84 protein-coding genes, 5 pseudogenes and 1 riboswitch (1 of these 90 running past the window's edge) are annotated in these 88,343 nt (G+C 37.3%); of the genes and pseudogenes, 25 read left to right on the plus strand and 64 right to left on the minus strand.

The features are described 5' to 3' along the window. Positions 1-575 carry the 5' portion of a 2,3-butanediol dehydrogenase gene (locus tag J2S08_RS02735; RefSeq protein WP_307226427.1) on the minus strand. It extends 481 nt beyond the left edge of the window, so the window shows 575 of its 1,056 coding nt (coding positions 1-575); its start codon is at positions 573-575; its stop codon lies off the left edge, out of view. A 669-nt stretch (positions 576-1,244) separates the two neighbouring features. Here J2S08_RS02735 and J2S08_RS02740 point away from each other — a divergent pair. Beyond that, positions 1,245-2,246: pseudogene (locus tag J2S08_RS02740) on the plus strand (MFS transporter). Then, positions 2,239-2,472 carry a hypothetical protein gene (locus J2S08_RS02745; protein WP_307226429.1) on the plus strand — a complete coding sequence of 78 codons (234 nt, stop codon included), beginning with the start codon at positions 2,239-2,241 and terminating at the stop codon, positions 2,470-2,472. Before J2S08_RS02740 ends, J2S08_RS02745 begins: the two are co-directional and overlap by 8 nt. Positions 2,473-2,668: 196 nt before the next feature. Here J2S08_RS02745 and J2S08_RS02750 read toward each other — a convergent pair whose 3' ends face one another. Beyond that, entirely contained in the window at positions 2,669-4,459 is a 1,791-nt protein-coding gene (locus J2S08_RS02750; RefSeq protein ID WP_307226430.1) for an ABC transporter substrate-binding protein, read from the minus strand. A 178-nt stretch (positions 4,460-4,637) separates the two neighbouring features. On the opposite strand from J2S08_RS02750, the gene J2S08_RS02755 reads away from it, so the two are divergent. Next, a complete protein-coding gene (locus J2S08_RS02755) occupies positions 4,638-5,870 on the plus strand; it encodes an MFS transporter (RefSeq protein ID WP_307226432.1) in 1,233 nt (410 codons plus the stop codon). Between the two features lie 17 nt (positions 5,871-5,887). Here J2S08_RS02755 and J2S08_RS02760 read toward each other — a convergent pair whose 3' ends face one another. The 9 genes from J2S08_RS02760 to J2S08_RS02800 form a co-directional block, all read right to left on the minus strand. Further along, positions 5,888-6,454 (minus strand): methylated-DNA--[protein]-cysteine S-methyltransferase, encoded by a 567-nt coding sequence (locus tag J2S08_RS02760; protein ID WP_307226434.1) that lies wholly within the window; start codon positions 6,452-6,454, stop codon positions 5,888-5,890. A gap of 58 nt (positions 6,455-6,512) precedes the next feature. After that, the gene (locus J2S08_RS02765) at positions 6,513-7,085 is read right to left on the minus strand and encodes a bifunctional transcriptional activator/DNA repair enzyme AdaA (protein WP_307226437.1); all 573 of its coding nucleotides are present in this window, start codon (positions 7,083-7,085) and stop codon (positions 6,513-6,515) included. After that, entirely contained in the window at positions 7,078-8,349 is a 1,272-nt protein-coding gene (locus J2S08_RS02770) for an APC family permease (protein WP_307226439.1), read from the minus strand. The genes J2S08_RS02765 and J2S08_RS02770 overlap by 8 nt, the downstream gene beginning before the upstream one ends. A gap of 414 nt (positions 8,350-8,763) precedes the next feature. After that, positions 8,764-9,963 (minus strand): M20 family metallopeptidase, encoded by a 1,200-nt coding sequence (locus J2S08_RS02775; protein WP_307226441.1) that lies wholly within the window; start codon positions 9,961-9,963, stop codon positions 8,764-8,766. A gap of 16 nt (positions 9,964-9,979) precedes the next feature. Beyond that, the gene (locus tag J2S08_RS02780) at positions 9,980-10,816 is read right to left on the minus strand and encodes a MetQ/NlpA family ABC transporter substrate-binding protein (RefSeq protein ID WP_307226443.1); all 837 of its coding nucleotides are present in this window, start codon (positions 10,814-10,816) and stop codon (positions 9,980-9,982) included. A 142-nt stretch (positions 10,817-10,958) separates the two neighbouring features. Beyond that, a complete protein-coding gene (locus tag J2S08_RS02785) occupies positions 10,959-11,621 on the minus strand; it encodes a methionine ABC transporter permease (RefSeq protein ID WP_307226445.1) in 663 nt (220 codons plus the stop codon). Then, the gene (locus tag J2S08_RS02790; protein ID WP_307226447.1) at positions 11,611-12,633 is read right to left on the minus strand and encodes a methionine ABC transporter ATP-binding protein; all 1,023 of its coding nucleotides are present in this window, start codon (positions 12,631-12,633) and stop codon (positions 11,611-11,613) included. Before J2S08_RS02790 ends, J2S08_RS02785 begins: the two co-directional genes overlap by 11 nt. A gap of 293 nt (positions 12,634-12,926) precedes the next feature. Continuing rightward, positions 12,927-13,045: riboswitch (SAM riboswitch) on the minus strand. A gap of 416 nt (positions 13,046-13,461) precedes the next feature. After that, positions 13,462-14,451 carry a lipoate--protein ligase gene (locus J2S08_RS02795; protein WP_307226449.1) on the minus strand — a complete coding sequence of 330 codons (990 nt, stop codon included), beginning with the start codon at positions 14,449-14,451 and terminating at the stop codon, positions 13,462-13,464. 123 nt (positions 14,452-14,574) lie between these two features. After that, positions 14,575-14,751 (minus strand): hypothetical protein, encoded by a 177-nt coding sequence (locus tag J2S08_RS02800; protein ID WP_307226451.1) that lies wholly within the window; start codon positions 14,749-14,751, stop codon positions 14,575-14,577. A 380-nt stretch (positions 14,752-15,131) separates the two neighbouring features. Here J2S08_RS02800 and yhfH point away from each other — a divergent pair, with 380 nt between their 5' ends. Then, positions 15,132-15,260: a protein YhfH gene (gene yhfH, locus J2S08_RS02805; protein WP_307226453.1), complete on the plus strand. Its 129-nt coding sequence runs from the start codon at positions 15,132-15,134 to the stop codon at positions 15,258-15,260. Between the two features lie 160 nt (positions 15,261-15,420). Here yhfH and J2S08_RS02810 read toward each other — a convergent pair whose 3' ends face one another. From J2S08_RS02810 to J2S08_RS02820, 3 genes are read right to left on the minus strand one after another with little or no spacing between them, the layout of a single operon-like run. Then, entirely contained in the window at positions 15,421-16,815 is a 1,395-nt protein-coding gene (locus J2S08_RS02810; protein WP_307226455.1) for a sensor histidine kinase, read from the minus strand. 2 nt (positions 16,816-16,817) lie between these two features. Beyond that, complete coding sequence (locus tag J2S08_RS02815) at positions 16,818-17,495, minus strand: response regulator transcription factor (RefSeq protein WP_307226457.1); 678 nt, start codon at positions 17,493-17,495, stop codon at positions 16,818-16,820. Positions 17,496-17,504: 9 nt separating this feature from the next. Then, positions 17,505-18,464 carry a YncE family protein gene (locus J2S08_RS02820; RefSeq protein WP_307226459.1) on the minus strand — a complete coding sequence of 320 codons (960 nt, stop codon included), beginning with the start codon at positions 18,462-18,464 and terminating at the stop codon, positions 17,505-17,507. 185 nt (positions 18,465-18,649) lie between these two features. On the opposite strand from J2S08_RS02820, the gene J2S08_RS02825 reads away from it, so the two are divergent. Beyond that, positions 18,650-19,222: an SCO family protein gene (locus tag J2S08_RS02825; protein WP_307226461.1), complete on the plus strand. Its 573-nt coding sequence runs from the start codon at positions 18,650-18,652 to the stop codon at positions 19,220-19,222. 247 nt (positions 19,223-19,469) lie between these two features. Here J2S08_RS02825 and J2S08_RS02830 read toward each other — a convergent pair whose 3' ends face one another. From J2S08_RS02830 to J2S08_RS02850, 5 genes are all read right to left on the minus strand, one after another. Further along, entirely contained in the window at positions 19,470-19,904 is a 435-nt protein-coding gene (locus J2S08_RS02830) for a hypothetical protein (protein ID WP_307226463.1), read from the minus strand. 88 nt (positions 19,905-19,992) lie between these two features. Further along, positions 19,993-21,030: a sensor histidine kinase gene (locus tag J2S08_RS02835; protein WP_307226465.1), complete on the minus strand. Its 1,038-nt coding sequence runs from the start codon at positions 21,028-21,030 to the stop codon at positions 19,993-19,995. Continuing rightward, on the minus strand, positions 21,027-21,704 hold the full coding sequence (locus tag J2S08_RS02840) for a response regulator transcription factor (protein ID WP_307226467.1): 678 nt from the start codon (positions 21,702-21,704) through the stop codon (positions 21,027-21,029). The genes J2S08_RS02835 and J2S08_RS02840 overlap by 4 nt, the downstream gene beginning before the upstream one ends. Before the next feature lie 36 nt (positions 21,705-21,740). Next, positions 21,741-23,906, minus strand: coding sequence for an ABC transporter permease (locus tag J2S08_RS02845; RefSeq protein WP_307226469.1), 2,166 nt, complete (start codon positions 23,904-23,906; stop codon positions 21,741-21,743). Further along, positions 23,896-24,675 carry an ABC transporter ATP-binding protein gene (locus tag J2S08_RS02850; protein WP_307226471.1) on the minus strand — a complete coding sequence of 260 codons (780 nt, stop codon included), beginning with the start codon at positions 24,673-24,675 and terminating at the stop codon, positions 23,896-23,898. The genes J2S08_RS02845 and J2S08_RS02850 overlap by 11 nt, the downstream gene beginning before the upstream one ends. Positions 24,676-25,561: 886 nt before the next feature. Between J2S08_RS02850 and J2S08_RS02855 the strand changes: the two genes are divergently transcribed. Both J2S08_RS02855 and J2S08_RS02860 read left to right on the plus strand, forming a co-directional pair. After that, a complete protein-coding gene (locus J2S08_RS02855; RefSeq protein WP_307226473.1) occupies positions 25,562-26,641 on the plus strand; it encodes a Rap family tetratricopeptide repeat protein in 1,080 nt (359 codons plus the stop codon). 372 nt (positions 26,642-27,013) lie between these two features. Beyond that, positions 27,014-27,238: a YesK family protein gene (locus J2S08_RS02860; protein ID WP_307226475.1), complete on the plus strand. Its 225-nt coding sequence runs from the start codon at positions 27,014-27,016 to the stop codon at positions 27,236-27,238. A gap of 496 nt (positions 27,239-27,734) precedes the next feature. On the opposite strand, the gene J2S08_RS02865 is transcribed toward J2S08_RS02860, so the two are convergent. The 26 genes and pseudogenes from J2S08_RS02865 to hemE all read right to left on the minus strand — a co-directional run bounded on the left by J2S08_RS02865 (position 27,735) and on the right by hemE (position 53,914). Continuing rightward, positions 27,735-28,931, minus strand: coding sequence for a hypothetical protein (locus J2S08_RS02865; RefSeq protein ID WP_307226477.1), 1,197 nt, complete (start codon positions 28,929-28,931; stop codon positions 27,735-27,737). A gap of 424 nt (positions 28,932-29,355) precedes the next feature. Continuing rightward, entirely contained in the window at positions 29,356-30,750 is a 1,395-nt protein-coding gene (locus J2S08_RS02870) for a dihydrolipoyl dehydrogenase family protein (protein ID WP_307226479.1), read from the minus strand. Position 30,751: 1 nt separating this feature from the next. Beyond that, complete coding sequence (locus J2S08_RS02875; protein ID WP_307226481.1) at positions 30,752-31,903, minus strand: dihydrolipoamide acetyltransferase family protein; 1,152 nt, start codon at positions 31,901-31,903, stop codon at positions 30,752-30,754. 34 nt (positions 31,904-31,937) lie between these two features. After that, complete coding sequence (locus tag J2S08_RS02880) at positions 31,938-32,921, minus strand: alpha-ketoacid dehydrogenase subunit beta (RefSeq protein ID WP_307226483.1); 984 nt, start codon at positions 32,919-32,921, stop codon at positions 31,938-31,940. Then, positions 32,918-33,982, minus strand: coding sequence for a pyruvate dehydrogenase (acetyl-transferring) E1 component subunit alpha (pdhA, locus tag J2S08_RS02885; protein ID WP_307226485.1), 1,065 nt, complete (start codon positions 33,980-33,982; stop codon positions 32,918-32,920). Before pdhA ends, J2S08_RS02880 begins: the two co-directional genes overlap by 4 nt. Positions 33,983-34,006: 24 nt before the next feature. After that, positions 34,007-35,116: a Glu/Leu/Phe/Val dehydrogenase dimerization domain-containing protein gene (locus J2S08_RS02890; protein WP_307226487.1), complete on the minus strand. Its 1,110-nt coding sequence runs from the start codon at positions 35,114-35,116 to the stop codon at positions 34,007-34,009. 124 nt (positions 35,117-35,240) lie between these two features. Further along, positions 35,241-35,633: a thioesterase family protein gene (locus J2S08_RS02895; protein ID WP_307226488.1), complete on the minus strand. Its 393-nt coding sequence runs from the start codon at positions 35,631-35,633 to the stop codon at positions 35,241-35,243. Positions 35,634-35,656: 23 nt separating this feature from the next. Further along, complete coding sequence (locus tag J2S08_RS02900) at positions 35,657-36,454, minus strand: ABC transporter ATP-binding protein (RefSeq protein WP_307226592.1); 798 nt, start codon at positions 36,452-36,454, stop codon at positions 35,657-35,659. Then, a complete protein-coding gene (locus tag J2S08_RS02905; RefSeq protein WP_307226490.1) occupies positions 36,432-37,463 on the minus strand; it encodes an ABC transporter permease in 1,032 nt (343 codons plus the stop codon). Before J2S08_RS02905 ends, J2S08_RS02900 begins: the two co-directional genes overlap by 23 nt. A gap of 14 nt (positions 37,464-37,477) precedes the next feature. After that, on the minus strand, positions 37,478-38,464 hold the full coding sequence (locus J2S08_RS02910) for an ABC transporter substrate-binding protein (protein WP_307226492.1): 987 nt from the start codon (positions 38,462-38,464) through the stop codon (positions 37,478-37,480). Positions 38,465-38,582: 118 nt separating this feature from the next. Next, positions 38,583-39,545, minus strand: coding sequence for an NAD(P)H-dependent flavin oxidoreductase (locus tag J2S08_RS02915; RefSeq protein WP_307226494.1), 963 nt, complete (start codon positions 39,543-39,545; stop codon positions 38,583-38,585). Positions 39,546-39,573: 28 nt separating this feature from the next. After that, positions 39,574-40,422 carry a 3-hydroxyacyl-CoA dehydrogenase gene (locus J2S08_RS02920; RefSeq protein WP_307226496.1) on the minus strand — a complete coding sequence of 283 codons (849 nt, stop codon included), beginning with the start codon at positions 40,420-40,422 and terminating at the stop codon, positions 39,574-39,576. A gap of 41 nt (positions 40,423-40,463) precedes the next feature. Then, a complete protein-coding gene (locus J2S08_RS02925) occupies positions 40,464-41,237 on the minus strand; it encodes an enoyl-CoA hydratase-related protein (protein WP_307226498.1) in 774 nt (257 codons plus the stop codon). Between the two features lie 12 nt (positions 41,238-41,249). Next, positions 41,250-42,026 carry an enoyl-CoA hydratase/isomerase family protein gene (locus J2S08_RS02930; RefSeq protein ID WP_307226500.1) on the minus strand — a complete coding sequence of 259 codons (777 nt, stop codon included), beginning with the start codon at positions 42,024-42,026 and terminating at the stop codon, positions 41,250-41,252. After that, positions 42,019-42,324, minus strand: a complete 306-nt coding sequence (locus J2S08_RS02935; protein WP_307226502.1) for an EthD family reductase — start codon at positions 42,322-42,324, stop codon at positions 42,019-42,021. Before J2S08_RS02935 ends, J2S08_RS02930 begins: the two co-directional genes overlap by 8 nt. Beyond that, positions 42,312-42,824 (minus strand): 1,2-phenylacetyl-CoA epoxidase subunit PaaD, encoded by a 513-nt coding sequence (gene paaD / locus J2S08_RS02940; protein WP_307226504.1) that lies wholly within the window; start codon positions 42,822-42,824, stop codon positions 42,312-42,314. Before paaD ends, J2S08_RS02935 begins: the two co-directional genes overlap by 13 nt. Before the next feature lie 31 nt (positions 42,825-42,855). Continuing rightward, complete coding sequence (paaC, locus tag J2S08_RS02945) at positions 42,856-43,677, minus strand: 1,2-phenylacetyl-CoA epoxidase subunit PaaC (RefSeq protein ID WP_307226506.1); 822 nt, start codon at positions 43,675-43,677, stop codon at positions 42,856-42,858. Then, positions 43,667-44,032: a 1,2-phenylacetyl-CoA epoxidase subunit PaaB gene (gene paaB, locus J2S08_RS02950; protein ID WP_307226508.1), complete on the minus strand. Its 366-nt coding sequence runs from the start codon at positions 44,030-44,032 to the stop codon at positions 43,667-43,669. Before paaB ends, paaC begins: the two co-directional genes overlap by 11 nt. Before the next feature lie 110 nt (positions 44,033-44,142). Further along, the gene (gene paaA / locus J2S08_RS02955) at positions 44,143-45,105 is read right to left on the minus strand and encodes a 1,2-phenylacetyl-CoA epoxidase subunit PaaA (RefSeq protein ID WP_307226510.1); all 963 of its coding nucleotides are present in this window, start codon (positions 45,103-45,105) and stop codon (positions 44,143-44,145) included. A gap of 546 nt (positions 45,106-45,651) precedes the next feature. Further along, positions 45,652-47,898 (minus strand): YhgE/Pip domain-containing protein, encoded by a 2,247-nt coding sequence (locus J2S08_RS02960; RefSeq protein WP_307226512.1) that lies wholly within the window; start codon positions 47,896-47,898, stop codon positions 45,652-45,654. Between the two features lie 74 nt (positions 47,899-47,972). Beyond that, positions 47,973-48,545, minus strand: coding sequence for a TetR/AcrR family transcriptional regulator (locus J2S08_RS02965; RefSeq protein ID WP_307226514.1), 573 nt, complete (start codon positions 48,543-48,545; stop codon positions 47,973-47,975). 318 nt (positions 48,546-48,863) lie between these two features. Next, positions 48,864-49,073 (minus strand): annotated as a pseudogene (locus J2S08_RS02970) (MFS transporter); the annotation flags it as partial. Positions 49,074-49,437: 364 nt separating this feature from the next. Next, entirely contained in the window at positions 49,438-49,854 is a 417-nt protein-coding gene (locus tag J2S08_RS02975) for a DnaJ family domain-containing protein (protein ID WP_307226515.1), read from the minus strand. A 348-nt stretch (positions 49,855-50,202) separates the two neighbouring features. Then, the gene (hemY, locus tag J2S08_RS02980; protein ID WP_307226518.1) at positions 50,203-51,609 is read right to left on the minus strand and encodes a protoporphyrinogen oxidase; all 1,407 of its coding nucleotides are present in this window, start codon (positions 51,607-51,609) and stop codon (positions 50,203-50,205) included. A 156-nt stretch (positions 51,610-51,765) separates the two neighbouring features. Continuing rightward, positions 51,766-52,704, minus strand: coding sequence for a ferrochelatase (gene hemH / locus J2S08_RS02985; protein WP_307226520.1), 939 nt, complete (start codon positions 52,702-52,704; stop codon positions 51,766-51,768). A 151-nt stretch (positions 52,705-52,855) separates the two neighbouring features. Beyond that, positions 52,856-53,914 (minus strand): uroporphyrinogen decarboxylase, encoded by a 1,059-nt coding sequence (gene hemE / locus J2S08_RS02990; RefSeq protein WP_307226522.1) that lies wholly within the window; start codon positions 53,912-53,914, stop codon positions 52,856-52,858. 339 nt (positions 53,915-54,253) lie between these two features. Here hemE and J2S08_RS02995 point away from each other — a divergent pair, with 339 nt between their 5' ends. Further along, entirely contained in the window at positions 54,254-54,787 is a 534-nt protein-coding gene (locus J2S08_RS02995) for an antibiotic biosynthesis monooxygenase family protein (RefSeq protein ID WP_307226523.1), read from the plus strand. A 419-nt stretch (positions 54,788-55,206) separates the two neighbouring features. On the opposite strand, the pseudogene J2S08_RS03000 reads toward J2S08_RS02995, so the two are convergent. Then, positions 55,207-55,311 (minus strand): annotated as a pseudogene (locus J2S08_RS03000) (LuxR C-terminal-related transcriptional regulator); the annotation flags it as partial. A 297-nt stretch (positions 55,312-55,608) separates the two neighbouring features. Between J2S08_RS03000 and J2S08_RS03005 the strand changes: the two are divergent. After that, on the plus strand, positions 55,609-56,820 hold the full coding sequence (locus J2S08_RS03005) for a M20 family metallopeptidase (RefSeq protein ID WP_307226595.1): 1,212 nt from the start codon (positions 55,609-55,611) through the stop codon (positions 56,818-56,820). Positions 56,821-56,911: 91 nt separating this feature from the next. Here the strand turns inward: J2S08_RS03005 and J2S08_RS03010 are convergent, their stop codons facing one another. The 3 genes from J2S08_RS03010 to J2S08_RS03020 all read right to left on the minus strand — a co-directional run bounded on the left by J2S08_RS03010 (position 56,912) and on the right by J2S08_RS03020 (position 59,776). Then, positions 56,912-57,631, minus strand: coding sequence for an EcsC family protein (locus J2S08_RS03010; protein WP_307226525.1), 720 nt, complete (start codon positions 57,629-57,631; stop codon positions 56,912-56,914). Between the two features lie 185 nt (positions 57,632-57,816). Beyond that, positions 57,817-59,043 (minus strand): ABC transporter permease, encoded by a 1,227-nt coding sequence (locus J2S08_RS03015; protein WP_307226526.1) that lies wholly within the window; start codon positions 59,041-59,043, stop codon positions 57,817-57,819. Next, the gene (locus J2S08_RS03020) at positions 59,030-59,776 is read right to left on the minus strand and encodes an ABC transporter ATP-binding protein (RefSeq protein WP_307226528.1); all 747 of its coding nucleotides are present in this window, start codon (positions 59,774-59,776) and stop codon (positions 59,030-59,032) included. Before J2S08_RS03020 ends, J2S08_RS03015 begins: the two co-directional genes overlap by 14 nt. A 522-nt stretch (positions 59,777-60,298) precedes the next feature. Here J2S08_RS03020 and J2S08_RS03025 point away from each other — a divergent pair. Further along, the gene (locus J2S08_RS03025) at positions 60,299-60,730 is read left to right on the plus strand and encodes an HIT family protein (RefSeq protein ID WP_307226530.1); all 432 of its coding nucleotides are present in this window, start codon (positions 60,299-60,301) and stop codon (positions 60,728-60,730) included. 70 nt (positions 60,731-60,800) lie between these two features. Here the strand turns inward: J2S08_RS03025 and J2S08_RS03030 are convergent, their stop codons facing one another. Beyond that, entirely contained in the window at positions 60,801-60,992 is a 192-nt protein-coding gene (locus J2S08_RS03030; RefSeq protein ID WP_307226531.1) for a hypothetical protein, read from the minus strand. A gap of 103 nt (positions 60,993-61,095) precedes the next feature. Here J2S08_RS03030 and J2S08_RS03035 point away from each other — a divergent pair, with 103 nt between their 5' ends. The 5 genes from J2S08_RS03035 to J2S08_RS03055 all read left to right on the plus strand — a co-directional run bounded on the left by J2S08_RS03035 (position 61,096) and on the right by J2S08_RS03055 (position 64,453). Beyond that, on the plus strand, positions 61,096-61,242 hold the full coding sequence (locus tag J2S08_RS03035) for a hypothetical protein (RefSeq protein WP_307226533.1): 147 nt from the start codon (positions 61,096-61,098) through the stop codon (positions 61,240-61,242). A gap of 151 nt (positions 61,243-61,393) precedes the next feature. Beyond that, positions 61,394-61,753: a YtxH domain-containing protein gene (locus tag J2S08_RS03040; protein ID WP_307226535.1), complete on the plus strand. Its 360-nt coding sequence runs from the start codon at positions 61,394-61,396 to the stop codon at positions 61,751-61,753. Between the two features lie 650 nt (positions 61,754-62,403). Further along, on the plus strand, positions 62,404-62,973 hold the full coding sequence (locus J2S08_RS03045) for an HTH-type transcriptional regulator Hpr (protein ID WP_307226537.1): 570 nt from the start codon (positions 62,404-62,406) through the stop codon (positions 62,971-62,973). A 542-nt stretch (positions 62,974-63,515) separates the two neighbouring features. Beyond that, positions 63,516-64,073 (plus strand): DUF3267 domain-containing protein, encoded by a 558-nt coding sequence (locus J2S08_RS03050; protein WP_307226539.1) that lies wholly within the window; start codon positions 63,516-63,518, stop codon positions 64,071-64,073. A gap of 200 nt (positions 64,074-64,273) precedes the next feature. Then, a complete protein-coding gene (locus tag J2S08_RS03055) occupies positions 64,274-64,453 on the plus strand; it encodes a hypothetical protein (RefSeq protein ID WP_307226541.1) in 180 nt (59 codons plus the stop codon). 303 nt (positions 64,454-64,756) lie between these two features. Here J2S08_RS03055 and J2S08_RS03060 read toward each other — a convergent pair whose 3' ends face one another. Both J2S08_RS03060 and J2S08_RS03065 read right to left on the minus strand, forming a co-directional pair. After that, positions 64,757-64,843 carry a YjcZ family sporulation protein gene (locus tag J2S08_RS03060; RefSeq protein ID WP_307226597.1) on the minus strand — a complete coding sequence of 29 codons (87 nt, stop codon included), beginning with the start codon at positions 64,841-64,843 and terminating at the stop codon, positions 64,757-64,759. A 159-nt stretch (positions 64,844-65,002) separates the two neighbouring features. Then, positions 65,003-65,095 carry a YjcZ family sporulation protein gene (locus J2S08_RS03065; protein WP_370875619.1) on the minus strand — a complete coding sequence of 31 codons (93 nt, stop codon included), beginning with the start codon at positions 65,093-65,095 and terminating at the stop codon, positions 65,003-65,005. Between the two features lie 562 nt (positions 65,096-65,657). Between J2S08_RS03065 and J2S08_RS03070 the strand changes: the two genes are divergently transcribed. Beyond that, positions 65,658-66,620: a peptidylprolyl isomerase gene (locus J2S08_RS03070; RefSeq protein ID WP_307226542.1), complete on the plus strand. Its 963-nt coding sequence runs from the start codon at positions 65,658-65,660 to the stop codon at positions 66,618-66,620. 171 nt (positions 66,621-66,791) lie between these two features. Here the strand turns inward: J2S08_RS03070 and J2S08_RS03075 are convergent, their stop codons facing one another. Both J2S08_RS03075 and J2S08_RS03080 read right to left on the minus strand, forming a co-directional pair. Further along, the gene (locus tag J2S08_RS03075; protein ID WP_307226544.1) at positions 66,792-66,980 is read right to left on the minus strand and encodes a sporulation YhaL family protein; all 189 of its coding nucleotides are present in this window, start codon (positions 66,978-66,980) and stop codon (positions 66,792-66,794) included. Between the two features lie 577 nt (positions 66,981-67,557). After that, positions 67,558-68,268, minus strand: a complete 711-nt coding sequence (locus tag J2S08_RS03080) for an L-2-amino-thiazoline-4-carboxylic acid hydrolase (protein WP_307226547.1) — start codon at positions 68,266-68,268, stop codon at positions 67,558-67,560. Between the two features lie 126 nt (positions 68,269-68,394). Here J2S08_RS03080 and J2S08_RS03085 point away from each other — a divergent pair, with 126 nt between their 5' ends. Next, entirely contained in the window at positions 68,395-69,867 is a 1,473-nt protein-coding gene (locus tag J2S08_RS03085; protein WP_307226549.1) for a sodium/proline symporter, read from the plus strand. A 199-nt stretch (positions 69,868-70,066) separates the two neighbouring features. On the opposite strand, the gene yhaM is transcribed toward J2S08_RS03085, so the two are convergent. The 5 genes from yhaM to J2S08_RS03110 form a co-directional block, all read right to left on the minus strand. After that, positions 70,067-71,005 (minus strand): 3'-5' exoribonuclease YhaM, encoded by a 939-nt coding sequence (gene yhaM / locus J2S08_RS03090; RefSeq protein ID WP_307226551.1) that lies wholly within the window; start codon positions 71,003-71,005, stop codon positions 70,067-70,069. Between the two features lie 59 nt (positions 71,006-71,064). After that, on the minus strand, positions 71,065-74,058 hold the full coding sequence (locus tag J2S08_RS03095) for an AAA family ATPase (RefSeq protein ID WP_307226553.1): 2,994 nt from the start codon (positions 74,056-74,058) through the stop codon (positions 71,065-71,067). A 66-nt stretch (positions 74,059-74,124) separates the two neighbouring features. Further along, positions 74,125-75,354 (minus strand): metallophosphoesterase family protein, encoded by a 1,230-nt coding sequence (locus J2S08_RS03100; protein ID WP_307226555.1) that lies wholly within the window; start codon positions 75,352-75,354, stop codon positions 74,125-74,127. 105 nt (positions 75,355-75,459) lie between these two features. Further along, positions 75,460-76,713: an ABC transporter permease gene (locus J2S08_RS03105; protein ID WP_307226557.1), complete on the minus strand. Its 1,254-nt coding sequence runs from the start codon at positions 76,711-76,713 to the stop codon at positions 75,460-75,462. Further along, entirely contained in the window at positions 76,706-77,605 is a 900-nt protein-coding gene (locus J2S08_RS03110; RefSeq protein WP_307226559.1) for an ABC transporter ATP-binding protein, read from the minus strand. Before J2S08_RS03110 ends, J2S08_RS03105 begins: the two co-directional genes overlap by 8 nt. 244 nt (positions 77,606-77,849) lie before the next feature. Between J2S08_RS03110 and J2S08_RS03115 the strand changes: the two genes are divergently transcribed. Continuing rightward, positions 77,850-78,035, plus strand: coding sequence for a YhzD family protein (locus J2S08_RS03115; protein WP_307226561.1), 186 nt, complete (start codon positions 77,850-77,852; stop codon positions 78,033-78,035). Between the two features lie 552 nt (positions 78,036-78,587). On the opposite strand, the gene J2S08_RS03120 is transcribed toward J2S08_RS03115, so the two are convergent. Next, on the minus strand, positions 78,588-79,370 hold the full coding sequence (locus J2S08_RS03120; RefSeq protein ID WP_307226563.1) for an enoyl-CoA hydratase: 783 nt from the start codon (positions 79,368-79,370) through the stop codon (positions 78,588-78,590). Positions 79,371-79,696: 326 nt separating this feature from the next. On the opposite strand from J2S08_RS03120, the pseudogene J2S08_RS22370 reads away from it, so the two are divergent. From J2S08_RS22370 to J2S08_RS22720, 4 genes and pseudogenes are all read left to right on the plus strand, one after another. Then, positions 79,697-80,074 (plus strand): annotated as a pseudogene (locus J2S08_RS22370) (protoglobin domain-containing protein); the annotation flags it as partial. A 15-nt stretch (positions 80,075-80,089) separates the two neighbouring features. After that, on the plus strand, positions 80,090-80,887 hold the full coding sequence (locus J2S08_RS22375) for a methyl-accepting chemotaxis protein (protein ID WP_442320835.1): 798 nt from the start codon (positions 80,090-80,092) through the stop codon (positions 80,885-80,887). Positions 80,888-81,385: 498 nt separating this feature from the next. Then, positions 81,386-81,763: pseudogene (locus tag J2S08_RS22380) on the plus strand (protoglobin domain-containing protein); the annotation flags it as partial. Further along, a complete protein-coding gene (locus tag J2S08_RS22720) occupies positions 81,746-82,576 on the plus strand; it encodes a methyl-accepting chemotaxis protein (RefSeq protein WP_442320836.1) in 831 nt (276 codons plus the stop codon). The pseudogene J2S08_RS22380 and the gene J2S08_RS22720, both read left to right, overlap by 18 nt. A 132-nt stretch (positions 82,577-82,708) precedes the next feature. On the opposite strand, the gene J2S08_RS03135 is transcribed toward J2S08_RS22720, so the two are convergent. The 3 genes from J2S08_RS03135 to J2S08_RS03145 form a co-directional block, all read right to left on the minus strand. Further along, entirely contained in the window at positions 82,709-83,575 is an 867-nt protein-coding gene (locus J2S08_RS03135; protein WP_307226599.1) for a Cof-type HAD-IIB family hydrolase, read from the minus strand. A gap of 313 nt (positions 83,576-83,888) precedes the next feature. Continuing rightward, the gene (locus tag J2S08_RS03140; protein ID WP_307226569.1) at positions 83,889-84,248 is read right to left on the minus strand and encodes a YlbF/YmcA family competence regulator; all 360 of its coding nucleotides are present in this window, start codon (positions 84,246-84,248) and stop codon (positions 83,889-83,891) included. Between the two features lie 177 nt (positions 84,249-84,425). Next, a complete protein-coding gene (locus J2S08_RS03145; protein ID WP_307226571.1) occupies positions 84,426-85,559 on the minus strand; it encodes a DUF445 domain-containing protein in 1,134 nt (377 codons plus the stop codon). A 224-nt stretch (positions 85,560-85,783) separates the two neighbouring features. Here J2S08_RS03145 and J2S08_RS03150 point away from each other — a divergent pair, with 224 nt between their 5' ends. Both J2S08_RS03150 and J2S08_RS03155 read left to right on the plus strand, forming a co-directional pair. Further along, entirely contained in the window at positions 85,784-85,996 is a 213-nt protein-coding gene (locus J2S08_RS03150) for a DUF5342 family protein (RefSeq protein WP_307226572.1), read from the plus strand. 183 nt (positions 85,997-86,179) lie between these two features. Next, on the plus strand, positions 86,180-86,377 hold the full coding sequence (locus tag J2S08_RS03155) for a hypothetical protein (protein ID WP_307226574.1): 198 nt from the start codon (positions 86,180-86,182) through the stop codon (positions 86,375-86,377). Positions 86,378-86,443: 66 nt separating this feature from the next. On the opposite strand, the gene J2S08_RS03160 is transcribed toward J2S08_RS03155, so the two are convergent. After that, positions 86,444-86,704 (minus strand): metal-sensitive transcriptional regulator, encoded by a 261-nt coding sequence (locus J2S08_RS03160; RefSeq protein WP_307226576.1) that lies wholly within the window; start codon positions 86,702-86,704, stop codon positions 86,444-86,446. A 346-nt stretch (positions 86,705-87,050) separates the two neighbouring features. Here J2S08_RS03160 and J2S08_RS03165 point away from each other — a divergent pair, with 346 nt between their 5' ends. Beyond that, complete coding sequence (locus J2S08_RS03165) at positions 87,051-88,160, plus strand: ABC transporter ATP-binding protein (protein ID WP_307226578.1); 1,110 nt, start codon at positions 87,051-87,053, stop codon at positions 88,158-88,160. Positions 88,161-88,343: the final 183 nt, after the last annotated feature.

Here is an 88,343-nt window from a genome sequence, read left to right on the forward strand (position 1 = left end):
AAACATTGAAGGATAGCTAAACCGATCGGTCCTAAGCCGAATACAACACAAGTATCTCCTGCTTTCACTTTACTTTGGCGTACAGCATGAAGTGCTACAGCTACTGGTTCAACTAAAGCTCCTTGTTCATAAGACATATTGTCAGGAATTTTGTGAACCATATGCTCTTTCACTACTGTCATCTCTGAGAAGCCACCGCCGTCGCCAGACATACCATGGAGACCGAGATTTTCACAAATGTTGTATAAGCCTTTTCGACAAGATGAACATGTACCGCAATTTATAATTGGTTCTACACAAACTCTGTCCCCAACTTTAATCCGTTCAACCCCTTCACCGACTTCAATAACTTGTCCAGCGAACTCATGTCCCATAATAACTGGAGCTTTCACTCCTGTTAAAGGATGTGGATTCCCTACTGGAATCGTAATTGGCCCTGCCGCGTATTCATGCAAATCGGAACCACAAATGCCGCACCATTCTACACGAATTTTAACTGTTCCAGGACGAACAACGGGTTCTTGAGCTTCCTCAACCCGAATATCTTTAGCTTCATACCAAACTGCTGCTTTCATTGTCAAGACTCCTCTCAGTTGTGTTTAAGAAATACAGCACAGATATTGAACCACTATGAAATATTAGAAGAGATAATCCATATAAAATTAACTCTGTCTCTATTATAGTAGATTTTCTGTTCTAAGTATCGTCGATCTATGGCAATATCTTGGATAAAAAGGTTTTGTTTTTATTAGAAAACCTATTATTCATAAATCAACATTTGTTATCCCCTGAATGGTTAAATTCGAACAGAGGCCAGTATTTATATTCAGAATAAGATCATCTACATCAAATGTTCGATAGGTTCATTGTAAATCTGGCAATTCAACATTCTCCTTTTTAAATACTATGTTCCCTGAAGAAACTCATCCTTCTTGTTCTTTCCAATTATATTTTTCAATAATGGCCGAATTTTACCATTTTTGCAGGTTAAACAAACTTCTTGTCGTATAAGAGATAAAGGGTCTCATTAGGAATTTATTTACTCATTTCATTATTAGAGGAATAAAACCCTTTTTGTGGAAAAATATTATCCATTGCAAAGGACTAACCGTAAACTATCTTTTAATCGTAATTTTGAAAACGTAAACATATAGCCTCTACTTCTAGATATCTACTATTCTTCTGTAAGTGGATAGAAGCGGTTTTTGTCATATGGATATGTTGAAAATGAGGAGGGAAATAAAATGGAAATTAAATACGAAACGAAGCTAGACACGAAAAAAAACACACTATGGAAAAATAAAAATTTTTTGTATCTATGGATTGCATTCGCAATTGGCACAATCGGGCTGCAAATGTACATAGTTGCAATTCCATTGCTTATCTATGATATGACAAAATCTGCGCTCACAATGAGTACGATGAGAGCAATTGAATTTCTACCCAGTGTTGTAATAGGAATGCTAGCTGGAGTGCTGGTAGATAGAGCTGATCGTAAAAATGTCATGAATTTGATGACGTTTATCCAATTATGTGCAGTTGGAGGGCTGTTATTTTTATTTCATCATGAGCAGTTAGTCGTTTGGCATTTATTTTTGTTAGGGTTTATTTTATCAGCAGCGGGCTAGGCATTTAGCAATGCACAAGAAACCATTATACCTTTAATCGTTGCAAAGGAGCAGCTTACAGCTGCAAACGCCAAAATTTCCTTTATTTACACGCTCCTCGGTTTAATTGGTCCCGGTATTGCAGGAATGTTGATCGCTGCTTATTCTTATAAAATCAGCTTTTCCATCTATTTTGTCTGTTTATTTCTGCTGCTTTTTTTAGTGAGAATGATTCGCTTACGGCAAGTTGAAAAAAAAGTAGAAAAAGACCGCTCGTCTATTCTAGAAGAAGAAGGACTTGCAACACTTATTGGCAACAAAATATTGCTCATCCCTACTATCGTCATTACACTCATAAATTTCTTTGCTAGTTTATTATTAGGTGTGCTCATCTTTTTTGTAGCTGATCAATTAGGTGCCAACGAAAAGCAAATTGGCTTCATGCTCAGTATGAGCGCAGTCGGCGGCTTAGTTGGATCGCTCCTCATTCCCCACTTGCGAAAACGTTTCGCAAGAGGAAAGATATTTATTGCATGTTTGCTATTTGACATCGTCAGTCTCACAATGATGATTTTTGCTTCCTCTTGGTGGATCAGGAATCGCACTTTTTATCAGGTTGATTGGCGTTACGATGCTTAATGTCATTAGTTTTACGATTCGCCAAGAATTTACCCCAAATCATTTGCTCGGCCGCGTTTCTGGAACAGCCTCTACGTTTATGAAACTATCTTTACCATTAGGAATGCTTTTGTCGGGGTTATGGGCAGAATGGCTGCCTATAAGAGGTTTGTTTGTTATTTCACTGATCTCTATCACGATCATGTTTTTGAAGCTCCGCAAGCATGAGATTGTTCAAATTGAATAGTATCCTAATAGGAGTTTCTGCCTAGAATCTCCTATTATTTTCTATTTTTATACCAATGAAAACGAAACTTCAAATTAATTCCTTCTTAGTCCACATCTTTATCTAAATAATAAACTACATGCATTCGGTTTATATCATTATGAACGAGATCAAGATGACATTCTCCATTCATCAGTTTTCAGCCTTCTTAACAACATCAACGATGCTGAAACCAGAGCTTTTTATAGTCCACCCTTCCAAAGCTACTAAGTTCTACTCCTTGCAACGGGCTTTCATACTGCACGCTCACTTGATAGACACGGTGATACAGAAAAAGTAAACGAAGATCATTTTTTAATTCTTTTTCAATTTCATCAATATATTGCCATTGCTTTGCAGGATTTTTTTCTTTTTTAATAGCTGTTACCACACTCTTTATCTGTTTTCTCCATTGAGGACCAACCATGTTATCAATAAAAAAGTATTGACCTTGCAAAATATGAACGAGGGAAGAAAGAGGGGCATTTGTAATTAACATACCAGATACAACGGCATCGATTTCACTTAAGACGTCAGGCTTTACTAGTTCCTCTACTGGCACAACTTTTATTTTGACATCTATCCCAATCTTTTTCCATTGTTTCTGTAACCATATGATTTCCCTTGCAAAATTAGCATTTTTACGAATTTCAGTACAAGCTAAAATAAATGGTTCTCCCTTGTATGGAGAAGCTGATAACGCTTGTTTTGCTTGTTTCATATCGATAACGTTTTTTTCGTGCTCGCCTTTAGGATTGGAAATAAAACCCGATGCCGGACAATAACTTTCGTTCCCCAACTCATGGCACATCGCTTGAAGGTCATGAACATATAACAGTGCTTTTCGAAACAAATAATGATTGTGAGGACCTTTTTTATTGAAATTAAAAGAAAGGTAGCTCGCACCCATTTCCGGTTTTTGCAATCGTTTCCATTGCTCGTTCTCTTCGTTTCCAGACCAATAAATATAACTAGTATCATCACGTTTTGGGCATAATTCCTTGAGCGTAATGATTTCGATCCTATCTAAAAAAGGACGGCCTTGAAAGTAATCATGATTTGCTTCTAGCGCCATCATTCGCTCATGGTGCTCTTTTAACCGAAAAGGGCCAGTTCCAATTGGCTTTTTCGCAAAGTTCCTTCTATCGTCGACCCATTCTAATGGGATAATAGCCGTTCTTAACATCGTAAGCTGTTCTAAGAAAAGTTCATTTTTTTCTGATAAAATAAATTGGACCGTCAATGGATCGATTGCTTGTACAGACTGAATCATGTCTCGAAAAAATACATTCACATAAGGTTCGCCAATGGTAAGCAATCGTTTAAACGTGTTAACTATGTCCTGTGCCTCCATCTCTCTCCCATGATGAAAGAAAATCCCTTTTCTTAAATAAAATGTCCATACCTTTCTATCTCTTTCTTCCCAAAAATGAGCAAGATGCGGAACAACTTCCCCTTTTATCTCATCCTTCTTTACCAAGGTATCGAAGATATGATCTATCATATGACCTTCATGTCTAGAAAGATGATAAACGGGATCAAGATTCCGGATGGCTTGATAAAAAGGGTATCTTAAAATATCGACATTCACATCGTTTTCCGTTACAACTTGAGAACCTAGAAAAGGACGCATGACGCGTTCCCATTCTATCCTTGCCATTGGGTTTGCCTCAGAAAGTTTCTGCAATCCCTCATTCACTTTCCCCTCTTGAAAGTCTATTTGTACTTGTTCCAGTAATAGCATTTCCGCATTTTTAAGACATGTCAAACACGATCGTTTTCCCCTACCGCTCTGCGGCTTCCACTGAATCCATTTTTGTTCCTGCATTTTTCTGATTAAAAATTTCGTATGCCGCTCTGTACAAGTAAAAATAGCAGCCAATTCTTTAATTGTCATCTCTTTTGCTACATTTGTTCGCTTTGAAAAGACTATTTTAAAAAGTCGTTCATAATGTTCTTGAAGCTTCATTTTTACTCTCCTAAAAGTACGTTTTCACAAAGGGTTGCATGATACGTGACATTGAGCAAATTTTTTAATGAGCACTCTAAAAGGTGATATGAAAGGGCAAGTTTCCTAACACTTTTTATCTCTTGTTATCAATAGTAACATAAATAAAGGGATGTACTAAAAAAGGGGGAAAAATGGGATGGAAATCAAATATCAGGGTAAGCTCAATACGAAAAAAAAGACACTCTGGACGAATAGTAATTTTTTGTATTTATGGCTCGCTTCAGCAATTGGCACAATTGGGCTGCAAATGTATATTGTCGCCATTCCACTGCTCATATATGATATGTCAAAATCAGCTCTTGCGATGAGCACGATGAGAGCCATTGAATTCCTGCCAAATATTATATTGGGGATGCTGGCTGGTGTTCTAGTAGACCGCGCAGATCGAAAAAATGTGATGAGTGGTATGACCCTAATTCAATTATGTGCGATTGGAGGACTTTTGTTTTTACTGCATAGTGAGCAGCTTGTCATCTGGCACTTGTTTCTATTAGGATTTATTTTATCAGCAGCAGGCTATACGTTTGGCAATGCACAGCATGCGATTGTTCCTTTAGTTGTGAAAAAGGAACAGCTTACAGACGCAAACGCTAAGTTTTCCTTTACGCAAACGCTTTTAAGCTTAATTGGCCCCGGCATTGCAGGTATGTTGATTGCAGCTTATTCATACAAAATCAGCTTTACAATTTATTTTTTCTGTTTATTTTTTTTACTTTTTTTAATCAGATTTCTTTATTTGCCGCCGATCGAAAAAAAGACAAGCAAAGATACTACTATCATTCAAGAGATGAAAGAAGGGCTTATTGAGCTTTTTGGAAACAAAACACTGCTTGTCCCTACAATTGTTATCTTAATGCTTAATTTTTTTTCCAGCTTAGTATTAGGTGTCCTTATTTTTTTTGCCGCTGATTATTTAGGAGCCAACGAAAAGCAAATCGGCTTCATGCTCAGCATGAGTGCCGTCGGCGGATTAGTTGGATCCCTCCTTATTCCTTACTTGCGAAAACACTTTCCCAGAGGAAAAATCTTTGTATCATGTTTCCTTTTTGACATCACTGGTCTTATTGTACTCGTTGTTGCTTCCTCATGGTGGATGGTAGGAATCTCTTTATTTATTCGTATGATTGGAACGATGATGTTAAATATCGTTTATTTTACAATTAGACAAGAATTTACACCCAATCATCTGCTCGGCCGTGTTGCTGGAACATCCTCTATGCTTATGAAACTAGCTTCACCGTTAGGATTTTTTTTATCGGGAATTTGGGCAGAATTTTTTTCAGTCAGAGGCTTATTCATGATCTCGTTCATATTTGCCATCATCATGTTTGTGAAACTTCGCAAGCATGAGATTGTTCAAATTGAATAGTGATCCTATAGGAGGTTCTACCTAGAATCTCCTATTGATTTTTCTACTAAACGCCTTCTACTAACAGCTTTATGTGAAGCCTCTATTTCCAGCAATGCTTTTTTCATTTTCAATCCAGCCCGATAGCCTCTTAATCCCCCATCTTTTCCTATCACACGATGACATGGAATTACAATTAAAAGTGGGTTCGCTCCGATCGCTTTCCCTACTGCGCGGATAGCCTGCGGCCGCTGAATCAGAGCTGCAATCTCCGTATATGTTACCGTTTTGCCAAAAGGTATCTTCTGAAGTACACTCCAGACAGTTTGGCGAAATGGTGTTGCATGCTCGAGCATAAGCGGCATCGTAAAGTTAGTGCGTGTACCTGAAAAATACTCTTTTAGCTGCTTGCTATACATATCCATTTCAAGTTCACTTTCTATTAGTCGATAGTTGGGAATGTTTTTTTGAATCCAATTCTCCAAAACATGAACAGGATCGTTTGGCGACCCTATATAACAAAGCCCTTTTTCTGTAGCTGCTAATAACATCTTCCAATCGTCATATACAAAATGTGTCCAATATACTGTTTTCTTTTCTTCCACTAATAATAAATCTCCTTCCATAGAAAAACTTGTTAAATTGTTTTTACAATAGGCACAGTTAGCCTTTCTGTTTTATTTTAAAATTGCCTGGAGTTGTACCCTCGTGCTTTTTAAAGGCTTTATAGAAACTGGATAAATTCAAAAATCCTACCTGGTGGGCTGTTTCAGCAATGGTGTGAGAAGAAGAAATTAACATTTTTTTCGCATTTGAAATTCTTACCTTTTCTAGATAACTTCTTGGTGTCTCTCCTGTTTCATTTTTAAACATTCGATTTAAATGATAAGGACTTACATTCACTTTAGACGCTATTTTTTCTAGAGTTAAATGCTGATCATAATGGTTTTGGATCATGTCTTTAATCTGTCGAACATTTTCTAAATAAGGATTATACCTTTTGATCGCCAAGTCTGGACGGCATCTTTTACAAGGTCTAAGCCCTGCCTTTATTGCTTCATCGATATTTGCAAAGTAGAGAATATTGTTAATAGACGGTGATTTCGATTTGCAAGATGGCCGACAAAAAATGCCTGTTGTTTTAACGCCATAGAAGAAAAGACCATCGTATAAAGGATTACAGGAGATAACTGCTTTCCACATGCAATCTTTCGTCAAAGGCATTTTCTCATCCATCCATACTCACCTTCCCCCTTTTATTTATACATTTTTTTATTGACATATAACTTATATAAATTATTGTTACAATGAACGGTACAAACACATATAGCTTAAAAAACGGTATAACGAACAAACATAATATAAAGGATATTAACGAAGTAATCCAAGGTCTGCTTCTTTTTTTAAACAGCTTCATGCCAGCTCCCATAGAAACAACATATACAAGAATGCCTAAAGAAGTTGGGATAAACAATATATCTTGAAATGTAAAATGAAAAACAGAAGTGAAGAGGACGCCCGACATTGCAAATCCTACAGTAAAAATAATCATTCTTGTAGGCACCTGATTTCGAGGAGTTAATTTTGCTAGACTAACTGGAAAAGCTCCATCTCTACTAAGAGAATACCCTAGCTGACTTAAACTTGCCACAAACGCATTTGAAGTGCCTGTACAGATAATAAAAGCCAAAATAGCAGTTATTAGTTTAGCACCAATACCTAGTGTATCTTCCATGATAACACTAATGGGAGATAGGGTGCTTTTCTCATCGCCGTATGTATTTGTACCAATTGTCACCAAGCTTAAACTGAAAAAAACACCTCCGATGATCAACACACTAATCATTGTGCTCTTTACAATATCTTTTTCTGGATTTTTAAATTGTCCAGCTAGGTTACAAATAGCTTCCCAGCCAAAAAAAGACCAAAATATCACCATTACTGCTGACCCGACTGGCATCCATCCATGTGGAGCAAACGGTACAAAAGATGCTGCATGTAGTTTTGGGATTGATGCTATTATTGTAAACACCAATAAAGTTAATAAACAAAAACTTAAAACAAAAGCAGCTTTGCCACTAATTGTTAAACCAAAATAGTTAAGAAATCCAGCTATAAACAAGATACATAATGCGATGATAGCGATGCCCTTTTCTGAAAAACCTAGGGCGCTTCCTAAATAATAAGCCCCAGTTAATGATACAATCGTCTGGCCTACTGATGCGCAAACAAAATAAAACCATCCAGTCAAGTTGCCCATATGATCGCCGAAAGCCTTTCTAACAAAGGTGGCAGCCCCGCCAGCATCAGGAAATTTTTGTGATAATTTTGCGAAAGTATAAGCGATTGGTATATTCATTGCGACAACGACAAACCAAGAAACGATAGAGGCAGGCCCCGCCATTGTCGCTGTTACACCAGATAAAAATAATATCCCTGAACCAAGAATCGCAGCTACATATAATGCAACTCCTTGTGTCAACCCTATTGTTTTATTCATTTTCCCACCTCCCTATTTAAATTTATCACACGTATTCCATGAAATCTTCTGGATTTTTGCTTTCTAATTTTTTCATAATCGTAGCTATCTAAACTTGGGTTGCAGGTAGGTTTAAGACTTCTATAATATAAATAAAAAAGCTGCGAAAACAGAGATGAGGAGATTCTAGCTAGAATCTCCATCAAATATGTTATGCAGCCGATAGATCATATTGTAACGGATAAAAACTCAATATTCGAGAATACTCAATTTAACCCAGTTCTGAAAATCTCGGCACTGCGTTATAAACCGAAGTGCTACTTTTATAAGCCGATTTATAAGCTAATTCGCTAATTTTATAAGCTGAAACTCCGATTTATAAGCAGGCGTACTACTTAATAAGCTATATCTATCCATTTATAAACAGAACAGTAATCAAACATTTATTTTTGCCTGCTCAAATTCAGATTTTACGTTTTGAAGAAGTTCATCATCTATAAGTAGACGATGTGCAGCTAATGCAAGAGCTTTTGCACCAACTAGCAAAGCGTGGTCGCCTTGTGTAGAACCTGCCGCTTCGCGAAATTCATTTGTATGGCCAATTAGATCATCAGGTCCAATTTTAATATGCGGATGTGCAGTTGGAATAACATGACTTACATTTCCCGCATCTGTAGAACCAAGAGCAGTTTTCGTTTCTCGTATGACTGTTTCCCCTTGTAGTGTTAGTTCTTTACCGATTATTTCATCTAATGTTTTGTTGACGATAAAATCGTATACTTCGTTTTGAAATCTTTCCACTTTAACAGTACTGCCAGTTGCCAATGCAGCGCCTTCAGCAATATGACGGACTTTAGCCGCAACCTCTTCTGCACGATTCCAAGTTTTTGCCCGTATATAGAAGCGAGCCGAAGCATATGCTGGAATAATGTTAGGTGCATCGCCGCCGTGTGTAATAATTCCATGAATACGGACATCTGTTGGCAATTGTTGTCTTAATGCGTTAATTCCATTATAAAGAAGGATCACACCATCAAGTGCGTTAATCCCATTTTCGGGTGAACCAGATGCATGGGCAGCTCTTCCATAAAAATGAAAATCGAGCGGATCAACAGCTAGGCTTGGACCACTTAATTGTGTTCGGCCGCTTGGATGAATCATCAAAGCAACATCAACTTCATCAAATAACCCCTTTTTAACAAAACTAGCTTTGGCACTGCCATTTGGCCCTCCTTCTTCGGCTGGTGTGCCATAGACGATTATTTCTCCCCCTGTCTCTTCAATTATTTGAGCTAATGAAATCCCTGCTGCTGTGCTTGTCGTTCCAATAATATTATGGCCGCATGCATGTCCTAATCCAGGCAAAGCATCATACTCTGCTAAAAATGAAATCTTTGGCCCTTGCTTTGCGGATGATTTTCGTGCAATAAAACCTGTTTCGTGTCCAGCAACATTTCTCGTCACATCAAAGCCAGCTTCCTCTAATAGCAATGTTAGAGTTTTTGCAGCAAAAAACTCTTCGTTTCCAATTTCCGGATTACAATGAATGTCGTGGCTTGCTTGTAAATAAAGATGCTTGTTTTGATCAATATGGTGTATAATCCGTTGGCGCTGCCTTTCTACATTTGCTGTCATTGTGATAACTCTCCCTTTATTTAATGATGTTTTTTAATTCTTTCATTGGTATATTGACGACAATGCTCCCGCCGTTCGTATCTTTTTTAATTGCTTCCACAACTTCATCTTCATGATAAATATCGATAATTTTTTTGTATGTTTCATTATCAACGTCTTCTGTACGGACTGCGATAATATTAATATATGGTTTCACAGCATCTGTATTTGGATCTTCTAAATAAATCGCATCCTCTGTCGGAATAAAACCAGCTTGGCCAGCAACTCCATTGTTAATGATAGAAGCTGCCACATCAGGCAATACTCTTGGTGTTTGTTGGGCAACAATTGGAGTGATTTTAATTTGCTTTGGATTGTTTGCAATGCCACTCATATCTCCTAAAATTTCAAAATCGGCTTTTAGTTCTATTAAGCCTGCTGACTCTAACAGCTTTAAGGCTCTTGCTTGGTTAGTTGGATCATCAGGTATCGCAATTTCTGCTCCATCTGGAATGTCATCTGGTGATGTAAATTTTTCAGAGTACATGCCCATTGGTGCTATTTGTGTCGTGCCAAGCGGTGTAATATCTAAATGATGCTCTTTCTTAAATTCATTTAAAAACGCGATATGTTGAAAGGCATTTAAATCAATTTCTCCATCTGCAAGTGCTTTATTAGGGATGGTGTAATCAGAAAACTCAACTAATTCGATTTCAATTCCTTCGTTTGCAGCTTTTTCTTTAATAATATCCCAATATTGTCCATCCGAACCTGTTACACCTATCTTAACTTTTTCACCTTTTCCCTTGCTGCAAGCTCCGAGCAAGAGCAAAATAAATACAGTAGTTAGTATTAATAATAACGTTTTTTTCATTTTTAGATCCTCTTTTCTCTAAAATAAAGTGAAGATTCCGTCAATATGAATGAATACTTATCCCATGCTACAAGAAATAGTGTATTGTAGACCCGAATCTGTCCTAACTCTTGTGGCCATACCTGATGAATTCCTTTTATTATTAACGGCGCAAAAATATTTTTGCTAAAAAATTTCCCGTGTACTGAGCAATTTGAACGAGAATGATTAAAATAATGACTGTTACAATCATGACAGAAGTATCAAAGCGCTGATAGCCGTAAGTCATTGCTAAATGTCCTAAGCCACCGCCCCCTACTGTTCCAGCCATTGCCGAGAAATCTATTAAAGCAACCGTTACAAACGTAATCCCTAGAATAAGCGGACCAAGCGCTTCCGGAATAAGCACACCAAAGATAATCTGCAGCGGACTAGCCCCCATCGCTTTTGCAGCTTCAATTACGCCTGGATCAATGGAGACAAGATTATTTTCTACAACACGTGCAATAACAAACGATGCAGCGATTGTCATTGGAAAAATTGCCGCCGATGTTCCGATGATCGTACCTACCACAGCTCTCGTTAGTGGGCTAATCGCAACTAAAAAGATAATAAATGGGATCGGACGAATGATATTAATAAGAATATTAATACTGGTAAATATATATTTATTTTCAAGAATGTTGCCCTTTCGTGTTGCGAAAAGCAGCAAACCAAGTGGAAGACCGATCAATGTTGCAAAAATAAGTGTAAAAATAACCATGATGATCGTATCGCCGCTTGCCTCGACTACTCGCGGCCAAAATGTATTCCAATCAACCTTCATCTGGCGTCACTTCCTTTATCTGTACATATTGTTCTAAGTATGTTAATACATTTTTAATTTCTTGGTCACTCCCTTTTAATTCCACTATTAAATTACCAAAAAGTGTTCCCTGCAATTCAGTAATATTTCCATATAAGATATTCACGTCTACTTGGTGTTTTTTCGCAACTTTTGACAGCAGCGGCTGTTTTGTTGCGTCACCGGAAAAGATAAATCGATATATATTGGCATTGTCGGCACTTAATCGTGTTAGTATATTTTTAGGAATTTTTTCATCTAACACAGAACGAATAAAATTCTTCGTCGTTTGCTTTTTTGGATTTGTAAAAATATCATAAATACTCCCAACCTCTATTACCTTTCCATTTTCCATCACTGCAACACGGTCACAGATTTTGCGAATGACTTGCATTTCATGCGTAATTAATAAAATCGTTACCTGATATTCTTCATTTATTTTTTTTAAGAGGTTTAATATCTCTTCAGTCGTCTCTGGATCAAGTGCAGAGGTTGCCTCATCACAGATTAAAATATTTGGAGAATTAGCAAGCGCCCGAGCAATGCCAACTCTCTGTTTCTGGCCGCCAGAAAGCTGCTCTGGATAGTGATCAGCTTTATCTTCTAAGCCAACAAAATGAAGCAATTCTCTTACACGCAAATCGATTTGGTCTTTCGGTAGTTTTGCGAGTTTTAACGGATATGCAATATTTCCATACACATTTCTAGAATGAAATAAATTAAAGTTTTGAAAAATCATCCCGATTCCTTGCCGCATTTTACGAAGTTCTTTCGGTTTTAAAGAACGAACGTCTTGATTATTTACAATCACTTTCCCCGAAGTAGGAACTTCCAGTAGATTTACTAATCTTAATAATGTGCTTTTGCCTGCACCGCTAAAACCTATCACACCAAAAATCTCACTTTTTTTTATCGATAAGTCAACATCAGCTACGGCTTGAACTTCGTTATCTTTCGTTTGAAATAATTTGCTAACTCCTTCAAACTTAATCACCTCTAGCTCCTCCTTCTTTATTTACAGGCAAAATTTCCATCTGAACAGCAATTTGCATATCCTCCTGTTTTTAGTCTTATAGACATCTGATGACCTGATGTCTCATTTGAGTTTGAAGCCATTTTTCTCTCCTTTTCTGCTACATAGATTTAATTAAATCAACAAATAAATAGAAATTCCACAAGGTAAGATGGAAAACAACGCCTGTAAAATAAACTTGCTAAAAACAGCAAAAAACCTCTCTTCTTATCCGATTGAACAAGATAAGAAGGAGGTTTATATGTATAAAGCGCTTCTTATCGATCAGATCACATCATGTACATGCAACCTGCAGGAATTGGCACGGTATTTGTTAAACAAACCCGTTGCCGAGGTTTCATAGGGCCAGTCCCTCCACCTCTCTGGATAAGGAATAAAAGTATTTAACTGTTGAACTGATTATAATAGAGTAAAAGATAGAAGTCAACACTAAATATCATTCGTTCTAAAAGATTGAAAACACAAAAAATTACCCGAAGAGGCAATATAGTTTTCATGTCAGTAAACAAAATGTTATCCGTAGATTATTCACAATAATAAGATTCCTTCAGTTCATGGCGCATAAGAAAAAGCAAAAAACATCATAATTGTAGGAAAATCGATGCTGCTAATAAGAAAATCAGCAAGGCATTATCTCTCATATAAAGCAGCATCATCGTATGGGCAAAGTTCATTTGCTTGCAATACTATAGGCAGTAACAAAGCAATGGAATTCTACAACAAGGAATGCACTATTTAGAAAAAAATAAATTTTCAGTGGTGTTTTTACCTTCACTGAAAAAGAACCGGTTAGTAAATTAAATTAATAACCTCTTCAAGTGTAATATTTCCAAAATAGTGCTTAGCATCTATATCTTTTAAAGCCTCATCTATATCAGAGCGTTCATAGCGAATTCCGATAAGCCGCTTTTCTATATCACTAACATCACCAACGCCAAAGAAATCACCATAAATTTTACATTGTTCTATTTTTCCTTTATTGACATCTAAACGAATATCGATTGAACCGATAGGAAAACGATGAGAATGCTGAACATTGCATTTCGGTGATTTGCCATAATTCCAGTCCCAATTTTGATAGCGTTCTTTTGATAGCTGATGAATCTTTTCCCAATCACTTTCTGTTAAATGGTATTCTGGAATCTCGTCTTTTCCTTCAAAGATAGTGCGTAATAGCACCGAACGGAATGCGTCCGTTGTCATCTTTTCTTTCATGAACTCAGAAATATTTGCTACACGGCTGCGAATTGATTTAATACCTTTTGATTCAATCTTATCTTTTCTTACACGAAGAGCAGATACAACATGATCAATTTCAGAATCGAACATAAGCGTCCCATGGCTAAACATTCGTCCACGCGTTGCAAACTGAGCATTTCCTGAAATTTTTCGGCCCCCAGCTAAAATGTCATTTCGACCGCTAAGCTCGGCTTCGACGCCTAGCTTTGCTAATGCTTGTACAACAGGCTCCGTAAACTTCCTGAAATTATGAAAGCTTTCTCCGTCATCCTTCGTAATAAAACTAAAGTTTAAATTCCCTAAATCGTGGTAGACTGCACCACCGCCGGATAAACGGCGCACAACCTTAATGCCATTTTTTTCAACATAGTCAGTATTTATTTCTTCAATTGTGTTTTGATTTTTCCCAATAATAATAGATGGCTCATTAATATAGAAAAGCAAATAGGTTTCGTTAATATCTAAGTTTTTTAACGCATATTCTTCAATTGCTAGATTAATGCGCGGATCGGTTATTCCTTTATTATCAATAAATAACATGGTGCTTCCTCCTTATTGTTGTTCTTCTCTATCATAGCATGAATTTCTTTCTCTACGCCTCTCATAAAATCGGCAAAATCGAATACAGCAGTTGAAATTCCCTGCAATAAAGTGAAACTTCCATCAGTGGGGTTTTTTTCTCATCCCCCACTGATAAGAAGTAGAACAAAGGCTAAGATCGCAACGTCCTGTTGCAACGCCTTTGTGACCGACATCCTCGAAAAAGAAAAGCACTTTTTCTTCGTGCGATGTTGATTCAAGAAGCTTTCCTTGTCCTGTCGGCCCGAACCAATCGGACATTTGACTTTCAGTTGTCCCCCACCTAGCGCTTCTGATTCCTCTTACTCTCGAGGTGGGGATCTTACTGCCAGTTAGATGTGAGATAAATGAGAATGAATATCACTTCTTTATTATAAAATGAAACTGCTATCAATGGGAGTTTTTTTCTTATTCAAATCGATAAGGAGAAGATTGCAACTTCCTAAAAGCAGACGGCTGCTTTTTCTTATCATACGCTTGAACCAATCGGGACATTTGATATTCATTGAGGTGGAATTTACTTCTAGTGATGTAGGATTATTTTTCATTTATTTATTGACGAAAAACCTTCTGTTATAATACAATGTATTTAACATCTAATTAGTTATATAACAAATTAAGCGATAAGGAGTGTAAAATCCATGTTAAAAAGTGTTGTTGAATTTTTTAGAAACTTGCCAGCAAAGCATTGTGCAGAATGCGGAGAAGAAATTGACGAACAACATGAATGCTATGGAATGAAGTGTGAAAATTGTTTAGACATTCGCTAAAATAGTCGGTACAAAAAAGAAATGAGATAAGTGGACTTAAAATAAATGCTAAGCTTACAGAACTTGATTAACCTATGTTTCATATCGATAATAAAATAAAAACACCACTTTCAATGGGGATGAAGGTGGTGTTTCCTTTTTTTCTTCGTATCGTTTTTGATTAGTCATTTTCCTGTAGAAGCGGCAAGTAAATCGTTATTTTAGTGCCCTTCCCATATTCACTATCAACCTTTAACATGCCTCCATGCAACTTTGTTAAACGTTCAACAATTGATAGGCCTAAGCCTGTGCCGCCTTCCTTTCGCGTTCGCGCTTTATCAACTCGATAAAAGCGTTCAGTAATATGCTTTAAATCTGCTTTTGGGATACCTGGGCCATTGTCTTCAATACAAATGAAACAAAATCCGTTTCTATTATTTTCTAATGTTACTTGGATTTTGCCATCAACAGGTGTATATCGAATAGCATTATCTAAGATGTTCATAAATAATTGATCAAGCCGGCCTTCGTCTGCTTCCACAATGACATCATAATCTAGTGCTGTCAGCAGCCGAATGTTTTTATCTTTTAAGCGCGGTTGAATTTGGGCAATGGTTTCCTCGATTGTCTGCGCTAAAGGCAGAGGCATTTTCGTTAATGAAAACTCGTTGGCATCGAGCTTTGCCAAGTCTAATAAGTCATCGACAAGGCGCTCCATCCGTTTTGACTCTCTTAAAATAATTTGATGGTACTTTCCTGTTTCCTCTTCTGTAATCATGCCCATCTGAATCGCCTCTGTATATCCCTTTATGTAGCTTAAAGGGGTGCGCAGCTCATGAGATACGTTAGCTAAAAATTCTTTGCGCTGTTCATCTTCCTTTTGAATCGATTCGGCCATTTCATTGAATGTCTTACCTAATTGGCCAATTTCATCATCTTGAACGGTATTAACCCTAATGGATAAATTCCCATCAGATAATTGCTCCGCAGCTGATTTCATATCATATAACGGTGCAACCATATGCTGCAGCCATTTCGTTCCGATCGATAGAGCAAGAATTAAAAAAATACCAGTCCCTAAGAGCCAATACATCGTATACTTAAAGGTAAGATCAGCTAATTTAGCAAGTGGAAAATATAAATAAATAATGCCTTCTAACCTTTTTTCATGGAGCAGCGGCACAACAACAGAGATAACATCGCGGTCAAACCGCTCTTCATATCCCTTTTTATAAATAACTTCTCCCTCAAGCAGTTTTTCTCGATCTTCGCTGCCGATCAGGGCATCATAATCTAATTCAAAAGGAATGCACATACTCAGTTCCCGAGGATTTCTAACAGCAAATATTTCAAATTTTGAACGCTCATTATACCAAGCGATCTGATCGACAAAAGCATTAGAAACAGGCCCTCCAGTATAATCTACTGAAAGGCTTTTCCCAGTCTCCAACATTTCTTCTTCAATGCTTTTCACATAAAGTCTTTCATACAGAACGTTAGAAAAAAGATACGTATACAAAATCGCAGCAATAAAAGCGACGAAAAGAAAAAGGGATAGCTTTTTTGATAAGCTCATGTTCATTTTGGCACCTCAAACTTATACCCATATCCCCAAATCGTTTGGATATAATTGCTCGCTTCCTTCCCAAGTTTCATACGAATCGTTTTGATGTGTGTATCAACCGTTCTCGTTCCTCCATGATAATCCAATCCCCAGACTTTATCTAACAAACTTTCTCTTGAAAAAGCTGTACCATGATGCTCCATCATCAGACGAAGCATTTCAAACTCTTTAAAAGTTAAATGAACTGCCTTTCCAGCAACGCTCATATTTCTGGAAATGGCATCCATTTCTATCATACCGTGCTGGACAACGCCTTGCTTTTGATTCTTTCCAGAGATGCGGCGGAGCACTGCTTCGATGCGTGCTACTAATGCTCCAGGTGAAAATGGTTTGACAATATAATCATCCCCACCTATTTGCAATCCCTTTACCATGTCCCATTCTTCTCCTTTTGCTGTTAAAAAAATGACTGGAACCGCACTTTCTCTTCTTATTTCTTCACAAATTGTAAATCCGTCTTTACCTGGAAGCATAATATCCAATAATATGAGATCAATATTTTTCGAGTTTAAATGGTGGAAGGCTTCGTCTCCGTTTTCGCCTTCAATAGTAGTGAAACCAGAATTTTGTAAATACATCGAGATCAGCTGTCGCATATCGGCCTCATCATCAACAATTAAAATGGTTGCCATCTTCTTCACCTACTCTCTTTTGATGATTACAAATGGTCCTGTTCCGACCTTTACTTTTTTTTCTATCTCAAGGGTTTGTGGATGAATCCAATATACTTCGTCGCTATCGTAGCCAGCGACAATCAGTTTTCCTGCAAATGATTCCATTGCAAATGGGTTCGCCCCTACATGAATATGATTTATTTTCTTTTTGTCATGATTGAAATGGTATAAACTATTAGTGCCATGACTCAAAACATAGATGCCGTCGTGATCTTCATGGAAATTAACAGGCATTAACGGCGCCTCGATTTCTTCCTTTAATGTTCCATCAGCTAACGAATAAATGGCGACAGCCGTTCTCGGTTCCTTTCCGCTTCCATGTCCGCCAACCCATAATTCACCCGCCTCTTCTCTCACAAGCATTCCCGCAGAATCAGAGTGAATGTGCATTTCTTTCGTAACTTCATAGTTTTCGATATCAATCATTTGTAAGATTGTATCTTGATAGCATGCGATAACTAATTGGTCATTCATCAATTTCATTGTCATTGGATATGTACCGGTTGCAATACTTTTAACTTCTTTTCCGTTTCGATCGAAAAACCGTACTTCGTTCTTTTCTTTATCTGTAAAAACAAACTGAGATTTGGATGGAAGATACAAACCATTCGTCATGCCTTTTCCCGTTTTCAAGCGTTTTTCTATACTCCCCGTTTTTAAGGAATAGAGATCAACTGTTTCCTCTTCTGTTCCATACAAAACCAATGTATCACGATTTGGAAGCAAAAATCCTCCAGTGTATTGCTGTTTCAGCTCCCATTTTGCGATAGTGTCGCCAGTTTCATTTAAAAAAGTCAATGATTTGTCACGCAAGTTCAACGTTGCCACAAAATGTTGCTTTTCCCAAATGGCCTGCTGCAATGGCTGGCCACAGCTGCTTAATAACAAGAAGACGCTTAATAATAGCAAATATTTTACTACTCTCAATTACGTTAGCCACCTTCAATAAATTTACTGCTTTTCACATACCTTATCATCAACATCGGTTGCCTTTGTGATGTTTTAATGAAATCTTTTTGTCTGTTTAAAGAAATGCGTATAGAAAGGCAGATTTTTTTCCCATTTCGTCTATAATGAGAAGATAGATTACATTTCGTGTAGGGGGTTAGTCAATGAAATTATTTCGTCCTTCTTTCTTAATTATTTTTACTGTTTTATTGCTTTTTGTAAGTGCTTGCTCTAACGATAAGAGCGGACGGCCTATTAAAGATTTTACCTTCATTAATCAAGATGGGAAAGAATTTGGCTTAGAAGATATGAAAGGAAAGGTTTGGATTGCTGATTTTATTTTTACAAACTGTACGACTGTCTGTCCACCGATGACGATGAATATGACAGAAATACAAAAACAAATGAAAGAAAAAGGCTATGATGATGTTCATATTGTTTCCTTCACCGTCGATCCAGAAGTCGATACACCTGAAGTATTGAAGGAATACGCGGAAACATTTGAAGCTGATTTAGATAATTGGCAATTTTTAACTGGCTATTCAATGGAAGAAATTGCTGAATTCGCTGAAAAAAATTTCAAAGCTCCTGCATTTAAGCCCGAAAATGATGACCAAGTTATTCATGGATCTGCCTTTTATGTCATTAATAAAGAAGGAGAAATCGTCAAAGATTTTGGCGGAGTAGAAGATGTTCAATTTTCACACATTATGAAGGAAGTAAAGAGATTGCGATAATTTAACTGCTGTCAATGATTTATCATTGACAGTTTTTGATATTTACAGTGTAAATATCAAAATAACAAACATTAGTTTGAAGATAAATAAGTTATAAGGCCGCCTGCAAACCCGCCTACTACAAAAATGTGGAACCGTTCAATAAGTGGGCTACAATCATCGCTAGTATAGTTTATCTAAAGTATAATATACTATCCTCTAACACTTGCAATAAAAGCTCTGGGTTTAACATCACATCGAACGAAGTTTAATCAGTCATACTCTTTTGTGATCTAACTAGAAATATCGTCATAATGATAGAAATTAGCAACCCTCCAAACACATAACCCCAACTAAAAAATGAGACATCATAAAGCGATCCTTCATCAATTTTTTGCATAACACTTGCAATATACAAAGGATTAATATCATAAATAAATGCACTTAGCAAATATATCAGAATTTTCTCTATGATACAGGGAGCCAAAAAACCTAACGCATAAAAAGTTTTACTGTTCCCTTTAAAGAAGACTGAATAATACAATGCCCCAGCTGTATAGGGGAAAGCTATCAATAAAATACCCAAAACATGCTTTACATTCCAACCAATCAAGAACGGTACGGAATATGTCAATAGGTAAGTCATTAGTATAATCAACCAACCTAAACACAATTTGAGAAAAACTATATATCTTTTTTCCAACTTTTACACCTCCCATTTTTTTGTATTGGTGGTGCTTTTCTATCGCCTCATTATCTAAGCATTAACTTATTAATGTGTGGTTGATAGCTTATTGTTTCACATCCGGAAATATTAGTGATAAGGTCAGCCCTGAACCAAGCTCTGATTTTGCATCCAGCTGAATGGCTAAATCATAAGCCATCTTGCTCACCAAGAAGAGTCCCATACCTGTTGCTTGTCTTGTATAAGTACCTCTCCTTCCAGTAAAGCCCTTATCAAAAATAAATGGTAAATCTTCTTCAGATACACCGGGTCCATTATCACTAATAGTTAAAATGGTTTGATCACTCACTTTGTCATAAACCGTTTCAAATTTCAAAATTGGACTATCCTGATTCTGTGCAACGTGTTTCGTACTATTAGCGATTATTTGTTCTAATATAAAAGCTAATCCTTTGCGATCAGAATAAATTTCCATCTCTTTACCTATGAACTGTATTTGAAAACTGGATTCATCTAGTAGTGTGCGATGGTCTTCAATTATCTGTTTACAAAATGCTAGTAAGTTTATAGACTCAAAAATATAATCTTTATGAGCAGCCCCAAGTCTTGCATAATACAAAATATGCTCTACGTCTCCAAGCATTTGATCTCTAATATGAAGCATACGCTGTCTAACAGGGGGAGACATTTCGTCACTGCGGTTATCTAATACCAATGTCATCAATGACAGAGGCTTTTTAATTTCGTGAACCCATCCTTCTATATAGTTTTCATAATCGGTAAGCTCAATGACTTGCTCATTAAGTTCCGCCTGATATGATCTTATGACGCCTCCCATTCTATGGATAAACGACCAATGTGTCTTAGGAGATACCCGGCATAATCTTTCTTCGTTCGTCTCATTTGCTTCTAATAAAAAATCTTGAAAGGCAGCTTCTATTATTTTTTGCTTTCTAAAGATAATGAATACAGACATCGATATCATTGCTAGAGTAAAAACAATCATGAGCCCTACTAGTACCTTAAAGGTTTCTGGATAAGCCAACCAAGCTAAAAAGCTAAATAGAAGATCTGTAGTAATTAAAATAAGAAACCATTGTTTGTAAGCATAAAAACAATTATAGATTTGCTTTATCCATCTCATGATTTCACTTGCCCCCTAAGTCGATAACCCTGACCCCTTACTGTTTCAATTTGATTTTCCAAGTTTAATTGTCGCAGTGTTTTTCGTAAGCGAGTGAGATTGACTTGAAGTGCATTTTCGTCTATATATTGGTCTGTTCCCCATAAAAGTTCTCTCAGTGTTGACTTGGATACAATCTCAGGTCTATGCTGTACTAAAGCCAATAAAATTCTTCCTTCATTAGCTGATAACAATAACGACTGAGATCCCTTATACAAAGTAAAGGTATTTGGGTCTAGCAAAAAACTGCCGCCATCTATCAAGTCTGGTTGTCCTTCAAATCTTCTTAGCAGGTTCTGAATGCGCGCTAATAATCGATCTCGATTACATGGTTTTGTGAGATAATCATCTGCACCTAAATGAAGACCATGTAATTCATCTTGTAACTTATCTCTAGATGTAAGAATCAATATTGGACCAATCCCTTTTGATTTTAGACTTTTGCATATTTCAAATCCTGATTGTTCCGGTAAATTGATGTCTAACAATACTAAGTCTGGTGCCAAAGTGGCTATTTGAGCAACGATATCATGGAAGTCTGCAATTGCTATCACTTCAAACCCTTCTTTTTGCAATATATCCATTAACTCTTCTCTCATCAATGGATCATCTTCAACAATTGTAATCCTCGCCACTTCAGCACCTCCTTCGCTGTAAAATGTAACGGCTCCTTAATCTATATTTGGCTTCCAACGCAATTTATCTATCTCATGATCGGCTGAACGGGCAACGGCTACTCCATAAATGACCAAAATCACGATAACAATACATGCAAAGGCGAAGGCAATAGGATACAGCAACACTTGGTCTTCGATATGAATCATAACAAATGAGATCATAGACCTTATACCAACAGCTCCACTCACGCATGCAAGAGATATAGGTAACAGAAAGGTCCACAACACCTGTCTATGCATCGATTTTTTCATTTGAAGACGTTTTGCCCCCAACATGGAAAGCGTTACATAGCGCCCACCTGTCTGCTTCATCTGCGTCAAAAATTGTAAAGCCAATACCGTACAGGCAATAATCAAGAATAAGAATCCCATATATAGTGTCGTATAACTTCCAGCAACAACGTAGAAAAGTTTGCGCCCAAAGTTTTGTAAATAACTTTCAAACTTGAAGCCTGAAGACGTTAATAAATCTCTAGCCTCCATCATTGGTTTCATTAAACCTTGCTCGTCTTGCAGCTTTTGTGGGATGCGAAAATTCCAATATGACGCATAGGTTGGCATATTTAATAATTGTTCAAACATATGATCAGGGACTATAAATGCTGAAGTAATTTCTACTGAACGATCTGCTACTAATCCTCTCATTGGAATTGATGGGCGTATCAATACTTCCTGATCATTAATGCTCATCAAACTTTGCCCTTTTTTTGCAGCCTCCTCAAGAATATTATCTAGTACAGGCATGCTGTCTAGATTATCCATAGGCATAAAATCTGGATTGAAGTATAAAGCAATTTCATCTGAATCTAGGTTGAGCGGTTTTTCTCCTATCGCTTCTAAAAGTCCATTATAAGATGATTCAGGAATGAGGTAAGGTTTTGTTGCATCTATCTCTAGAGTCCCAAAAAGATTAACTGCTTCAGGGTTTTCCGAACTGATACTGTAACCCTGCATTTCTCCAGATAAAACTTGCTCTTTATAGTTGCTTGGCAGAGCCATAATAATTTGCTCTCTTAATTTAGACCAGTCTACCAACGATAAAGGAAAGTCGTCTTCCCCACTTTCATCCTGATACTTCATTCTTCCAATTTCCATTAGATTTAAGTCCTCTATATATGGTACCATTTTTTCTGAAGTAAGAAATTGCTCAACCTTTTGATCATCCCCATTAACTGTAAAATCATATACCGAGGAACTCCTAGTATAAACACTTTCAAAACTTATAATCGTTGAAGCACCATTTGCTATCAAAATGATAGACAACGTGATTAGAATCGATGTTACAGCAACAGAAGTAGATTTATTAGATATGTTCTCTTGAAATTGCCTTAATGTAAATGTGTGCAGCCCTTTAGTAGATTTGCGCTCGGACAAGCTTGCCAATAATCCTAGTAATTTTCCAAATCCCTTCATAAAAAGGATCGTTCCTAAACAACCGAGAGCCAATGCCACAAACAGAAGTTTTCCTGCAAAATCTGCAAAACGATATAAAACAATCCAATATGCAACACCTAGTAAGACAGCACCTACTAATAGATGGAGTACGTTGCCTTTAAAATGACCCATATCTTGTTTTTTATCCATTTGTTCATAAAGTAATTGATGTACCTCTTGATTAAATAATCTTCTACCAAGAATGACGAGTGCTATCAACTGGATGAATAAAAAACCAATGATGGTAAAGAAAATCGCTCCTACCGACAAGCTTATTTGATGACCGATAATTCCCTGTCCGACTAATTTAGAAACCGTTAAGCTGATGATTTCTGCTAAAAATCCGCCTATTAAAATGCCTCCAATAAGTGCCAAAATAGAAGTATGAACCCCCTCAGCTAAAAGTTGAAGAACAAGGCGTTGTTTACGCATTCCTAACATAAGATAAAGCCCAAACTCTTTGCTTCTCCGATTTAATTGATACCGATTAGCAAATAAAATCAAGAAAAACAATAAAAATAACGCAAATAAGTATACAATTGGCATTTGAGCTAAAAGTTTATCGATCGCATCACTTTCAAACTCCTTTAAGAATAAAATAACATCTTGTCTACCAAGTGAAAGAATGATATAAAACGACGCTATTGCTGTTACAAGTGTTGCAAAGTAGATTAAATTCTCCTTACGACTTCGTTTCGCATTACGATAAATCAGCCTAGAGAACATTTGCACTTCCTCCCCCAAGCTGAGCTAGTAACTGCAAAATTCTTTCATAAAATTTCTCTTGTGACTCATCATGTTTGCGGCGCAGTTCATGAAATATGACACCATCTTGAATAAAAAGGATTCTTGAGCAAAAACTTGCTGCATTAGGATCGTGGCTGACCATTAAAATCGTTCTTCCACTACTTCTATTAATACCTTCCAACTTATTCATTAATGTTCTTGCAGAACGTGTGTCCAATGCTCCTGTCGGTTCATCTGCAAGAACGATATCTGGATCAGAAATCAAACAACGTGCAGCAGCTACCCTTTGCTTTTGTCCCCCAGACATCTGAGATGGGAATTTATGAAGGATATCTGCAATTTCAAAAAAACCTGCTAGCTCATCTAATTTAGCTCGTGCTTTTGCAAAATCCACCCCATGAATAGATAATGGTAATAGTATATTTTCTTGTCCAGTTAGATTATCCAGTAATTCAAAGTCTTGAAACAAATAGCCAATTCGACTACCGCGATACTCAGCTAAATCTTTACTGTCAAAAGCACTGATGTTTTTGCCATTTAAAAGTACACGCCCAAATGTTGGTTTTATTATTGTTGCAATACAGTTCAATAATGTAGTTTTACCAGAGCCACTTGGACCCATTATACCTAAAAATTCTCCTGAAAAAACGTCAAAACTAATCCCCTGTAAAGCTTTTGTTATATTGTTATTCTTACCGTAGTTTTTTTGTAAGTCTTGGACTTCTAATAATTTCCCTTGTCTGACCACTGTATAACGCTCCTTTTTTATTATCATTTTCCGATTATAATTGAATTGAGCTATACACATTATAACCAGTATAAAACACTAGAAACACTTACAAATGAGGTAAGGTAAGGTAAGGTAAGGTAAGGTAAGGTAAGGTAAGGTAAGGTAAGGTAAGGTAAGGTAAGGTAAGGTAAAATGAATGATGTTGAATTGAAAGATTTTGATCCATAGTATCTCTTTGTATTTTCATCCTTGTCCAAACGTTGCTTAGCTGACCCACGCTGATTCGTTTCACTCTAGGAACTGCAGTATATTCATGGCTTAATTAATTCATCCTGCACAAAATCAAAATCCTCCGTGGATCTATCTGCTTGTTCATCTAATGTAAAGCCTTGTTCGTCGGCACCGTTTCAAATAATGATATAATTTTAGACTTTTTCAGCGGAAGTGGGAAAACTGCGCAGTCTATTTTAAAATTAAATGACAAGATGCAGAAATAGGAAATTCATTTTGTGTGAACAGATGGACTATATAGAAAAAGTTACGGTCAACAGAATTTAAAAAAACTTTATTAATTATTTATTGTCAAGTTTACTCATTCCGATCCCATTTTTAATTAATCACTACTAGATCCAGATGTATTTCCACATCATTATCCGAATCATGGTAATAAAAAACACACTCAACTAAAACGATATTTCCACACGATAATCCAAATACCTAAAAAAATTAAATAACTATTTTTTTAGTAGAATCAAATATCACTTCACATGAATTTCAGTAAAAAACATTTGAATCTTTCTTCCTATTAATGTTAAAGTATAATTTGCTATAATTACATTGAATGGAAAATTCGACATAATTGTAACAAAAATTTGAAATATACTTAAGGAAAGGGTGGTACACTTTGAATGTAGGGGTTATAACAAAAGAAGACATTACAAAGCTCCTTAACGATTGGTATGTCGAAATGCGTCATCATCATGTCGTTAAAGCAAGAAAGTTGAAGGAGGAAATTGATAAAAAGATAAATAATATTGAACCGGATCAAGAAATACTCATTTACTATTCTTTGTTAGATTTTCGGTACAAGATGTTAATTGGAGATTATAACCATTATTTAAACGAAGATTTAGTTATTTCAGAGGATACGGATAAATTTTTACAATATTATTATCATTTTTTCAAATTCATCTACGCTACTGAAATTAGAAATTATAGCAATGCAAAGAAACATTACAAGTACGCTGAGAAATTATTGGATTATATTCAAGACGAAGCAGAAAAAGCAGAGTTTAACCATAGAGCTACGGTATTTTATTATTATATTGGTGACTATTGTCGTGCCATTGGCCATGCAATAAATACTAAAAGTTATTTCTCTAAAAACCATGGTTATGAATTTAAACTAGCCGCTTCTCAAACTGCAATCGGAATGTCGTACGTAGCATTATCACAATTTGACCTCGCAGAAAACTACCTTTCATCCGCGTTAAACCTTCTAATAGAAAAAAATGAAAAGTCATCAATCAATAAAATGTATTATAATTTGGGCTTGTTATATTCAAACAAAGGTGATTCTGAATTAGCAATTAAATACCTTTTTGATGGTTATGAAGATAAAGAAAAAGATTATAAAACAATGTTTTTATTGGCAAGAGAGCATTTTAAATTGGGGAATATAAAAGATGCACAAGCTTACATTCAAAAAGGATTAAAAGTGTGTGATACAGAATATATGCACCATTTCACAATTTTAAAGAGGATGGTGGATCAATCTCCAATTGAACAATTGGAGGAAGTTATAGATAAAGCACTTCAATATTTCAAGAGAGAGAATTTGTGGAAGTATGTAAAAGATTATGCAGAGGAGCTAGCTAATCAATTTTTTGCCATGAATAATAACAAAAAATCGAGCAAATTTTTTCGTATTTGTTATGATGCTAGACAAATTTTAAAGTGGGAACCTTTGTATTTGGAGATATAAAAGAGGTTGATTCTTTTTCAAACTTTGATGTGAAACCGTATACTATCTATGTATGTATCATGGGAAACTTTTTAATTAACCTATAAGAAAATGACTTCGGTAAACGAAGTCATTTTCTTATGGTAGGGACCTTGTTATTGGAATACGACCGAGATCCGTGTAAAAAAGGGGCATATTATTATTTTTTCCATATATGTACCTTTTTTATAAATTGGTACATAATTTAAAGTGATATTGGTTTAATTAAAATAAACCATTTTTATCGAAAACAATATTTTAGTTATAAAATACATTGTTTACACATAGTTATTGTGATAACATTTAGCCAACCAATATTTTCAAAAAAAGGGTGTAATTATGGAGAATAAGTTGATGAGTAAGGGTTTTTTATTAAACGTACTTATTTATTTTTTGATTTTTGGGCTAAGAAAGAATAAAAAAAATGCACTAAGAGCAATGTTAATTTCTATAGGTGCTGTATTCTTAATTGCTCTTTTTATTGGAAGATGGACAGGAATGGGAATTGGAGTATTGAGCTTTGGAATGTTAATAGCATATTTAGTTATCTTAGTTTTAGTCAAATTAAAAACCGTTTAAAATTTTTCGAATATTAACAAAAAGTATTTTATTATATCAATGCTTTAGTCATGTATGTTCACATACAAAACTTTTCTTTAGGAATATAAAAAAATATTTAATACATATTACTCTAAGTAAACGTTTTAAACATTTTTTTATTATTTTTATAAGGGGATGATTTTATGAATGGGCTTTATGTTTTTTTTATTGCTATGATAATAGCGATTATTATTTTTTATTTTTTTTCTCGCTATTTGTCAAAAAAGTATCCTCACAGGGCTACCTATTTATGGCCTCCTATCCTATTAACAGTTTGTGCAAGCATCGTTAGTCCTATCTTTCTTTTTAGAAAAAGATGGTTGGGCAATGATGAGTTATTATTTTTTTACTATATCGATTGTAGCTGGAGCATTTATAGGAACATTCATTCCCAAATTACAAATTAAAACACCAAAAAAATAAAAGGCGAATCATCACACCACCTAAAAGGTTTGTGATGATTCGCCAATTAACATTAAATCGAACATGTCTGCAGTGATCCTAACGGTAGCCGATAATCTAAAAATGTTGAATCAAATAATGATTGTCTCCCAATAGAAAGCTTAAAGTGTGCGTTGGTAAAGAGACCATATTCTCCACTTGCACATGCATTCAACGGCATCTCTGCAAAAGCTTCTGCCTCTCCATATATTCCTAGTTTGCTAGTTAAAGTAGCAAAATCAACAGAAAATAAATAGGAAGAGATGTCGGTTTTTAATCCTGCTTGGATATGTGTTGAGCCTTTTCCATCAATAGTGAAGTTCGTATTGTTCTCAAGGTTGTTCACTGGACGAAAGCCATTTTCATCTTTGACAATGCCTATATTTGCGATCACTTCATTTGAAAAAGCTGTCTCGATATCTCCTTGCAGTGATCCTTCTAAAATACTGCTTGCCTTAAACGATACTCCTACAGAAGGCAAGTATGGAATTGGAATATTTAACTCGCCTAAAATAATTTCTTTTTCAAATTGATCTTCGTCTATTTTGATTCCATTCGGTGTTTTTATTTGTAACTCACTTTGCACTTTACTGTTAAAAACCATGGAAAATTTTTGAAATGTGAAGCGAGAGAACTCATAATCTACATCAACATTTGCTTCTGCCAGTCGAATAAAGCCATTCACAAGCACCTCTTGTCCACCAATATTAATGGATACATTGTCTAGCGTATACTCGAGCCCATCTATGAAAGATTGCTTCTCATCGCTGTGATAATAATTCGCAACTGTTACTCCTTTAGGCAGTGATGCTGTTTCGACATATTCTTCCTGTAAAGGGATTGTTTCAGAAACAGTTAAATCTGATACAAGCTCTTCGAATAGCGGCTCTGATGTTTCTACATAATAATAATATTCATCAGAATGGATTGCTTCCACTTTTCTAGCTAAGCCAAATGGATGCTCTTCAGAAGGGGGAAGCGTCATAATATCACCTATCTTGAGCGTTTCTCCTTCATGCAATGGAACAATCATCGTTTCTCCAATGATGTCTACATCTTTGTCATGAAGAGTCTCGATGTTTTTTGCTTCAACAAATACAGCTTCCTCATCTGTTTTTTCCATGATTGGGGATTCTGCTGCCTTGACTTGAATTTGCAAAGAAGGAAAAGTCATTAACACAAAACAGATAAGAAATAGAATTGCTGCCTTTTTTCTGCTAAACGTTTTCATGTTCCATCCTCCTCATTTTTTTGATTTTTATCTAAAGATTTAGATATATATACCTATCATAACATGAAACATAAGGTAAAATCTATCAATATTTCATTTTGTTCCTTTATCATCCTGAAAATCTTTCATTTAGAAACATAGGCAACTTACCCCACATCTAACTGGCAGTAAGACCCCCAAGAATTAGAGTAATCAAGAAGTCTAGGTGGGGGTCAAATGTCCGATTGGTTCGGGCCGATCGGAAGGAAAGCTTCTTGAATCAACATTGCACGAAGAAAAAGCGGTTTTCTTTTTCGAGGACGTTGCGTCCTTAGCCTTTGTTCTACTTCCCATCAGTAGGAGATAAGAGATAATCCCCACTGATGGAAGTTTCACTTTATAGATTCCTTTTAAACGAAAAAAAAGTCTAAGCAATAAAAATTACTTAGACATCTTTTCCGCAGCTATCACTCTGCTCTACTGCCGTTAATAATGCTTCATGATAGCTTGGATGCGGATAAAGCGGATATTGTAAATCTTCTATTCTTGCAACCATTTCTCCAGCGACAATCGCTGTTGAGATTAATTCTGCTGCTCCTTCTCCAATCATGTGCATACCGAGGAGCCGCTCTGTTTCCTTGTCAAAAATCGTTTTGACGATTCCTGCTCTCTTTTCTGTTATTTGGGCGAATCCGTTCTCTTGCATGCTGTTTTCGCCTACTTTTATCGCATAACCAGCTGCTTTCGCTTCCTGCTCACTCATCCCAACAGTCGCGATTGGCGGATCACTGTATACGACCTTTGGAATCCAAGGAGAATCAACAGCAGCTTTATGTCCAGCAATGACTTCAGCTGCGATCTTACCTGCTTTTATCCCTTTTGCTGCCAATAGCGGCTCGCCTGTCACATCACCAACAGCAAAAATATGCTTATTTTGTGTCCGACACTGCTCATCTGTCTTAATAAAGCCATTCTCGTCTGTTAATACATTTGCCCGTGTCAATCCGAGATGCTTCGTATTCCCAAGCCATTTTGCTTGTTTGTAAAAATGCGTCGCGGTAAGCGTGGCTTCCTCGCCATTCTGCTTTAAAAAGCGGCAATAGACTGTATCGCTTTCTTCTGAAAGTTGAATACTACTGGCTTTTGTATATACGTTGATCTTCGCTTTTTTTAACTGCCGTTTTAATATTTTCGTAATCGAGTGATCGAATGAAAATGAATCTTGCTCCATAATGATAGAAACAGCAGCGCCAAGCTTGCGATAAGCAAATGCAGCTTCAATAATCATGTCATCGCAGCCAATGAGAAGGAGCTTTTCAGGAATTTTTTTCAATTGAAATAGTTCGTACGGATGAAGTTGTGTCTTTAATTTTTCATCTTGTTCAAATATTGCTGCACCCGTTGCAATAATCGCATGGTCAAAATGGATCACATCGTATTGATGCCCTTTTTCGACACTCACACGCTCATCCGTTAAAAAAGCTGCTGTCCCATTCACCACTTCAATTTGATTTTTTTGGCATAAAGCTGTGACACCTTTGTAAAGCCTCTCTATCAATTGTTGTTGATATGTTTGAAACGTATTTACATCAAAAAGTAAACCTTGAAGTTGAAATCCCACCTTTTTCATATGTGTGAATGACTCAGCTACATTTGCTGCATGAATAAGGGTTTTCGAAGGAATGCAGCCATCATGCAAGCATACGCCACCTAACTTTCTCTGTTCAATCAGTAAAACATCTTTGCCTAATTGCGCTGCTCGAACGGCAGCGGTATAGCCTGCAGGCCCGCCGCCAATGACAACAACCTCTTTCTGTTGCACTATTTCACCGACAACCATCTTAACTCAACTCCACAAGCATTTGGGCTGGCTGCTCCAATCGCTCTTTTAATCTATTTGTAAATTGAATTGCAGTCGCTCCGTCCACTGTACGATGATCAAACGACATAGATATGTTCATCATCGATCGAATAACAATTTGATCATCCATCACGACAGGCCGTTTTTTTGTTTGATGAAAGGCTAATATTCCTGTTTGTGGATAGTGGATAATTGGGGTAGCCGCCATGCCTCCGAGCGGCCCTGCATTGCTGATTGTAAACGTACTTCCAGTTATTTCAGCCCTTGAAAGCGTATTAGTCTGGGCTTTTTCGATTAATGATTTCATTTCCTGATGAATATCCATCATTGATTTTTGTTCAACATGATGGATAACAGGGACAATAAGCCCTTCTTTTGCATCAACAGCAATTCCAATATGATAATGCGCTTGAAGTCGAATGATGTCGTTTTCTTCATCTAATATTGCATTGAATATAGGATATTCTTGTAGAGTAAGCTGTGTCGCTTTAATAAAAAAAGCTGTAAGTGAGAGAGGCTTGCCTTGCTTTTTTAAGATGCTTTGATCGCTCAGTAAATGGGTGGCATCCACTTCATCAAAATGAGTCACATGCGGGATTGTATAAAAAGATTTTACCATGTTGGCGGCAATTTGCTTTCTTCGCCCTTTAAAAGGGATTTCTAATGGCAACGTTTTTGCAGCAGGCTCCGTTTCTGCTTGATTCATAAACCGATAGACATCTTCATCTGTAATGCGGCCGCCAGGTCCAGTTCCATCGATAAGCGCTAAATCAATGTCATTTTCGCGAGCTATTTTTCTCGTATATGGTGCAGCAAGGATGATTTTTTCTTTGTTTTTTACTGTGTTCCATGCTTTCTTTGCGCTTTGCTTTGTTTTTTTTGTTTTCGTGTTTTCTTTTCCGGCATCAATCTTTAACAAAGTTGTCCCGACAGTAACTTGATCTCCTTCTTCAAACAATATTTCTGTTACTGTTCCAGAAGCTGGCGACGGTATTTCTGCTGTCATTTTATCTGTTTGAACTTCGACGAGCGGCTGGTCGCTTGTTACATGGTCGCCAACTTGTACGAAATAACCTATTATCTCTCCCTCTGTCAGACCTTCTCCAATATCATGAAGTTTTACTTCTAACATATTAGTGCCGCCTACCTTTCTCTTTCAACTTCATTTAAAAATTGACTACCTTCTCAATTGCTTGAACGACCCGATCTACGGTCGGCAAGTAATGCTGTTCTAATGCAAAAAAAGGAACTGGACAATCGAAGCCGGCTACTCTTGCAATCGGAGCTTTTAAATATAGGAACGAGCTGTCTTGAATCAATGCAATGATTTCACTGCCTAATCCACTTGTTAAAGGTGCTTCGTGCACAATAACTGCCCTTCCCGTTTTTTGAACGGATTGGCTAATGGCATCTCGGTCTAATGGATATAGTGTTCGCAAATCTAACACATCACAACTTAGTCCCTTTTCTTGTGCTGCATGAGCTGCTTTGATTGCAATTGGCATCATCGCTCCCCAAGCGAAGATCGTTGCATTATCTCCATCTAATACTTTATTTGCTGTTCCAATTTCGATCGTATATGACTCACTTGGTACGTCCTCTTTCATCGTTCGATAGCAGCTCATCGGTTCTAAAAATAAGACGGGATCGGGATCATTCACACTCGCAATAAGTAGCCCTTTCGCTTCATAAGGCGTTGAAGGACATACAACCTTGATCCCAGGCATATGAGTAAATAATGCCTCTACACTATCTGAATGGATTTCTGGGGCACGAACACCAGCACCGTAAGGAGCACGAATGACGATCGGGACATGGTGCGTTCCCATTGTCCGCATTCGTAATCTTGTCGCATGTGTCATGATTTGTTCATATGCAGGATAAATAAATCCAAGAAATTGCATTTCTACTATTGGAAGCAGTCCATTTACCGCCATCCCAATTGCCGTTCCAACTATCCCTGCTTCACTTAAAGGAGTATCGATGACCCGTTTTTCTCCGAATTCCGCTAATAGACCTTCCGTCGCTCGAAAGACGCCGCCATTTATACCAACATCCTCCCCCATGACGATTACACGTTCATCTTCCTTCATCATTGTTCGCAATCCATCATTTACAGCTTGGACGAGTGTTCGTTTTTCTGACTTCATTCTTTCACACCTCTTATATATGCATGATAATCATCTTGCTGCTGTTGAATCGTCCATGTTGGTTTAGCAAAAACATGATGAAACATATCATTTGGATCCGCTTTTGGAAACGCCTCCATTTCTTCAACCGCACGTTCTATTTTTAAGATTACTTTTTCAGTCACAGTACTAGCCCACCCCTCGTCCCAGATCCCTTCATTTTTCATTAATCTTTCTAGACGTAAAATAGGATCAGCTGTTTGGCGTTTTCGTTCACTTTCTGCCTGATCTCGATATTTGCTCGGGTCGTCTGCCGTTGTATGTGCGCCATATCTCCATGTGTCCGCTTCAATTAGTGTTGGTCCTTCCCCTAATCTTGCCCTTTCCAGCGCTTCTATCGTAATAAAATAGCTGGCAAAAATATCATTTCCGTCAATTTTAATCCCAGGAATATCATATGCAACTGCTTTTTGCGCAATTGTTCTCGAATTCATTTGCTTTTCAATTGGCACTGATATAGCATAATGATTATTTTGATTAAAAAAGACTACTGGTGCTTTAAATACACTAGCAATGTTCAAACCTTCATGAAAATCACCCTCTGAAGTAGCACCATCGCCAAAGTAGACAATAACTGCATTGTTTGTCTGTTTATACATTTCAGCCATTGCTGCTCCTGTGGCATGCGGCAGCTGTGTCGCAATTGGAACAGCTGGAGGGAAAATCTTTCTATGTGGGGGCGAAATACATCCTTCTACTCTCCCATTCCAATATAACAGCATGGTTGCAAGCGAATGGCCAAAGGTGATGCTGGCAGCATGATCACGATAGGTTGGAAATAACCAATCTTGTTCATTTAATGCCATCGCACTCCCTACTTGCGCTGCCTCTTGCCCTTCAAAAGGGACATAAGTACCAAGTCTGCCTTGTCTTTGCAGGCTAATTGCCTTGCGATCAAAATGTCTTACTAACAACATGTTTTCATACATTTTTTTCACAAGTGAAGTTGGAATAGATTCTGTAAAAGAGCTCGTTCTATATCCTTGCTCATCTAAATAACAAACTTTTGTAAACGCTGTCATTAAACTCCTCCTTCAGTAAAGAATTCAATGCTTAAATACCCATTTAGGCCGCTTCTCCCTTAAAAAAAAGCTATTGCGCTGTTTACTTTTGTTGATTTTCTCTTCGCATGTTCGGTTGGCGGCTTCCAATGTTGAAATATTTTCATTTTCTGATACACGGTATACTTCTAAGAGCGTATGATAAATTGCCTTCGTTTTTCGCAACACCCGCTCCTTATTTGCACCATATAATTCATCCGAGACTTGAATCAGTCCGCCGGCATTCACAATGTAATCTGGTGCATAAAGAATATTTTTCTTTTGCAAGTCATAACAATGATCGTCATGGCGCAATTGATTATTAGCAGAACCAATAACTGCTCGTGCTTTTAGAAGGTTAATCGTTTCTGGATGAATAATGCCGCCAATTGCACATGGGACGAACATATCTACAGGAACGCGATAAATATCGTGTTCGGATATAACCTTTAACGAATCATTTCCGATTTCCTTCGCTCTTGATTGAATGGCATCAATGACTCTTTCATTCTTATCTGCAACATAGAGTTGTGCTCCCTCTCTTAATAAAAGCTCAGCAATTTTAAAACCTACTTTTCCTATTCCTTGAATAGCGAAAGAACTATTCCCCAGCTTTTGGGAGCCATTCAATATCGAATTTGTCGCCATCATTCCATAAATAACGCCTTGAGCAGTAGGAATAGATGAATCTCCACTCCCCCCATACTCTTCCGGCACTCCCACAATATAATTTGTTTCTTTCATTGCATGAACAAAATCTTCTGGCGTCGTCCCCATATCGGTGCCTGTATAAAAGCGTCCCCCTAATGAAGCAACAAATTGGCCAAAAGCACGAAATAACGCTGGTGACTTATCTTTTTTCGGATCACCAATAATCACTGCTTTTCCGCCGCCAAAGTCTACATCCGCAGCAGCACATTTATACGTCATCCCTTTTGAAAGCCGCAATACATCTTCCAATGCTTCCGTAAAAGAGCTGTACGGAAACATTCTGCATCCGCCAGTAGCAGGTCCCATCGCTGTATGGTGAATCGCAATAATCGCTTTTAGCCCTGTCGCCTCATCGTGGCAAACAACAACTTGCTCATGCTCTTGTATTTTTTCGAAAAAATCCACAATGTAGTTCCCCTTTCATCAACAAACAATTTATTTACCTAATAGAATCGTTGAATTTAACTATGACTAATTGAGATCACATTATATAAGCTGAATTGCAACAGTTATAAGCCGATCTCTCCATTTATAAAGAAGCATTGATTTTATCTGCTATTTGTTTTTTTGGTAAAATGAGTTGAATAACTTCGCCGCTGCCAATAAGTCCTTTTTCGTTCCATGCTTCTGTTTTTGCTGTAACGATGTTGTCTTTTAATGTTGTCAATGTTGCCTTAACTGTTACTTTCGTTCCCTTTGTTGTCGGGGCAAGGTGTCTTACCTTGACTGAACCGCCAATACCTTCTTCATGCTCCTCTAAATAAGGAAGGATTAGTTGCCTTGCTGCCCATTCCATATGGTAAACCATGGAAACAGTAGCATATGCTTCATGCACGACCTCGCCTTCAAATTGTGCAAACATGTCTGATGTGACATAAAAAGAAAAGGATGCTGTTTGCCCAATTTCCATTCCTTGTTTCATCCTTTTTTTTATCCCCCTATTTCCTATATGGTTAATAGTGCCCGATCGTTTGTTAGCTGTTCTCCTTTTATTGTTTGGAATGCCTCCAATAATTTTTCAATCGTTAGTTCCTTTTTCTCGGCTTCTTTTACTTCAAAAATAATGTTTCCTTTATCCATCATTAACAGACGGTTGCCAAGCTTAAGCGCTTGCTGCATATTGTGTGTTACCATTAATGTTGTCAACTGTTTGCTTTCGACCATTTCCTTTGTCAACGTAGTTATTAATGCAGCTCTTGATGGATCTAAAGCAGCTGTATGTTCATCAAGCAATAAAATCGAAGGCTCTGTAAAAGTAGCCATCAGCAAGGAAAGTGCTTGCCGTTCTCCGCCTGATAAAAGCCCTGCTTTCGCATGCAGACGATCTTCTAATCCTAAATGTAGAGCCGCTAAAGACTGTCTAAAAAAATCTCTTCTTTTTTTACTTGCTCCCATTCGCAGCGTACGTTTTTTATTGCGGGCATAGGCAAGTGCCAAGTTTTCTTCAATTGTCATACTTGGAGCTGTCCCCGCCATTGGGTCCTGAAATACCCTCCCAATAAGAGTAGAACGTTTATATTCCGGCTGCTGTGTTACATTTTCTCCGTTTATTGAAATTGTTCCTACGTCTGGCAGCTGAACACCAGCAATCATGTTCATGAGCGTTGATTTCCCTGCCCCATTGCTTCCAATGACTGTTACAAAATCTCCTGTATCTAATGAAAGATTAATGTCATTAAGAGCGACTTTTTCATCGGAGCTCCCCTCATTAAAAACCTTTCTAATCTGTTCTAGACGGAGCAACACGACCATCCTCCTTCTGCATGACACGTTTCTTATGATGGCGTTGTTTTCTGCGTTTCTCTCTTTGCTTTTCCATTATTTTCGGTGTAATAAGTGCGAAAATAACGATAACTGCTGTAATGAACTTCATATCTCCCGTATCAAACACTTTTATTCTCAGTGCTAAGCCTAGAACAATCCGATAAATGATAGCACCACCAATGACAGCAAGCGTCGTTCGAAATATCGTTTTTGTCCCAAAGATAGCTTCTCCGATAATGACAGAAGCTAAGCCAATAATGATCATGCCAATTCCCATTCCAACATCGGCGAATTGTGCGTATTGGGCGATTAATGCACCTGAAAAAGCAACCAATCCGTTAGAAATGCCAAGCCCTAAAATAATAAGTGAATCAGTATTTGCTGAGAAACTGCGAATCATTCGTTTATTATCACCTGTTGCTCTTATAGCAAGACCAATTTCTGTCTGTAAAAAAAGGTCTGTCATCACCTTAATAAAAAGGGTGATCAATGCTATAAACAGAAGAATTCCCCATGTTTTAGGAGGATGCTGTATTCCGATACTTGCTGCTAATTGATTAAAAAAAGAATCAGCCCCAATATTTTCCCATATATCTGTAAATATTGTCATTACTGTTTCAGCATTCATTAAAGGTATATTTGACCTGCCAACAATATTTTCAGAAGTAAACCCCATAATCCGTAAATTAATCGAATATAGTGCAATCATCATCAAAATCCCTGATAATAGCGGATTGATTTTTCCCTTTGTATGCAAAATACCTGTCATAGAGCCGACAACAAAACCAACTGCTAGCGCTAAGCCTGTTGCTGCAAACGGATGATAGCCAAAAAGAATCATGGTGGAAGCAATTGCCGCCCCAGTAACAAAGCTGCCATCTACTGTTAAGTCGGGAAAGTCAAGGATGCGAAAAGAAAGATAGACGCCCAATGCCATAATTGCGTAGATGATTCCTTGTTCTACCGAGCCAAAAATAGCTGTAAACATGTCGAATCATCTCCTCATTTATCAACGAATTCGGCATTCCACTCTGGCTTCACCTCAACTTCAATCGTGGCAGCCGCCTCTTTGTTCATTTTTAATTTCAATGTTTGTGGAGGCTGCACAGCAAGTGCTTCAGGAACAGCCTCTTCATGTAAAACTTTGACTGCCATTTCACCTGCTTCATAGCCAATATCGAAATAATCGAAGCCAAAAGCCGCAAATGCACCACGGTCCAATGAATCTAAATCAGCAGTAAATAAAGGTTTTTTCATTTGATTTGCAACTGTTACAACGGCTTCAATGGCGGCCACGACAGTATTATCAGTGACTATATAGAAGGCATCTACTTGATCTGCTAGTGATTCTGCGGCTTGCTTTACATCTGCTGTCGTTGCAACTGCTGCTTCCTTCAATTCCATTCCAAGTTCACTAGCAAGCTGCTTGACATTATTCACTTGTGCCCGAGAATTTTGTTCTCCCACGTTGTAGATTGTTCCAATGATTGTCACTTCCATTTCTTCCTTCATAAAAGTGAGTGTTTTATTAATCGCTTCGGGATGGGCATCCATCGTTCCAGTTGCATTTGTCCCTGGTTTTTCCAAATCCTTTACTAATTCAGCACCGACTGGATCTGTTACAGATGTGAAAATAATCGGAATCTCGCTCGTTGCACTTAGAGCAGCTTGAGCACTTTGGGTTGAATTTGCAAAAATTAGATCGACATCGGCACTCACAAGATTTTTAGCAATACTTGTATTTGCGCTATTGTCCCCTTGAGCGTTTTGACTATCGTAGCTAACGTTCAAGCCTGCATCTTTCAATGCTTTTTTAAATCCTGACTGGGCAGCATTTAAAGCTGGATGCTCCATTATTTGTGTGATGCCAATTGAATACTCTTTTTCTTTTCCTTGATCCCCTGCAGATGGTGTTGGCTTTGTGCCGCATGCTGCCAATAGCCAAAGCATACAGAAAACGATTGCCAACCGTTTCCAACTTGACTTCATTCTTTTTCCCCCTCTTGGTAGCTAAATATAGATGGCTTCCTTTTCACTCCCCACTCATTCCCTTTTTGTTAAAAAGGGAATGAAATAGTTCAGACAGTTCAGTCTTTTCTATGGCGTTTCAACCTTGTTCCTTACTCTTCCTGATAGCTGTTATTTCTTTTAAACGAATATCGCACTCTTCCATCATCGAATCGATAAGCTCCCTCACTGTCAGAACCCGATTAATTAACCCAGCAATTTGCCCACAATTCATATAACCTTCCTCTTCATTTCCTTCCAACGCTCCGAGTAAGTGACGGTCTTCATTCGTTGCTTGCTGAAATTCCACTGGCGTTATTGACCTCTCTTCTTGTGCTTTAATCGATTTCGTATAAGGGCCTGCTAGTACTCTCCTGCCTTTTTGAAGAGAACGGCCAATTACAATCGTACTTGTGTCATCCGCTTCTAACAGTCTTTTTTTATAAAGAGGGGAAAAGGGGGCATCTGTAGTGGCAACGAATCTTGTTCCCATTTGTATTCCTTTTGCTCCTAAAGCAAACATCGCCAGCATGCCTCTGCCATCAGCAATCCCGCCGGCAGCTACGACTGGCAGCTTGATTGCATCGACTACTTGGGGAATAAGCGCAAGTGTTGTCGTTTCAAAAGAAGAGTGAATACCAGCTGCTTCCACTCCTTCAGCGATAACAATTTGAGCTCCGGCAGCTGCTGCTTTTAAAGCATGCTTTACAGTACTAACAACACACATAGCAACTACACCATTGTCCCGAAGATAAGAAATATAAGGAGCAGGATTGCCTGCTGATAAGGAAACAGCTTTAAGCTTATATTGGACAGCGATCCGAAGCATCTCTTCACTCCACCTATTTACAGAGATTGGGATATTAAGCGCAAAAGGCTGATCTGTTCTTTGCTTTGTTTCTTTGATTAATCTTTCAACTTGCTCAGGATTCATCGTACCAGTACCAATCGTACCTAAACCGCCAGCTTCTGAAACCGCTGCTGTTAACTGGGCGCTGCTAATATTCCCCATTCCCCCTTGAATGATCGGAACTCGAATACCAAGGATCGCTTCCAATTCCATTCACTCTCCCCCTTCCTAAAAACATTCGTTAATAGTCATACACACCACGACCTGTCTTGCGGCCAAGCCTTCCTGCTTTCACATATTTTTCTAACAAAGGGGCAGGCCGATATTTTTCGCCAAGCTTTTCGTGCAAATATTGAAGATTGTACAATCTCGTATCAAGCCCCACTAAATCAGCGAGCTCAAATGGCCCCATCGGATAATGCAAGCCAAGCTTTACAGCTTTATCAATATCTTCAGGCGTGCCAATTCCTTCTTGCAGCATATAGAATGCTTCATTTCCAATTAATGCACTCAATCTGCTCGTTACAAAGCCGGGAAATTCATTGATAATGACTGTCTCTTTCCCCATGCGAGCAGCAGCATTTTTGACGAATGCTACTGTTTGTTCACTCGTTTCCATACCTTTTACAATTTCTATGAGCTGCATTTGATGGACAGGGTTAAAAAAATGCATGGCAACGACTGCGTGCGGCCGGTTCGTAAAAGAACCAATTTCTGTTGGGCTCATCGTTGATGTATTTGTTGCCAATACACAGTCTTTTTTAGCAAATTTGTCCAGCTGTCTAAAGACGTTGCGTTTCATCTCTATTTGCTCCGGGACAGCTTCTATTATAAGATCAGCACCATTTACCGCATTTTCAAGATTTGCTTCATAAAAGAGCCTATCTTCGGCTTTTTTCTTTTCAGCTTCTGAAATTTTGCCTCGCTGCAGCCCTTTTTTAAACAAACTGTCATTTTCTTGCTGTGCCTTTCGTAAGGCTTCTTTATCAATATCATGAAGCTTTACGAAAAACCCATTCAGTGCTGCAACGTAGGCAATTCCTCTTCCCATTACACCGGAACCGATAACCGTTATTTGCTGCTGAGGCATACGCACTTCTCTCCTTTGCCAATGCCCATTATTCAAACACACTATTTTCCTTGAAAACAAGCCTTTCTTTTTTCTAAAAAAGCAGCGATGCCTTCACGATGATCTTCTGTCCGTCCTGCAATTCGCTGGGCATAAGCTTCCTTTTCAAGCATTTCATATAGGCTTTCTTCCCAACTTTGCACTGTATAACGTTTAATCAGACCAATTGCTTTTGTCGGCATTTTTGCAATATTTTCAGCAAATCGTGCTGCTTCTTCCTCCCAGTTTGCTTCTGTAAACAGCTTTGTTGCTATCCCAAGCTCCAATGCCTTCACTGCAGACAGCTTTTCACCGAGAATAGCAAGCTCCAATGCTTTCGCATGCCCTACGATTCTTGGCAAATGATAAAGAAGACCAGTATCTGGGACTAAACCAACATGGATGAAAGCTGCTAAAAAACTCGCTTTTTCGGATACAATACGGAAATCACAAGCAAGCGCCAAACTAAAGCCAGCACCGGCAGCAACGCCATTTACTGCAGCGATTACTGGCTTTTCAAGATTGGAAAGCTGTTGAATCATAGGGTTATATTGATTTCTGACAATGGAGCCATAATCAGCACCAATATGAACACTGTCGAGATCCTGGCCAGAGCAAAATGCTCGCCCTGCACCAGTAATGACAATTGCACGCACTTCGTCGTTTTTGGCAGCACTTTTTAACGCTTCTGTTAATTCGGCCAACATTTGTTCCGTAAAAGCATTTAATTGAGCTGGACGATTAAGTGTAATCGTTAAGACATGATGATGAACATCAGATAATATCGTTTTGTACATGTGATAACCCCCTCAAGATCCTTTAAAATGAGGTGTTCTCTTTTCTATAAATGCTTTCATGCCCTCTTTTTGATCCTCTGAAGCAAAGAGCAAATAGAAATTTTTCCGTTCATATTGCATTCCTTCATATAAGGAATAGTCGACGGCTTTATTAACCGCTTCTTTTATAAGGCGGATAGAGAGCGGCGGCTTTTGGGCAATTGTTTTTGCAAAGTTGTATGCTTCTTCCATTAATAATTCTGGAGCGATCACCCGATTAAGAAAACCACCTGCTTTTGCTTCCTTCGCACTCATCATCGCACCAGAGAAAAGCCACTCAAGTGCTTTCTTCTTTCCCATTTGCTTTGTCAACAACTGCGTGCCGCCAGCTCCTGGCATAACACCTAGATTTACTTCAGGAAAGCCGAATTGTGTTCCCTCCGCTGCAAATAACACATCACATGCCAACGCCAATTCAAACCCTCCCCCAAGTACAAATCCATGAACAGCCCCGATCAATGGCTTTTTTAATAAAAAGAGCCGATCCCAATCAGCAAATTGATTCATTAGCTCCATTTGAATGGCATGATCATATGCCATCTCTTCTATGTCTGCGCCAGCGGCAAACGCACGGCCATTGCCGCTGATCATCATTATCCGAATCTCATCATCGCGGTCCAATTGTTCTAAGGCAGCGATGATTTCACGAACCATTTCTCGATTTAAAGCATTTAAAACATGTGGTCTATTAAGCTTCACCATCCCAATTTGTTCGTCTTTTGCTACTTGAAGATAAGTAAACTCAGTCATTCGTCTCCTCACCAAACATAAATGAAACAATATTCCCAGCAAAAGTCATGACGTCTTTACCTGATGCTTTTGATTCCGGAGTTTTCGCCGCTTTTTGAAATGCTGCTTCACTTTCATACATCATTTCACACATGAGATAATATGGACTTTCTCCTCTTGGGGCGCCAGTCATTTTCGTTACTCTTATTTCCTTGAGCCCTGGAATTTTTGCTGTCAATGGAAGATGGGTTTGAAAATAATGCTCATCAAACGCTTTCGGATTTTCCGGTTGTTTAAATAGTGCAATCATTTTGAACATGAATGATACTCCCTTTCTTTTTGAAAAATTGGCTTCATCGCCTCAAATGGATTTTTACAAGCTTTACAATAAAGCATGCTGCGGCAAGCAGCAGGTCCAAACACATTTTCCAATACTGTATGAAGAGACTCACAATAAGGGCAAGCAACTGTCCACTGTCCTTGTCTAAATGGAGGAGCAGGGGGAGGTGCAATGCCAAATTTTTTTAACTTTTCTCTCCCTTCTTTTGTAATGCGGTCAGAAGTCCAAGGCGGAGCATAAATGAATTCAACTTCCGCTCGATCTCCCATTGCTTCCACAGCTTGTATCAGATTATCTTTGATCATATCTATTGCAGGACAACCTAAAAATGTCGGCAGTACTTTAATTAAAATACAATCATCATGCATGACTATATCCTCAATCATGCCAAGCTCGACAACACTTATCACCGGAATTTCAGGATCTTTTACAGTTTGCAATCGTTCAAAAATCTTTGTTTTTTTCCGTTCGACATCCATATACGTCACCCTTTACATGTAATGCCTGCTTTTACCATACAGTGTGCGGATCTAAATCATATACTTCACTAAGCGTCGCAAGTGCTGCTTTTAAATCGCCCGTATGCTCTCCTTTGCGACCATCGCCGCTGTTCATTTGAGGATCACCTGGATAAGGAACATTTACTTTAGAAAAAATCTTTTTCATTTCCACGATAAAACGAGTATGGAATGCTGACTCCGCTTCTAGCAATTGACTTTTTACCATTCTGTCTCCTATTGGCCCAAATGAAAGGACACCTGCAAATTCTCCCCATACCTGTTTAATCGCTGCTTCCATTCTTTTCCTTGCTTCGCCGCCGCTAAGACATAGCTGTTGAAACCAAACCTTCCAATGCATCACATGATAATGAAGCTCCACTTGGATGTTTGCTGCAAGTTGTGCCAAAGGCTCAAACGAGGACTTTTCAAGAACATGAAGTTTTTCTTGCTTATAAACACTATAGAAATAGTGGCGCACTACAGCAAAAGCCCAATCAAATCGCGGTTCTTCTAGGTATGTTCCTGTTCCATTTGCAAGCTCTAGCAGCACTGCATTCCTTCTTTCAGAAGCAGGCCGTTCATGGGCTATTACATTTGCCTTACCTTCTCCTAATGTTTCTAACAGCTCATAGTACAATACTGCATGACCCATCGTATCTTGATTAATAGATGAAAAGGCGATGTCTTCTTCAATATGCGGGGCAAGGCCTAACCATTCTGAGCCGCGAAAGGCTAAAACGAAGTCATCATCTGCTAATTGATAGAGCAATTCTATTAACGCCTGCTTATCCTCTATTAATTGGACTTTCTCTGGAGAGCTCTTACTTGTCACGCTGTTTTTCCCCCCATGATAATATTTCTTTCTCATCCAGCATTTGCTGCTCATAATGCCGCCATTTTTTTCGCAAATATCCGTAGCCTTTTGTCATGCGATAATCTTTATTATTTAATCGCTGTAAAGAAGCCCTTTCTGCCGGCTGAAGCATGCTAATATCAGAACGCTTTACAACCCAAAGATCTACAGCAGACTCACGACGCAAAAAATTTTCTTGCGCCATTACAATGGCAATTTCATGATTTGGTGCTAGTAAACTAAATTGGTGCTGAAAATGAGCAAGATCTGTCTTTTTACTAAAAACTTCAAAAACTTCATAAAAGGATTCAGTTGAAGCTCGTTGATTTTGCAAAGCTCTGCCTACTCCTTTCTTGTATTTGTCGATGTACCGTTGATTAGCATTGAATGTTATGGTTAACCAATATGAAGGTGCAGCACTCCAATCTACAGAAATAATCGTTCCTATCCAGTTTTTTTAACACTAAGTGCTTCTCTTACCCAGCGATGATCCTCAAATGCAAGCTTTCGCAGTCGCAAGCGATCTTTCGATTTAGGGCCATGATTGGCAATGATTTTTTTAAACAGCTTCCAATCTGGCTGCCGATATACCCATTGGCCAGTTGCTTTGTCTACAAACATCGTTTCATCTGGAAGCGTTAAGCCTAATGCTTTGATTCGTGGAACATATTTAGCAAAGAAATCTTGTCTGAGTTCTTCATTTGTTTTTGTCCGAATTTTATATTTTATCGTGATGTCCTGCTTAGAGGAACCGGTTGTATTTGCACTTTTTGGCCCAAAAAACATGAGCAGCGGCTCCCACCAGCGATTTAAAGCAGCCTGGAGCATGTCTCGTTGTTCAGCCGTCCCTTCTGCCAAAGCTATTACAATTGCTTCCCCATGCTGTGCATGAAAAACTTCCTCGGCACAAATACGCTGCAATGCTCTAGCATACGGGCCATAAGAGCCTTTAAGCATATTCGTTTGTGTCATAATAGCAGCCCCATCTACGAGCCAAGCAATCATCCCTGCATCAGCCCAAGTTGGCGCCTCCATATGAAAAACATTATGAAACTTTAATTTTCCAGTAAAAAGATCAGCCATTAAATCATCCCGCGTTTTTCCGAACGGTTTTAATAAATCTTCCGTCACCCGGAGAAGCAGCTGTCCATGCCCCATTTCATCCTGCACCTTTGCCATAATTGCCAATTTCCTTCTTAGTGACGGTGCTTTAGGGACCCATTCCTTTTCTGGGAGCGCCCCCATAATCTCACTAATGCCATGCATGGAAATAAGCTTAATAAGCGCCACTCTGTAATCATCAGGCATCCAATCGTCCGCTTCGATTTTTTCACCTTGCTGAATCCGCTCCATAAAAGCAGCGAGCTTGTCTTCTTCTGATAATGAATCCCATCCTTGAAAAGCCATGCCAATCCCCTTTCAATATCCCTCTTGCACAAGTCATTACAATACTATTAACGAACGCGATAAAGACTTATAGTCGCCAGTAAACACTTTTAAGCAGAGCTAGTATCTTAAAGTTCCGCTTTATCGTATATAAATGATGGGCAACTAAAACCATTGAAAACGCTTCCTTTTTTTGTTGTTTAAATAGAATGACAGAAGGGGTGATTTTCTCAAACAGCCGAATAAAGCCTCTCGCGTTAAAAATGTTGAACTACTAAAATAGTATGACGCTGTTTCTTTAATCATGACAAACTTCGGTATAATTGCCCTTGCAAACGAAAAACTGCAACTCAAAAAGAGTGAAGTTAATCATATAAGATAAGCTTTATAAAGTGTACGAAAGCCTTCGTTTTCGTTGATACAAGCTCACCGATTAATAGAAATCAAAAGCATCAATAATAAAGCGACAAATGGTTTATGGTCCTAAGCAAAATATGTTGAAAAAATGATCAAAAAAAAGGGGCGACTCAAAATCGCTTTAGCGACTTGAGCCACCACCTTCTCTTCTTAATTAGCTGTTGCTTCTTCTCCTTGGATATAAAATTGGCGTTTATGTCTGGAAATAAAGTAGCCTAATGTCAATACCATAAAGCTAATGATAAAGATCATAAGAATTCCTAGGTTATTCCATAATACGCTGTAGTCTCCACTGGAGATGACTGCTTTATAAGCTTGCACCGAATATGTCATCGGTAATGCTAGATTTAATGGCTGCAATACTTTTGGAATTAATTCTAGTGGGAATGTCCCTGCGCTTGTTGTTAATTGCAAGATTAACAGAATAATCGCTATAAAGCGGCCTGGATCAGCAAACAACGTCACAAGGAATTGAATTAATGTCACAAATGTAAAGCTTGTAACTACTGTTGTTAAGATAAACAATGGAACACTTTGGACTTCAATTCCTAAGCCGAACAGCATAATCACCACTGCTAAGAACGACTGAATCAGCCCAACAACTGCGATAACGCCAAATTTGCTCATAAACCATGTAAAACCGTTTTTTGGACGTTCAACAGGTTCACGCAAATGATAAACAATCGATAACAAGAGCGCACCTACGAATAAACCTAATGATAAAAAGTATGGTGCAAATCCAGTACCATAGTTTGGCACTTTGTTGATTGGTTTACTCTCAACCTCTACAGGTTCTCCCATCATATCATATGTTTCGTCATTTGTTTGTACATCGCCAGCTTTATCTGCGGCTTCAAAAAGCTTATCTTTTAATTCTTTCGTTCCATCTTCTAATTTATCTGTACCGTCTGCTAGCTCCTTCGAGCCATCAGCTAACTGATGGGTGCCATCGCTAATTTTTAGAGAACCTTCAGAAAGCTCTCCCATTCCACTCAACAATTGAGTAGCACCATCCGATAACTTATTTGCCCCTGAGTTAGCTTCATTTAACTTCTCATGAAAAACATTCATACCAGCCAGTAATGTTTGATGGCCTTTTGCCAATTCTTGTGTACCTTCATGAAGAGCTGATGAACCGGCATAAAGTTCATTCAAGCCTGCTTTCAATTGCTGCTGGCCATTTGCTAATTCGCCGATACTTCCAGATAATGTTTGTGCACCCTTCTGCAGTTCACCAGAAGATTGCTGAAGCTGCTTCGTGCCATTAGCAACTTGTTCGCTGCCTTTTTCTAATTTAGTTATCTCTGGTGTTAATGATGCAAACTGACCGGCCAATTGTTGTTTTACTTCTTCCGGCAGCGGTAGCTGCTCAATGGATGCATTAAATTTTGATAGCTCTGCTTGTAATTGCTGAATCCCTGCATGAACTTGATTTGCTCCAGCAGCGATATTTCCAGCTCCGCCTTGCAGTTCACCCATTTTTTGCGATAATGTGTTGGCGCCAGCCTGAATTTGTTCTGTACCGGCAATGACTTGCCCAGCTGCTGCATTTGCTTCACCTAAACCAGCATTGATTTGCCCTGCTCCAGATACAAGTTGATTTGCTCCAGCACCTGCATCGTTAGCACCTTTTACAAGCTGATCATGGCCAGAAGCCAATTGATTTAAGCCGCTTGCAAGCGTGTTTGTTCCCTCTGCCAACTCTTTTGTTCCTGATTGTGCTTTTGTCACACCATCTTTAAAGTCAATTGACTTTTCAGCTAATAGTTCTAAATTTTCTTTTAATGTTTCAGAACCATCTTTTAGTTTTATTGCACCATCATTTAATTCGCCAGCACCATCACTAGCTTTATCAAATCCATCGGCCATTTCAGTAATACTATCAAAAATTGTCTCAGCATATGTAGCTGTTACTTCTTTAGAAATCGCTGCTTTAATTTCCTTTACAGCTGTTTCTCCAATTTGTGCAGATAGAAAGTTAAAGCTTTCATTTGGAACATAATGAAGTTCCAATTTTTTAGGTTGATCATCCATTAAAGTAGTTGCGTTTTCTGAGAAATTTTCAGGAATTTCTACTAAAATGTAGTATTTTTGCTTTTCAAGATCACGATAGCCTTCTTCTTTATTGACAAAGTGAAAATCGAATTCATTATTTTCCTTCAGCTTGTCAACAAGTTCTTTCCCTAAAGTCAAATCTTTTCCTTCAAATTCAGCGCCTTTATCATTATTGACAATGGCAACAGGCATATCTTCTAAATGTTCATATGGATCCCAAAACGCCCATAAGAACATGCCGCTGTAAAGAATCGGAATAAAAATAACCGCAATAATCGGAATCAATACTTTCCGATCTCGGAAAATCTCTTTCCATTCCGCTATAAAAAGCGATTTCTTCATTTTTTCATCTCCCTCCTATATACATTGACCAATCTGTTCATTTAGTCATTTCATTGTAAAAAAGAGTTGGATCATCAATTAGACAATCCTTTAAATAAGTATAGTTCAAATAACTCGGCAATTTCATCTTTATCTAATGGCTTCCGATCTTGTTCCCAATCAAAAATTAATGAGATATAGAGCTTCAGCATAATAAAAGCAGTAAGTTCAGGGTCGCATTGTTTGATTTCCCCTTTTTCAATTGCTACGTGAATCTTTTCTTTAATATAATCGACAATGGCTTGCTCTACCCGCTTTGTCACTTCGAGAACTTCTGGCGTTCCCAATTCACGTTTTTCTTGAAACAGCTTTATTGCTAATTGATGCTCCTTACGAAATTCTAAAATTCTGTAGAGTGCTTGATGAGCATTTTCGTAAAAGGATCGTTCATCATCTTTTGTTTCTTCAGCTGCTGCTTTCATTTCTTTAATGACTGTTGAAACAATCTCTTCGAATAATTCTTCCTTATTCTTGAAAAAAGTATATATTGTACCTTTTCCAACATTCGCTAGCTTAGCTACTTGATCCATTGTCGTTGCTTTATAACCAAATAAAGAAAATGATTTGGTAGCCGCAGCAATGATGAGCTGCTTGCGATCAATTGCCAATCCTTTCACCTCCTTCAATTGACCGAATGACCAATTGAATGTTTCAGTCATTTTGTCTATGTTTAAGAATATAACATAGCTCATAAAAGATGGCAAGGATTTTTCAAATTTATTTTTTAAGTATTTGCGAAGGGATAAAAGCATATATATCAACGTTTTATTGCTGCTATGCAAATGGAAACGTTTCCTAAAATGAAAAAAGTGCCAGATTCAAGCTGAAGCAAATCTGCTTGGACTCAACACTTTTCCTGAAGGGTATTTCAATTCATTGTTGCCGCTTCTTTTGTTTCATAAACGGCTTTTTTAGAAGGTTGAAAGGCGCTTATTTAATCTATCAATAAAGCTGCCAGCCCAAATATTTGTAAAAATGGTTGCAATCGGTCGAATAACATAGAGTCCAGCAACGGCTGCTGGTGAACCGGTACGTTCTAAAATAAGCAAATTTAAAGCTACAAGGTAAATCCAATTTCCAAAATTAGAAACACCAATTCCTAAAATGAGCAAACTTGGATTCTTCCACTTTCTCAACTAATCACCCTCAGTTATCAAGATAAAGTGAACCTTCCATGAGTGGGGGTTTTCTCTCAATCCCCTACTCATAAAAAAATAGAACAAAGGCTAATCTCGCAACGTCCTCGAAAAAGAAAACCACTTTGTTCTTCGTGCAATGTGTCACTGCCGAAGCTTTTCTTGTCCCTGTTGCAACGCCTTTGTGACCGAATCCTCGAAAAAGGAGAGTTCTTTTTCTTCGTGCGATGCTGATTCAAGAAGCTTTCCTTATCCTGTCGGCCGAATCAATCGGACATTTGACTGCGCTTCTGATTCCTCTACTCCCCAAGGTAGGGGTCTTGACACGCCAGTTAGATGTGGGATAAAAAAACCTTTGGAATTATCAATGCCAAAGTTCATATTGCTTTCTAACATTATCAGCATTGATCATTCCTCGCTGCATCTGAGGAGGGCACATTTTATTATATTTTTTGATCTTTTCGTTGATTTCTGCAATCATGTTAGCAATTTTTGCTTCTGCTGAATTTTCTTCTATGAATGGCAACAATGCAGATAATTTCTCTTTAATTTCCTTTTGTTCCTTAATCCAGGGAGGTAAATAACCGGCATTTTTCGCCGTATTTAAAAAATTCTGATAAACATCTCCTTTAAATAGATTTTTCGGCAGCGGCTTCCCAAAACCCGGATTACTTTTCATATCTTCATTTTTTTCAAAATCTTGATAGATTTGAGCCATCAAATCAACGTGATCATTGTTCTTGTTGCTCAATTCAATTCCTCCAATTTGAATTTTTTTCATTCGCTTTATTATGATGATATTTATATGAATTCCTTTTAACTAAGTGAACAAGCTGAAAAATCAACAGCTGAAAGACATACCATGAACGTTTGTCTTTATTGCTACTGCTTTTTTCTTTTTCATATATGATAACTTCTTTTTTAGATTAAACAAATTGGGCATTTCATTAGAAGGTTATGTAACTGTTAACCCCAGTTTATTACACCTACTTTTCGGAGTTTATTTTCATTTAAATATAGATAAAGTGAAACTTTATTGAGATAGGTTTTTATCCAGTTCGATGTATTGTTGAAACTTTCTGTCTTTATTAACCTCTATTAAGTGAGAAGCAAGCAACTCGCTCACCTCTCACTCACTAATGTTTAAATATTGCAGAACTTGTTGAACTACTTTTTCTCCTTGTTCTATACAATCAGGAATGCCAATGCCTTCAAAAGAGCTACCCGTAACAAAAACACCGGGAAGAGCTGTGTTTACATCGTTTTTCAGCTGATCAACTCGATCTTTATGGCCGACACTATATTGCGGCATCGCATCTTTCCAGCGAGTAACTATTGTAAAAGCCGGATTTGAGCCAATGTCGATAATCTTATTTAAATCTTCCAACACAATTTGTTCAATTTCTTCGTCTGACAAATCGACAATCGCTTCATTATTTGTACGGCCTACGTAGCACCGCAAGAGGACCTTGCCTTTAGGCGTTGTATGCGGCCATTTTTTATGTGTCCATGTACAAGCGGTAATCGTATAATCACCGTTTCGAGAAACAAAAAAGTCCGTTCCTTCAATATTTTTTCGGATCGCATTTTCTGGAAATGCCATCACAACAGTAGCAACTGAAGTCAATGGAATATGTTTAAATGGAGTAAAGAAATTATATGTAGGGAAGAGCGATGGTAGCATTTGATGAGATACACATGTGATGATGCTGTCAGCATACAGTACTGCCCCATTATTTAAAACGACTTGATATTTTTTCTCCCTTTTTTCAATTAGCTCAACACGTACTCCCTTTAACACTGTATTTGGCAAAAAACCGTCTTCAAGCGTATCTACAATCGATTGCAGACCGCTTTTCAAAGTCAAAAACATCCCTTTTTTATTCTGATTTATCGATACTGGAGCTGTCTTTTTCATCCCAGCTATTAAACTGCGATACTGTTGTTCCATTTCCAAAAAATGAGGAAAAGTAGATTTTAAGCTCAATTGATCAATATCACCCGTATGTACCCCTGATAATAGCGGATCTATTAAATTATCTACCACTTCATCCCCTAAACGGCGACGAAAGAAATAGCCCACCGACTGATCTCCCTTTACCTTAGATCGTGGGAGAATGAAATCGGCAGCCGCCCTTATTTTTCCAGGAACAGATAATAGATCAGATGTAATAAACGGTTTTATTGTCGTAGGAACCCCCATTAAAGTCCCTTCAGGTATCGAATAAAGCTTATTATTTACAAGCACATATGATGTTCCTGTTGCACTATGGACAAGCTCCTTCTCCAGGCCTAGAGAGGAAATAAGTCGAACTGCACTTTTATTTTGTGCCAGGAAAGAATCAGGACCTTTTTCAATTGTGAATCCATCCTGGAAAACAGTTTGAATTTTTCCTCCTAAGCGGATCGTTGCTTCAATTAGTTTCACATTGATCGGCAGATTTCTTTTCTCTGCTTCTTGTTGTAGGTAATAAGCTGCCGTTAGTCCTGTGATTCCACCACCAATAATGACAACATCGCGCTTCTCTATTGTCACGGTTTCATCGCCTTCTTCTCGCTAAATTTTCCCATCTATTGATTGTTTTTATCTATGTAAAAAGGAGTAGAAGAGACACAAGCAGATATAGGATTGTCCTAATCTATTCGATAGCAGAGCCTTTCCGCCAAGCAACAAGGGCAGTTGTCTCCCCTTTTAATCCAATAGCTCCAAATGTTTTAAGACAACTGTCGCCATTGCATCTAAAAATGGCTTTTGCGCATTTGGCATTGCTGGACGATAATAGCTTGCACCAATTTCTTCTGTAACTACTTTACATTCATAGTCATTATCATAGAGAACTTCCAAATGTTCTGCAACAAACCCCACTGGTATGTACACAAAAGCCTTGTATCCTTTCTCTTTATGCAGCGTTCTAGTTAAGTCTTGCACATCAGGGCCAAGCCAAGGTTCAGGGGTGTTGCCTTCACTTTGCCATCCTATCGCAAAATCACGAATACCTGCACCACGTGCAATCAATTCCGCTGTTTCCTTTAATTGATCAGGATAAGGGTCTCCTGCAGCAATAATTTTTTCTGGCAAACTGTGTGCAGAAACGATAAGACAAGCAGCATCACGTTCTTCTTGACTCATTGTTGCATAAGTAGTTTTTACATTTTCTACCCAATAATCGATAAATTTTGGTTCATCATACCAGCTCTCAATAGATGTAAGATTAGGTCCGCCAAGCTTTTCAGCAGCAGCTTTCGCTCGATTGTTATAAGATTGGATGCTGAAGGTGGAAAAATGAGGCGCCAAGACGAACGTAACCGCTTCTTCTATGCCGTCTTCATACATTTTCTCTACTGCATCCTCAATAAAAGGCTCAATATGCTTCAAGCCAATATAAGCTTTGAATTCAATCTCATCTTGCATCGCATTTAATTGCTGTTCCAATCCAAAAGCCTGTTCTTCTGTGATTTTTGCCAGCGGAGAAATACCGCCAATTGCTCGGTAGCGATTGCGCAAATCTACAAGCATTTCTGATGTTGGCTTTCTCCCATGTCTAATATGTGTGTAGTATCGTTCAATGTCGTCTTCACTATACGGTGTTCCATAAGCCATCACTAAGAGTCCCATCTTCTTGCCCGCCATTTTTTTACCACCTTTTCTTTTAAAACTCGTTTTTATCTTATTAATGGTGCTTTCCCTCTAATGAAAGAAGCAGAATCTCACATCTACGTGGAAAAATTCCATTAAAGTTCTTAAAGAGACTAATGTGAAACGTCATTTTTTATTCCAAGCTTTACTTGTGCAGCGTCTTTTCTCTCTTTACTGCGCTATACTCATGAACAAACGCTGTTAACTTTTTCAGTGTTTCTGGTTTAACTGTTGGAAATACCCCATGCCCAAGATTAAAAATATGTCCTCGATGGGCAATGCCTTCATCAATAATAGCTTTTGCCCGTTCTTCTATCACCGGCCATGGAGAAGTAAGCAATGATGGATCTAAGTTGCCTTGCAGTGTTTTTGTCATTCCCATTTTTTTTGCTTCGGTGATGGACAAACGCCAATCCAAGCCAACAACATTAATAGGAAGGTCGTGCCACTCAAGCGCTAAATGGCTTGCTCCAACGCCAAACATAATAAGTGGAACACCTTCTGTTTTAAGCTCATTAAAAATACGTTCCATCATAGGCTTGATAAAGATGCGGTAATCCTGTACATTTAAAGCTCCGACCCAGGAATCAAATATTTGAATCGCACTTGCCCCTGCCTTTATTTGCGCTTTAACATAACGGATTGTCATCTCTGTTAGTTTATCCATTAAAGCGAACCATGCCTTTGGCTCAGCATGCATAAATGACTTTGTAAGGTGATAATTTTTCGATGGACCGCCTTCAATCATATAACTGGCCATTGTAAAAGGCGCTCCGGCAAATCCAATCAGTGGAACAGAAAGTTGTTCTTTTGTTAAAATTTTAATCGTTTCTAAAATATACGGAATATCCTCTTCAGGTGTTATTTCTCCTAACTTTTCAACATCACTAAGTGATCGAATCGGATTATCTATAACAGGGCCAATCCCCGATTTGATGTCTACTTCAACACCTAATGCTGGCAGCGGAGACATAATATCTTTATAAAGAATTGCTGCATCGACATTATATTGTTCCACTGGCAGACGGGTAACATAAGCACAAATTTCAGGATGATGTGTAATCTCAAACAGAGAATATTTTTCTTTTAGCTTTCGATATTCCGGTTGTGACCTTCCTGCTTGGCGCATAAACCACACAGGTGTATGGTTTACCATCTCGCCTCTTGCCGCTTTTAAAAATGTATCATTCGTTATTTTACTCATTTACAAACATTCACCTTCCATCTGCATGATAGCTGCATCTTCATACATACTCATTAGTCAAAAGTGGTACAATGATAAGTAAGTAGTAAAATGATGCAAATTACTCTCTCTTGCTCGCTATAATTTGTACATAAAATAAGTCCTTCATTAGACAAGAGTAAACATGATAGAATTGTACCAAACTGAAACTGTATACAATATTATCTGAGTTTTTTTATATTTAGCCAGCTTTTACTATATACGTTTTGGCATTGAAAGTATAGTAAGCGCTATTAAATGTCATAAAATCGTCCTTTTTGTCATTTTATCTATTTTATCATAGAAACGAGGCGTTTTTTTATGAATATGTATATGACGACTGGAACCTATGCTTTCTTAAAAAAAATGCAAGAAAAGCATCCGCATCAATGTTTAGTGTTACTGGAAAATCCATCAGAAGCACTCCTTTTACACGAAACATCTCAAAAAACCATTTTCCAGCAGCCTAGAAAATATGAAATCATAGATGCTAAAGGAAAAATCGATTGCTTAGAGTACGTTGTTTTTAACCATATTCCCGTCAAAGATGAAGGCCGCCCAGTGTTTGAATATCACTTGAAAGGTGTTTCGGACTCTATTCAACGGGAGCCAGGCTTTCAAGCATTCCGGCTATTGCGCCCGTTAAAGCACGATACGTATATTATTATGACGGGATGGGAAAGCGAAATTGCTTTTCGTCATTGGACAAACACGCCTTCCTTTCAAGCAGCATATGGCAATAAACAGCAGTTAGCTCCTGGAGAAAATAAACATATCATGGCAGGCGCTTCTTATTTTTCTTATTATGCTGCTCCAAAAGAAGAAGACAACGAAACAGAAAATCTAAACACATAATTAAATGCTAATGTCTAATCTTTTCAGAAGCACAGCCGGATATCCAGATAATAATTTTGCAATAGAAATGGACGAAATAGAAACGATAAAGTATAACTTCTATCAGTGGGGGTTTTCTCTCATCCTCTACTGATAAGAAGTAGAACAAAGGCTAAAATCGAAAGCGTCCTCAAAAAAGGAAGCCGCTTTTTCTTCGTGCGATGCTGATTCAAGAATCTTTCCTTATCCTGTCCGCCCACTTTCAGTTATCCCCCACTTAAGCTTCTGATTCCTCTTACTGCCCGAGATTTGGGTCTTGACTTGGCAGTTAGATGTGGGATAAAAAGTTCTCTAAGACGTAGTCATTAATCAAAAACTCTTTTTCTTTGATAAAACAAAAAAAGAAACTAGCTTCGAACTAGTTTCCCTATGATTCCTCTTTAATTCCAGCCCTTTTCCTCAGCAACTTTGATTGCTTCTATCCGATTTTTCACATGTAGCTTTTGTAAAATTTCTGATATATAGTTGCGAACCGTTCTACTGCTTTTTTTTTGCTGAAACGTTTTTGTTGCATTTTGCAAAACAACTACTTTTTCCATAACGTCCCTCCGTTCGTTCATACATTGATTGTACGATTTTAAGGAAACGAAGATTAGTAGGATATGTCATAAAAAAGAAATGACAAACGTCATATCAAAAATAAGCTTTTTCTTTTTTTGTACTTTTCATGCTAAGCCATAGACATGAACAAAAATTCTCGTTCCCCCATACACTCCTTTTTTAAAAAAGTGCTATAATAAGAGAGATCATATATGGAATTTTATAAAAAGGAGAATCGTGCCATGCTGGAAAAACTATTTCAAAAGCTTGAAGATTACTATGATGAAATGGTGGATATTCGCCGTTACTTGCACCAGCATCCTGAACTATCTTTTCAAGAAGTCAAAACAGCCAAATACATTGTTGATTTTTATAAAAAATTAGGTGTTGAAGTTCGCAGTCATGTAGGAGGAAATGGTGTCGTTGCAAAAATAAAAGGGGCTTTTCCAGGGAAAACTGTGGCATTGCGAGCTGATTTTGATGCACTGCCGATTCAAGAGTTAAATGACGTTCCTTATAAATCTACAGTACCAGGGGTTATGCATGCATGCGGCCATGATGGCCATACCGCTACATTGCTTATTCTTGCAAAAACATTGCATGAAATGAAAGATCAGCTTGCTGGAGAGTATATCATGATTCACCAGCATGCAGAGGAATTTGCACCTGGTGGAGCAATTGCGATGATTGAAGATGGCTGCTTAGAAGGTGTCGATGTTATTTTTGGCACCCACTTGTGGTCAAGTGTTCCTTATAAAACAATCCATTATGGAAAAGGACCTATTATGGCAGCAGCTGATCGATTTGAAATTACAATTAAAGGCTATGGCGGCCACGGTGCTCAGCCTCATCGGACGAAAGATGCGATTGTTATCGGATCACAGCTAGTCATGAACTTACAACAGATTGTAAGCAGAAGAGTAGACCCAATCTCTTCAGCAGTCGTTTCTATTGGATCATTTGTCTCTGATAATGCATTTAACGTCATTGCGGATGAAGCAAAAATCAGCGGGACAGTGAGAACATTTGATGAAAATGTACGTGATTTGATCGAAAGAGAAATGGAGCAAATTGTACAAGGAACCTGCATTGCTGCTGGGTGTGAATATGAATTTGCATACCACCGCGGCTACCCTGCCGTTGTAAATCACAATGAGGAAACTGATTTTCTTGTTGAATGCGCAAAGCTTGTACCTGACAATGAAGTTGTAGAGGAAACCTTGCCAGAAATGGGCGGCGAAGACTTTGCTTACTATTTGCAGCATATAAAAGGAAGCTTCTTCTTTACTGGAGCGATGCCAGAGCCGGCAGAAAATGCGTACCCTCATCATCATCCAAGATTTGATATTAATGAAAAAGGAATGCTCGCAGCAGCTAAAACAATGGGAGCAGCCGCTTTACAATATCAAGAAACGAAGAACGTTGAAAAATTGGAGACATCTGCCAGTAGCTAATAAAGGCTGTACCAAAAAAATACGCTATCAGTGGAAATATCCCCACTGATAGCGATTTAATTTATAAGGACAAAGCTAGACCTGCATCAGATTAATCGATCGTTTTTTCTTGCAGCCAACGAATTCGAAATGCGTTGACAGCGGTTTCTTCAAGCTGATCCATTAGTTGAAAATTAGCATACGCACCAATAACAGCGCCAATTCCTGGAATAAGCTGCAGCATTTTCATAATATCAAGGTAATCTCGATATTCCTGTTGAAATGTACGCCAATCGATTTCTTTTAATGTTTCTTTGCTTGTTTCCCAATTTTCAATTGTATGGAGTACCGTTTTTCGATGTTGGTCGCTGGAAAATGCAAGCTGAAACACTTGCAGCATAAAAATCCTTTCTTCATAAGCTTTTACATCGTAGCCATGAATCGAAGCAGCCTCAAACAAAAACTTCATTTTAATCGATAATAAAAGCGGAAAATCAGCAAGTCCTAATAAAATTCCGCCAGCACCTGTTCCAGCCCCTTCTAGCACAGCTGTTTTGCGATAGCTTTCAAAACGTTCTTTCACTAACTTCTCTTTTTCTGCTAATGACTGCGGTTTTTCTGCTAGCGGTTTTGTTAAAAAATCAGACCCAAATAAAGTGGCGCTAACCATCCCTTTGATTCCTTCAGTAATGACAGCATGTGCTTTTTCAGGAATCACTTGATTAAATTTATTTTGTGCTTTCTTTGCCAGCCGATTAAACAAGCCAGAACGCCCTTGAATTTTATGTTTCCAAACTGCTACTTCTTCTCTTATCCGCTGATCTTCTTCCATTTTTAAAACTCCTTTATCAAAATACGATCCTTTTTTATCAAGGATGTACGTAGTTTCTTCTTTTTTAATAATAACGTTGCAACTGCCACTATTCCCTATTTGTATATGCTAGTAAATGACGGCAATTCATTTTTATCTCTTAAAAATATACGGATAAGAGGAGAAGAAGTTTCAACTATTCTAGATTAATAAAGACGCTGCATTTTTCTAATGCGCTGTGGTGCATACCATTTTACAAAAACAAAGGTGAAAATAACGCCTAAGCCTAAAATAATGACGCTATCAAAAAACGCGCCACTAGCAGCTGCAACGATAGCAAAGACAAGAGATTGAACCAGCAAAATCTTTTGCAGCTGTGATAAAAATGCTTTTTCTTTACCAGCATTTGAGACAGGATAAAGATTAATCCAAATTTTTAATTCATGGTAGCGAAGCATCGGGATAAACTGAAATCCTGTTAAATATAAAAACAAGATTGCAATGCCAATTACTACATAGCGACTATCGCTAAAGAACAACAGTAAGCTGGCAATGAGCGTTAAACGGATAAATAAACCAAAATATTCATTTGTTCGAATGAATGTACGTGCATATAAATAAGTAAATGTATTCTTTTTATCAAATCGAATAACCCGGTAAAGACCGTCCAGCCACTTTCTCCGTTTTACTTGCCCTTTTAATTTCGGTACATCTGTAAATAAATTAGCTAAACGATAAAAAGCTGTCATGCGCTGCTCTTCCTTTTCAATAAGCAATTCCCATTTTAGTGTCTTTGTTTTCGCTACTTGCTGCATATAAAACAAAACAACCAAAAATAGAACGACAACAAGTGAAATCAACCACCAAGCAGCTGCTTCAATGACAAGAAACAGTAAAACAGCATTCATTAAAAATCGAGTCAAAAAAGAGCGGAAGCCTTGCATTGTATTTACCGTCTTCAGAAATTGCCAGTGAAACAAAAGATTCCAGGCTTTTAAAATGAGCAAGATCAGAAAAAAGGGAAAAAAGGAACGAAAGCCATTTCCACTTACTTGTGCATACATCGGCATCAGGACGGCTAAGACCATTAACAGCACGTAAGCTTGAACGAAAAAACTAAGCCTGATAGCCTTTTGAAAATAAGATTTCAATTTTATTTCGAGAGGGAGAAGAAAAACAACATCGGCTCTTCTTAGCAGTGTATAGATAGGACTGATTGTAGCAAAGAAAGCTAAAATGATTCCCATCACCCATCCAATCGGAAAAGCTGCATCAAGTGTCTTCACCCAATTTGTATAGTAGTAGCCGCCAGCGCCAAGGCCGAAGATCACCACAAACAAAAGATGATCATTGAACATGTACCGCGCATATCGCCGTAGCTCCTGTGCATAAGACTGTAATCGTTCACCCCATAAATGTTCAACTTTCTTCATCGTTATCTTCCTTTGTCAATTGAATATAGATATCATCTAATGTCGCATCAGGCATGCGAAAATCAGCTCGCAGCTCCTCTAATGTCCCCTTTGCCCGTACTTCGCCGTTATGCAAAATAATAAAACCATCGCAGTATCTTTCGGCAGTTGCCAAGATGTGTGTAGACATTAATATTCCTGCTCCATTCTCTTTCATCCGCCTCATCCATTCCAATAATGACTGGATTCCTAAAGGATCTAGGCCTACAAAAGGCTCATCGATGATATAAATATGGGGCTCGACAAGAAATGCACACATAATCATCACTTTTTGTTTCATCCCTTTAGAAAAATGCGCTGGAAACCATTCTAGTTTTTTTTCTAAGCGAAATTCCTTTAATAATGGTGCAACCCGTTTTTCGTATGTTCCTTCATCAATTCCATAAGCCATTGCTGTTAGTTCAAGATGCTCCTTTAAAGTAAGCTCCTCATACAAAATAGGTGTTTCTGGAACATATGTCATTTGCTTTCTATATTCTTCAGCATGATCTGAAAGCTTTTTTCCATTGATCTTAATTGTTCCTTTTGTTTGCTCCATTAAACCTATAATATGTTTTATGGTCGTACTCTTCCCTGCACCATTCAAACCAATTAAACCGATCATTTGTCCAGCTTCAACTGTAAAGGAAATATCCTTTAAAACTGGTTTTTTCGTATAGCCTCCAGTAAGATTTTTTACTTCCAATAAAGACATACTGCAACATCCCTTCTCTCTTTGTTTCTAGATTGCCTCCTTCTTTGACTACCTTATATAAGCAGCGAGGATCTTTTCATTTCTTATAAAAGCAGAACACATCCATTTCATTATTTCTCAAATCACACTGAATGTTAATCGCCAAAGCTTGGACAATACGAGATTCATTATTATGATAGCACGAGGCTTGTCGTGAAGATCATCATCTATCCATAAAGCTAATCCAAATCTTCTAGAAATTAGCCACCCCCAGCTGTTCTAGAAAATGATTCACTATATCTTTTATTCTTAATCTGATAGAGTGGCAAAAATATCTGTAAATACAGTTTAACAAAGAATTCCCTTTTGATGAACTTTTCCCTGCCATATACACACTTGTTTTATTTTTTAATCGACCTTGCATTGAATCAAAAACATGATTGCAAGACGGACATGCAAGCATCACCATTATGATTATCCTCCAGCACCCGTTGAAAACAGAACTTGTGTTAGCTATACTATTTGCATAGGAGGGAAATGATAATGAACAATTGTGTTTTTTGTAAAATCATAAAAGAAGAACTGCCCGCAGCAAAGGTGTTTGAAAATGAACATGTACTTGCTTTTCTAGATATTAGTCAAGCAACAAAAGGGCATACATTAATTATTCCTAAAGTGCATCAAGAAAACATTTATACTTTGACTCCCGATGTTGCAAGCAACCTGTTCGAAGTTGTCCCAACAATCGCAAAAGCGATAAAGTCTGCCTTTCAACCGCGAGGGATGAATTTGATTAATAATAACGAAGCCTTTGCGGATCAATCGGTTTTTCATTATCATTTACATCTTATTCCAAGATATGATGCAAACGATGGTTTTTCTACAAAATGGAAAAATTTCCAAGCGCAGTATTCAACCGAAGATTTAAAAAGCCTTGCAGCAGCTATTCAAAAACAGATAGAATTTTTCTCATAAGAGGCAAATCAAGTAAAGCCAGGTCCGTCCATACGGACCTTGTTAAGATGGCATCCACTTGATGGTTATTTTAAAAAAGAAACCATAACAAAAGACCAAATAAAAAGAAACTCATTGTAATTGTTGCAAAGACGTGAACACGTTTTTTTAATATTCGTTTCGGAGGATAAATTCCCCCATGATAAAAGGATAACAAAAAATGTAGTGTAACAATAAGAAATAATCCTCCTAACAGAAAAAAAAGAGAAATTATGCTAGACATTTCTCTCCCTCCTTGCCAATAACTTAAAGGTAGTTGTTCAAAGGAGCACTCAATTCAAAAGATAAGAGTAGGTTCAAGTAAGGCAGGTCTGGTTTTCAAACTAATGCCAACAGTAAAGCAGAAAACTGATACAGGCCGTATTAGCCAAACGTTTTTAATCAAGATAAATACGGTATGTTTGAACATGTCGCCAAAAATGCTTGATTCAAGAGCAGGGACATCTAAAAAATTGAGAGATGGCAATGTCTAGGACATAACAATAAAACGTTGGAATTCTTCGGACTTTTTGAACAACCTCTATAACATCATTATGCTAATCATAGTTTGAACATGTAAAAGATAAAGAGGATTTTCTCTATTTGTGTAGAAATTGTATTAAGCAAAACTTTGAGGTGATCAGGATGAACAAAAAATCATTTAGCCTAGGAATTTTAATTGGGGGTGCCCTTGGAGCCGCTGCTGCATTATTGTATTCTCCTTCTTCTGGAAAAGAACTGCGTTTACAAATAAAAGAAACAACAAATGAATGGACAAAGATCATGATTGATCTGAAAAACAACGCAAATGATCTGAAAGATTCGGTATCGAAACTTACAAAAGAAGGAAAAGATATTATTAAAGAAATATCACATGATGTGAAAACAGCTGTAAATGATTGGCAAAAACAGACAGAACCTAATAAAGAACGCTTACAAGAAGAAGTAATCAAAATTCAAAAAACATTAGAGGAATTAGAGCAAAAATTACAGAAAAATGGATGAAACAAAACTCCCATCAGTTGACATAACATCCAGCTGATGGGAATTCACTTTTAAGGTCCGCCTTACGGATTGAATAAACTGTTACTAATTAGCAGACGCTTATCAAATGTTTATACTAAGCTAAAATCATTCATTTCCAGTCAGAAAGCCTGTTATATCTATCTCTCGAAATTGCAATGATTGAACCTCGCTCTTATTCTGCCGTCTTGCCTTTTTCTGCAGCCTTGAAAGTACATAATGCTGTCAATTTTCCATATTTCAAACGTCTTTCTATATAGCAGAAAAATAAATAGAATAGCTGATACTCGACAGGTGAATGGATAACGATGAACCAAAATCAGATTTAATCATTTATATTCTTCTAAATGATTATTTTTAGCTGGAAAATGATATGTATGGACAAAATCTTATATTTTCATCTTTATTAATTTTTGTTTTATTGGCATAATATTAATGAAAGAGTGATTCAAAAGTTTGGGCATTGCATATTTCAGTCAGTTTCGGAGTAAGAAGAGAATATTAGAATTTATGAACACCCTTTCATTATCTGGTTGCAATTTCATGTGCTTCGTTTTTTGAACATCTCTGTTCATTTTTATTCTTCTTTTTTAAAATGCGTGAAGTAAATAGAAAAGGGTAGGTGAAAAAAAGTGAAAGATCAACTATGTTCAATGAAGGAAGCAATGTTCTTTAGTCAAAGGATGGCCCAAATAAGTAAAGCACTTTGGAAGTCTATTGAAAAAGATTGGCAAGAATGGATAAAACCTTACCAGTTAAATATTAATGAACATCACATATTATGGATTGCTTATCACCTTCGCGGCGCATCTATATCTGATGTTGCGAAATTTGGAGTGATGCACGTCTCGACAGCCTTTAACTTCTCAAAAAAATTAGAAGAAAGAAAGCTGTTAAAATTCTCAAAAAGAGAAAATGATAAAAGAAATACATACATTCAGTTAACGGCTAAAGGAGAAGAGCTGCTGCTTGATTCTATGAAAGCCTACAATCCAGAAAATAATGCTGTGTTTAATGGTGCATTACCTTTACGGGAGCTATATGGAAAATTTCCAGATTTCATTGAACTAATGACAATTATAAGACATATTTATGGCGACGATTTCATGGATATTTTTGAACGTTCTTTTCATCATCTTGAGTCCGAATTCATTGAACAAAATGGAGAACTAGTTAACAAAAAAGAAGACCAAGAACCGTAAATGCCTCATATTTAGTTCAGAAGGTGCAACACTCCATCTGATTAAAATTGTATAGCGATCACACTTAAACATTACATCGAAGTTAAGTCTTTTCCATCATCATCCCATCTAATGTATGATTCCAGCATGTTGCATCTTATTGATGATCGTATACTGTAACATTTTTTTACTTCATGTCTCCTGAAACGAATCATTCTAAACTTAATCATTATTCACAACGAGTGAAGGGGCGAATAGACAGCCCCTCTCTCTCCGTACTTATTAAACATTGTCCGCTTCCTCTTTTCTCTGTTGAGGGGCCTTTTTTTATTTAAAGAAACACACTAACATTCCCTTGCTTTCACAGTCCTCTTGTAAAAAATATTACGATAAAAACAAGGTGCATATCGACTTTAAAAATGAGAAAAATAGCTATTGCAATTTTTCACCATTCATCGTACAGTATGAAAAGCAGATTAGAATCAAAAATCAAATTGGACACTTTTGATCGAACCACAATGTCAAAACTGTCCTTCATTCTAAACATATCGGAGGCATTTACAATGCATTGCTTTAAATCTATTAAAATTGGTCGATACGTTGATTTCTATCGCACCTTTTTATTATCGGCAATCATTAGTTTCGTGTCTTTTGTGATTTTATACGTACCTACACAGCTGTTTTTTTTACAAAGATTCGAGGATCAATATCTTTTCCTTTTTTTATTAGGGGTTCTATTTATGTATCCTTTTCATAAGCTTATGCATATATTGCCAATTATCCATCGCCGCAAGCACCTTGCTTGGAGCCTGGAGATTCATTTCTTTTTTTTACCGATTTTAACCTTTAAAATGAAAGAAGCAATTGCTAAAAAACAGTTTATTCTCATGATGCTGAGCCCATTTCTTGTCATTAATACTCTTTTGGCTTCAGCATGCCTGCTATATCCATTCTATGCTCATTATTTTATCATGTTATTAGCCTACCATATTGGCCTATGCTATGCAGATATCATTTATGTAAAGCCATTGCTGTTTACACCAAAACATGCAGTTATTGAAGAAAATGAAAACGGCTATGAAATTTTAATAGCAGAAAATAATGGGATTCTTACTCGATAAAAGGGCAGTAGCTAGTTTGAAAATGTTTTTCTCTGTCAATAAGTTAAATTTCACACACTTTGCAATCAGGACAGACATCACTCCTGTATTAGCAAATATCACTAAAGCCTTGAACATGTACTAGAGGGAAGCTTCTCTATCTTTTTTCTTTTTTTTTTGCTATTGTATAGCATAGAGGAGATCCGAGGGGAGAGGAATATATGATCGTTTTTTTTATTTTTTTTGCTTTATTTATTCTTTATTTAATGAACAATCTAACGAACTCGTTATGTGAACAAAAAGAGATTCCGGAAGAAAAACAACCAAAGATCTTTCGAACTATTAATATTCTCATTACTATTTTACTCGTCTCTTCTTATATAGACGTTTTATTTACTTAAAATATTTTTCTAAATGTAACATTGCCAGTTACATAAAGTGAAACTTCCAGTGGGGATATGTTATTATCCCCACTACTATAGCATGATAAATCGCAGATGACGATTCTCTCCTATTCATTCTTAAATATTTAATGAATAATATCGCTTGTCCTGCATCGTTTCTCTTATAAAGAAGATTCATGCTGGAAGGGGTCGAACAAAAAGTCGACCCCTGCTACATCTTCCCATCCATTTGTTTATACGAAGCGAAGAGAAACATGACAACCTCATTTATTCAAATTCGATAAACTTAGGGATTCTTGTTCAATAGAACCAAGACGCTCCCACAATAATTAACAAGATAAACAGTACAACAATTAATGCAAAGCCTGCTCCATACGCTGCACCCAATTTCCCTCACCTCCGTTCCAACAAATCATGATTGCCCACAAAGAGATTCGCCATTACTAGGAACATGTAGTTCATAATGGTCTACCCTATTCTATTCATACATTATTTCTGGCGCATGGGCTTTTTATTTATCCTCCTGTCAATAGCTGCTCAATTTTTTTAGCATATATAAGCGGCACCAATAATAATTAATAAGATAAACAGCACGACAATTAATGCAAAGCCACCGCCAAAAGTGAAACCCATTTTCATTACCTCCCTTTCTCTTCGATTTATCTTATGTGTTTGTCACGATTTATGTTTGAAAAAAACGCCTATTTTTTCGAAAAAATCTCCATTGTACTTCAAAAAACATGATAAGAGCTAATAAAGTGAAACTTCCATCAATGGGGATTTCTCTTCTCCCCACTAAAAGAAGTAGAACAAAGGCTAAGGTCGCAACACCCTCCGCACTTTTTTCTTCGAGCGATGCTGATTCAAGAAGCCTTCCTTATCCTGGCGGCCCGAACTAATCGGACATTTGACCTGTTATTACACACCTAGCGCTTTTGATTCCTCTAATTCCTGAGGAGAGGGTCTTGACTCGCCAGTTAGATGTAGGATAAATCGGACATCAGTTAACTGCATCTAATTTTTATCCCATTTTGAAGACAGAATAGAGGAAAATAACGATACAACAGAGAATTATAGTAAAAAGGAATGTTTTTCTTTTTCTAAATCATTCACGATTGTTTTTTTCTGTATAAATGTATGTTATAGTATGACTTGTAGTCTAAAAAGAGGCGGAAATTAATCATTAGGGAGTTGTACCAAAATGAAAAAATGGGTTTTAGCCCTGTCATTAACTGCTGGTGTTATCGGACTAGCAGCTTGTAATAATAACAATGGTGAAGTCATTGCTGAAACAAAAGCAGGCAACATTACAATGGACGAGCTTTATGCAGAGATGAAATCGAAACATAATGATGTCGTTGAAGATTCATTGCAATCGATTGTGTTAACAAAAGTGCTTTCCGACAAATACAAAGTAACTGATAAAGATGTAGATGCCGTTATCAAAGAAAATAAGGAAGAATATGGCGATCGCTTTGAAGAGTTGATTCAACAAAGCCAATTCGGTACGGTTGAAAACTACAAAAAAAGCCTTGAATTGAACTTGCTTATTGAAAAAGCTTTACTTGATTCCGTAAAAGTGACAAAAGACGAAGTGAAAGCACATTACGATGAATGGGAGCCAGATGATATAAAAGTGCGTCACATCGTAGTGGAAGATGAGGAAACAGCAAAAGAAGTGAAAACAAAGCTTGACAGCGGGGAAAAATTTGAGGATCTTGCTGGAGAATATTCAACTGAACAAGGTGCAGCAGAAAGAGGCGGCGACCTTGATTGGGTTTCTCGAGGATCAATGGATCCAGCATTTGAAGAAGCAGCCTTTAAACTTAAAGTCGACGAAATTAGCAAACCAGTTCAATCTTCTTTTGGATGGCACATTATCCAAGTAACAGATAAAAAGGAAAAAGCTTCGTTTGAAGACATGAAAGAAGAAATGGAAAAAGAAGTGAAGCTTCAGAAAGCAAATCCACAAGAAGTTATTAGTAAAGAGCTGAAAGATGCTAACATTTCTGTAAAAGACAGTGATTTGAAATCAACTTTTGATCTTTTCCTAGAAGATCCTGAAAAACCAGAAAAAGATAATGACAAAAAAGAAGATAAAAAATCTGAAGATAAAAAGAAAGATCAAGAAGATAGCAAAGACGAAGAAAAAGATAATAAATGAGTTTATCATTTAAGCTTTGCTTCCCTGTTTGATGATACTCACGTACGCAGCTGCATACATGGGTATCATTCGAACAGGTGCATTTAGTATTGAAAAACATTTTCTGTTGTTCAAAATGGGGGAGAACAACAGCAATAGCAAAAAAAGCAGGCATTGTCGCATGCCTGCTTTTTACTGTCCTAATTCCTTTATTTGTTCTTTCTGAGCTTTTGCCTTTGCGATCCTTTCTAAAAAGACCTCCCCTTCCTTCTCAATCCATTCCTGCTCCTCAGCTCTTTCTGCTTTCGACGTTTTTATCGTCATAAACGCACTAAATATAATGCCTAATACAACCATATAAATCCAGATAGGCAATGTCATTGATTTTTTCCTCCACCCTTTCTACAGTTTGTCCATATTACAGCTCCTTTTGACTCAGACAATAGACAACATAAAAAGTGAAACTTCCATCAGTGGGGGTTTTCTCTCATCCCCCACTGATGAGAAGTAGAACAAAGGCTAAGGTCGCAGGCGTCCTCGAAAAGGAAACCGCTTTTCTTCATGCGATGTATCGCTGCCGAAGCTTTCCTTGTCCTGTTGCAACGCCTTTGTGACCGACATCCTCGAAAAAGGAGAGCACTTTTTCTTCGTGCGATGCTGATTCAAGAAGCTTTCCTTATCCTGTCGGCCCGAACCAATCGGACATTTGACTTTCGGTTATCCCCCACCTAGCGCTTCTGATTCCTCTTACTCCCCGAGGTGGGGGGCTTACTGCCAGTTAGATGTGGGATAAAATTGCACCATGCTAAAGTGTATGAATTTCTTCAAAAAATATTCCGATTATTTTTTAAAAAAATATCAAACTGTATAAAAAGGCGAATGAAACTGCAATGACCGAATGATGGACAAGATAACGCTAAGAGACGACAAAACGGGAGGGCGTTAAAACCTACCAAAATTAGTCATTTCTTTGTTCCGCTTCCAGCTTAAATTCAAAATGACAAACCCCTTCTTTTAGAATATAACGATCATGAACAACTTGAAAGTTCGGGTTATACCCTCTTGCAACAGCTGGATCAATCATTTCACAATATAAAATACCGTACTCATGCATATCATCATCAGCCCACTGCTGACCAAATGGACAGCGTGTAAAAGTTTGTTCTATCATATTTGGTTTAAACGTATTTTCATAAGTAAATAAGTCGCTTCGGCCCATATCATAGTTTGATAGATAGTGATCAACCGTATTATCTTTGTTCATATACTTTGCTCTTTCTGCAATTCCTCTTCCTCTTTCTTCCCCGAAAGTACGGACACCTTCTCGAATCGCATTTTTACCCTGTTCTCCATACTCATCTACAACTGCTTTTGTCACTTGAGCAAATAATTTAGCCATTAACCCATAGATATTCAAATCTCCATATTTAGGTTGAGCAGTAACATTTTCAGGTATATATTTATCTAAAACATGGATTTCTCCTTCAATCGCAGCTTGTTTTGCAATATCATGAGCTTCTTTATAGCCAAAGTGTTCAACTCCTAGCTGCAATAATTTTTTTCCTTCTATTCCAAATGAAGAAACTACTGATTTCTCAAGATGCGTAAATAGTTTAGCAGTAATAGAATACATAGATAAAGGCGGCAATGGCTCTTTTTTTATATTCATCAATATTCCTCCTTATGTGAAATTCTCTTGTTGACTTTTTTTATTATATACTTTAAATTTAATTTATTCAATTCTTATCGGTTTTATAAGAATTAATATGATACAGCTAGAGAAGGAGTTTACATCATGAATGATTCAGGTACTTATATAGTCTTTATTGAAATAGCTATTTATCTTATTTCTTTGCTTGGAATTGGATTCTATTTCAGTAAAAAGGGTTTAGACCATAGTGACTTTTTTTTAGGTGGAAACAAATTGCCGGGATGGGCACTTGCCTTTTCAGAAAGAGCTACTGGTGAATCTGCATATATGTTTTTAGGGGCAGTAGGTTTTATTTATATTTCTGGTTTATCAGGGATTTGGATTTTAGCGGGCATGTTTTTTGGTGTTGTTTTTTCATGGCTTTTTCTCGCTAAAAGGTTTATGGAGGAACGAAAAAAGTATAACGTTTATACGCTGCCAGATTATTTAGCCGTCAAATTTCCACAGCATGGACAGCTAATCAGATGGATATCAAGCATCATTATTGGAACATTTTTTATTTTTTATATATCTGGACAGTTCGCTGGAACAGGCAAAACACTCTATTCTATTTCTGGTGTTAATATTACTTGGGGTACGATTATTATTTCGGTCATTATTATTGCTTACTCATGTATGGGAGGATTCATGTCGGTCGTCTGGACAGATGTTGTCCAAAGCTTCCTCATGCTTGCTACCTTTATCGTAGTACCGATTGTCGCATATTCAGAAATACACGCGCAGCATCTCTCTATTTCGCATTCACTTGTTGAGATGGGAAATGGCGGCAATAGCTGGACTGGTGGATTGACAGGTATTAGCTTAGGCGTGTTAATATTTGCAAATTTTTCTTGGTTTTTTGGCTGGCTTGGGGGACAACCTCAGTTAAGCTCTAGATTTATGGCCTTGAAAGACGAAAAAGAAGTGAAACAAGCAAAAATAGTTGCCTTATCTTGGACTCTCGTTGTCTATGTAGGTGCTTTTTTAGTTGGAATCTTTGGGATTGCTCTATATGAGCAAGGGACATTAACCGATTCTGAAATGCTTTTGCCTTTTATGCTGGCAGATTTGCTGCCTCCTTGGGCCGCAGGAATTTTTATTGCGAGTATTTTAGCAGCTATTATGTCAACAGCCTCTTCACAATTAATGGTGATCACAACATCTGTCAGCGAAGATATTATCCATAAATCGTTGAATATAAAATTAACAAGCCGATCCCTGGTGACAATCTCTAGAATAACGGTAATAGCAGGAGGAACATTAGGACTTATTCTTTCTTTAGTCTCAGATTCTTTAATTTATACTGTCGTAAGCTTTGCGTGGGCGGGAATTGGAAATACTTTTTCTGCTGCAATACTGATGACATTCTTCTGGAAGAAAACATCAGGTGCTGGCATTGTTGCTGCCATTATTACTGGTTTTATCAGTGCAATAGTCTGGACAAGCTCTCCGTTGGAAGACATTGTCACTTCAAGAGCTAGTACGTTTTTTATTGCTATCTTTACCGGAATCATCGTAAGTTTGCTTATTCCAGATAAGAAAATAGAAATAGCAAATGAAGCAGTTGAAACTCCATAAGGCTGCACCTTTTTCTAAAGGACAGCCTTTTATAGGAGCTTATAGTTATTTGTCGCTTGTACGATCTCTTTCACTTCGATCAGTGAGGTTCTCTTAGCTCTACTGATAAGAAGCAGAACAAAGGTTTAGAACGTTCATTCTTCGTACAGAAACATTTGACTTCATTTATAATAGTATCAATTATGAAACTACTACAGTATTATATCGTTGGCTTATAAAAGGATCGATTGTCCAATGCAAAAATACGTTCCGTATATTCTCCTGGTTTTACATGCTGAAGTGCTCGATCTAGCATATTCATTTTTGCATCTAGGTTGTCTATGTAATGCAAAATCTCAGCCTCTTTGATTAATGGTGGTTTCGGACTGCCCCATTCTTGCTTTCCATGATGAGAAAGCACTAAGTGCTGTAGAATGACCACTTCTTCTCCTGTTATTCCGAGTTCATCTGCCGCTTTTCCAATTTCATTCACCATAATCGTAATATGGCCTAGCAAGTTCCCTACTACTGTATAAGAAGTAGAAATTGGCCCCGAAAGCTCTATAACCTTTCCGAGATCGTGAAGAATAACCCCTGCATACAATAAATCACGATTTAAGGAAGGATATAATTGAGCAATTGATTTTGCCAGGTCAAGCATTGACACAACATGATAAGCGAGTCCCGATACATATTCATGGTGATTTTTCGTTGCAGCAGGATATTCAAAAAAGACAGATTGATATTTTTTGAGCAAGTGTCTTGTAATCCTTTGAATATGAGAGTTTTTCATTTCAAAAATATATCGTGTTATTTTTTCAGCCATTTCCTCTTGGCTTAATGGTGCAGTCTCTAAAAAATCGGCTATGCGATAATTTTCTGTTGGAGCGATCGGGCGAATCTGCCTAAGCTTTAACTGATTGCGGCCGCGATAATTATGAATGTCGCCAACAACTTTGACAATTCTCTCAGCCTGGTAATTTTTCTCATCCTGGTCAGATGCGTCCCAGAGCTTGGCTTCGATTTCACCTGAGCTATCTTGTAAAATGAGTGTCAAGAAAGGCTTTCCGTTGCTTGCTATACTCTTTGTACTACTTTTAATTAATAGATAAAGCTCCACCTGCTCCCCTATTTCATGCTCTAAAAGTGCTTTTGTCATCGATATTCCCCCGATTTTCTCCTGTTTTTTAATTAAAGTATATCACAGGTCGCTCCTCTTTATCTCTTTGTGAAATTTTCTTCGTATTGTTGCAATTCAATGATTTGGCTTTTCGAAAAAAAGGGCAGTAAATGCTGATGGCAAGTAAAAAACAGCACTTGCGTGTCCTTCTGGAATTCTTTTAAAAGCTGTATTACCTTTGCCGTTCGCCGGTGATCAAAATTGACAAAACCATCATCGATGATAATAGGAAAAGCATATTCGGTTTGTAAAACAGCAACAAGGGCAAAGCGTAATGCAATGTATAATTGTTCCTTTGTTGCTTGACTGACTTCCTTCGCTTCGAACAATACGCGATCCTTTCTTTCGATGACAAAAACATCATCGGCCTGTATATGAATGCGAACATATTCGCCATCGGTTAGAAGCTTAAAATACTCCTGTGCTTTTTTCACTACTTTTGGCAATCTCTCTGCTTTTAAGCGTTTCATTGTTTCATGAAGCAGATGTTTAGCCAACTGATATTTCATCCATCTTCTTGCTGTTTCTCGGTAAATTGATTGCAAGTGATAAAAATGATGCAAGTGTTCAGTGTAAGTACCGCCTTCTTCTAACATTTTAATTTCGTAAGTTAAGTTGGCAAGGCGCTTGTGCATTTCCTCGAGTTGTGCTGTTGTTTGTTTTTTTTCTGTAAATAGCTTTGCTTGCTCTTGCTCTACGTTCAGCAATGATCGATAATGCCCGCTTTCCTTTATAGCTTCCTCAGAGAGCTGCTGTTCGATTAATAAAAGCCTCTCTTTTCGTTCTTTATATATATGTAGCGCTTCCGCCTTAGCCCAATACGCTTCTTCGTCATGTACATTTGCTGCTTGCAGCAAGGCTGCTGTTTCACGCAGCAAAGCTTCATGCTGCAATTGCACTTGCATCCTGTCATCCTCTAACGCTTGCAATTGTTTTTTCGCTTCGCGGTATAGCACCAACTGTTCATCTTCTCCTTTTAAACGTTCTTTCAAACGAATAACCCCTGTTTCATTTGCCTGCCATCCTGGCAAAAACGGTTGGACTAAAGCAGTAAGTTCTTGGTGCCATCGGCATTGCTTTTCACTCAAATCTGCAATTCTTTGCGCTTTATGATCCACTTTTTCCTGTAATAAAATGATCTCTCTTAATCGGTCTAATGCATCTTCCAGCTTTGTCGAAGCAAAATCAGCAGGAAGTTGAAGTATATGTTTAATCCGGAGAAGCTGCGCTTCGATATTTTTTTCCATCTTCTCTAAAGACGCTAATTGCTCCCTCGTTTCCCGCCATTCTATTTGTTGACGCTCTAAGCGAATAAGCTCTTCTTTCCAGGATGTGCGAAGCTGGCGCTGCTGTTCATAGCTTTCTTTCCAATTTTCGTGTTCAGCGCTTTTTTGCTTTAGTTCCGACTCTATGATTGCAGCTTCTTGTTTTAATTGTGTTAATATATGATCAAACGGGTCAACTTTCTTTTGTTTTGTAAAAAAACTTAGGTAAAGAACAGATAAAAAAGCGAGCAGGGAAGTACTTGCAAACAGCCATTGTAAAGCAATGACACTCCAAACAGTTATAGAAACAAAAAAGATTGCAGCCAAAGAACCTATCGTCCTTTTTACAGCTGCTGCTTTCTTCCGTTTTTCTCCCGCTTCCGTTTTTCTCTGTTGATAAAAATCGATTTGCGCTGTCATAACTTGCTGCTGTTGTTTTAAATCTTGCACTGCTTGTCCTTCATGATAAAGACGGTCTAAGCGGCGATAAGCTTCTTCATCCAACAGATTATTTTCGATTCGTGTACAAGCAGCTTCTGCCTCTTCTAATCGTTTTGTCTCATAGTTCCATTTTGTTAATATATCTTGTTTTTGAACTAGCAAACGATTGCTTTCCTGTACAGTATGGCGTATCTTTTCTTTCATATTCATGCCAAGCTGTCCGATCTGAAGCTGAGAAATTTCCTTATCATCAACATGAAGATCATTTTTTAATTTCTTTATTTGTTCCTTGCCATCTGACATTTCATATTGAAGTTGTACCAGATCATCGTTCCATTGCTGGACCTGAGGCCATTTCTCTAGTAATTGATCTATTTTGATTCTCGTTTCATTATTTGCTAATGTCGATTTCTTACATGAAATTGTTTTCTCAAGCTCACTTTGTTTTGTTCGATAAACATTGAGTTGTCCCCTCGTTAACCGCAGCTGCTCATTCATTTTTTCGAATCTAGCGATGCCATTAGCAGGAAAATCTAAGTCAGTTGAATCATTTAATTGCGATTGGAGCTGATTTCTTTCTTGTATCAAAGGCCATTCTTTCACAAGTTTTTCAAGCTTATAAGTTGCTTGCAGCTGTTCTTTCTGAAGCTGTTGCAATTTGTCTTTTTCTTTTTCAATTTTCGTTGTTTCAGCTACTAATCGAGCATATTGCTGCTGCTGTATTTTCCCTTTTTTCAACTCTTTTTCCGCTTGCCTTAGCTGTTGAAGCTGTTGATTAAGAATAGGCTTGCGGCCATTGGGCTTAAAAAGACTGTCAAGTTCTTTTTGCAGCTGCTGTTCAGCATGCAAAAGTGCATCAGTCCCAATCGTTCCGGCAGCAAGTAAATATCGTCCAATTTCTTCGCTCTTTAAAAGATGAACCCCTTGCAAACCATGGATATCAAAAGAAAAAATCCGCTGAAACATTGCTTTATCCATTCCCGACAAAAGCTGCTGCAATTCGAATTCTCCACCGACTGTACCATCTTGAAAATGAAGCGTAACATCCCCAACTGCTTTTCCCTTCATACGTTCAATGATTATTTCGCCATCAACTTCTGTTTCAACAATCAATCTGCCTCCATACTTAGAAGCATGCTTCGGTTCATATCGAGATGCCGTTTGCTGTTTCGTTGGAAATCCAAACAAAATACTATGGATAAAGGACATCATTGTAGACTTTCCTGCTTCATTGGCTCCATAAACTACTTGTAGACTAGACAAATGATGAAACTCTCTATCTACTAATTTTCCATATCCGACTATTTGAATACTTTTTAATTTCATTCGCTTCCGTTTTGAAAAACAGATATTGCTATGTTTTACGTACGGTTTCCCCCTTTTTTGAATGTATTACCGTCTATGTAATTTGTCTAACATAAGCGCTGCCGCCTCTTCTACGATTTTCATTTTCTCTTCTTCTGTAAGAGGCTCTAAATATCTACTGCCATAAGTATGTCCTGCCAAGTCTTGAATAGCGCCTAAAAATATGGACGATTCTCTTAGTTCAGAGACGCTTTCAGCAAGCTCTTCAGTAAAAGCTTGTTGTTGTATTTCATCTGCTCCAGAACGTATGTCTGATACATGTATAGAGTATATCCAAACAAAAGCCGCTTCCATTTCCTCTCCATCCTGCAGCACTTCTATTAATTCTCCGTTTTCAATTTTTTCTCGTGCATTAAATGAAAGCTTGTCTACATTTGTTAATATTAGTTCTAACATCAATCCTTGTTCTATTCTGCGAAAATGCTCTATTTTCTTTTTACATAATGCAAAAAGCTCGGAAAAATGCTCTATTCCAGCAGCTGAAAGGGAGAGAGATTCCCAAACAATATCCGCTGTTTCAATAAAATCCAGCTCTGAAGTTTCTTTAGAAAGAGAAACAAAGTAGCAGCCCTTTTCCCCAGTTTCTTTCCGATGGCGTCCTTGAATATTGCCAGGGTAAAGAACAACAGGATCCTCATGAAGGATCTTTCGTTGATGTATATGGCCAAGCGCCCAATAGTCCATGCCTTTCTCTAATAAATCAGCAAGCGAAAAAGGCGCATAAGGCTGATGAACCTTGCTCCCTCCTTCGCAATGTCCATGAAGCAAGCCAATATGGAAATGAGCATTGCCTGTTTTTACATATTGATTTACCTTTCTATCAAGGACATGACGATTAGGATAGCTGAAGCCATACAAATGAACGGTTGTACCATCTTCTTTCGTGTAGCGCTTCTTTTCTACCTGTGCAGAAAACGTCTGTACATTGCCTGGCATATCAATTGTTGTCCATAAACCGCCTAAATGATCATGATTGCCATGCAGCAAATAAACGTAGATTCCCATCTCTTCTAAGCGTTCTAATTGCTTTCTCATCCTTGCTTGTGCTTTGATACTGCGATCCTCGCCATCATACAAATCTCCACAAAGAAGGACAAAATCTACATGTCGTTTGATTGCAGCATCTACCACTTTTTCAAAGGCTGAAAAGGTGCTTTCTTGTATTCTTCTCCAAATCGAGCTCGGCAAATGCTGCAACCCTATAAATGGACTATCTAAATGCAGATCTGCTGCGTGGATAAATCGAACGCTAGTCATGAATAACCTCTCCTCATCGAATATACGTTCTTGTCCATTCATTATAAAGGATTTCACAAAAAAAAACACCGGATAACCGGTGTTTTTATAAAGTGAAGAAACTCTTTATTCATTTTTCGTCAATTGAAGTGCTTTTTTAATATCTTTAAAAGAACGAGAATGCCCGTACATGAGAACGCCGCCGCGATAGACTCTGGCACCAATTGTTGCTAAAATGCCAATAGTTAATACCATCAAGCTGATGGAAAGCATTGTTTCCCATAACGGTATATTCAGCATTCCCACCCTTAAAAACATGAGCATCGGTGTAAAAAATGGAATGAATGATGTTACCGTTACTACCGTTGATTCGGGATTGCTTAAACCATACATAGCAATGAAAAAGCCGATCATAAGGATAAAGGAAATCGGCATAAGCATTTGTTGTGCATCTTCCGTTCTACTGACAAGTGATCCAAGAAATGCTGCTAATGTCGCAAACAATAAATATCCTAATAAGAAAAAGACGATAGCGTACAAAATCGACGAAATAGATGTTTCTCCAAACCCGAAGAAATCAAAAAAACCGCCCTGTAGTGTATCAAAGTTTTTGCTAATCGCTACATATCCTATTCCAAGAAAAAGTGCCATTTGTGTTAAACTCACAAGAGCCAAACCAATAATCTTGGCAAACATTTGTTTTGTCGGTGAAACACTGGAAATAAGAATTTCCATCACTCGCGATGATTTCTCATTCGCAATTTCAATTCCGACTGTATTAGCATAAAAAATAACAGCAAAATAAATAATGAACAACAGAATGTAGACAAGTCCTCTTGCTTGGTTTAATTCCTCTTCTGATTTTGCATGCTCCATTAAGCTGACCTTTTCTAATAATACTGGACTATTTAATGATTCCAACTGTTCAGGTGATAGCTGAAGCTGTTCCGCAGCAAGAGTAGACTTTGTTGCCTGCAAAGCACTCTGCAACTCCATCGTTCTGCCTGATTGTGCAAGCGATGGGGCTTTATAAATGCCTTTCAGCACATTTGTTTTATCTGTTTCTAAAATAAGATAGCCATCATAAGTGCCTTTATTAACGGCCTTTTGCAGTGCTTCTTCTGTTTCTGCTACTTTCGTCAACATCATATCGTCCGTGACATCGCCAACATGTTGTTCAAACAATTCAAAAACACCAGTTGTCTGGTCGATAACTGCAAGATGATATTTTTCCGAATCGTTATCAAAAAAGGCAATAATCCTTCCAATGTTGGCAAAGAGGATTACAGCGATAAGCATAATCACTGTTGTCACAATAAAGGATTTTGACTTTAACTTTGTAAAATAAGTATGGCCGAGCATAATGCCAAATTTATTCATATGCTGCACCTACCTTCTCAATAAAGATATCATTTAACGATGGTTCTTCTAACTCAAACTTACGAATAAAGCCTTTGCCAGCGATCTGATTTAAAATAGCTTGGGCTGTTTCTTCATTCTCAATTTGCAGCTTCACACCTTCAGTGGTTTTCCTCCAGTTAAGTACCCCATGAAATTGTTCCAAAAATTGCAAATCCATATCTGCATGAATGACGACATTCTTTTTGCCAAAAGCACTTTTGACTTCACGCAGACTACCGTGTACAACAGGTTGTCCATGATGCATAATACATAAGCTTTCACACATCTCCTCCACATGCTCCATGCGGTGACTGGAAAAAACAATAGTAGAGCCATTTTCCTTTAGATCAAGGACAGCACTTTTCAGCATTTCGACATTTACTGGATCAAGTCCACTAAACGGTTCGTCGAGGATGAGCAATGTGGGCTTATGTAAAACCGCAGCAATAAATTGAATTTTTTGTTGATTCCCTTTTGATAATTCTTCTACTCTTTTATTTTCATATGCCGGTATGTGAAAACGGTCTAGCCATTTTGATAATTCTTTTGCTGCCTCCTGTTTGTCCATTCCCCGCAGTCTCGCCAAATAAATCAACTGATCCTTTACTTTAAGCTTTGGATATAAACCACGTTCCTCTGGCAAATAGCCAATAAAGGCACTCGCAGCATCATTAATTTCACGCTGATTCCAAGTTATTCTTCCTTCATTTGCAGTCAGTAAACCTAAAATCATTCTAAATGTTGTTGTTTTGCCAGCTCCATTTGCTCCCAAGAAGCCAAACATCGCTTTTTCAGGAATGGATAAGGTTAAGTTATTTACTGCTGTAAATGAACCAAAACGCTTCGTAACATTTTCCAACTGTAATGACATGCTTTCATCTCCTTCATCTAGACGACATTATTCTAGGAAATAATATCAAAATTACGCAAATAAAGAATCATCTAATCATTTTAATGTAGACGATGGACTATCTAGCAGTAAACGATCTTCTATTTATACGATTAAATCTCCAATAAGGTTCATTTTTTTTAAAAAAATGCATTTCTCTTTCTAATCAGCAGCTATTATGTAAAAATAATGATAATTCTTTTTTTATGTAAAGGGGGATTTTAACATGCCAAGCTATAAACTAACTGCTTTTGAACCAAATGGAGAAAAAATAATCGATGAAACCTTTGATGCTGTCGATGATCATGAAGCAAAAACAAAAGGTGCAGCGCTAATCGAAGAACAAGGGCTGCAAGAAAAAACGCATCGCTGTACTTCTCCAACTGGAAAATTACTTCTGTTTCATCCATAATACGGCTTTAGAATGGACTGAGATAAGCTTCCCTTCGGTTTTATCATTTTGTCTTTGCTTCGATTAGAGCATCAAAGAGGCCTTCGTTATATTTGAACGAGGCCTCCTCAATAGATAATCCTGCCTTATTCCTCTCTTGTTTTAACTGGATTTCCGAAAAGAATTCTCCCACTGAAGGGCATAGCCCAATGAAAGTGGGAGATGAATTTTCGGTTGGCGTAAGCCAACAGATTGTTCTATGATTAGTCTATACAATATGGAGTTTGATAGCACTATAAAAAACCATGCTTGATTAAGTCTGTAACCATTTCTAAAACATCTACAAATAAATATTTCGCTTCTGTATTAGTAAAAGAAAATCAACAATTACTTCCAAAACATGCAAGTAAAAATTTGCTGAAACTCGCCATCTAGTTGGTATTTTCTCTAGGGATAGGGACTACCCTTATAGCTTGGTAAATATAGATAGCTAACAAAAGTATCTAGTTCCCAAGAAGCTCCCACTTCAATCAGACCGCAAGGTAATAAGTGGTGAGTAGTTCACAATCCTTTCTATCCCCCTATAAAATGCGGCTCTCTTTTTTCGACAAACGCTTTAATTCCTTCTTGATGATCAACAGTTTGCCGCATTTTCCACTGTCCTTTTGTTTCTAATGCTAATGTCTGCCTTAACTGTTCTCGATGTAATTGTGTATATACATTTTTTGTTTCTATCATTGCCAACAATGGTTTTCTCTTCCACTTCTCAAGTCGGTTTTTCACGGCAGTTTGTAAATAATCCGTTGTTTCATCAATCAGTCCAATGTGTTTTGCTTCAGCCGCTGTCAGTATTTTTCCTTCCCAAATAAGCTTTTTCGCTTTCTCTTCCCCTATTCGTCGTTTTAAAAAGAAATGGCCTCCCCCATCTGGCATCAATCCAATACCGATAAAATTCATGGCGAGTTTACTCTTGTCGTGGCAAATAATATGATCCGCCGCTAATGCAAGGCTTAGTCCAAGTCCAGCAGCTGCTCCTTCTACGGCAGCAATTGTTAATTTCGGCATCTCATAAAGGATTGTCATCATGTCGTTAATATTCTTCATCACTGCTGCAAATGGTTCTTCCCCTTGGATCGTCAGCATCTCCTTTATATCTCCTCCTGCAGAGAAAGCGTTGTCATTTCCTTGTAAAATGACTACTTTTACTTGGTCATTGCAGCTGATTGTTTTTAAACAATCGACAATCTCCTGTATCATTGTTGAATTCAATGCATTTAGCGATTGTGGCCGATTTAATTTAATATATGCCTCTTGATCTATTACTTCTAATTCTATCAATTCATACATGTTTCTCATTTGTACACTCCCCATCCCCAAATATTGTCTATGCCCATCATAACTGAATGATCATTCATTTTCAACCAGGAAAGGTTATTTAATCATTTTATGGGTATTAAGTACTATTAAAAAGAAATTTTATCGTATTTTTTTCCTATTTATCTAGTATTTTTTGTGATTTTGCACTATGATTGAGGCAAGAACGAAATTACCGAGGTGTGGATAAAATGGCTTTTTTATCAAAAAAGAAAAAACGCTTACATTTAGAACAACATAAGGAACAAATGAAAACTAAGGTTACACTATCGTCATCTTTACCTGGCACAATCGATAGACAACTAAAAATGATCGATTTGACATTAGACGACTTAGCCATTTTAAAGGTTTTTCAACCCTATATTGAAGATAATATCAATACAATTGTCGCACGTTTTTATGCCCAAATTCAAACAGAGCCTGCCGTTGCAAAAATCATTGAGAAACACAGCAATGTCGAAAGGTTAAGCAAGACCCTTGCAATACATATAAGAGAAATGTTCAATGGCATCATTGATCAAGCTTTTGTCCAACAAAGATTTCAGATCGCTCATGTTCATCTTAAAATTGGTTTAGATGTAAAATGGTACTTAAGTGCCTTTCAGCAACTCTTAGAGGACTTTATTTTCTTAATAAGGAAAACTCCTTACGAAGAAGCAGATAAATTTAGGATTTTTCATTCTGTTTCAAAAATATTAAATATCGAACAGCAAATTGTTCTTGAGGCATATAAATTAGAGCATGAAAATCAAATGCGGAAGGAACAAGCATATAAGGACAGGGTGCAGGAAGCAACAACTGAAAGTACAAAAGTATTAAATAATATTAGTGTTTCTGTTAATCAATCACTCGAAAAAGTAAAAACGTTTCTAATAGAAATTAAAACTGCCTCGTCTGATAGTATGAAAGAAACTGTCTTTTTAGAGGAGCAAGCTGCAGAAGCAGAAGAAAGAATTAGTAAAATTGCTTTTGAAATGCAGCAGATTCATGAACGAATGAAGTTAATGGAAACGAATATTAGAGAGTTAAAAGAATTGAATAACCAAATTAATGAAGTCGCTGCTATGGTAACAACAATTGCTGACCAAACAAACCTTTTAGCTTTAAATGCTTCAATTGAAGCGGCAAGAGCTGGCGAACATGGTAAAGGATTTGCTGTCGTAGCCTCTGAAGTAAGAAAACTTGCGGAACATACAAAGGAATCGGTGAATCAAGTACATCAACTGCTAAACAATACGGATGAAAAATCACACACTATTTCTACTTCCATTAGAGAACTGCAAACATTTATTTCATCTGAAAACAAAAATATTGCTTCTACAACCGAATATTTTGAAATGACAGTACATGCAATGAACCAATTAAAAGGTAAAAACATGACCATCGATACACAAATTCATGAACTGCTCGAAAAATTATCGGAACTAGGTGAATCTGCAAATAAAGTTGCAGTAGCTTCTGAAGAACTCCTCTATGTAACAGGAAATAGAGATACATAATTGGTGTTAGCATAAAATAGAGCATGTCTTTGCTTTTTTTTTGTGATTTAATCCTATATCTAATGTGAGAATTGGGGGGAAACTTTCCGGTCTGACTTCTCGATTTAATGATATTTAGGTCGTGTCAATTTGAACGCTTACAGAATAAGAGACTTCACTTTAGTCAATTGTCATATAGGTGATCCTATCCTGTCGTGAATGACTTTCTGTAAGCTTTCACTATACTGTTTCATCAGTTTCATTCACTGTCGTAATTAAAATAAGAAATAAAAAAACCGATAAAAGTAAAGAATGAATATTTTTCATTCAGATCTTTTAGTATTTTTACTAGTTATACACTATGATAATAGAACAATTATGATGGCGGAGTGTGCATAAATGGGCTTTTTTAAAAAATGGGATAAAAAAGGGATAAGTTTAGCCGAAAAGCAGGAAAAAAGTAGATCAAAAGTATTCATACAACAGCAGCTGCCAGGAACGATAAACTTGCAATTAAAAATGATTCATTTAACAGTAGATGATTTAGCTCTTTTGAAAGTCTTCCAACCATTAGTGGAAAAAAATATTGATAGTATCGTAACACACTTTTATGATCATATTGAACAAGAATCAGGCGTGTTTAAAATCATTAAAGAACACAGTAGTGTCGAAAAATTAAGAATAACCTTAACAAAACATATCCAAGAAATGTTTAATGGCGTTATTGATGATTATTTTTTAGAGCAGAGATCACGGATTGCTCATGTTCATTTGAAAATAGGCTTAGATATTAAATGGTATTTAAGCGCTTTCCAAAACTTATTAAAAGATTTTACCGATATCATTGTACAAACGGGATATGAGGAAAAAGAAAAATTTTTGCTCCTGCAGGCAGTAACAAAAATTCTCAATCTTGAACAACAAATTGTTTTGGAAGCGTATAAAAGCGAATATGAAAATAATATAGAAGAAGAACAAATATACAAAAACAAAGTTCAGCACGCGACAACTATCAGTGCGAAAAATTTAACTAATATTAGCCAATCTGTTAATCTTTCGCTAGAAAAAATAAAACATTTTCTTCTTGATATAAAATCTGCCTCCAATGGAAGCATTCATGAAGCGGCCTTGTTAAGTCAACAAGCAGAGGAAGCAGAAGGCAAGATGAACTCGGTTGTTTCGGAAATGGAGCAGATTCAAGAACAGATGCATGTAATGGAAAAAAACATCTTTGAGCTTAATCGTTTAAACGAACAAATTAATGATGTTGCAACAATGGTTACAAATATTGCCGAACAGACTAATTTATTAGCTCTGAATGCGTCGATTGAGGCAGCAAGGGCTGGAGAACATGGAAAAGGGTTTGCAGTTGTTGCTTCTGAAGTAAGAAAATTAGCGGGACATACGAAAGAATCTGTCAATCAAGTGCATGCATTATTAAAAGATACGAACGAAAAATCAAAGTTCATTTCAGGGTCAATCAATGAGTTAAAAGCGATGATTTCTCAAGAAAACAACCGTATTTGCTCTACAAATGAATATTTTCACACAACTGTTGGTGCAATGAATAAATTAAAAAATAAAAATGTGACAATTGATCAGCAAATCCAGGAATTGCTGGAAAAAATCTCTGAAATAGAAGAGACAGCAAATGAAGTAGCCATTGCTTCAAAACAGCTAGTGAACGCAACTGCTGATTCAGAGGCTTAACCTCCTGCCTCCAAGAAGCAGGGGGCTCTCCTTATCCCCACTGCTTTAAGAGGAATAAAGGCTTCAAACCCAAAACCACCATGAACCGCTCCTCATGCAATAAGAAAAATTTTTCGAATACAATATGTTTGGTCATCTCATGACATTCATTTTCTTTAGAAAATCAATCGGATGCTGTTTTCTAAATTGTTCTTTAATCATATAATAGACTCCGTTATCATTGTGGGAACGTGTTACCCAATCAGCAGCTTTTATTAATTTGTCATGGGCATTCCCCATTGCTACACCGAGCCCAGCCCACTCTAGCATTGGCAAATCATCAATGCCGCTCCCAATCGCAACTACATGCTCTCGCTGAATTCCTAAACGTTCACATACATAAAGCAAACCCTTTAATTTTGAAATCCCTTTTGAAACAAGAATCAGTTTATTTTTATCTTGGTGAATGCAAACAACTTCATCATACATCGCCTCAATCGATTTCTCCACATCCAGCAAATCATTTTCACGATTAAAATGAACCTCTAAATGTGGTGGCGAAACAGGGTTTTCATGTAACTTTTCACTGATGCATTCGACAAATTGCTCAGAATAAGAAAATCGATTTGATGACTGAAACACTACTTTTCCCAACAAATTTTCAGGAAGCTTATGTTTATTTGCCATAGAAAATTGTTCATGAACAAGACGAATTTGACAATCAAATTGCTCAAGAAATTGCACTAACTCAACCGTGATTTTTTCTGATATACGCTTGACCAAAACGGGTTTTTGTTGTTCTTCTGCAATAAACGCGCCACTATGCGCGATTAGTGCAGAATCTAATCTCAATGTTTTGGCCAATTGTTTTGCAGCAGGAAAAGCGCGTGCTGTCACAATCGTTACATGAACTCCCTTTTTCACAACATATTCAATTGCTTCTTTCGTTTTTTTATTTAAACGCCCATTATCTTGCAGCAATGTTCCATCTACGTTTACCGCTAACAATCTATGCTGTATCACCATGCATTGTTCCCCCTCTGCCTTTATTCATGGTTTGCTAATATCATTATTTCTTTCTAAAAGTTCGAATCCCCACAATGAAACCTGAGTCTATTTCAATTAGGTATAAATTCTCATCTAAGTGTAATCGTCTCTAGTACAGCTTATAAGCAGGATTATTTTATTATTATGATGAAGCTTGTAATGATAGAACTACAGGATATACATTGCCAGTAATGAACTTGCTGCTTTTTTCTCCTGCTCCATCCACAAGAAAAAACCAGCTTCATGCTCGAAACTGGCTTTTGGATATTTTTAGTAGACAAGGGAATTATTCTTGTTCAGTTAGCGGACCGTACAATTCTTCCAAAGGCTTCATAATAATTTTGTTTAACTCATTAATCATCATGCTCATTCGCTGTTCTGCTTCCATTAATTTTCCGATTTTTTCGTTTTGTTGAACAAGTGCTGCTGATTGTTGTGCTTTCAAAACTTCTTCTTCTGTTATTTCTTGATTTGTAATCTGCTTTTCTTGCAGCTTCATTTGAATTTCTCGAAATTGATGAAACATGTTTTTCGTGCTTTCATCTTCATTCACTTCTTGATACATATCTTTTAACTTTCCAAATTCAGCACTGCTGCGGAGTGCTTTTTCCAATTCATAGGCGTAATCATACATATTTGCTTTCATTACATTTCCTCCTCCTCATAAGATCGATAATGAAGAAAATCGATCTTATGTCATCCATTATTTGGATAACACATATGAACTCTTTTAACTATAACAGAGTATGGCATTCATTGAAAGAATGTTCTTTTTTCGAAATATTCCCTTACATATACTACTCAAATGTCGATTATGAATCGCTTAAGTAAACATCACAATGATCCCTTGAACTATTCCGATTAAACCGCCTAACAACGCCCCAAGATAAGTAATCATTTTCAGCTCTCGCTTAGAAATATCAAGAATCATTTGTTCTAATGTTTGTAATGAAAAAGAAGCCACTTGATCGCGTACAATGGTAGAAACTTGTAGTTTCTGTAAAATCTCATCTACACTCTCTGCAAGGAATGTCCCTGTCGCTTTAATGATATTGGGTATCGTTTTTTCCCTTATGGTTTGCTGGTAAGGAGCTGCCCACTCTTGTATCGGTTTATTTAACCATGACTCTATAGGAACCGTTTTCCATAGCCACTTATTTAGATGCTGAAGTATTTTTTCATTATCTACAGCTGGAATCAGCTCTTTTACTTTTTTATCTTTCCATTTCTCCCATTCAGTTTCTATCAATGTAATGGTCATATTTTTAGTACGTTGGTTATTTAACAGTTTTATTATCTCGGGCTGTAATTTTTCTGCAAGTGATGTATTTCCTAACATCATTTTCACCATACTGCCTAATTTTCCACGTTCTTTTAAAAAATCGTCAATCATTTGCTCAATACTTACTTTTCCTTCTTCACTAGAAAAAAATGAAATGGCTTTTTGTAATAGAAAATCCGCTGCTAATGGAGCCTGTGCATCTAATCGATGCAGCCATTGTTCTGGCAATAATGTTCTTAGTGATTTTTCCATCCATTCGTTTGTTGTTTCCAAGTATTGTTTTTCTATACGTTTCTCAACATATGTGTGAATTTTTTCCAACGGATGATCGATTTGTAATTTTTCAAGGACATCCTTTGTTGTTGCCTGTGTTTGCAGCCATGCAGTTAGGCGTTCATCTGTCCAAGCAATCATCTCTTTTTGGAATATTTTATCCTTAAATTTCTCCTGAATACTCTCTGGTGTTATCAGGTGATTAACAACAAGTTTACCTAGCTGATCAGCGATTTCATCCTGCCTTTTAGGGATCAAACCAGGCGTAAAAGGCAGTTTCCATTTCCCTATATAAATAGGGTTATATGGGCGAAACAGCATCTTAATTGCTAAAAAATTTGTCATACCGCCTATTATAGCCCCAATGACTGCCATAAATAATATTCCCCATGGTGAGTCCATCTATCTTCAACCTTTCTATTCCAGTCTAAGCTATCTGTAATCGATTATACGGATGAATGCCCCTATTCTGCAAATAGTTCGAACGAACCTTTTCATTCAAAGACATTACGCCGATAGGATTATGCTATCATTTAATAGATGCAATTGATACAACCTGTCAAACCGAGGCCAAAAAGAAACGGAAAAAATTCTGTTTAACAGAAAAAATAAGGAGGTAGATTTGAGTGCAGCATTTTCAATATGAATCACTTTATCATAACGAGCAAATACCGGGCTGGAGAATTTCATTTTATTTCAAAAAACAAAAATGGGAAGGCATTTATCATTCAAATGGCAAGATTGAATGGAGAAATCCACTTCCTGCAGCAGATCAAACCGATATTGAAAAGCAAGTGCACGAATTAATGATATTCCACGTCTATGATCAACAAAAATAAGGTGAAAACATCCATCAGTAAGGTTTTCTCTCTTTCTCCATCCTTTGCGCCCAACCTAATCGATATTTAATTCATGGTGGGGTCTTTAAAAACTTTTTTCTAATAAATAACAATAATAAGAATAAAAACCATGCATGCAGCCATCCTCTATCAGCTTAAACTAAGTAAAAGGAGGATGATGTTATGGTAGAGAAAAAAGAAGAACCAGAATTTTTACCTGATACAACTTATGAAGGCCGCAGCAAAGCATACTTTGACATCGATAGGATGATCAATGAAGGTATGGCAGGAGGCTCTGTTCACATGCGCGAGGAGACAACAAATATTGATGAAGCAATGGAACTGACACAAGAAGCAGCACCTCATGAAGAACAGCCATAAAAAGTAAGAAGAAGCTCCCAAACAATGATCATTAACGTTAGGAGCTTCTTCATCTATTCATCCTCGTTATCTGCTTTTCACAAGCATATTCACGGCTTCTTGAATGGCTTCCTCGGCATTCATCCCATCTTCTTTAGAATTTTGAATACAGGACTCCAAATTTTTAGCCACAATAAGGCCAATAGCACGATCTACTGCAGAACGAACAGCTGATAACTGTGTTACCACATCCTTGCAGTATTTTCCTTCATCCATCATTTTGATGACGCCTCGCACCTGTCCTTCTAAACGGCGTAAGCGATTTTTCATCTCTTGTGAATATTCCATGTCCTACACCTCGATTACTTATCCTACCCCATAGTGTATAAAAAAATGCTTACTTTATCAATCGATATCCTATGATTTTAAAAAACGATTTATTACAATAAAGACATATCTATCTTCGCTTCTTAAAAGCGGAAAATAATTAGCAAAGAGGAGTAGTAATGATAGAACAAATAAAAAAGTTATTTTCTAGCATTTACAACTTATCTTGCCTGTTTAGACTTTGACAACAACATACGTAAGCATGATGCCTAAAAACATTGCAGGACTTTTAGGCATGTTGTCCATAGGAGTTTGATACGGCTTTCATTAAAATAAAAGTACAGATTACCTTTAGGAGGCTTTTCAAATGGCAGAACTTCAATTGGAGCATATATATAAAGTTTATGATAATAAGGTCGCGGCTGTAAAAGACTTTAATTTAAATATTGAAGATAAAGAATTTATCGTATTTGTTGGACCTTCTGGCTGTGGGAAATCCACAACATTACGAATGATTGCTGGATTAGAGGAGATTACGAAGGGAAATTTTTACATAGATGGAAAACGGGTTAATGATGTTGCACCAAAAGACCGTGATATTGCCATGGTTTTTCAAAACTACGCCTTATATCCTCATATGAGTGTGTATGATAATATGGCATTCGGCTTAAAATTACGCAAATTGCCAAAAAAAGAAATTGAAAAAAGGGTAAAAAATGCAGCAAAAATTCTTGGATTAGAAGCATACTTAAATCGAAAGCCAAAAGCACTTTCTGGAGGACAGCGCCAACGGGTAGCACTTGGGCGTGCAATTGTTCGCGATGCAAAAGTGTTTCTAATGGATGAACCGTTATCAAACTTAGATGCAAAGCTTCGTGTACAAATGCGTGCTGAAATTGCTAAGCTCCATCAACGTCTGAAAACAACAACCATTTATGTCACTCACGACCAAACAGAAGCAATGACTATGGCCACACGTATCGTTATTATGAAAGATGGCATGATTCAACAGATTGGGTCTCCAAAGGAGGTATATGATAATCCCGATAATGTATTTGTCGGTGGTTTTATCGGATCACCTGCAATGAATTTTTTTCGTGGCAAACTAGAAGACGGTCATTTTATACTTAATGAAAAAACTACAATCTCTATTCCTGAAAGAAAAATGAATGCTCTTAGAGAGTATGGCTATGTTGGCAAACAAATAATTCTCGGCATCCGTCCAGAAGATATTCATAACGAACCAATTTTCATTGATGCTTCCGTCAATACAAAGATTACTGCTACTATTGATGTCGCTGAATTAACGGGTGCTGAGATGATGCTTTATTCACAAATTGTTGGTCAAGAATTTATCACACGCATTCATGCTAGAAGTGAAATCCAAGCCGGAGAAACCATTGATCTTGCTTTCGATATGAACAAAGTACACTTTTTTGATAGTGAAACTGAAGCAAGGATTGGAGTTGACAAATAACGCTGCAAAAATATCATCACTCCGTTTTTTTTCATGAGAATCATTCGAAAAACATTCATAATATCTACATCATATTAAAAAAAAATCTGAGGTTGGGACAAAACCCACCTCTGACATGAAAAAGCCGGTGAAATTTTACGACGAGTAAAATTTCACCGGCTTTGATAACTTTTGCATTAAAAT

The organism is Bacillus chungangensis (assembly GCF_030812995.1).
Lineage (GTDB): Bacteria > Bacillota > Bacilli > Bacillales > Bacillaceae_C > Bacillus_CF > Bacillus_CF chungangensis.

Excerpts from the sequence above, each read along its gene's own strand:
- J2S08_RS03050 (WP_307226539.1), top strand. The coding sequence starts at position 63,516 with ATGCATTGCTTTAAATCTATTAAAATTGGTCGATACGTTGATTTCTAT.
- hemE (WP_307226522.1), bottom strand. The coding sequence starts at position 53,914 with ATGAGTAAAATAACGAATGATACATTTTTAAAAGCGGCAAGAGGCGAG.
- J2S08_RS02975 (WP_307226515.1), bottom strand. The coding sequence starts at position 49,854 with ATGAAAAAAATTCAAATTGGAGGAATTGAATTGAGCAACAAGAACAAT.
- yhaM (WP_307226551.1), bottom strand. The coding sequence starts at position 71,005 with ATGACAAAAGCACTTTTAGAGCATGAAATAGGGGAGCAGGTGGAGCTT.
- J2S08_RS02905 (WP_307226490.1), bottom strand. The coding sequence starts at position 37,463 with ATGTTTACAGCTATTTTTGGCTCGGTAGAACAAGGAATCATCTACGCA.
- J2S08_RS03100 (WP_307226555.1), bottom strand. The coding sequence starts at position 75,354 with ATGACTAGCGTTCGATTTATCCACGCAGCAGATCTGCATTTAGATAGT.
- J2S08_RS03110 (WP_307226559.1), bottom strand. The coding sequence starts at position 77,605 with ATGTCATTACAGTTGGAAAATGTTACGAAGCGTTTTGGTTCATTTACA.
- J2S08_RS03035 (WP_307226533.1), top strand. The coding sequence starts at position 61,096 with ATGCCAACAGTAAAGCAGAAAACTGATACAGGCCGTATTAGCCAAACG.
- paaA (WP_307226510.1), bottom strand. The coding sequence starts at position 45,105 with ATGGCTTTTCAAGGATGGGATTCATTATCAGAAGAAGACAAGCTCGCT.
- J2S08_RS03140 (WP_307226569.1), bottom strand. The coding sequence starts at position 84,248 with ATGAAAGCAAATATGTATGATTACGCCTATGAATTGGAAAAAGCACTC.
- J2S08_RS02870 (WP_307226479.1), bottom strand. The coding sequence starts at position 30,750 with ATGGTTGTCGGTGAAATAGTGCAACAGAAAGAGGTTGTTGTCATTGGC.
- J2S08_RS03085 (WP_307226549.1), top strand. The coding sequence starts at position 68,395 with ATGAATGATTCAGGTACTTATATAGTCTTTATTGAAATAGCTATTTAT.
- J2S08_RS02815 (WP_307226457.1), bottom strand. The coding sequence starts at position 17,495 with ATGGCAACCATTTTAATTGTTGATGATGAGGCCGATATGCGACAGCTG.
- J2S08_RS03055 (WP_307226541.1), top strand. The coding sequence starts at position 64,274 with ATGATCGTTTTTTTTATTTTTTTTGCTTTATTTATTCTTTATTTAATG.
- J2S08_RS02765 (WP_307226437.1), bottom strand. The coding sequence starts at position 7,085 with ATGGATGAGAAAATGCCTTTGACGAAAGATTGCATGTGGAAAGCAGTT.
- J2S08_RS03120 (WP_307226563.1), bottom strand. The coding sequence starts at position 79,370 with ATGAGAAACATGTATGAATTGATAGAATTAGAAGTAATAGATCAAGAG.
- J2S08_RS02810 (WP_307226455.1), bottom strand. The coding sequence starts at position 16,815 with ATGAGCTTATCAAAAAAGCTATCCCTTTTTCTTTTCGTCGCTTTTATT.
- J2S08_RS03095 (WP_307226553.1), bottom strand. The coding sequence starts at position 74,058 with ATGAAATTAAAAAGTATTCAAATAGTCGGATATGGAAAATTAGTAGAT.
- J2S08_RS03115 (WP_307226561.1), top strand. The coding sequence starts at position 77,850 with ATGCCAAGCTATAAACTAACTGCTTTTGAACCAAATGGAGAAAAAATA.
- J2S08_RS02845 (WP_307226469.1), bottom strand. The coding sequence starts at position 23,906 with ATGTTCTCTAGGCTGATTTATCGTAATGCGAAACGAAGTCGTAAGGAG.
- J2S08_RS02775 (WP_307226441.1), bottom strand. The coding sequence starts at position 9,963 with ATGACAGCAAATGTAGAAAGGCAGCGCCAACGGATTATACACCATATT.
- J2S08_RS02925 (WP_307226498.1), bottom strand. The coding sequence starts at position 41,237 with ATGTACAAAACGATATTATCTGATGTTCATCATCATGTCTTAACGATT.
- yhfH (WP_307226453.1), top strand. The coding sequence starts at position 15,132 with ATGTTAAAAAGTGTTGTTGAATTTTTTAGAAACTTGCCAGCAAAGCAT.
- J2S08_RS02930 (WP_307226500.1), bottom strand. The coding sequence starts at position 42,026 with ATGACTGAGTTTACTTATCTTCAAGTAGCAAAAGACGAACAAATTGGG.
- J2S08_RS03040 (WP_307226535.1), top strand. The coding sequence starts at position 61,394 with ATGAACAAAAAATCATTTAGCCTAGGAATTTTAATTGGGGGTGCCCTT.
- J2S08_RS02770 (WP_307226439.1), bottom strand. The coding sequence starts at position 8,349 with ATGAATAAAACAATAGGGTTGACACAAGGAGTTGCATTATATGTAGCT.
- J2S08_RS03160 (WP_307226576.1), bottom strand. The coding sequence starts at position 86,704 with ATGGAATATTCACAAGAGATGAAAAATCGCTTACGCCGTTTAGAAGGA.
- J2S08_RS03065 (WP_370875619.1), bottom strand. The coding sequence starts at position 65,095 with ATGAAAATGGGTTTCACTTTTGGCGGTGGCTTTGCATTAATTGTCGTG.
- J2S08_RS02915 (WP_307226494.1), bottom strand. The coding sequence starts at position 39,545 with ATGGAATTGGAAGCGATCCTTGGTATTCGAGTTCCGATCATTCAAGGG.
- J2S08_RS02835 (WP_307226465.1), bottom strand. The coding sequence starts at position 21,030 with ATGAGATGGATAAAGCAAATCTATAATTGTTTTTATGCTTACAAACAA.
- J2S08_RS03030 (WP_307226531.1), bottom strand. The coding sequence starts at position 60,992 with ATGTCTAGCATAATTTCTCTTTTTTTTCTGTTAGGAGGATTATTTCTT.
- J2S08_RS02825 (WP_307226461.1), top strand. The coding sequence starts at position 18,650 with ATGAAATTATTTCGTCCTTCTTTCTTAATTATTTTTACTGTTTTATTG.
- J2S08_RS02780 (WP_307226443.1), bottom strand. The coding sequence starts at position 10,816 with ATGAAAAAAACGTTATTATTAATACTAACTACTGTATTTATTTTGCTC.
- J2S08_RS02800 (WP_307226451.1), bottom strand. The coding sequence starts at position 14,751 with ATGTCCGATTGGTTCGGGCCGACAGGACAAGGAAAGCTTCTTGAATCA.
- J2S08_RS02755 (WP_307226432.1), top strand. The coding sequence starts at position 4,638 with ATGGAAATCAAATATCAGGGTAAGCTCAATACGAAAAAAAAGACACTC.
- paaD (WP_307226504.1), bottom strand. The coding sequence starts at position 42,824 with ATGGATGTCGAACGGAAAAAAACAAAGATTTTTGAACGATTGCAAACT.
- J2S08_RS03070 (WP_307226542.1), top strand. The coding sequence starts at position 65,658 with ATGAAAAAATGGGTTTTAGCCCTGTCATTAACTGCTGGTGTTATCGGA.
- J2S08_RS02795 (WP_307226449.1), bottom strand. The coding sequence starts at position 14,451 with ATGTTATTTATTGATAATAAAGGAATAACCGATCCGCGCATTAATCTA.
- J2S08_RS03025 (WP_307226530.1), top strand. The coding sequence starts at position 60,299 with ATGAACAATTGTGTTTTTTGTAAAATCATAAAAGAAGAACTGCCCGCA.
- J2S08_RS03005 (WP_307226595.1), top strand. The coding sequence starts at position 55,609 with ATGCTGGAAAAACTATTTCAAAAGCTTGAAGATTACTATGATGAAATG.
- J2S08_RS03015 (WP_307226526.1), bottom strand. The coding sequence starts at position 59,043 with ATGAAGAAAGTTGAACATTTATGGGGTGAACGATTACAGTCTTATGCA.
- J2S08_RS03105 (WP_307226557.1), bottom strand. The coding sequence starts at position 76,713 with ATGAATAAATTTGGCATTATGCTCGGCCATACTTATTTTACAAAGTTA.
- J2S08_RS02880 (WP_307226483.1), bottom strand. The coding sequence starts at position 32,921 with ATGAAGTCAGAAAAACGAACACTCGTCCAAGCTGTAAATGATGGATTG.
- pdhA (WP_307226485.1), bottom strand. The coding sequence starts at position 33,982 with ATGACAGCGTTTACAAAAGTTTGTTATTTAGATGAGCAAGGATATAGA.
- J2S08_RS03075 (WP_307226544.1), bottom strand. The coding sequence starts at position 66,980 with ATGACATTGCCTATCTGGATTTATATGGTTGTATTAGGCATTATATTT.
- J2S08_RS02860 (WP_307226475.1), top strand. The coding sequence starts at position 27,014 with ATGAGTAAGGGTTTTTTATTAAACGTACTTATTTATTTTTTGATTTTT.
- J2S08_RS03155 (WP_307226574.1), top strand. The coding sequence starts at position 86,180 with ATGGTAGAGAAAAAAGAAGAACCAGAATTTTTACCTGATACAACTTAT.
- J2S08_RS02920 (WP_307226496.1), bottom strand. The coding sequence starts at position 40,422 with ATGCCTCAGCAGCAAATAACGGTTATCGGTTCCGGTGTAATGGGAAGA.
- J2S08_RS02910 (WP_307226492.1), bottom strand. The coding sequence starts at position 38,464 with ATGAAGTCAAGTTGGAAACGGTTGGCAATCGTTTTCTGTATGCTTTGG.
- J2S08_RS02960 (WP_307226512.1), bottom strand. The coding sequence starts at position 47,898 with ATGAAGAAATCGCTTTTTATAGCGGAATGGAAAGAGATTTTCCGAGAT.
- J2S08_RS02745 (WP_307226429.1), top strand. The coding sequence starts at position 2,239 with ATGCTTAATGTCATTAGTTTTACGATTCGCCAAGAATTTACCCCAAAT.
- J2S08_RS02865 (WP_307226477.1), bottom strand. The coding sequence starts at position 28,931 with ATGAAAACGTTTAGCAGAAAAAAGGCAGCAATTCTATTTCTTATCTGT.
- J2S08_RS02895 (WP_307226488.1), bottom strand. The coding sequence starts at position 35,633 with ATGAAACAAGGAATGGAAATTGGGCAAACAGCATCCTTTTCTTTTTAT.
- J2S08_RS03020 (WP_307226528.1), bottom strand. The coding sequence starts at position 59,776 with ATGTCTTTATTGGAAGTAAAAAATCTTACTGGAGGCTATACGAAAAAA.
- J2S08_RS03165 (WP_307226578.1), top strand. The coding sequence starts at position 87,051 with ATGGCAGAACTTCAATTGGAGCATATATATAAAGTTTATGATAATAAG.
- J2S08_RS03010 (WP_307226525.1), bottom strand. The coding sequence starts at position 57,631 with ATGGAAGAAGATCAGCGGATAAGAGAAGAAGTAGCAGTTTGGAAACAT.
- J2S08_RS03080 (WP_307226547.1), bottom strand. The coding sequence starts at position 68,268 with ATGAATATAAAAAAAGAGCCATTGCCGCCTTTATCTATGTATTCTATT.
- J2S08_RS02875 (WP_307226481.1), bottom strand. The coding sequence starts at position 31,903 with ATGTTAGAAGTAAAACTTCATGATATTGGAGAAGGTCTGACAGAGGGA.
- J2S08_RS02785 (WP_307226445.1), bottom strand. The coding sequence starts at position 11,621 with ATGAAGGTTGATTGGAATACATTTTGGCCGCGAGTAGTCGAGGCAAGC.
- J2S08_RS02750 (WP_307226430.1), bottom strand. The coding sequence starts at position 4,459 with ATGAAGCTTCAAGAACATTATGAACGACTTTTTAAAATAGTCTTTTCA.
- J2S08_RS03145 (WP_307226571.1), bottom strand. The coding sequence starts at position 85,559 with ATGGACTCACCATGGGGAATATTATTTATGGCAGTCATTGGGGCTATA.
- hemH (WP_307226520.1), bottom strand. The coding sequence starts at position 52,704 with ATGGCGGGCAAGAAGATGGGACTCTTAGTGATGGCTTATGGAACACCG.
- J2S08_RS02935 (WP_307226502.1), bottom strand. The coding sequence starts at position 42,324 with ATGTTCAAAATGATTGCACTATTTAAACAACCGGAAAATCCGAAAGCG.
- J2S08_RS02995 (WP_307226523.1), top strand. The coding sequence starts at position 54,254 with ATGAATATGTATATGACGACTGGAACCTATGCTTTCTTAAAAAAAATG.